At 68.2% G+C, this 88,948-nt stretch carries 93 protein-coding genes, 1 tRNA gene and 2 pseudogenes; 61 read left to right on the plus strand and 35 right to left on the minus strand.

What is annotated here, in order from left to right:
- The 12 genes and pseudogenes from ABT340_RS31695 to ABT340_RS31750 all read left to right on the plus strand — a co-directional run.
- A partial coding sequence (locus ABT340_RS31695; RefSeq protein WP_352014545.1) for a GntR family transcriptional regulator occupies window positions 1-509 on the plus strand: 509 nt, incomplete at its 5' end.
- The gene (locus tag ABT340_RS31700) at window positions 506-1,261 is read left to right on the plus strand and encodes a CoA transferase subunit A (protein ID WP_352014546.1); all 756 of its coding nucleotides are present in this window, start codon (window positions 506-508) and stop codon (window positions 1,259-1,261) included. The genes ABT340_RS31695 and ABT340_RS31700, both read left to right, overlap by 4 nt.
- A 107-nt stretch (window positions 1,262-1,368) precedes the next feature.
- Window positions 1,369-2,085, plus strand: a complete 717-nt coding sequence (locus ABT340_RS31705) for a CoA-transferase (protein WP_352014547.1) — start codon at window positions 1,369-1,371, stop codon at window positions 2,083-2,085.
- Window positions 2,070-2,999: a phosphotriesterase family protein gene (locus tag ABT340_RS31710; RefSeq protein WP_352014548.1), complete on the plus strand. Its 930-nt coding sequence runs from the start codon at window positions 2,070-2,072 to the stop codon at window positions 2,997-2,999. The genes ABT340_RS31705 and ABT340_RS31710 overlap by 16 nt, the downstream gene beginning before the upstream one ends.
- A gap of 45 nt (window positions 3,000-3,044) precedes the next feature.
- Window positions 3,045-3,836 carry an enoyl-CoA hydratase/isomerase family protein gene (locus ABT340_RS31715; protein WP_352014549.1) on the plus strand — a complete coding sequence of 264 codons (792 nt, stop codon included), beginning with the start codon at window positions 3,045-3,047 and terminating at the stop codon, window positions 3,834-3,836.
- 289 nt (window positions 3,837-4,125) lie between these two features.
- Complete coding sequence (locus ABT340_RS31720) at window positions 4,126-5,640, plus strand: ABC transporter substrate-binding protein (RefSeq protein ID WP_352014550.1); 1,515 nt, start codon at window positions 4,126-4,128, stop codon at window positions 5,638-5,640.
- 22 nt (window positions 5,641-5,662) lie between these two features.
- Window positions 5,663-6,427 carry an enoyl-CoA hydratase/isomerase family protein gene (locus ABT340_RS31725; protein ID WP_352014551.1) on the plus strand — a complete coding sequence of 255 codons (765 nt, stop codon included), beginning with the start codon at window positions 5,663-5,665 and terminating at the stop codon, window positions 6,425-6,427.
- A 39-nt stretch (window positions 6,428-6,466) separates the two neighbouring features.
- Window positions 6,467-7,525, plus strand: a complete 1,059-nt coding sequence (locus ABT340_RS31730) for an LLM class F420-dependent oxidoreductase (protein WP_352014552.1) — start codon at window positions 6,467-6,469, stop codon at window positions 7,523-7,525.
- The gene (locus ABT340_RS31735) at window positions 7,525-8,463 is read left to right on the plus strand and encodes an ABC transporter permease (protein WP_352014553.1); all 939 of its coding nucleotides are present in this window, start codon (window positions 7,525-7,527) and stop codon (window positions 8,461-8,463) included. Before ABT340_RS31730 ends, ABT340_RS31735 begins: the two co-directional genes overlap by 1 nt.
- 94 nt (window positions 8,464-8,557) lie before the next feature.
- A complete protein-coding gene (locus ABT340_RS31740; RefSeq protein ID WP_352014554.1) occupies window positions 8,558-9,469 on the plus strand; it encodes an ABC transporter permease in 912 nt (303 codons plus the stop codon).
- A 34-nt stretch (window positions 9,470-9,503) separates the two neighbouring features.
- Entirely contained in the window at window positions 9,504-10,562 is a 1,059-nt protein-coding gene (locus ABT340_RS31745; protein WP_352014555.1) for an ABC transporter ATP-binding protein, read from the plus strand.
- Window positions 10,563-10,773: 211 nt separating this feature from the next.
- Window positions 10,774-11,619 (plus strand): annotated as a pseudogene (locus tag ABT340_RS31750) (ABC transporter ATP-binding protein); the annotation flags it as partial.
- 64 nt (window positions 11,620-11,683) lie between these two features.
- Here the strand turns inward: ABT340_RS31750 and ABT340_RS31755 are convergent.
- The 6 genes from ABT340_RS31755 to ABT340_RS31780 all read right to left on the minus strand — a co-directional run bounded on the left by ABT340_RS31755 (window position 11,684) and on the right by ABT340_RS31780 (window position 17,941).
- Complete coding sequence (locus tag ABT340_RS31755) at window positions 11,684-12,049, minus strand: cupin domain-containing protein (RefSeq protein ID WP_352014556.1); 366 nt, start codon at window positions 12,047-12,049, stop codon at window positions 11,684-11,686.
- 150 nt (window positions 12,050-12,199) lie between these two features.
- Window positions 12,200-13,225: an alpha/beta hydrolase gene (locus tag ABT340_RS31760; RefSeq protein ID WP_352014557.1), complete on the minus strand. Its 1,026-nt coding sequence runs from the start codon at window positions 13,223-13,225 to the stop codon at window positions 12,200-12,202.
- Between the two features lie 253 nt (window positions 13,226-13,478).
- Window positions 13,479-14,303: a MoaF C-terminal domain-containing protein gene (locus ABT340_RS31765; protein WP_352014558.1), complete on the minus strand. Its 825-nt coding sequence runs from the start codon at window positions 14,301-14,303 to the stop codon at window positions 13,479-13,481.
- A 428-nt stretch (window positions 14,304-14,731) separates the two neighbouring features.
- Window positions 14,732-15,685 carry an NAD(P)H-dependent flavin oxidoreductase gene (locus ABT340_RS31770; RefSeq protein ID WP_352014559.1) on the minus strand — a complete coding sequence of 318 codons (954 nt, stop codon included), beginning with the start codon at window positions 15,683-15,685 and terminating at the stop codon, window positions 14,732-14,734.
- Window positions 15,682-17,310 (minus strand): AMP-binding protein, encoded by a 1,629-nt coding sequence (locus ABT340_RS31775; protein ID WP_352014560.1) that lies wholly within the window; start codon window positions 17,308-17,310, stop codon window positions 15,682-15,684. The genes ABT340_RS31770 and ABT340_RS31775 overlap by 4 nt, the downstream gene beginning before the upstream one ends.
- A gap of 145 nt (window positions 17,311-17,455) precedes the next feature.
- Entirely contained in the window at window positions 17,456-17,941 is a 486-nt protein-coding gene (locus ABT340_RS31780) for a MarR family winged helix-turn-helix transcriptional regulator (protein ID WP_352014561.1), read from the minus strand.
- A gap of 60 nt (window positions 17,942-18,001) precedes the next feature.
- Here ABT340_RS31780 and ABT340_RS31785 point away from each other — a divergent pair, with 60 nt between their 5' ends.
- Complete coding sequence (locus ABT340_RS31785; protein WP_352014562.1) at window positions 18,002-18,139, plus strand: hypothetical protein; 138 nt, start codon at window positions 18,002-18,004, stop codon at window positions 18,137-18,139.
- 83 nt (window positions 18,140-18,222) lie between these two features.
- Window positions 18,223-18,882: an alpha/beta fold hydrolase gene (locus tag ABT340_RS31790; RefSeq protein WP_352014563.1), complete on the plus strand. Its 660-nt coding sequence runs from the start codon at window positions 18,223-18,225 to the stop codon at window positions 18,880-18,882.
- A 212-nt stretch (window positions 18,883-19,094) separates the two neighbouring features.
- Here ABT340_RS31790 and ABT340_RS31795 read toward each other — a convergent pair whose 3' ends face one another.
- Entirely contained in the window at window positions 19,095-19,739 is a 645-nt protein-coding gene (locus tag ABT340_RS31795) for an HAD-IA family hydrolase (protein ID WP_352014564.1), read from the minus strand.
- 278 nt (window positions 19,740-20,017) lie between these two features.
- The gene (locus ABT340_RS31800; RefSeq protein WP_352014565.1) at window positions 20,018-20,872 is read right to left on the minus strand and encodes an aminoglycoside phosphotransferase family protein; all 855 of its coding nucleotides are present in this window, start codon (window positions 20,870-20,872) and stop codon (window positions 20,018-20,020) included.
- 308 nt (window positions 20,873-21,180) lie between these two features.
- Here ABT340_RS31800 and ABT340_RS31805 point away from each other — a divergent pair, with 308 nt between their 5' ends.
- Window positions 21,181-21,540: a hypothetical protein gene (locus ABT340_RS31805; RefSeq protein ID WP_352014566.1), complete on the plus strand. Its 360-nt coding sequence runs from the start codon at window positions 21,181-21,183 to the stop codon at window positions 21,538-21,540.
- Between the two features lie 524 nt (window positions 21,541-22,064).
- A complete protein-coding gene (locus ABT340_RS31810; RefSeq protein WP_352014567.1) occupies window positions 22,065-22,376 on the plus strand; it encodes a hypothetical protein in 312 nt (103 codons plus the stop codon).
- Between the two features lie 329 nt (window positions 22,377-22,705).
- On the opposite strand, the gene ABT340_RS31815 is transcribed toward ABT340_RS31810, so the two are convergent.
- Both ABT340_RS31815 and ABT340_RS31820 read right to left on the minus strand, forming a co-directional pair.
- Complete coding sequence (locus ABT340_RS31815; protein ID WP_352014568.1) at window positions 22,706-24,166, minus strand: amidohydrolase family protein; 1,461 nt, start codon at window positions 24,164-24,166, stop codon at window positions 22,706-22,708.
- A 190-nt stretch (window positions 24,167-24,356) separates the two neighbouring features.
- A complete protein-coding gene (locus ABT340_RS31820; protein ID WP_352014569.1) occupies window positions 24,357-25,211 on the minus strand; it encodes a GntR family transcriptional regulator in 855 nt (284 codons plus the stop codon).
- A 58-nt stretch (window positions 25,212-25,269) separates the two neighbouring features.
- Here ABT340_RS31820 and ABT340_RS31825 point away from each other — a divergent pair, with 58 nt between their 5' ends.
- Entirely contained in the window at window positions 25,270-26,247 is a 978-nt protein-coding gene (locus ABT340_RS31825) for a LysR substrate-binding domain-containing protein (protein ID WP_352014746.1), read from the plus strand.
- Here ABT340_RS31825 and ABT340_RS31830 read toward each other — a convergent pair.
- Window positions 26,178-26,441: a hypothetical protein gene (locus ABT340_RS31830; protein WP_352014570.1), complete on the minus strand. Its 264-nt coding sequence runs from the start codon at window positions 26,439-26,441 to the stop codon at window positions 26,178-26,180. The two genes, ABT340_RS31825 and ABT340_RS31830, sit on opposite strands and share 70 nt — an antisense overlap.
- Before the next feature lie 250 nt (window positions 26,442-26,691).
- On the opposite strand from ABT340_RS31830, the gene hsaA reads away from it, so the two are divergent.
- The gene (gene hsaA, locus ABT340_RS31835) at window positions 26,692-27,855 is read left to right on the plus strand and encodes a 3-hydroxy-9,10-secoandrosta-1,3,5(10)-triene-9,17-dione monooxygenase oxygenase subunit (protein ID WP_352014571.1); all 1,164 of its coding nucleotides are present in this window, start codon (window positions 26,692-26,694) and stop codon (window positions 27,853-27,855) included.
- Window positions 27,852-28,385 carry a 3-hydroxy-9,10-secoandrosta-1,3,5(10)-triene-9,17-dione monooxygenase reductase subunit gene (gene hsaB / locus ABT340_RS31840; RefSeq protein ID WP_352014572.1) on the plus strand — a complete coding sequence of 178 codons (534 nt, stop codon included), beginning with the start codon at window positions 27,852-27,854 and terminating at the stop codon, window positions 28,383-28,385. The genes hsaA and hsaB overlap by 4 nt, the downstream gene beginning before the upstream one ends.
- Window positions 28,386-28,469: 84 nt before the next feature.
- Here hsaB and ABT340_RS31845 read toward each other — a convergent pair whose 3' ends face one another.
- The gene (locus ABT340_RS31845) at window positions 28,470-29,966 is read right to left on the minus strand and encodes an FAD-dependent oxidoreductase (protein ID WP_352014573.1); all 1,497 of its coding nucleotides are present in this window, start codon (window positions 29,964-29,966) and stop codon (window positions 28,470-28,472) included.
- A gap of 461 nt (window positions 29,967-30,427) precedes the next feature.
- Here ABT340_RS31845 and ABT340_RS31850 point away from each other — a divergent pair, with 461 nt between their 5' ends.
- On the plus strand, window positions 30,428-30,916 hold the full coding sequence (locus ABT340_RS31850; RefSeq protein ID WP_352014574.1) for a MarR family winged helix-turn-helix transcriptional regulator: 489 nt from the start codon (window positions 30,428-30,430) through the stop codon (window positions 30,914-30,916).
- 247 nt (window positions 30,917-31,163) lie between these two features.
- Here ABT340_RS31850 and ABT340_RS31855 read toward each other — a convergent pair whose 3' ends face one another.
- The 3 genes from ABT340_RS31855 to ABT340_RS31865 all read right to left on the minus strand — a co-directional run bounded on the left by ABT340_RS31855 (window position 31,164) and on the right by ABT340_RS31865 (window position 32,929).
- Complete coding sequence (locus ABT340_RS31855) at window positions 31,164-32,261, minus strand: winged helix DNA-binding domain-containing protein (RefSeq protein ID WP_352014575.1); 1,098 nt, start codon at window positions 32,259-32,261, stop codon at window positions 31,164-31,166.
- Entirely contained in the window at window positions 32,258-32,428 is a 171-nt protein-coding gene (locus ABT340_RS31860; protein ID WP_352014576.1) for a hypothetical protein, read from the minus strand. The genes ABT340_RS31855 and ABT340_RS31860 overlap by 4 nt, the downstream gene beginning before the upstream one ends.
- Before the next feature lie 78 nt (window positions 32,429-32,506).
- Entirely contained in the window at window positions 32,507-32,929 is a 423-nt protein-coding gene (locus tag ABT340_RS31865; protein ID WP_352014577.1) for a VOC family protein, read from the minus strand.
- A gap of 110 nt (window positions 32,930-33,039) precedes the next feature.
- Here ABT340_RS31865 and ABT340_RS31870 point away from each other — a divergent pair, with 110 nt between their 5' ends.
- Window positions 33,040-34,026, plus strand: coding sequence for a helix-turn-helix transcriptional regulator (locus ABT340_RS31870; protein ID WP_352014578.1), 987 nt, complete (start codon window positions 33,040-33,042; stop codon window positions 34,024-34,026).
- 261 nt (window positions 34,027-34,287) lie between these two features.
- On the opposite strand, the gene ABT340_RS31875 is transcribed toward ABT340_RS31870, so the two are convergent.
- Window positions 34,288-34,887: a TetR/AcrR family transcriptional regulator gene (locus ABT340_RS31875; RefSeq protein WP_352014579.1), complete on the minus strand. Its 600-nt coding sequence runs from the start codon at window positions 34,885-34,887 to the stop codon at window positions 34,288-34,290.
- 129 nt (window positions 34,888-35,016) lie between these two features.
- On the opposite strand from ABT340_RS31875, the gene ABT340_RS31880 reads away from it, so the two are divergent.
- Both ABT340_RS31880 and ABT340_RS31885 read left to right on the plus strand, forming a co-directional pair.
- Window positions 35,017-35,229 (plus strand): hypothetical protein, encoded by a 213-nt coding sequence (locus tag ABT340_RS31880; RefSeq protein WP_352014580.1) that lies wholly within the window; start codon window positions 35,017-35,019, stop codon window positions 35,227-35,229.
- Entirely contained in the window at window positions 35,226-36,377 is a 1,152-nt protein-coding gene (locus tag ABT340_RS31885) for an FAD-dependent oxidoreductase (protein WP_352014581.1), read from the plus strand. Before ABT340_RS31880 ends, ABT340_RS31885 begins: the two co-directional genes overlap by 4 nt.
- A 229-nt stretch (window positions 36,378-36,606) precedes the next feature.
- Here ABT340_RS31885 and ABT340_RS31890 read toward each other — a convergent pair whose 3' ends face one another.
- The gene (locus tag ABT340_RS31890; protein WP_502992555.1) at window positions 36,607-39,132 is read right to left on the minus strand and encodes a GAF domain-containing sensor histidine kinase; all 2,526 of its coding nucleotides are present in this window, start codon (window positions 39,130-39,132) and stop codon (window positions 36,607-36,609) included.
- Window positions 39,133-39,468: 336 nt separating this feature from the next.
- A pseudogene (locus tag ABT340_RS31895) lies at window positions 39,469-39,654 on the minus strand (IS256 family transposase); the annotation flags it as partial.
- A gap of 351 nt (window positions 39,655-40,005) precedes the next feature.
- Here ABT340_RS31895 and ABT340_RS31900 point away from each other — a divergent pair.
- Complete coding sequence (locus ABT340_RS31900) at window positions 40,006-41,106, plus strand: pentapeptide repeat-containing protein (RefSeq protein ID WP_352014583.1); 1,101 nt, start codon at window positions 40,006-40,008, stop codon at window positions 41,104-41,106.
- A 343-nt stretch (window positions 41,107-41,449) separates the two neighbouring features.
- On the opposite strand, the gene ABT340_RS31905 is transcribed toward ABT340_RS31900, so the two are convergent.
- Window positions 41,450-42,406, minus strand: a complete 957-nt coding sequence (locus tag ABT340_RS31905; RefSeq protein ID WP_352014584.1) for an alpha/beta fold hydrolase — start codon at window positions 42,404-42,406, stop codon at window positions 41,450-41,452.
- Between the two features lie 719 nt (window positions 42,407-43,125).
- Between ABT340_RS31905 and ABT340_RS31910 the strand changes: the two genes are divergently transcribed.
- From ABT340_RS31910 to ABT340_RS31920, 3 genes are all read left to right on the plus strand, one after another.
- On the plus strand, window positions 43,126-43,497 hold the full coding sequence (locus ABT340_RS31910) for a type II toxin-antitoxin system RelE/ParE family toxin (RefSeq protein ID WP_352014585.1): 372 nt from the start codon (window positions 43,126-43,128) through the stop codon (window positions 43,495-43,497).
- Window positions 43,497-43,850 carry a helix-turn-helix domain-containing protein gene (locus ABT340_RS31915; RefSeq protein WP_352014586.1) on the plus strand — a complete coding sequence of 118 codons (354 nt, stop codon included), beginning with the start codon at window positions 43,497-43,499 and terminating at the stop codon, window positions 43,848-43,850. The genes ABT340_RS31910 and ABT340_RS31915 overlap by 1 nt, the downstream gene beginning before the upstream one ends.
- 881 nt (window positions 43,851-44,731) lie before the next feature.
- Entirely contained in the window at window positions 44,732-45,319 is a 588-nt protein-coding gene (locus tag ABT340_RS31920) for a 3'-5' exonuclease (RefSeq protein WP_352014587.1), read from the plus strand.
- Window positions 45,320-45,662: 343 nt separating this feature from the next.
- Here ABT340_RS31920 and ABT340_RS31925 read toward each other — a convergent pair whose 3' ends face one another.
- On the minus strand, window positions 45,663-46,619 hold the full coding sequence (locus ABT340_RS31925; RefSeq protein WP_352014588.1) for an IS3 family transposase: 957 nt from the start codon (window positions 46,617-46,619) through the stop codon (window positions 45,663-45,665).
- A 25-nt stretch (window positions 46,620-46,644) separates the two neighbouring features.
- On the opposite strand from ABT340_RS31925, the gene ABT340_RS31930 reads away from it, so the two are divergent.
- The 6 genes from ABT340_RS31930 (at window position 46,645) to ABT340_RS31955 (ending at window position 50,287) form a co-directional block, all read left to right on the plus strand.
- Complete coding sequence (locus ABT340_RS31930; protein WP_352014589.1) at window positions 46,645-46,899, plus strand: hypothetical protein; 255 nt, start codon at window positions 46,645-46,647, stop codon at window positions 46,897-46,899.
- A gap of 139 nt (window positions 46,900-47,038) precedes the next feature.
- Window positions 47,039-47,371 (plus strand): hypothetical protein, encoded by a 333-nt coding sequence (locus ABT340_RS31935; protein WP_352014590.1) that lies wholly within the window; start codon window positions 47,039-47,041, stop codon window positions 47,369-47,371.
- A 756-nt stretch (window positions 47,372-48,127) separates the two neighbouring features.
- A complete protein-coding gene (locus ABT340_RS31940; protein ID WP_352014591.1) occupies window positions 48,128-49,216 on the plus strand; it encodes a cytochrome P450 in 1,089 nt (362 codons plus the stop codon).
- Between the two features lie 111 nt (window positions 49,217-49,327).
- The gene (locus ABT340_RS31945; protein ID WP_352014747.1) at window positions 49,328-49,672 is read left to right on the plus strand and encodes a fumarylacetoacetate hydrolase family protein; all 345 of its coding nucleotides are present in this window, start codon (window positions 49,328-49,330) and stop codon (window positions 49,670-49,672) included.
- A 36-nt stretch (window positions 49,673-49,708) separates the two neighbouring features.
- Window positions 49,709-50,011 carry a 2Fe-2S iron-sulfur cluster-binding protein gene (locus ABT340_RS31950; protein ID WP_352014592.1) on the plus strand — a complete coding sequence of 101 codons (303 nt, stop codon included), beginning with the start codon at window positions 49,709-49,711 and terminating at the stop codon, window positions 50,009-50,011.
- 87 nt (window positions 50,012-50,098) lie between these two features.
- The gene (locus tag ABT340_RS31955; protein WP_352014593.1) at window positions 50,099-50,287 is read left to right on the plus strand and encodes a hypothetical protein; all 189 of its coding nucleotides are present in this window, start codon (window positions 50,099-50,101) and stop codon (window positions 50,285-50,287) included.
- On the opposite strand, the gene ABT340_RS31960 is transcribed toward ABT340_RS31955, so the two are convergent.
- A complete protein-coding gene (locus ABT340_RS31960; RefSeq protein ID WP_352014594.1) occupies window positions 50,269-50,895 on the minus strand; it encodes a hypothetical protein in 627 nt (208 codons plus the stop codon). The two genes, ABT340_RS31955 and ABT340_RS31960, sit on opposite strands and share 19 nt — an antisense overlap.
- 456 nt (window positions 50,896-51,351) lie before the next feature.
- A complete protein-coding gene (locus ABT340_RS31965; protein WP_352014748.1) occupies window positions 51,352-51,789 on the minus strand; it encodes an Lrp/AsnC family transcriptional regulator in 438 nt (145 codons plus the stop codon).
- Window positions 51,790-51,856: 67 nt separating this feature from the next.
- On the opposite strand from ABT340_RS31965, the gene ABT340_RS31970 reads away from it, so the two are divergent.
- Complete coding sequence (locus ABT340_RS31970) at window positions 51,857-52,741, plus strand: SMP-30/gluconolactonase/LRE family protein (protein WP_352014595.1); 885 nt, start codon at window positions 51,857-51,859, stop codon at window positions 52,739-52,741.
- 35 nt (window positions 52,742-52,776) lie between these two features.
- Here ABT340_RS31970 and ABT340_RS31975 read toward each other — a convergent pair whose 3' ends face one another.
- The 3 genes from ABT340_RS31975 to ABT340_RS31985 all read right to left on the minus strand — a co-directional run bounded on the left by ABT340_RS31975 (window position 52,777) and on the right by ABT340_RS31985 (window position 55,192).
- Window positions 52,777-53,412 (minus strand): hypothetical protein, encoded by a 636-nt coding sequence (locus ABT340_RS31975; protein WP_352014596.1) that lies wholly within the window; start codon window positions 53,410-53,412, stop codon window positions 52,777-52,779.
- Between the two features lie 82 nt (window positions 53,413-53,494).
- The gene (locus ABT340_RS31980) at window positions 53,495-53,791 is read right to left on the minus strand and encodes a helix-turn-helix domain-containing protein (RefSeq protein WP_352014597.1); all 297 of its coding nucleotides are present in this window, start codon (window positions 53,789-53,791) and stop codon (window positions 53,495-53,497) included.
- A gap of 642 nt (window positions 53,792-54,433) precedes the next feature.
- Window positions 54,434-55,192: a hypothetical protein gene (locus ABT340_RS31985; RefSeq protein WP_352014598.1), complete on the minus strand. Its 759-nt coding sequence runs from the start codon at window positions 55,190-55,192 to the stop codon at window positions 54,434-54,436.
- 353 nt (window positions 55,193-55,545) lie between these two features.
- Between ABT340_RS31985 and ABT340_RS31990 the strand changes: the two genes are divergently transcribed.
- The 3 genes from ABT340_RS31990 to ABT340_RS32000 all read left to right on the plus strand — a co-directional run bounded on the left by ABT340_RS31990 (window position 55,546) and on the right by ABT340_RS32000 (window position 58,964).
- Window positions 55,546-55,797 carry a hypothetical protein gene (locus ABT340_RS31990; RefSeq protein WP_352014599.1) on the plus strand — a complete coding sequence of 84 codons (252 nt, stop codon included), beginning with the start codon at window positions 55,546-55,548 and terminating at the stop codon, window positions 55,795-55,797.
- Window position 55,798: 1 nt separating this feature from the next.
- Window positions 55,799-56,080, plus strand: coding sequence for a hypothetical protein (locus ABT340_RS31995; protein WP_352014600.1), 282 nt, complete (start codon window positions 55,799-55,801; stop codon window positions 56,078-56,080).
- A gap of 955 nt (window positions 56,081-57,035) precedes the next feature.
- The gene (locus tag ABT340_RS32000; protein ID WP_352014601.1) at window positions 57,036-58,964 is read left to right on the plus strand and encodes an AAA family ATPase; all 1,929 of its coding nucleotides are present in this window, start codon (window positions 57,036-57,038) and stop codon (window positions 58,962-58,964) included.
- A gap of 231 nt (window positions 58,965-59,195) precedes the next feature.
- On the opposite strand, the gene ABT340_RS32005 is transcribed toward ABT340_RS32000, so the two are convergent.
- Window positions 59,196-59,909 (minus strand): creatininase family protein, encoded by a 714-nt coding sequence (locus ABT340_RS32005; protein WP_352014602.1) that lies wholly within the window; start codon window positions 59,907-59,909, stop codon window positions 59,196-59,198.
- Complete coding sequence (locus ABT340_RS32010; protein WP_352014603.1) at window positions 59,906-61,225, minus strand: helix-turn-helix domain-containing protein; 1,320 nt, start codon at window positions 61,223-61,225, stop codon at window positions 59,906-59,908. Before ABT340_RS32010 ends, ABT340_RS32005 begins: the two co-directional genes overlap by 4 nt.
- 143 nt (window positions 61,226-61,368) lie before the next feature.
- On the opposite strand from ABT340_RS32010, the gene ABT340_RS32015 reads away from it, so the two are divergent.
- The 5 genes from ABT340_RS32015 to ABT340_RS32035 all read left to right on the plus strand — a co-directional run bounded on the left by ABT340_RS32015 (window position 61,369) and on the right by ABT340_RS32035 (window position 62,835).
- On the plus strand, window positions 61,369-61,548 hold the full coding sequence (locus tag ABT340_RS32015) for a hypothetical protein (RefSeq protein WP_352014604.1): 180 nt from the start codon (window positions 61,369-61,371) through the stop codon (window positions 61,546-61,548).
- Complete coding sequence (locus tag ABT340_RS32020; protein WP_352014605.1) at window positions 61,548-61,910, plus strand: hypothetical protein; 363 nt, start codon at window positions 61,548-61,550, stop codon at window positions 61,908-61,910. Before ABT340_RS32015 ends, ABT340_RS32020 begins: the two co-directional genes overlap by 1 nt.
- Before the next feature lie 62 nt (window positions 61,911-61,972).
- Window positions 61,973-62,191, plus strand: coding sequence for a hypothetical protein (locus ABT340_RS32025; protein WP_352014606.1), 219 nt, complete (start codon window positions 61,973-61,975; stop codon window positions 62,189-62,191).
- Between the two features lie 102 nt (window positions 62,192-62,293).
- A complete protein-coding gene (locus ABT340_RS32030) occupies window positions 62,294-62,653 on the plus strand; it encodes a site-specific integrase (protein WP_352014607.1) in 360 nt (119 codons plus the stop codon).
- An 8-nt stretch (window positions 62,654-62,661) separates the two neighbouring features.
- Window positions 62,662-62,835: a hypothetical protein gene (locus ABT340_RS32035; RefSeq protein ID WP_352014608.1), complete on the plus strand. Its 174-nt coding sequence runs from the start codon at window positions 62,662-62,664 to the stop codon at window positions 62,833-62,835.
- A gap of 92 nt (window positions 62,836-62,927) precedes the next feature.
- On the opposite strand, the gene ABT340_RS32040 is transcribed toward ABT340_RS32035, so the two are convergent.
- Window positions 62,928-63,001: transfer RNA gene (locus ABT340_RS32040), tRNA-Gly, on the minus strand.
- 99 nt (window positions 63,002-63,100) lie between these two features.
- Here ABT340_RS32040 and dcd point away from each other — a divergent pair.
- The 3 genes from dcd (at window position 63,101) to ABT340_RS32055 (ending at window position 65,795) form a co-directional block, all read left to right on the plus strand.
- Window positions 63,101-63,676, plus strand: coding sequence for a dCTP deaminase (gene dcd / locus ABT340_RS32045; protein WP_352014609.1), 576 nt, complete (start codon window positions 63,101-63,103; stop codon window positions 63,674-63,676).
- A gap of 496 nt (window positions 63,677-64,172) precedes the next feature.
- On the plus strand, window positions 64,173-64,790 hold the full coding sequence (locus ABT340_RS32050; RefSeq protein WP_352014610.1) for a DUF47 domain-containing protein: 618 nt from the start codon (window positions 64,173-64,175) through the stop codon (window positions 64,788-64,790).
- On the plus strand, window positions 64,791-65,795 hold the full coding sequence (locus ABT340_RS32055) for an inorganic phosphate transporter (RefSeq protein ID WP_352014611.1): 1,005 nt from the start codon (window positions 64,791-64,793) through the stop codon (window positions 65,793-65,795).
- Between the two features lie 33 nt (window positions 65,796-65,828).
- Here the strand turns inward: ABT340_RS32055 and mshD are convergent, their stop codons facing one another.
- On the minus strand, window positions 65,829-66,737 hold the full coding sequence (gene mshD, locus ABT340_RS32060) for a mycothiol synthase (protein ID WP_352014612.1): 909 nt from the start codon (window positions 66,735-66,737) through the stop codon (window positions 65,829-65,831).
- Between the two features lie 131 nt (window positions 66,738-66,868).
- On the opposite strand from mshD, the gene ABT340_RS32065 reads away from it, so the two are divergent.
- Window positions 66,869-68,689, plus strand: a complete 1,821-nt coding sequence (locus tag ABT340_RS32065) for a bifunctional metallophosphatase/5'-nucleotidase (protein ID WP_352014613.1) — start codon at window positions 66,869-66,871, stop codon at window positions 68,687-68,689.
- A gap of 48 nt (window positions 68,690-68,737) precedes the next feature.
- Here the strand turns inward: ABT340_RS32065 and ABT340_RS32070 are convergent, their stop codons facing one another.
- Window positions 68,738-69,451, minus strand: a complete 714-nt coding sequence (locus ABT340_RS32070) for a winged helix-turn-helix transcriptional regulator (protein WP_352014614.1) — start codon at window positions 69,449-69,451, stop codon at window positions 68,738-68,740.
- 205 nt (window positions 69,452-69,656) lie between these two features.
- Between ABT340_RS32070 and ABT340_RS32075 the strand changes: the two genes are divergently transcribed.
- The 9 genes from ABT340_RS32075 (at window position 69,657) to ABT340_RS32115 (ending at window position 74,405) form a co-directional block, all read left to right on the plus strand.
- On the plus strand, window positions 69,657-69,908 hold the full coding sequence (locus ABT340_RS32075) for a MoaD/ThiS family protein (protein ID WP_352014615.1): 252 nt from the start codon (window positions 69,657-69,659) through the stop codon (window positions 69,906-69,908).
- Window positions 69,909-70,054: 146 nt separating this feature from the next.
- Window positions 70,055-70,735: an LmeA family phospholipid-binding protein gene (locus ABT340_RS32080; RefSeq protein WP_352014616.1), complete on the plus strand. Its 681-nt coding sequence runs from the start codon at window positions 70,055-70,057 to the stop codon at window positions 70,733-70,735.
- Window positions 70,736-70,762: 27 nt separating this feature from the next.
- Window positions 70,763-71,314: a sigma-70 family RNA polymerase sigma factor gene (locus tag ABT340_RS32085; protein ID WP_184712468.1), complete on the plus strand. Its 552-nt coding sequence runs from the start codon at window positions 70,763-70,765 to the stop codon at window positions 71,312-71,314.
- Window positions 71,311-72,126, plus strand: coding sequence for a zf-HC2 domain-containing protein (locus tag ABT340_RS32090; protein WP_352014617.1), 816 nt, complete (start codon window positions 71,311-71,313; stop codon window positions 72,124-72,126). Before ABT340_RS32085 ends, ABT340_RS32090 begins: the two co-directional genes overlap by 4 nt.
- A gap of 134 nt (window positions 72,127-72,260) precedes the next feature.
- On the plus strand, window positions 72,261-72,620 hold the full coding sequence (locus tag ABT340_RS32095; protein WP_386188482.1) for a TlpA family protein disulfide reductase: 360 nt from the start codon (window positions 72,261-72,263) through the stop codon (window positions 72,618-72,620).
- A gap of 89 nt (window positions 72,621-72,709) precedes the next feature.
- A complete protein-coding gene (locus ABT340_RS32100; protein ID WP_352014750.1) occupies window positions 72,710-72,793 on the plus strand; it encodes a putative leader peptide in 84 nt (27 codons plus the stop codon).
- 62 nt (window positions 72,794-72,855) lie between these two features.
- Complete coding sequence (locus tag ABT340_RS32105) at window positions 72,856-73,254, plus strand: DUF4395 domain-containing protein (protein WP_352014618.1); 399 nt, start codon at window positions 72,856-72,858, stop codon at window positions 73,252-73,254.
- Between the two features lie 15 nt (window positions 73,255-73,269).
- Window positions 73,270-74,109: a sulfurtransferase gene (locus tag ABT340_RS32110; protein WP_352014619.1), complete on the plus strand. Its 840-nt coding sequence runs from the start codon at window positions 73,270-73,272 to the stop codon at window positions 74,107-74,109.
- Entirely contained in the window at window positions 74,109-74,405 is a 297-nt protein-coding gene (locus ABT340_RS32115) for a DUF1416 domain-containing protein (protein WP_352014620.1), read from the plus strand. The genes ABT340_RS32110 and ABT340_RS32115 overlap by 1 nt, the downstream gene beginning before the upstream one ends.
- A gap of 56 nt (window positions 74,406-74,461) precedes the next feature.
- Here the strand turns inward: ABT340_RS32115 and ABT340_RS32120 are convergent, their stop codons facing one another.
- Window positions 74,462-75,394: a DsbA family protein gene (locus ABT340_RS32120; protein ID WP_352014621.1), complete on the minus strand. Its 933-nt coding sequence runs from the start codon at window positions 75,392-75,394 to the stop codon at window positions 74,462-74,464.
- 561 nt (window positions 75,395-75,955) lie between these two features.
- Between ABT340_RS32120 and ABT340_RS32125 the strand changes: the two genes are divergently transcribed.
- Window positions 75,956-77,128: a hypothetical protein gene (locus ABT340_RS32125; RefSeq protein WP_352014622.1), complete on the plus strand. Its 1,173-nt coding sequence runs from the start codon at window positions 75,956-75,958 to the stop codon at window positions 77,126-77,128.
- Here ABT340_RS32125 and ABT340_RS32130 read toward each other — a convergent pair.
- The 3 genes from ABT340_RS32130 to ABT340_RS32140 form a co-directional block, all read right to left on the minus strand.
- Complete coding sequence (locus tag ABT340_RS32130) at window positions 77,118-77,969, minus strand: hypothetical protein (RefSeq protein ID WP_352014623.1); 852 nt, start codon at window positions 77,967-77,969, stop codon at window positions 77,118-77,120. The genes ABT340_RS32125 and ABT340_RS32130 overlap by 11 nt on opposite strands.
- Window positions 77,970-79,156: 1,187 nt before the next feature.
- A complete protein-coding gene (locus ABT340_RS32135; RefSeq protein WP_352014624.1) occupies window positions 79,157-79,819 on the minus strand; it encodes a hypothetical protein in 663 nt (220 codons plus the stop codon).
- Window positions 79,819-80,460, minus strand: coding sequence for a hypothetical protein (locus ABT340_RS32140; protein WP_352014625.1), 642 nt, complete (start codon window positions 80,458-80,460; stop codon window positions 79,819-79,821). The genes ABT340_RS32135 and ABT340_RS32140 overlap by 1 nt, the downstream gene beginning before the upstream one ends.
- A gap of 165 nt (window positions 80,461-80,625) precedes the next feature.
- Between ABT340_RS32140 and ABT340_RS32145 the strand changes: the two genes are divergently transcribed.
- The 4 genes from ABT340_RS32145 to ABT340_RS32160 all read left to right on the plus strand — a co-directional run bounded on the left by ABT340_RS32145 (window position 80,626) and on the right by ABT340_RS32160 (window position 87,966).
- Window positions 80,626-82,572 (plus strand): hypothetical protein, encoded by a 1,947-nt coding sequence (locus tag ABT340_RS32145; RefSeq protein WP_352014626.1) that lies wholly within the window; start codon window positions 80,626-80,628, stop codon window positions 82,570-82,572.
- Between the two features lie 172 nt (window positions 82,573-82,744).
- The gene (locus ABT340_RS32150) at window positions 82,745-85,714 is read left to right on the plus strand and encodes an ATP-binding protein (RefSeq protein ID WP_352014627.1); all 2,970 of its coding nucleotides are present in this window, start codon (window positions 82,745-82,747) and stop codon (window positions 85,712-85,714) included.
- Window positions 85,715-85,946: 232 nt separating this feature from the next.
- Window positions 85,947-87,260 carry a MurT ligase domain-containing protein gene (locus ABT340_RS32155; RefSeq protein ID WP_352014628.1) on the plus strand — a complete coding sequence of 438 codons (1,314 nt, stop codon included), beginning with the start codon at window positions 85,947-85,949 and terminating at the stop codon, window positions 87,258-87,260.
- The gene (locus ABT340_RS32160; protein WP_352014629.1) at window positions 87,250-87,966 is read left to right on the plus strand and encodes a type 1 glutamine amidotransferase; all 717 of its coding nucleotides are present in this window, start codon (window positions 87,250-87,252) and stop codon (window positions 87,964-87,966) included. The genes ABT340_RS32155 and ABT340_RS32160 overlap by 11 nt, the downstream gene beginning before the upstream one ends.
- A 55-nt stretch (window positions 87,967-88,021) precedes the next feature.
- Here the strand turns inward: ABT340_RS32160 and ABT340_RS32165 are convergent, their stop codons facing one another.
- Window positions 88,022-88,384 carry a DsrE family protein gene (locus ABT340_RS32165; RefSeq protein ID WP_352014630.1) on the minus strand — a complete coding sequence of 121 codons (363 nt, stop codon included), beginning with the start codon at window positions 88,382-88,384 and terminating at the stop codon, window positions 88,022-88,024.
- 67 nt (window positions 88,385-88,451) lie between these two features.
- On the opposite strand from ABT340_RS32165, the gene ABT340_RS32170 reads away from it, so the two are divergent.
- The gene (locus tag ABT340_RS32170; RefSeq protein WP_352014631.1) at window positions 88,452-88,937 is read left to right on the plus strand and encodes a heme-binding beta-barrel domain-containing protein; all 486 of its coding nucleotides are present in this window, start codon (window positions 88,452-88,454) and stop codon (window positions 88,935-88,937) included.
- Window positions 88,938-88,948: the final 11 nt, after the last annotated feature.

The following is an 88,948-nucleotide window of genomic DNA, read 5'->3' on the forward strand; positions in this document are numbered from 1 at the left end:
TCCGGGAGATCAGCCCGCAGGAGATCACCGACGTCTACCAGATCAAGACCGCGCTGGAACCCATGATGGCCGCGTGGGCCGCCGTACGCGGCACCCGGGAACAACGTGCCGCGTTCCGCGGGACCTTCGACGAGCTCGAACGGCTGGCTCACTCCAACGACGTCCAGGAATACGTGCGGGCGCTGGAGGAACGCCGTGAGGCACTGCTCACGATGGCCAGGAGTGACGGGTTGCGAGACTCGTTCGCGGTGCTCGACGGGCGGGTGCGCCTGCTGCGGTTCCGCAACCTCAGCCAGCCGGGCAGGCTCACCGAGTCCGCGGCTCAGCACCGTTCCATCGCGGAGGCGATCGAGGCCGGTGATCCCGACGCCGCCTACGTCGCCATGCGGGACCACATGCTGGACGCCACCGCACGGGTGCGCCTTCTCGTGGTGTCGGAGCAGCCGAACGGCGACCCGGCGCCCACCGCCTACTCAAAGTTGTCGAAACGCACGGAAGGTGCCAGATGATCAACAAGGTCGTGGAGTCGGCGGCCGAGGCCGTCGCCGACATCGAAAGCGGTTCGATGATCGCTTTCGGCGGTTTCGTCGGAGTGCCCGGTGTCCCGAGCACCCTGATCAAGGCGATCGCCGAGCGCGGCCTGCGCGACCTGACGATCATCGCGTGTGAGTCAGGCCGCGGTCGCGCCGGCGCGCAGTCGTACGGGGTCCCCGGCGGCGGCCAGCCGTACATCCCGGAGCCTGAGGACGGCGTCTACCCCGTCGGGTACCTCGCCGAGCTCGGCCAGGTGCGCAAGGCGATCACCACCTTCTCCTCGCTCAACAACCCGAACTTCGACGGGCCGTTGGAGGCGGGTGTCCGGCGGGGCGAGGTGGAGATCGAGCTGATCGGGCAGGGCAGTCTGTGCGAACGGCTGCGCTGCGGGCGCGCGGGTCTCGGCGGTGTCTACACCCCGGTCGGCGCGGGCACGAAGATCGGCGCGGGCAAGGACATCCGTCACTTCGACGGCGTGCCGCACGTTCTTGAGACGGCGCTGCGCCCCGATTTCGCCATCATCTCCGCCTACCAGGCCGACCGGTTCGGCAACCTCGTCTACCGGCACGGCGCCAGGACGACGAACCCCGTCGTGGCCGGCAGCGGCAACGTGACGATCGTGGAGGTCGAGGAGGTCGTCGACTACCTGGACCCGCAGCACATCGTCACCCCCAGTCCGTACGTGGACCGGATCGTCCTGAGTGACAGGCGCCTCATGGTGAGGTGACCAGCGGTCCAGCGAGTTCCAGGACCGAGGCGGTCGGGCGGCCTCGGGTGAATCCATCCTCGGGAAAGGAGTTCGGGGGACACTGGGCCCGAACCCCCGGCCAGGCTATGACGCCAGCTCAACACCCCTCCGCGCCATCCCTGACCAGGGTTGGAATCGCGCGACGCATCTCACAGGACTTCCGTGAGGGAGACGTCATCAACCTGGGCGTCGGAGTGCCCATGCTGTGCAGCCTCTTCATCGAGGACGACGAGGACATCTTCCTGCACAGCGAGCACGGCGTCCTCGGGCACGGCAGGCAGGCCCGTACCCAGGACGAGGTCGATCCGTCGCTGGCCACGGCAGGCCGGCAGCCGATCATCCCCCGTCCCGGGATGGTCGTCATGGACCACGCCGAGTCCTTCGCCCTGATCCGGGGCGGTCACCTCGACGCGACGATCCTGGGAGCGTTCCAGGTGAGCGTGCAGGGCGACCTCGCCAACTTCTGGCTGCCCGGGGCGATCGCGGGTGCGATCGGCGGCGCCCAGGACCTCGCGTTCTGTGCCCGGCGGGTGATCGTCGCCATGCAGCTGCTGCCGCGCCCGCGGCGGTTCGTCAACCGGCTCGAACTGGAGATGACCGCGCCGCGGTGCGTCGACCGGCTGGTCACCGACATCGGCGTGATCGATCTGGAGGACGGCAGGGCGATCGTCCGCGAGCTCGTGCCCGGCTGGAGCCTTGAGGACGCCCAGCGGCTCACCGAGGTGGAGCTCGTGGCCGCACCGGAGGGCATCGCCGAGGTGACGCTCAAGAGCGACAGGGACGACCTGTGGCACGCGGCGTAGCGGACGTCCGGACCGTCGAGACCGTACGCGGCCCGGTCGCGGCGTCGGAGCTGGGCCGGATCCTGCCGCACGAGCACGTGGTCTGCGACCTCATCAAGGACCGGCCGCGTCCCGACCCCACCCTGGACGAGTCCGAGGACGCCGTGGCCGACCTCAAGGAGTTCAAGGCGGCGGGCGGCAGCACGATCATCGACTGCACGAACAACGGCCTGGGAAGGAACCCCGGTCTGCTGCGTTCGGTCTCCGAGCAGACCGGCGTGCACATCGTGATGGGCTGCGGCTGGTACCGCGAGTCCTTCTACGAGGAGGACATGAACAAGGTCAGCGTCGCGGAGCTGACCGAGATCCTCCTTGAGGACGTCAGGACCGGGGTGCACGGCATCCGGCCGGGCGTGATCGGCGAGATCGGGGCCGACCACGGCTACCTGTCCGCGGTCGAGGAGCGGGTGCTGCGCGCCGCGGCGAGGGTCCAGAAGGAGACCGATCTCGGGCTCGTCCTGCACGCGGTGAAGAGCGACGTCGGGAGATGGCAGCTCGACGTGCTTGAGGAGGAGGGCTGCGACCTGCGGCGGGTCGCCGTGGCCCACTGCGACATGTACCCCTACCTCGACTACCACGAGCTGCTCGCGAAGCGCGGCGCGCTGGTGAGCTACGACCGCAACGGCCCCCGCAACCCCCACCAGCAGGAACGGCGCATCCGCAACATGGTGGAGTTCATCCGCCGGGGCTGGGCGTCGCACCTGCTGATCTCCCACGACGTGTGCATCCCGGGGGACCGCGCCGGCGCGGGAGGACCCGGATACGCGTACGCGCTGAAGCAGGTCGTGCCCGACCTGCTGGAGGCCGGGGTCCCCGGGGAGGTCGTCGAGTCCATCATGGTGGACAACCCCGTGCGCCTTCTCGTCGGCTCCTGATCCCTCCCATCCCAGCCATGTTCCATCGACGTCAGGAGAGAACGAGTGACTGACAACCCAGAGGTGGTGCTGTGCCGGACCGAAGGGCGGGTGCGCGTCATCACCCTCAACCGTCCCCGGGTCCGCAACGCGCTGAACGGCGAGATGATGCGGCGCTTCCACCAGGCGGTGGACGACGCGGTCGCCGATCCGGATGTCGGCGCGATCGTCGTCACCGGCAACGGCCCCGCGTTCTCGGCGGGCGCCGACCTCAAGGAGGCCGGGACGGGTCCCCGGCCTGACGACCTGTGGGACCGGTACGCGCACGCGGTCGACAACGACCGGATCTACGAGCGGTTGTCGCGGGTGCCGTTGCCGGTGATCGCCGCGGTCAACGGGTTCGCCGTGGGCGGCGGTTGCGCGCTCGCGGTGTCGTGCGACGTCGTCATCGCGGCCGACACGGCGCGGTTCGGCTATCCCGAGACCAACCACGGGATCGCCCCGGTCACGGTGGCGGTCGGCCTGAGCCGGGTGGTCGGGCGCCTGCAGGCCCTCGACCTGCTGTTGTCGGGCCGGTTCTTCGACGCGGTCGAGGCCCACGCGATGGGCATGGTCACCAGGATCGTCCCCGCCGACGACCTGATGACCGAGGCCGTCGGCTACGCGCAGGCCCTGGCGGAGAAGTCGCCGACCGCGATCCGCCTCACCAAGCGGGTCTTCCGGGCCGTCCAGGAGCTCGACTACGACCACGCCTTCGAGTACGCCCGCGACGTCAGCCTGATGACCCGCGAGGCGATGACCGGCGGTCTCGGGGTGACGAGGTCGCCGGCCGGTACGGAGAACCGAGCCGCGGAATAGCCATTGTACATGTGATATTTCAGGTGTAACATTCAAGGCTATACCGCAAGAGAAATCAGCCAAGCGCGGATTTCCATCACTCGGGGACGGGATCGCCGCCGTCTCGGCACGACCCCTATCAATCATTCCTTGGACTTTCGGAATCGGGTCAGTGCCCGGGACATGGGAGCGAACAATGAAGGTACGCAGGGTTGTTGCCCCTGCCGCGCTGGTCACGATACTGGCGGCCGCCGGTTGTGGCGGTGGTGAAGGTCCGGCGACGAACGAGCGGCCGACCATCCGATGGGGCGTGGCCACCGAGGGCATCACGTCGATGGACCCGGTCCGTGCCGTACAGCCGGTCGACCGCAGCCTGTCGATGATGTTGTTCGACGGCCTCGTCCGTTATCAGCCGGGTAACGCGACGGCGCCGTTCGAGCCGGGGATCGCGAAGGAGATCCCGCAGCCCGCGACGCAGGACGGCAAGCAGGTCTGGACGATCGCGCTCCGCACAGGCGTGAAGTGTCCCGCGGGCCAGAAGACCCCGGCGTACGACCTGACGTCCGACGACGTGGTGTTCTCGCTGAAGCGGGCGGCCGACCCCGAGAAGTCGACGTTCGCCTCGGTGTTCGCCGCCTACGACACGGTCGAGGCGGTGGACGCAGGCACCGTGAAGGTGACGATGAAGCAGCCGGTCTCGCCCGCCGCGTTCCTGCCCACGATCTCGAACTGGCAGGGCGGGCTCGTGGTGTGCAAGAAGGCGGTCGAGGCCGAGGGCGAGGACTTCGGCAAGCGCCCCGTGGGGCCGGGGCCGTTCAAGTTCGAGAGCTGGACCCCGGGCCAGCGCATCACGTTGCTGGCCAACGACGACTACTACCTGGGCAAGCCGCTGTCCGCCGGGTGGGACATCCGGTTCATGGCGGACGACACGGCCAGGCAGGCCGCCCTGTTCGGCGGTGACCTCGACGTCGCGTCGCCCACCGCGACCGGCGACAAGGGCCTTGAGGTCATCGACTCCAGGAAGGGGTTCAAGGTCGTCGAGACTCCGCTCTTCGGCACCTGGTACCTGTTGTTCAACACGAAGGTCGGCCCGACCGCCAACCCTGAGGTGCGCAAGGCGCTGGCCTACGCGGTGAACCGCGAAGACTACGTGACCCTGACCGGGAAGCGGACCGCGAAGCCGACGCTCAGCGTGTGGGGGGCCCAGCTGCCGGGCGGCGTCCCCGACGCCCACGTGGAACAGGCAGGCCTGGCGTACGAGTTCGACGTGGCCAAGGCCCGCCAGATGCTCGCGGCGGCGGGATACCCCAACGGCTTCGACGTCACCGTCACCGCGCCCAGCAACGCGACCACCTTCCAGGTCCTCCAGGCCCAGATGAAGGCGATCGGTGTCAACGTCAAGATCAAGACGGTGGACGTGCCGACCTGGCAGACGGCGATCATGACCGGCCAGGAGCCGCTCATGCTCACCCTCATCTCCTACCGGCCCACGCCGCAGATCCCGTACACGGACTTCTTCTACGGCCCCTCGGCCGTACGGGGCGGCAAGCACCCGGCGCAGAACTTCGGCGGGTACGACGGCGCCGACGCCCTGATCGAGAAGGCGGCCAAGACGTCCGACTCCGCGGAGCAGGCGCGGCTGTGGCAGGAGATCAACGACAAGATCCTCTCGGACGCCGCGGCGAAGCCGCTCTTCGTGGCCTACCAGGCCTACGGCGCGGTCTGCGGGTTCACCATGGGCGGCGTCGAGCCGCCGACCACGATTCCCGGCAACTGGCAGCCGAGTTACAAGTCCACCGTCGATGCCCAAGCGAAGGACTGCTGATCCCACGCGGTGCGGAGAAGCTGTGCGGAAGAGAGGTGCTGTAGTGGCCGAGGTCGAGTTCCAGGTCGTGACCGATGGCGTCGGCGTCATCACACTGAATCGGCCGGAGAAGCTCAACGCGTTCAACTTCGAGATGCACCGGCAGCTGGCGGCGGTGCTCACCGGTGACGAACTGCAGGACTGCCGCGCGGTCGTGCTGCGGGCCGAGGGCAGGGCGTTCTGCGGCGGCACCGACCTCAGCGAGCTGGGCGACCATTTAGGGCAGAGCAGGACGCCCTCGTTCGAGGTGTCCACCGGAACCGAGATGTCGCACAACTTCCGGTACGCACGGCCCGTGATCATCGCGGCGGTGCAGGGCTACGCGCTGGGTCTCGGGACGCTGGTCGTGAACCTCACCGACCTCGTGATCGCGAGCGAGGACGCCGTGTTCGGGCACCCGGAGGTCACGCACGGCCTGGTCCAGGGCAACGGCATCCCGCGGCTGCGCGAGGTCGTCGGCACGCGGGCGGCGATGTCGATGCTCGTCACCGGCAGGCGCGTACCCGCGGAGGAGGCCCTGCGGATCGGCATCGTGAACGAGGTCGTGCCCGCGGAACGGCTTGAGGAGAGAGCCATGGAGGTGGCGCGGCAGATCGCGGCGAACCCGGCCTACGCGGTGCACATGGCGAAGAGGTTCTTCTACGAGTCCGCCGACATCCCCTACGGCGCCGCCGTACAGGCGGGCTACCGGGTCATGCGCACCGCGCAGCTGGCCAGGCGGGAGAACGGGGCGAACTTCCAGTGGTGACCACACCACGGGCGGCGACCGAGCCGGAAGGAGCCCCAAGTGATCGATAAGCTCGCCTGCTCGATCTACACGCTGGGTGCCGAAGCCGCCGAGGTCGCCGAGGCCGCCGGTTACGAGTCGGGGTGGACGTCGGAGTCGTACGGCACCGACTCCTTCACCCCCCTGGCCTGGTGGGGCGCCAAGACCAGGACGATGCGCCTCGGCACGGGCGTCGCGCAGATGGCGGCCCGCGCCCCGACCGCGACCGCGATGGCCGCCATGACGCTGGACCGGCTCTCCGGCGGGCGCGTGGTCGTCGGCCTGGGACTGTCCGGCCCGCAGGTGGTCGAGGGGTGGTACGGGATGCCCTTCGAACGGCCGCTGCGGTGGACCCGCGAGTACGTCGCGATCATGCGCGACACGTTCGCGCGGGAGCGGGTCTCCCACAACGGCGAGATCTACAGGCTCCCGGCGACCGGCGGAACCGGGCTGGGGCGCTCGATCCGTCCGGGCATCCGGGACGCCCGTACCGACATCCCCATCTACCTGGGCGCGGAGGGGCCGAAGAACATCTCGCTGGCCGCCGAGATCGCCGACGGCTGGCTGCCGACGAACTTCTCCCCGGAGTTCGACCACTGGTACCGGGAACGGCTTGAGGCCGGGTTCCGCCGCCGGCCCGGGGGACGCCCCGAGAACTTCGAGGTGGCCCCCGGCGTGGCCGTCGCGTTCGGGCCGGACGTCGAGACGGCCGCCGACGAGCTCAGGCCGGGCATCGCCTTCCAGGTCGCGGCCAACGGCGCCGAAGGCATGAACTTCCACTACAACTCCATCGCCCGGCTCGGTTTCGAGGAACCGTGCCGGGAGATCACCGAGCGGTTCAAGGCCCGTGACCGCGAGGGCATGGCGGCCGCCGTACCCACGGAGATGGTCGAGGCGATCGCGCTGGTCGGCCCGCCCGAGAAGGTCCAGCGGGACCTTGAGACGCGGTGGCACAACTGCGTCGCCACGACGATCATCGCGCGGACCTCCGTACAGAACCTGCCCATGCTCGCCCACGTGTTCGCGGCATCGCGAGCCGCCTGCGGCGCACCCGTGACCTCACGAGCGGAGAACGGCTGATGGCGCGTTACTTCCTGAAGCTGTTCGGGCGGCTGCTGCTGACCCTGGCGGTGGTCTCCACCGCAGTCTTCTTCCTGATCCGGCTCACCCCCGGTGGTCCCGCCGTGGCCATCCTGGGCCAGGACGCGTCCCCGGACGCGGTGGCGCGGCTCAACGAGAAGCTCGGGCTCACCGACCCGGTGTTCCTGCAGTACTGGAAGTTCCTGACGCAGCTCGCCCAGGGCGACCTCGGCAACTCGCTCACCAACGGCCTGCCGGTGAGCGAGACGATCCTGAGTGTGCTCCCGCACACGCTCGAACTCGCGGTGGCGGGACTCCTCATCGGCAAGCTCGGCGGCATCACCCTCGGCATCGTGGAAGCGGTGTGGAAGGACAGGTCGCCCGACGTCATCGGGCGGATCCTGTCGCTGATCGGGCTGTCCTTCCCGAGCTTCTTCGTCGCCGTGCTGCTGATCCTGTTCATCGCGCTGCCACTCGGTCTGCCGACCAACGGGGTCGCCTCCTTCGCGGATCTCGGCGCGAACCTGCAACGGATCCTGCTGCCCGCCCTGGCCATGGGGATCGTGAGCACCGCCTACACCTCCCGAATCACCCGCTCGCTCATGGTCGAGGTCATCGGGGAGAACCACGTCCGTACGGCGCGGGCGAAAGGGGTGCGGGAGGGCCGCGTCCTGGTGCGCCACGTGCTCCAGCCCGGCTCGCTTCCCCTCGTCCCGATCGCCGGCATCTCGTTCATCACCCTGGTGGGGGACGCGGTGCTCATCGAGACGGTGTTCGCCCGCCCGGGGCTGGGCAGCCTGATGGTCAACGCCATGCAGGCACGTGACTACGCGACCGTGCAGGGCTGCATCATCGTGATCACCACGGTGATCGTCCTCGTGAACGCGGCCGTCGACGCCCTCTACCACGTCCTCGACCCCCGAACCAAGACGGTGTGAGGTCCTCCATGGATCCGACAGGCATCCGGCCGCTCCGTATCCACAGCACTCGGCGCCCGAGCGACGTCGAGACGACACGAATGCCGGTACGAGCATGACGACGAACGACTCGGGAGCGGTGGTGACCGCCGCCGTCCCCCCGCCGGACAAGGGCGGCTCACGATATGTCTCGCAGCCCCGCAGGAGGGGACTGCGCCGGCTCAATCCGCTGCTGATCATCGGCGGGCTGATAATCACCTTTCTGGTGTTCGTCGCGCTCTTTCCGGCCCTGTTCACCTCCCAGGACCCGGCGCAGCAGGATCTGGCGGCCCAGCTGGAGCCGCCGAGCGCCGAACACTGGCTCGGCCGCGACCAGTTCGGCCGGGACATCTACACGCGGCTGATCTACGGCACCCAGGTCTCGATGGTCATCGGGGTGTCGTCGGTGCTGCTGGGGATGGCCGTGGGCATTCCGGTCGGGATGATCGCCGGCTACTTCCGAGGGAAGACCGAGCGCGTGATCATGTGGATCGTCGACGTGAAGATGGCGTTCCCCGGGCTCATCCTCGCCCTGCTCTTCGTCGCCCTGTTCGGGCAGGGAGTCTGGAACATCACGCTGGCGATCGTGATCGGGATCATCCCGGTGTTCGCGCGGCTCGCGCACGGTCCCGCCCTGGCGTTCCGGGAGCGGGAGTTCGTGAAGAGCAGCATCGTGTTCGGCGCGCGGGCGCCGTGGATCCTGTACAAGCACATCTGGCCCAACCTGCGCAGCGAGATGGTGGTCATCGCCAGCATGACCGCGGCCGTGACGATCCGGATCGAGGCGGGCTTGAGCTTCCTCGGCCTCGGCCTGCCGCCCCCCACGGCCACGTGGGGTGGCATGCTCCGCGACGGCACCACCTACCTGCAGACAGACCCGTTGTTCTCGCTGGTGCCCGGACTGGCGATCTTCGTCGCCGCCCTGGGCTTCAACCTCCTCGGTGACGGGCTGCGGGATGCCCTGGACCCCCGGACCGCGAACAGTTGACCTGCCGGAGACCGGCCGACCCGAAGGTGTGTCGATGACCGACGTGACCGAGTCCGAAATCCACGAACATCCGCGGACCCCGGCGCCGGACGGATGCCTGTCCGTGCGGAACCTGACGACGGTGTTCACGACCAAGCGCGGGACCGTGGCGGCGGTGACCGATGTGAGCTTCGACCTGCGTGCCGGAGAGACACTGGGGATCGTCGGCGAGTCCGGGTCGGGCAAGAGCGTGACCGCGATGTCCATCCTCGGGCTGATCCCGAAGCCCCCGGGCAAGGTCGTGTCCGGCGAGATCCAGGTGGACGGAAAGGACCTGCTGGCGCTGGACCGCCGCAGCCTGCGGGCGGCGAGCGGGTCGGACGTGGCGATGATCTTCCAGGATCCGATGACCTCGCTCAACCCGGTCCACCGGATCGGGGCGCAGATCGCCGAGGGGATCCTGGCCCACCGGCGCAGGCCGTCGAAGGCCGACAGGGAGGCGGCCCGGCGCAGGGCCGTCGAACTGCTCGCGGCCGTCGGGGTGCCGGCGCCGGAGCGGCGCGCCCGGCAGTATCCGCACGAGCTGTCCGGCGGCATGCGGCAGCGGGTGATGATCGCCATGGCGATGAGCTGCGACCCGAAGGTGCTCATCGCCGACGAGCCGACCACCGCGCTCGACGCCACGATCCAGGCGCAGATCATGCGGCTGCTGCGCGAGGTACAGCAGCGCACCAACGTCGGGATCATGCTGATCACCCACGACATCGGCCTGGTGGCACAGAACGTCGACCGCGTCCTGGTCATGTACGCGGGGCGGGTGGTGGAGATGGGCACCGTCGAGGAGGTGCTGGGAAACCCCAAGCACCCCTACACCGTCGGCCTGCTCCGGTGCACGCCGAGCCGGCTGCCTGCGGACTCCGTCCGGCGGCGGCTCACGCCGATCCACGGCCTTCCGCCCAACCCGACGGACCTGCCCCCCGGATGTTCCTTCGCGCCCCGGTGCACTCTCCGCGGCGACCGGGAGCGGTGTCTCCTGGAACAGCCGGAGCTGCGCCCGGCGCCGACGGACGACCACCGGTCCGCATGCCACTTCCTTGAAGAGGTCACCCCCTGAGCGTGTCCCCGCGCTCGTGCTCGACGGTGAGGAGTCGGAACTGATGTTCCACAGCACACAACAAGACGTGGTGGATCCCGCGGAACCGGCCGGTGAGGAACTGCTGCGGATCGAGGGACTCAAGGTCCACTTCCCGCTCGGCAGGCGCAGACGCGGCCGGTACGCCGAGACGGTGTACGCCGTCGACGGCGTGGACTTCACCCTGCACAAGGGCCAGACCGTCTCGCTCGTCGGGGAGTCGGGGTGCGGCAAGTCGACCGTGGCACGGTCACTCGTCGGGCTGGCCCGCCCGACCGCCGGGTCCATCCGGTACAAGGGCATGGACCTGAGGACCGCGAGCCGCAGCCAGATGCGGATGCTGCGGCGGGAGGTGCAGATCGTCTTCCAGGACCCGTTCGCGTCGGTCAACCCGCGGATGCGGGTGCGGGACATCATCGAGGAGCCTCTGCGCGTGCAGGGGCTCCCACGGGACAAGTACGTGGCCGAGGAACTCCTGGAGATGGTCGGGCTCCAGCCCGTGTACGCCAACCGTTTCCCGCACGAGTTCTCCGGCGGGCAGATGCAGCGCATCGGCATCGCGCGCGCGCTCGCGCTGAAGCCGCGGGTGCTGGTGCTCGACGAGCCGATCTCCGCGCTCGACGTGTCGATCCAGGCCCAGATCATCAACCTGCTCATGGACCTGCAGGACGAGCTGGGACTGGCCTACCTGCTCATCGCGCACGACGTGGCCGTCGTGCGCGCCGTCAGCCACCGCGTGCTGGTGATGTACCTGGGCCGGATCGTCGAGGCGGGCCCCGAGGTGCTGTCCGATCCCAGTCACCCGTACACGCAGGCACTGCTGAGCGCCATCCCCTCGGCGGAGGTCGGCTCCCGCGGCTCCAGGAAGGAGATCATCCTTGAGGGCGACGTCCCCAGCCCGACCGACCCGCCGAGCGGCTGCCGGTTCCGCACCCGGTGCTGGAAGGCCGCCGACGTGTGCGCGGAGGAGGAGCCCGGACTGCTCGACCGCACCGGGCTGGGCGTGCTCAACGCCTGCCACTTTCCCGTCCGCGAGTAGCGCGCGAAACGCCGAAGGCCCGGAAGCCGCTGTGGCGGCTTCCGGGCCTTTCCCGCGCCGGAAACTAGAGGCGGTAGATGTGGTACACCTTCTGGAAGGTCTCGTGGACGGTCCAGGTGCCGTTCCAGCCGACGGGGAAAACCGCGCTCGACCCGGGCGTGAGCTTGACGGGTTCGCCGCCGTCCTCCTGCACGGTCATGCTGCCGGAGATCACGTAGATGGACTCCTCCCGGTTGGGGTACTCCCAACGGGACGAGCCGGGCGCGCACTCCCAGGTGCCGATGATGAACTTCTTGTCCTCGCTCATGTGCAGGACGCGGTTGCGGGTGAGAATCTCGGCGGGCTCGATGGGCGTGGCACTCGGCGGTACGAGAGGCCGCTGCTTCGAGTCGCTCAGATCAAGGTCTTCGGGGCGAAAGTTCATCGTCATGGATCGCTCCTCACTTCGTCGGGATCGCCGGACGGCCCGGCCCCGGTCCTCGCCGGGGCCGATGGCGGCGGTGCTGCGTGAAGTCTTCCTTTGAATTCTATACTTGATATATCACATGTCAAATCTGGTGCGTATAAAGCGCGACGGTCGTCACCCGTGCGCCCCGCCGCCCGGCCCGCTGTCCCCGGCCTCCCAGGCGGTCGCGCGGGGGAGATCGAGGACACGTTCGAGCCAGGAGCCCCGGGCGGCCTTCGACGCCCGGCTGACCGTGGTTCCTGGAGCCTGCTCCGTGAAGCCGTGGAACGCCCCCGCCCAGATGTGCAGCTCGGCCTGGCCGCCGACCGCCCAGATGCGTGTCGCGTAGTCGACGGCCTCGTCACGGAACACCTCGCAGGCGCCCGCGTCGATGTAGGCGGGCGGGAGACCGGACAGGTCGGTCGCCCGCGACGGCGCGGCGTACGGGGACACCTCCGGGCCGCCCGCGTCGTCGCCCAGCAGGAAACGCCAGCCCCAGAGGTTGCTGTTACGGTCCCACCAGCCGATCCCGTCGTACTGGTGACTCGACGCCGTGGTGTTCCTGTCGTCGATCATCGGGCAGTACAGCCCCTGCCCGGCGATGGCGGGCCCACCCCGGTCACGCGCCAGCAGCGACACGCCCGCGGCGAGGCCGCCGCCCGCGCTGCGCCCCATCACGACGATCCGTCCGGGGTCGAAGCCCAGTTCGCCGGCGTGCTCGGAGACCCAGACGAGGCCCGCGTAGCAGTCCTCGACCGGCGCGGGATGCGGATGCTCGGGCGCGAGCCGGTACTCGACCGAGACCGCGACGAGCCCGTAGACGTCGACGAGCTCCACGAAGCTCTCCATGGACCAGAACCGGTTGCCCATGCACATCCCGCCGCCGTGGATGTTGTACAGCGCGGCCGGCGTCGTGACCCCGCCCTTCGGGCGCAGGATCGAGACGGTGAGGTCGGGGGCTCCCGCCGGGCCCGGGATCACCCGGTCCTCGAACTCCACCGGACGGTCGCCGAGGATCTCCTCGATGGGCTTGGTCATCGACCCGCCGCCGTCGCGTCCCGCGCGTACGGTCTCCGGGCCGAGCGGCGGGCCCCCGCCGACGTGGAGCGCCTCGTAGGCGGGCAGAAGGTCGGGGTCGAACGGGACGGGTGTCACGGTCATCGGGATTCCTTCGGGTCTCGGGCAGGGGGGAACGGCCGCGTCCCCGTGTCGGCGGAAACCGGCCTGTGAGGGGGAGTCGTCCAGGGCTCGGCGCCCCTGGGCTCGTAGGCCCCGGTTCCGCGTCCGGCCGGGCGCGTGACGCCGTTTCGAGGGGAAAACAGCTTAGATACTAGATGTAATGTATCAATTCATCTATTATGTGATGGGGCGCCCGGGCCGGACGGCACACGCCGTCCGGCCCGGGAAACCGGGTCTAACGCGCCGGGTCGAACTCGGCGGGATAGACCGTCGTGCCGATCAGCCTGCCGAACCCGTCGAGCGTGAAATGGTCGAGGACCTGCCGGGACTCGTCGAGCCCGAACAGCACGCCCCGCGAACGGACGCTGCGGATGTCACGGTGGTCGGCGACCGTCACCGCCGCGCAGGGGAGCGCCTTCTCCCGCCAGGCGAACAGGAAGATGCCGGGGCGCAGTTCGTAGGCGGTGCACTCGTCGGTGTCCGCGAGCCCCTCCTCGGAACCGGCCAGGCACTGCCAGGCGTACTGCCGCGGTCCGAGGTAGATGTGCTCGTACACGCGGTCGTGGCCGTACTCCCACAGCACACGGCGGCCGGTGAGCGCGGTGGACGGCGCGGGCGGGAGCATGGTCGACTCGACGCCCTCGATCCGTGCCGTGGCGAAGCACTGCAGGACCCGGGGCCGGCCCGGTGAGGGATCGCCGGCCAGGGTGAGCACAGAAAGCGCGTGCCCGCTCGTGAAGTCGAGCGCGAGGCTCACGGACTCCGTCGGCGTCTGGGTGTGGCGGAACTGTACGTAGAAGAGATCGTCCGCGACCCGGAACGCGTCGTAGCGGCCCTCTCCTGAGGCCGAGACGTCGTCTCCGCGCCCCGGGCTACGCGTCCACGTGACGGTGTCCGCACCGAAACGGTGCGTGATGCGGGTGCCGTGGTCGTCGTAGAGCACGACCACGCGGCCGACGAGGGCGGGCGGCGGATCGGTTCTGGTGAGACCGATGTCCGCGGCCGCGAGGAGTCCGTGGACGGGTTGACGGATCGAGGCTTCGGAAAGGTCGCTGATCATGGTTCTCCTCACCGGAGGAAGACGGAGGCGAGGGTGAGCGAGGAGGCCACGGGCGCGGATGGGGCAGCGCCAGTGGCTCCCGCTCGGCTCATCGAGCTCGGTTTCGTCCGCGACGGCGGACTCTGGTCTGTAAGTAAGCGCGCGGCTGTACGCCGGTCGTCAGATGTAACGCTGGTTGTGTGGAGCGGGATGAACGAGACGGAGACGGCGCGGTGGGACCCGGCGAACGCCGTGGCGACGTGACCGATCCGCGCCTCTTGAACAGGATCGTTCAAGACTTACCTCCCTTGCCTCAAGGGCAAAGCTTGCCGATCCCATATGGCATCCCGCCAGGTTCGGTGCTGTCAAGGTGATTTGAGCGGGCACCGGATCGGGTGATCGCCGCACGTCCGGTGCCGACGGTGCGCTCCGGAGCGTGTCGGCGGCCGTCACAGCGGGGGGCGGAGCCGCTCACAGGCCTCGACGTACTCAGCGACGATCCGCTCGACGATCTCGGCCGCGGGGAGCACCGAGTGGATGAGCCCGGCGGACTGACCCGCCTCGGCCTTGCCCCAGGTGACGTCGCCGTACAGCGCGGCGTCCCGCAGCGTCGAGGCCTGGAACGCCTTGCCCCGCACGTCGATGTCCGCGTTGGACTCCTCAAGTTCGATCATTCGGGCGGTGAACTCGTTCGCGAGCGCGCGGGTGACGCCGAGCCCACGACCGACGGCCCGGGTGCCGTCGACGGTCGCGGCGAGGACGGCGGCCTTGTAGTTCGGGTGGACACCCGCCTCGTGGCTGGCGAGGAACCGGGTGCCGAACTGCGCGGCGTCGGCCCCGAGGGCGAGCATCGCGGCGAGGCCCGCGCCGTCGGCGACGCCGCCGGAGGCGATGACGGGGACGCCGGGGACCGCGGTGACGACGGCGCGCACGAGGACCTGCGTGGTGACCATGGCGGGCGGCGGGTGGCCACCCGCTTCCGCGCCGACGACGATCAGCCCGTCGACGCCCGCCGCAGCGGCCTTGTGGGCGTGCTCGATGCCCGCGACGACGTGCAGGCACGTGGTGCCGATGTCGCGGAAGCGATCGAGGTAGCGCTGCGTCCCACCCTGGGCCGCGATCAGGATCGGCGGCCTGCGCCGGAGGAGGAGGTCGATCACCTCGTCGGCGCCCCGCCGGTAGAGGGGAAGGTTGACGGCCCACGGCCGGTCGGTCCCGGCGGCCATCTCGTCGAGTGTGCGTGTCAGGTCGGGGATCCGCATCGGGCCGGCGGCGACGACGCCGAGTCCACCGGCCCGGCTCACGGCGAGCGGCAGGGCGGAGTTGGACGAGGCCCAGGACATGCCGCCCTGGATGATCGGCAGGTCGATTCCGAGCAGGCGGGTGACGGAGGTGGAGATCACGCCCCCACCTCGCTGCGCTCCTGGTCGAGCAGCCCGCGCGCGTGGGCCGCGAGCTGGTTCTTCTGCACCTTCGAGCTCGCGGTCATCCCGATGTCCTCGAACCCGTCCACGATGCGGAGATAGCGGGGGACCTTGAACCCGGCGAGGTGCGTGCGGGACCAGCTGAGCAGTTCCTCCTCGGTGGCGTCGCCGGACTCGGTGAGCACGACGAACGCGAAGGGAACCTCGATCAACCGCTCGTCGGGGACCCCGACCACGGCGGCCTGGTGGACGCCGGGGTGACGGTGCAGGGCGTCCTCGATGTCGGCGGGCGCGACGTTCTCCCCGCCGACCCTGATGATGTCCTTCGTGCGTCCGACGAAGTGCAGCCGCCCGGCCTCGTCGAGGACGCCGATGTCGCCGGTGAACAGCCACCCGTCGGAGTCGATGGTCGCGGCGGTCTGCTTGGCGTCGTCGAGGTAGCCCCGCATGACGTTCCAGCCGCGGACGAGGATCGAACCCGGCTCGCCGGGGGCGCAGTCACGACTGCCGTCGAGGGCGCGGATGCGGACCTCGACACCCGGCTGGACGCGCATCGCGCCGGAGGCCCGTACGGCCTCGTCCTCCCACCAGGCGGACAGCGCGACGTTGGGGGAGGCCTCGGACAGGCCGTAGGCGGCGACACACTCGGTGGCGCCGAGTTCGTCGATCACGCGCCGGATCACGGTGGAGGACGCCGCGACCCAGGCTCCCCGCAGGTACAGCGTCCGCCGGGCGCGGTCGGGGTGGTTGAGCAGCATCAGCGCGATGGTGTCGTTGCCGGAGAAGTGCGTGCACCGTTCCGCCTCGAACAGGCGCAACGCCTCGGCGGGCTCGAAACGGGCCATGGTCACCAGGGTGGTGGCGTGCTGGATCGACGCGAGCACCGAGAGCGTGCTCCCCGCGACGTGGAAGAACGGCCGCGCGCTGTGGTAGCGATCGCCAGGGCGCAGACCGAGGCGTACCCCGGCGAAGAAGGCGTCGGCGCACATGCTGCGGTGGGTGAGCAGCACGCCCTTGGGCCGCGAGGTGGTGCCGGAGGTGTACTGGACCAGCAGGACGTCGTCCGGGTCGGCGGCGGGCGGTACGGTGCCCACCTCGCTCCCCGCCTCGACGAAGTCCGACCACGCGGTCCCCCATTCGGGGACGTTTTCGCCGAGTACGACGACCGACCTGAGCTCGGGCAGGGCCGGGCAGGCCGGGGTCCCGTCGTGACCGATGCCGATCTCGCGCAGCATCGTGATGAAGTCAACGCGCAGGACCCGGTCGGCCACGAACAGGGTGGAGATGCGGGCGTGGTGCAGCGTGTACTCCACCTCACCGGCGGTGAACCGGGTGTTCACCGGGACGGTGACGGCTCCGACGCTCCCGAGGGCGACGAACAGGGCGACCCAGCGTGGCTCGTTGCCGAGGCAGACGCCGACCCGGTCACCGTGCCCGATGCCGGCGGCGGTGAGGGCCGCGCGGATGCGGGCGACCTCCTCGGCCAGCTCGGCGTAGGTGATCCGTTCTTCGGCGGTGACCACCGCCTCGACGTCGGGAGCGAGCAACGCGGCGCGGTCCAGCGCTTCGTGCGCGGTGACAGGACACGCCGTTCTGAGGTCCATCAAGCTTCCTCCGTCCCGGAGTCGGTGCGCCGGACCTGTGGTCCGCCCGGGGCGACGTACGCGCAGACAGTGATCGCGTCGGTCATCGAGCCACCTCCTCGTGCTGGCTCTAGGAGTACGCAAATCTGTTGACGTTGTCAACACTCTAGGGATCGTTTGTGTGGTCGCGTTCCTGGTGCTCCATGTCCAGCGCGAGGTCGGCGAGCTTGTCGAGCGCCCGCACCAGCACCTTTTGCTCCTCCGGGGACAGGACGGCGAGGAACGTCGCGTCGCGCTCGTTCGCCGCGTGTATGAGGCCGCGGTAGACCTCCACGCCCGTCTCGGTGAGCGCCAGCTGGGACGTCCGCCCCGACCCCGCGGTCCGGTTGACCAGACCCCGCTCCGTCAGCTTGGTCACAATGCGGCTCATCTGCGCTTTGTCCAGGCCGGCGCGCCTGGCCAACCGGTTCAGGGTGAGTGTCGGATCGGACGCGATCAGGGCGATCGCCCGCCACTCGCCGAGGGTGACGTCGAACTCGCGGCGGTAGCGCAGGGCCGCGCTGCGGGAGAGGGCCGCCGATGTGCGTGACAGGCGATAAGACAGCAGCTCGGCTATGGGGACGAGATTCCTGACGTTCGCGCGCTCGGACATGGGGAGATCGTAGTAGGCGAGGGCTCGGTGTTGCATCATCAACAACCAGGTCCATCGAGGGTGATCGCCACGGCCGCGTCGGCCGCCTCCTCCACCGGCCGTCCGCCCTTCGCCGGTGCCCTCGCCTCCCTGGCCCTCGCGACGCACGTCGCCGGGGTCCCTCGTGAGGCCGCGGCCGACAGCGGCCGCACACTATGACGCACCGAGGGGCTTGTGGCAAGACCCGGGTCGTGCCGCAGAATCTCCGACCGAAGTGAGAATCCACGGAAATGAGGAGAGTCATGACCTCGGCTGAGGAGCGGTACCGGAAGCGTCGTGTTGGGGTCGATGGGCTTGAAATGGCATACGTCGAGGAGGGAGAAGGCGATCCGATCGTCTTTCTTCACGGCAACCCGACGTCGTCGTACGTATGGCGGAACGTAATCCCGTACCTGGCGGGCAAAGGGCGCTGCATAGCCCCGGACCTGATCGGGATGGGCGATTCCGCGAAACTTCCGGCCGGCGGGCCGGGCTCATACCGCTTCGTCGAGCATCGCCGTTATCTCGACGCGTTCCTTCAGGCCCTCGGTGTGCGTGAGCGGGTGGTCCTGGTGCTGCGAGGACTGTCGGAGGCGGAGACGGCCGTCTACCGCCGTCCCTACACGGAACCGGGCGAGTCACGACGGCCGACGCTGACCTGGCCTCGCGAGGTTCCCGTCGCGGGCGAACCACGCGATGTTCACGACGTCATCACGCGTTACGCGGAGTGGCTCGCCGAGTCCTCGGTTCCCAAGCTGTTCATCGAGGCGGTTCCAGGAACGATGTTCGAAACGCACCGGGCCGTTGCCCGGTCATGGCCGAATCAGGCACACATCACGATCACGGGTGGCCACATGGTTCAGGAAGACGCTCCCGACCAAATCGGGGCGGCCATTGTCTCCTGGCTGCGAGATCTCTCCTGAAAGGGACGACAGAACCCGGACCCGCCTTCACCCTTGGAACGGGAGACGGGAACCGAACCCGCGCTGTCGGCTCGGGAATCCCTCATCGCGTCTGGTTACCGAGCTGGTGACCGTGATTCCCTGTGGTCACTTCTTTGACGGATACGCAACGGGCATGCCGTCCGGACCGGTAGGTCTTCCCCGAACCAGAGCGGTACCGGTCGAATGCGATGTCAGTGGCCGTGTACCGCCGCCGCAGCACTCAGCGATAGGAGGTACGGCGCCGCCTCCTCAAGTGAGGGGAAGCATTCGTCCGCCTTGGCCAGCTCACCGGGAGCGTGAGTGGTGGCCACGGCGATCACCGTGCACCCCGCCGCCTTCCCGGCGGCCACCCCGTGAGGAGCGTCCTCGATCACGACGCAGTCGACCGGATCGATCAGGAGAAGTTCGGCGGCCTTGAGATAGCCCTCGGGATGCGGCTTCGACCGTTCGACGTCCTCGCCGTAGATCTGCACCGGGGGCAACGGAAGCGAGGCGAGCCGGAAGCGCCGGTGAACGGGGGTCCGGCTGCCCGAGGTGACCAGTGCCCAGGGCCGCCGGTCCAGCTCGCCCAGCAGGGCCGCAGCCCCGGGCGCCGCCGGGAAGGCGTCACCCTCCTCGACCATCAACCGGTTCAACACCCCGCGCTCAGCGGCGGGGTCGAGGTCGGGGGCGACATCGCGGACGGTGTCCTCAGGCCGACGGCCGTGAGTGAGGCTCCACACCAGGTCTCCGTCCAGCCCGCGCATGCGCGACCAGGCGTCCCAGATCCGTCGATGCGTCGCGGTGGAATCGAGCAACACCCCGTCGACATCGAACAGCAAAGCCTTGATCGCCATGGGACGGAGGATGCCACAGACGGCCGGGACGATGCGTGCCGGCCCGGGCCGGCGTGGTCTTGCCGACGTTCGACGTCCGGGCCCGGCGTGTGACATGCCGGCCACTGTATTGCGGCCGGTCACAACGGCGGACGGCCCTCGGCCGGGCGAGGGGGCGGGTCTCAGCGGCCGTGAACGTTGACGGCCACGCCGCTCAGGTGCCCTTCCTGGGCGATGCCCGGCAGCGTGTTCGCACGGTCACCGTTCGGCCCGGCACGCGTCCGGCACGGCGGTGCTCCTCATCGGTGCCGCGAGGGGGTGTCTGCCAGGACGCGTTCCAGGGTGCGTCGGCCCATCCGGCTCATGACCGGGTTGGTTTCCAGGTAGTACCAGACAAGTCCCATCGCCTGCGCGAAGGCCCACGCTCTGCCTCGCTCCCATTCGAGGTCGTCACACCTGAGGTCCAGGCGGAGCGCCTGGCGCGGTCCGGCCTCAAGCAGATGCCAGGCGCTCACGAGATCCAGAGCGGGGTCGGCCGGTCCGAAGCCGCCGACGTCGAGAATCCCGGCCAGTCGGCCGGCGGACACAAGCACGTTGCCGGGGATGAGATCACTGTGGTTCATCACGTCGCCCGCTTCGCGGGGGAGGCTCCGAAGGTTCTCCCACATCCGGCGAAGCCGGCGAACGTCCAGGAGCTGTTCACTGTTCCTGAAACAGGTCTCCATCCACGCGTCGTGGGACCGGAGGTCGCCTCCCCGGCCTTTGCCGGAGAACGTACGGCCACGCGTGTCGATCGCGCGCAGGTCATTGATGAGGTCAGCCAGGTCGTGGGCGAACGCGACTGATTCGCCCGGGTCCTCCTCGGTGGCCACGACGCCGGGCAGCCATGTCTGCACCGACCATGGAAGCGGGTATCCCGCACCGGGTTCGCCGAGCGCCACCGGCTCGGGCGTGGGAAACCGCGTGCGACCCGCCAGCTCGCGGGCCGCCTCCGCCTCGGCCTCCAGCAGGCGCCGCGTCGAGTCGACCTCTCCGGGCTGCAGCGGGAACCGGGCTGCGAAGCGGTCGCCGATGCGGAAGATGGCGTTGACCGTCCCATGGTGGGTGACGCCCGTGACAGGAAGGCCCCGCCACTCAGGGAACTGCTCATCCACCAACGTGCGCGCTGTCTCCGGTGACACCGTCAGCTGATCGGCGTGCATCTTCACGTCGGCAGCCTCCCGCGCCTCAGCCCGCCCCCGCAACGCGTTTCCGGCCCCGCAGGACCGCTTCGACCCATGCCGCCAACCATAAGGCCGAACAGGCCGATGTCCATGCCCATGACCTGGGCCTTCCCCTCCAGAGCGGGCAACGAGAATCGAACCCGCGCTGTCAGCTCGGGAGGTCCCTGTCGCGGCTGGGCGCTGAGCTGCGGGAGCGAGATGAGCGGCCGTGATCCCCCTTGATCACCCTCCTGACGGGCATGACTGAGATGCTGTCGGTCATGGGCGAGATCATCAGGCGGATGACGTTCCCCTTCAGCGATGGAAGGTTTCCGTCCGAGCTTGGGGCTGTCGTGCAGCGCACGGTCATCAGCGGGGAGTTTCCGGCGCTCATTGTGATCCATGACGGTGGTTGGCTGATCGGGGACGACGCAACCGATGCGAGCGACCCCGAGGCCTCGGTCATCAGCCATGTTCGTCATCTGGTGGAGAGTGACCCCAGCATCGAGGAGACCGCCGGCCTGCCCTATGGGTACGCGGCTCGAAGGTCGTCGCCATCGGCCCCATGGGTGATCGAGAGGTGGAGCTACGCGGATGAGGACTGGCAGTTCGTGAGGTGATGTCCTTATCCACTGCCGCCGGTTGTCGTCTGGCCGCTTGTGCGATGCCCGGTGGTCTGGGGTCGAGGTATGAAGCTCCCCTGGCCCTGTATGGAGATCAGCCACCGCCAGGCGATCGTGAGGAGGTGCTTCACCTCAACCGGCCTTATTCGGGCAGATCCAGTCCATGAGCCCTGAGCGCCTTACGAGCCCGCTGGAGACATTCTTCCGCCGAGTGGGCATCGGCTCGCACGGCCCATCGGTCGTCTTGAGGTCCGCCACTTGCATGAAAGGTCCAAGGGCGAACACCTTCGCGCTCGGCGTCCACTCTGATCAGGGCGTTCACATCGCGCTCCAGAAGCCAACCGAGCATTGTGATCGCGTCCATCCGGGCAGCATACGGTTCTCGGTGGTGTGTCACAGGGTCGGCGAGTGCGTTAGGTACGGCGGTGCGGTGCGCCGTCGCTGTGATTTTCACAGGGACAATTCGGCAACCTGTTTCTAGAATGGTGGATATTTCCTTTAAGGCAAAGGAGTTGACCCAGGTGGATCTCGGAGCGGTGCAGGTAGTCACGCTGGGAGCGGCATGCCTGATCGCCGGGATCGGCGTCTACGCGCTGGTGACCAACCGGTTGCCGCGCTTGCCTTTCTTCCGCGCCGCCCGTTATGCGCCTCGACGTTATGGATGGGGAATTCTGCTGATAGCGGCCTTCGGGTTCACCTCGACGCTGGGTTCGGACGCGATGGAGCCGGGCTCGTGGCAGGACCTGGCATTACTCGTACTGTCGTGTGGATTTCTCGTGTCAGGAACAGGGCTGGTGATGTTCTCAGCGAAGCGACCCCGGCGGTCTTCCTGAAATCCGCTGCGTCGGTCCGGCAGCTCCGGCTGGCGTTCGTGGAATTCTCGGGCGAGGACTTCGCGGAGGTCGCCGATGAGGGCCGGGCGTCGGTTCTGGCGGTGGTGCCATTCCCACCCGGTTGGCACGAGCTGGAAGGCATCTGCCCGATCGGCCGGACCTCTGGCTTCTCCTGTCAGCCACCCGGGCGGTGGAGGCCTGACCTGAGGGAGAGACCAGACGCGGCTTCGGTCCGGAGTTCCGTACCGGTGCGCATCGTGCGAGAGACCGGGCAAGGACCCGCCGGTGGTCGCCTGTGGCCTCGCGGGCGAACGAATCTCAGGTACCTCTCAAGACCTGCCGGACAGTCGCTGGGCCCGCTGAGCGTAGGCGCGGGCGAAGTTCGCCGAGGCCATCCGCTCGGCCTGGGTGAACCACCCGTGGACAGCCTCCGGAGCCAGTGAGGGGAGCGTCAGCGCGGCCTGCTGCAGCCGGTCCAGCGCGGCGTTGGCACGGCGGCGTACGGCGGCGAGGTCGACTCCGGTGAGCCTGCCGTGCAGTTTGCGGGTTCGACCGGCGACGAGCACGGTGGAGACGTCCGCGGCGGTGGACTGGAGCACGACGGAGCCGATCGGGTGGCTGGAGCGGACGAGGTCCATGCGAGGGGCCACGACGATGAGGTCGGCCTGCTTGCCGGGTGTGAGGGAGCCGGTGAGCGCGCCGATGCCGAGGGCGTCCGCGCCGTTGCGGGTGGCCCAGTCGAGCGCGTCGCGCACGCCGAGACCGACGCGGACGGGCATGGTGCCGGTGCGGTGCACGGCGTCGTGGTCGAGGCAGCGCTGGAACTGCAGGCCGAGTCGCATCTGGGAGAACAGGTCGCCCGAGCCGACGCAGACGATGTCGGTGCTGATCGCGGGGGCGAGGCCGTGATCGAGGGCGGCGCGGAAAGGCGGGTGGCCCATGCCCATCTGCATTTCGGTCTCGGGGGCGATGGTGACCTTGCCCCCGGTCTCGGCGAGGAGCCTCCATTCCTGATCGGTCAGGGCCGGGCAGTGGATGTGCAGGTGGCCGGGGAGCAGCAGGTCGTGGTCGTGCAGTTCGCGCAGGCCACGCAGCAGGATGGAACCGGTGGCGGCGCCGGTGTGGGAGGCGCCGAGGACGTCCAGGTCGCGGGCGGTGCGGATCTCCTCGGCGGTCTGCTCGAAGGGCAGGATGCCGAAGTCGCTGTAAAGCAGGCCCATCCGTCCCAGGCCGTCGGTGGCGAAGTGCTCCGCGCGCAGGCGGCGGGCGTCGCGCAGCCGGTCGGCGTGGCCGGCGAAGACGGGAGGCTGGAAGTCGAAGGCCTGCATGCCGTACGCGTAGACGAACCGGATCCCGGACGCCTTCAGCGACTCCACGGCCGCGTCGGCGTGCTCGGGGCTGTTCACGCAGTCGCAGCAGTCGAGGATGGTTGTGACACCGGCGTCGAGTGCCTCCAGGGCGCCCACCTGCGCGGCGGCGCCGAGGTCGGCGGCGGTGACGAGCGAGCCGATGCCGTAGAAGGTGGAGGCGAGGAACTCCAGGAGCGACTGGTCGGCTGAGTGGCCGCGCAGCAGCGCCATCCAGGTGTGCCGGTGGCTGTCGATCATGCCGGGCAGGACGAAGCCGCCCGCGGCGTCGATGCGCTCGGCGTCGACGTGGGCGAACTCCTCGGCCGTGCGGCCGACCGCGGCGATCCGGTCGCCCTCGACCAGGACGGCTCCGCCGGGCAGGTCGCCCAGGGCGTCGTCCATGGTGATCACATGTCCGCCGGTGATCAGTGTGCGGTTCATCGTGTACGGCTCCGCGGCTCGAACGGGTCGGGTGACGGTCCGATGGTGGCCGCGGGGGAGTGAGGTGCGCCAATGCCGCTTAGGCGGTCAGGTATGCCGATTCGGAGGTATCTCGTCCTGGTTATGGCTCGCGACGGAAAGCGTATTGGACAACGTCAGGCGGGCGGCGCAGGATGGCGGCAGAGGTATCCTAAAGTGGATCCAATCTTCGGCCCTGGTGGGAGTGGACATGGGCAGATGTCACGTCCACGACGTAGTCCGTGGTCACCGGCTCGTAACCCGGCAGATCCACGGCCCAGGTGACCTCGACCGGCGGTGCGAGCGTGCCGTTCGCCGAGAGGGGCACGGTGATCCCCAGCCCCGCCGCGGCGTCGACCAGCGGCCCGAAGCGGTGCCAGGGGTCGGCGTCGGTGATCAGCCCGATCGCGGAGCTGAGGACGTGCAACTCCTGCACCCGCCGCGCCCGCGCGCCGTCCCGGCGCCGCATCGCCTCCAGGAAGGCCCGGTCGAGCTCGACGGCGAAGGCCGGAATGCGGCGGCTGCGGTAATAGAAGCGCTGCAGCCGCGACAGCCGCAGATACAGGTCATGGGCGATCTTGGACAGAGTGGGTCCGAAGGTCGCCTCGTGCAGGGCGTGGAAGGCGGCGTGGTCGCGGTGGAAGTCGCGTGGCTCCTGCGGCCTGTCGCGCATCAGCGCCGACAACTCAGCCATCCGGGTCAGCGACTCCTCCGAGATCTCCCGAGCCGCCCGGGGCACCATCGGCGCCTGCAACATGAGCAGCGCGGCGTAGAGCTCCTCGGCCTCGTCAAGATCGAGTCCGGCGACGGTGACGCCGTGGTTGGCCCGGGAGAGCACGAACCCCTCAGCCTCCAGCATCCGCAGCGCCTCGCGCAGTGGGGTACGGCCCACACCGAGCCGCTCGCCGAGCTCGCGCTGGGTGAGCCGCTGACCGGGCAGGATGCGCCCGCTGAGGATCAGCTCCCGGAGCTCCTCGTGCACCAGGGCGACCGCGTCACCCGCTCGCGACCTGTCAGATGTATCCACCTTTGGATCATATCTTCGAGTCAGTGAGGAGCCCGAGATCGACCTACTCAACGGACGGCTGAAGCTCCGTCACCTCATCGTGGTGGTGGCCATCGCCGAGCAGGGCAGCGTGGTTCGGGCCGCCCACCACCTGCGCCTGGCCCAGCCCGCCGTGACCCGCTGTCTGCGCGAGCTCGAACGCATCCTGGACGTGGAGCTGTTCGTCCGTGGGCCGCGCGGGGTGCGCCCGACCTTCTACGGCGAGGCGTTCCTGGAGCACGCACGGGCCGCGCTGGCCGAGCTGCGGCGGGCAGGGGAGCGGATCACCGACCTCGCCGACGGGCGCCTGGGCACCGTCCGGGTCGGCACCTTGCTGGCCGGCTCCAGCCAGCTCCTGCCCCGGGCGATCGCCGACCTCAAACGGGCGTATCCGGCAGTCACCGTGGTGGTGTCGGAGGCGACCTTCGACAAACAGGTGCTACGGCTGCTCGCCGGAGAGCTCGATCTGATCGTGGGCAGGCTCACTCCGCTCGACGGCCTGGGCGGTCTGCGGCAGATCCGGCTCTACAGCGAGGCGATGCGGCTGGTCGCCCGCCGTGACCACCCCGTGCGCGGGCGGGCGGGACTGGGCCTGAAGGACCTGCTCGACTACCCGTGGATCCTGCCGCTGGCGCAGACCGCCCTGCGCCAGGAGGTGGAGCGGGCCTTCGGCGCCGAGGACCTCGACCTGCCCGCGGACGTGGTCGAGTGCACCTCGATCCTCACCGTGCGCACTCTCGTGCGGGAGACCGACATGATCGCCGTACTGCCGGAGCTGGTCGCCGCCGCCGACGGCGACCTCGCGCCGCTCGCCGTACCGCTGGAGGGGATCCGGCGGGCGGTGGGCGTCACCGTCCCGCAGGAGAGGTCGTTGACGCCGGCGGCCGGGCTGCTGCTCGGCTTCCTGCGCGAACGCGCCTCCACGCTGGAACCGGTGGCCGACGGGGATCAGAACAGGTTCAGCAGGGCACGGGTGAACGTGGAATCCGCGTCGGCGAGGTCCAGGATGACGTCGTAGTGGTGTCGTTGGGTGCGGACGAGCGGGCGCGGATCGAACAGGCCACCGACCGGGAGCACCGCGCGGACGGCCGACGCCGGCAGGCCGAGCGGCTCCTGCCGGCCGCCGACCGCCACCCGCGGCACCCGGACGCTCCCCAGCCGGTCGGCGAGTTCCGGCGCCGCCCAGCCGCCGTGCGAGGTGGAGACAGGCACCAGCCGCTGAGCGGAGGCAGCGTCGGGCAGGCGGAGCCGGTGACGTCGTGGTCAAGGGCGGTCAGGGTGTTCACGGCTCCCAGCGTCCTGCGTGGCCCTCTCTCGCCGCCAATACCGTTTCGAGTCGCCGGTATACCCTGGCCGACCATCGCACTCTGGGCATATGCCACGAGCGAACCGGTATTAGCGGCCCTGTCCGGTCGGCTGGAAGATTCTGGCCACCGTCCCTCCGACACAGGAGCCCAGCCAGATGAGCGAACACGTGCTGACCGCGATCCGCGACCTGTTGCCCGTCCTCGGAGAACGCGCGCAGGCGGCCGAGGACGCCCGCGTGGTTCCCGCGGAATCGATCAAGGAGCTGCGCGAGGCGGGCTTCTTCCGTCTACTGCAGCCCGTGCGCTTCGGCGGCCACGAGGCCGATCCGGTGACCTTCTACACCGCGGTGCGCATGATCGCCGGCGCCTGCGGCTCCACCGGCTGGGTCGCCTCGGTGCTCGGCGCCCACGCGTGGCACGTCGCCACCTTCCCGGCCGCGGCGCAGGAGGAGATCTGGGGGCGCGACCCCGCCGCCCTGGTCTCCTCCGCGTACGCGCCCGTCGGCCGGGCCACCGTCGTCGACGGCGGCTACCGCCTTTCGGGCACGTGGAACTTCTCCTCGGGGGTGGACCACGCCACCGCCGCCATCCTCGGAGCCCTGATCACGGGCGAGGACGGCAGGCCCACCGACTGGGTGGCCTTCCTGGTGCCGCGCGAGGACTACACCGTCCGCGACGTCTGGCGCACCGTGGGCCTGCGCGGCACGGGCAGCAACGACGTGGTGGTCGAGGACGTCTTCGTTCCCGCGCACCGCGTGCTCAGCTTCGCCGACTCCTTCCGCTGCGTCTGTCCGGGGCAGGAGGTGAACCCGAGCCCGCTGTACCGCATCCCGCTCTACTCGCTGATGACCACCACGATCGCCACCCCGCTGGTCGGCATGGCCACCGGCGCCTACGAGGCGCACGTGGCGCACCAGCGGCAGCGCGTGCGGGTGTTCGTGGGGGAGAAGGTGAAGGACGACCCGTTCGCGAAGGTCCGCGTCGCCCGCGCGGCCAGCGAGGTGGACGCCGCATGGCTGCAGCTCACCCGCAACATCACCGAGGTCTACGACACCGCGCGGCGCGGCGAGCCGATTCCCACCGCTCTGCGGCTGCGGCTGCGCCGCGACCAGGTGCGGGCCTCCGAACGGTGCATCGCGGCCGTGGACCAGCTCTTCGAGAACTCCGGGGCGGGAGCGCTCGCCGAGGGCACCCCGATCCAGCGGTTCTGGCGCGACGCGCACGCGGCACGGGTACACGTCGCCAACGACCCGGAGGCGGCGCTCAAGCTCTTCGGCGACGGGGAGTTCGGCGAGGACGTCACGGTGGGCATGTTGTGAACCCCTCGCTCTTCCGGCAGGTCCTGGGCCACTTCTGCACGGGCGTGACGGTCGTCGCGACCATGCGGGACGAGCGGCCGGTGGGCTTCGCCTGCCAGTCCTTCGCCGCGCTCTCGCTCGACCCGCCGCTCGTGCTGTTCTGCCCGGCCAGGTCGTCAGGAACCTGGACGGACGTCGAACGGTCAGGCCGCTTCGCCGTCAGCGTGCTGGCCCACGACCAGCGCGAGACCAGCACGCTGTTCGGACGGGGCGGTGCGGACCGCTTCTCCAGCACCCCCTGGCGGCGCTCGCCCAGCGGCTCGCCACTGCTGGAAGGGGCGCTGGCCTGGGTGGACTGCTCGCTGGAGGCCGTGTACGAGGCGGGCGACCACTACATCGCCGTGGGCCGGGTGCACGACCTGGGCGCCGGTCCGGGCGAGCGGCCCCTGTTGTTCTACCGGGGCGGATACACCGTCACCGAGCCCCCGGCGTCACCCGCCGGGGCCCAGGAGGGCTTCCTCACCTGGGCCAGGCCGGGAGACTGGTGCTGATCCACCGGCGAAGCCCCGGTCGATTCGAGGCGTAGAGAAAGGGGCCGGACCACCCCCGCCCGCGCAGGGACGACCGGAGACGCGTCACCGCACGGGACGGACGCCGACGCCGTCGAGGTAGGCCTCGACGGCGCCGAGTTCGGCGGTGCCGACCACGGCCGCGACGTATCCGTCCGGCCGGATGAGCGCCCACTGCTCGGGCGACAGCCCGTACGCGCTCCGGACGTGGCCTCCGGTGTCGCGGATGTCGCCGCCGACGACGTGGATGCGCAGGCCTTCGCGCGGTTCCGGGACCGGGGCGTCGCCGGGTTCGTAGCCGAGCAGGGTCCAGTGTGGTCCCTGGAACAGGCTGAACAGCCGTGTGGCGAGCCCGCCCGCGCCGGTGACGGGAGCGTCGGGCGCGCGGTCGCCGGACGCCACGCCCTTGTAGGGCTCCAGACCGGTCAGCGACAGGGACGAGCCCGGGTAGCCGACATCGAGCTGGGTCACCTCGCGGCCCCGGCGCATGTCGCGGTTCTTGGCCGCTTCGAGCAGCCTCTCGGACAGGCCGAGGACCGCCTCGGCGACCGGTCGGCGCTCCTCCTCGTAGGTCGCCAGCAGCGACTCCGGCGCGCCGTCGAGCACGGCGGCGAGCTTCCAGCCAAGGTTGTAGGCGTCCTGGACACTCGTGTTCAGGCCCTGCCCGCCGGTCGGCGGATGGCAGTGCGCGGCGTCCCCGGTCAGGAGCACGCGCCCACGCCGGTAGGCGTCGGCCAGCCGGGCCTGCATCGTGAACACCGATGCCCAGGACACCTCGCGGATCACGACGTCGTCTTGGCCGCCGCGCTCGTGGAGCAGGGCGGTGAGCCCCTCGGCCGAGAGGTCGACCTCCACGTCGAGGGGGACCGGGGCCATGTACTGGAACATGTCGGTGCCGTGGAGCGGGCACAGCGAGACGCTCCGCTCGGGCTTCTCCTCGCCCCAGCGGTGCCAGACGCGCGACGAGGCGCCGTCGACCCGCACGTCGGCCACGAGCGCCCGCACGTTGAGGGACTTCCCGCGGAACTCGATGCCCAGGGACTTGCGGACGAAGCTCGATCCGCCGTCGGCGCCGACCAGGTAGGCGGCCCGCACGGTCCGCTCCCCGTCGGGGGCGGCGATCCGCGCGGTCACGCCGTCGGCGTCCTGGTCGAAGCCAACGAGCTCGCAGCCGTACTCCGGGGCGTGACCGAGTTCGGTCAGCCGCTCCCGCAGCCGGCGCTCGGTGAGGAACTGCGGAACGAGCAGCGGGATCTGGTACGGCTCGGCAGGCGTCGGCTCAGGCAGGATCCCGGCGTGTTTGTCGACCGGCCCGTCGTGGGTGTAGGTGCGCAGGGGAGGATACTCACCCCCCGAGGCGACGATCCGGTCGATCACGCCGAGGTCCTCGAACACCTCCTCGGTGCGCGGCTGGATGCCCTTGCCGCGTGAGCCGATGAACGGGTGCGGCGCCTTGTCGATCAACCGGAACGCGATGTTCCTGCGGGCGAGATCGATGGCGAGGGTCAATCCCGCCGCGCCGGAACCACAGATGATCACATCAAGGTCTTCGTCGCGTGTCACGGTTCACCTCTCCGTCGGTGACGGTCGGCCGGGCAGCCATCCCGTCCGATCCAGATTTATGTGTATTTAGCACGGAGTATGTTCGGCAACCAGAGCGGTCGTCAAGCCCTCCCTTGTGGCCGACGCATCGTCCCGGCAGTGTTCCGGCCATCGGTAAAAGCGGTCTGAGCTGGCCTTTCGTAACCTTGGCGCATGGAAGAAATCCCGATCCAAGTGTTGTGGTAGCACCGGTGGAGAATTATGTGTGTAATGAGCGCATCTAACCGGAGGTGGCCATCCGTTCCCACGCCGGTCATGAGGTGACCGATCGCCCGTCGCGGGAACGGCACAGTCCCCGCCGCGCCTCGCCACCCGCATCCGCGTCCCCGCCGGGCACCGTCGGCCTACCGGAGGCTGCCGGTATCCTCGCCTTGGCATCTCCCCGTCCGTCCGCAAGGGCACGTAAGGCATCGGTGGCGAGCATGGCTTCCCAACACCGCCGGCACATCGCGTTCCGGCGCCTGCACGAATCGCTCGTCGACCTGGTCGCGCTCATGAACCTGCCGCAACGCGACGAGGCCCTCATGGCCGAGGCAGGCATCGATCTCGACCGCTCGTTGTTCAAACTGATCGTCGGGATCCGGCGGTTCGGGCCGATCGGCGTGGTCGAACTCGCCGAACGGGCAGGACGCGACCACACCACCGTCAGCCGGCAGGTGGCCAAACTCGCCGAGCTCGGCTTGATCGAGCGGCGTCCGAACCCGGCGGACCGACGGGTCAGGGAAGCCGTGATCACCAGTGCGGGCCGTCGTGTCACGGACGCGCTTGAGGCGGCCAGGCAGAGGCTCGTCGGCTCCGCCTTCGCCGAATGGAGTGACCAGGACCTCGTCCAGTTCGAGCAACTGATGCGCAGGTGCGTCGACGACATGCTCGCCATGTCCGCGGCCGACAAGGAAGAGGGCGGTCAGTAGCGCCGCTCAGCCGAGTGGCCCCGAAACGCCTCCGAGCCGGCCGCGTACCGGTTGCCGAACCTGCCCGAAGACACTCCGCCGGTCGACCTGGTCACCCTGGCCACGATCCGCAGGCGCATCGAGCACGACGACCGGGAACCGAAGACCGGTCAGGGCCGGGGCCGTCACAGGAGACGTCCTCATCACCAAGTGGACGTCTCGCGCTCCGCGGGCCAACGCGTTCGCGGAACCTCACAGTGGTTCGATCTCAGGGAACGGCGGCGAACTCCACGCGCCTGCTGTCTCCGTCGGACAGGAACGACGCCAGCGCCTGCCCCTGCTCGGCCACGCTGTCGCGCTCGGCTCGTGAGAGGCGGCGCAGTGGGCTGACCAGTACGGCGCCGCCCTCGACGTTCCAGGTCGCGGCGACCCGGCCGTCGACCAGCACGAAGCGGGCGCCGGTGACCGACAGGCCGCGGTGGGCGTCGTCGATGACGCGGGTGCGGTCGTGGTAGCCGAGGACGGCGTTGTCGAAGGCCGGCAGGAACCGTACCGGGGCGGGGACGCCGGGATCGGGGCGGGGCGCGTCGGGGAGATCCAGCAGGTGCCGGCCCCGCTCGTCGCGGAAGCCGACCAGCTCGTCCCGGATCGCGGAGACCGCCGCGGGCAGCCCGGCCAGGCCGCACCAGGCGCGCAGGTCGGCGGTGGCCGCGGGGCCGAACGCGGCCAGGTAGCGCCGTACCAGTGCCTGGCCGGCCAGGTCGGGGCCGTCCGGGGAGAGGGGGTCGACCTCGCGGCCCAGCCAGGCCGAGAGCGGAACGTTGCGCACCCCCGCCTTTCTGCGCCACAGGCCACGCGGCGGCATCTGCGCCATCGGGACCAGGGCGGCGACCAGCATCTCGCCCAGCGCCCGCGGCCCCGGCTCCGGCCAGCGCCCGGCCAGTGTCCGCGCCAGCTCGGCCATCGAGCGGGGCTCGCCGTCGGCCGTCACCGCCCGGCCCACCTCCGCGAGTTCGTCGAGGTCCACCCCGGCGAGCTCACGACGGTAGGTCCCGAGTACGCGCCGGCGCAGCATGTCGTCGTGGCGCGCCCGCCAGGCCAGGACGTCCTCGGCGGCCAGGAGGTGGACGGTGCGGCGCATCAGGTGCGTACGCACCACACTCCGCCGGATCAGCAGGTCCGACAGAACCGCTGGGTCGAACCCACGCACCCGTGACCAGAGCCCCACGAACGGTTCCTGCGGCTCCTGCGCCTGCAGGCCACACAGATGCGTGACGGCGTCGAGGACCGGCATGCCGGCGTGACCGAGCAGCAGCTGCCGGGCGAGCGTCGCGCGGTTGAGCGCCCTGATGTCGAGAACGGTCATCGGATCTGGGCCTCGACGATGTCCTCGGTCTCGCTGTAGGAGTACACGTCGGCGGTGTCGATGACGTTTTCGTCGTGGTCAGGATTGCCGACCCGGCCGAACATCATGGTGCCCGGGCAGTAGGGGCTGACCCGCATTCCGGTCCGCCCCAGCGGACGCGTTCTCATTCCGGCTGTCTCCTTCGGTTTCTTCGGTGGCCCCGGGGGCGTGGTGCGGGAGGCGCGCTCCCGCACCGCGTGTGACGTTCAGCCGTTGTACTCGCTCACGACGTCCACGACCCAGACGACGCCGAAGCGGTCCCTGAGCATGCCGTAGAGCGGGGCCCACTGCGCGGGCCCCAACGGCTGCACGACGGTGGCGCCCTCGGAGAGCTTGTCCCAGTACGCGGTGATCTCCTGCGCGCTCTCGCCACGCAGGGAGAGGAAGAAGGAGTTCTCGCCCTGGTTCCACGGCATCCGCGAGGGCACGTCGTAGGCCATCACGTGGAAGCCGTTGTCGGCGAGCACCTGACCCCACATCACCTGGTCGGCCTCCGCGGGGTCCTGCACGCTCCCGGCGTCCTTGTAGGTGACGACGGCGAGGTCACCGTCGAAAACGGACTGGTAGAACTCCAGCGCCGCGCGGGCGTCGCCACGGAAGTTCAGATGAGTCACGGACTTGACGGTCATATCGGCTCCTGATCATTGACTGTCGTCTCTGGCCGCCGTTGTCCGGCGCGAGACAACAGTCACAGATGAAGAGGACAGGTTGTGGCCGCTTCTCAGGGCAGTATGGGGCCATGCCGAAGACCTCCGCGCGACTGCTGGCGTTGCTCTCGCTGCTCCAGGCACGCAGGGACTGGCCGGGGGCACTGCTGGCCGAAAGGCTGGACATCAGTGCGCGTACCGTGCGCCGGGACGTCGACCGCCTGCGCGAGCTCGGCTACCCCATCGTGGCGACCAAGGGTCCCGACGGCGGCTACCGGCTTGAGGCGGGTACGGACCTGCCCCCGCTGTTGTTCGACGACGAGCAGGCCGTCGCCCTGGCCGTCGCGCTCCAGACCGCCGCCATGTCGGGGGCCGGCATCGAGGAGGCCGCGGTACGGGCGCTGAACACCGTACGACAGGTCATGCCCGCTCGGCTGCGCCACCGGATCGACACCCTTCGGATCACCACCGTCGAGCGGCCGGGCAGCCGGACGGACTCGCCGACCGACAGCGGTGTGATCATGGCGCTCAGCGCCGCGGTGCACGCCTGCCAGGTGCTGCGCTTCGACTACTCGCCGCACAGAGGAGACGACGGCGGCGAGTGGTCCCCGCCGCGCCGGGTGCAGCCGCATCACCTCGTCAGCCGGGGCGGGCACTGGTACCTCGTCGCCTGGGACCTCGACCGTGAGGACTGGCGCACCTTCCGTGCCGACCGGATCACCCCCCGCGCCCCGACGGGACCCCGCTTCACCCCGCGCGAGCTGCCCGGAGGCGACGTGGCCGCCTTCGTGAACGGCAGGTTCCGGGGCTCCGGCGGAGACTGGTCCTGCCACGGCGAGGTGATCCTCGACCTGCCCGCCGCCGTCGTGTCCCAGTACACCCACGACGGACTCGTCGAGGAACTCAGCCCGAACCGCTGCCGCCTCGTCCTGGGCTCGTGGTCCTGGGTCGCCCTGGCCGCCGCCATCGGCAGGTTCGACGTCGACTTCGAGGTGGTCGGCCCGCCCGAGCTCAGGGACGCCTTCGAGCACCTCGCCCGGCGCTACGCCGCCGCCGCGACCGGCCGCGCCCTCCCCTGACCGGGAGGAGAATCCCGCCGCAGGACCTCTCAGGACCTGCCCGCCTGCGGCGAGGCGCGCGCCCGGATCCAGGCCGCCGACGGCTACCCCACGCCGGCCGATGCCCCGCCTGTGGGCTTCCACCACGACGGCGTACGGTGCCGCAGACCGCTGGGAGTCGGCTGGAGCGCCCGGTGGTGGATCCGGTCCTGCCTGCTCGGCGTCTCCTGGACGGCGGCCGGCTCGTCCGGCCGTCTCGGGGTGGAGGGGCGGGCCCGTCGGCTACGGCTGGGGGGCGATGTTCTGCCAGCCGCGGTCGAGGAGGTCGAAGGCGCTGGTGATGGCTTCGTCGGCGTCGTGGTGGTCGCGCACGGAACTGGGCGCTTCGAGGGCGAAGTGGGCCAGGGCGGTGCAGGCGGGGTCGTCGGCGGGCAGGCCGCCGGCCTCGGCGATGGCCTGGGCGAGGGAGGTGGTGTGGCGCAGCCAGAGGGCCCGATGGTAGTCGCCCAGTGCCGGGGTGCTGTTGACCAGGTCGAGGAAGGCCCGAAACTCGGGGGTGCTGTTGGCGCCGGCCCGCCGGAAGCGCAGGGCGTGTTCGCGTAGCGCGGTCGGGATCGACTGGCCGGAAGGGCGGTCGCGTACGGCCGACAGCAGGCTCTTCTCGACGTCCTCGGCCTCGTCGAAGACGAGGGCCTCTTTGACGGGGAAGTGCTTGAACAGCGTGGTCGTGGACACGTCGGCGGCGTCGGCGATCTCGCGGATGCCCACGTCGTCGTAGCCGCGCTCCAGGAACAGCCGCAGGGCGGCGTCGGCGATGGCCTGGCGGGTGGCGGCCTTCTTGCGCTCGCGGCGCCCGATGGGAGCAGGGCTGTCATCAAGCATGAAAGCAACCTACACCATTTATTGCTCAGGTCAAAAAGTTGACTTGTTGCACTTTTGAATCTGGTGTGGTTCTCTCGGTGCAGCGGTCGGCGGCCCTTGCCTCTCCACCGAAGCCCCTGGGAACAGGAAGTGATCCGCCATGCCCAAAACCGTCCCGAGCCCGCCCCGGTGCTCGCCGTGCCGATCTCCACCGGCGCCGTCCTGCGCGTCGTCGCCGTGGTGGCCGCGCCGTTCACCGTCGAAGCGCCGCTCGGCAAGGCACGCCCCCGTACGGGCCTGAACCCCTCTTCTCCCGTCACCACCGGCCGCCAGGCCGGACCACGAAACGGAGCACCACCATGAACACACCCCGCATCGCCGTCATCGGCGCCGGCCCCGGCGGCCTGACCTGCGCGACCATCCTGCAAAAGCACGGCATCGCCGTGACCGTCCACGAAGCCGACGCCGCCGCAGAAGTCCGCGACCAGGGCGGCAGCCTGGACCTGCACGCCGACAGTGGCCAGCTCGCCCTCAAGGAGGCCGGCCTGCTGGAGAGTTTCTTCGCCCTCAGCCGCCCCGAAGGGCAGGAGATGCGCCAGTACGACGCGACCTCGGGAGAGCTCGGCTTCCATCACGTCCCCGACGAAGACGAGGCCCACCGCCCTGAGATCGAGCGCGGCGTGCTGCGCGACATGCTGCTGGACTCCCTCACCCCCGGCACCGTCCGGTGGGGCCACGCCCTACGGGCCGTCGAAGGCCCCTCCGACGGCCCGCGCCTGCTGCGCTTCACTGACGGCACCACCACCGAAGCCGACCTCGTCATCGGCGCCGACGGCGCCTGGTCCCCGGTCCGAGCCGCGATCTCGGCCGCCCTCCCGCAGTACACCGGCATCACCTTCGTCGAGGCCTGGTTCCACGACGCCGACACCCGGCACCCCGACATCGCCGAGTTCGTCGGCAACGGCAGCGCCATCGCCGGCGACGGCGCGCGCGGCATGTTCGCCCAGCACAACGGCGGCGGCCACATCCGCGTCTACCTCATCCAGCGTCTCGCCCTCGACTGGCTCGCCCAGGCCGGTCTCACCCACGACGACACCGAAGGCATCCGCGCCTTCCTCCTGGACGCCTACCGCGACTGGGCGCCCGGCCTGCGCCGCGTCATCACCGACAACGACGGCCGCTACCTCCAGCGCCCCATCAACGCCCTGCCCGTTCCGCACATCTGGGAGCCCAGCCCCACCATCACCCTGCTGGGCGACGCCGCCCACCTCATGCCCCCGCTCGGACTCGGCGTCAACCTCGCCATGCTCGACGCCCTCGAACTCGCCCTCGCCCTCGCTCACAACCCCGTCATCGACGACGCCCTGCGCGCGTACGAGAAGACCATGATCCCCCGCTCCCACCAGGCGCAGACCGAACTCGACGGACGCGCCGCCGACCTCATGGCCGACGATCCCTTCGACGCCGAGGACCCGCAGGCCCACCTCAACGCGCAGGACAACCAGCCCTGACCGCCGGCGACATGAAGTCGCACGTTGTGAGTGATCACGAGAAAGGAGGCCCGGCGATGTCGGGACCGTGATCCAGGTCAGTGTCTGAGACCTGTCCCTGCCTGCTCTGGCGTGCGTCGCGGGCGACCGTGGGGGCGGAGCCCAAGGGCGCCCGTTCCGTCCGGGGACCAGGCCGTGGCCATGGAGTTTCCCCAGCTGGACGGCGCGGCGCCGTGAAAGAGGACGGCCGTCATGCTCCCTGCTCCGCGGGGGACGGGCTGATGAGTGGCAGATGAAGGACGAAGCGTGCCCCGTGAGAGGGCGCGTTCTGGACGTCGAGGGTGCCGTGGTGGGCGTGGGCGATGCCGCGGGCGATGGCCAGTCCCAGTCCGGTGCCGCCGTGATCACGGCTGCGGGCGGTGTCCAGGCGGGTGAAGCTCTGGAAGATGTGGTCATACTCGGTTTCGGGGACTCCCGGACCATCGTCGGTGACGCTGAGCTCCGCCTTACCGATGGTGTGGCGTACCCGCACCACGATGCTGTGCGCGGCGTGACGCTGGGCGTTGTCGAGCAGGTTGCGCAGAATCCGACAGATCTGCGGGGGGACGACATCGACCATCACACCGGGGTGCGCGTCCAGGCGTACCTCGTGGCGGTCGCCGGTACGGCTGCGGATTTCTGCTTCGACGAGTTCGGCCAGGTCGACGCGCTTGAAGGCGGTAGGCGGGTCGGCGCCGAGCCGGGCCAGCAGCATCAGGTCGTCGATGATGGCCTGGAGCCGGTTCACATCGCGCAGCGCATGGTCGATCAGCTCGCCCAGGTGGGTCTGGTCGGGATGCAACTGTGCCTCCTCCAACTGCGCACGCAGTCCGGCAAGCGGGGTGCGCAGTTCATGGGAGGCATCGGTGGTGAACCGCCGCTGGAGTTCGAGCGACCGTTGCAGCGACGCGGTGGCACGTTCCAGTTCCAGGGAGATGGCGCGCTCGTGGGTGTAGCGGCGGGCGTTGTCGATGCACACCGCCGTACGGCTGACCAGGGCCTCGGCCAGGGAGACATCGTCGGCCTCGAACGGATCGGACGCCTGCCGCCGCGTGAACGTCACCACCCCCAGCACCCTGTCCTGGGCCAGCAACGGCACCGCGATGACCGAGGAGGCCGGTTCTCCGGTCACCCGCACCGGCCGGGCGCCGCCCGGATCCGGCCAGAGCACCGTCTCCCCACTCGCCAAACAGCGCGCCTGCTGGGAGGAAGGGAGGTAGCGCACCGGCTCGCCTGCGGCGACCGGGCTCACGTTCTCCTGGGCGCTCCGGACGGCGACCCGGCGCAGGCCGCCGGTGAGCGCCGCGGGCTCCTCACCGCGCGCGACGCCCTCGCTGAGATCGACGGTCACCAGGTCGGCGAACCGTGAGACGGTCACCCCGGTGAGTTCCTCGGCCGTCCGCACCACGTCGAGGGTCTGACCGATGTTCATGGCGGCCTCGCACAGCAACCTCAGGCGCTTGCGCGCCGCGGTGGCGAGTCTGCCGACCTCCGGTTCGCCGAAGAGGAGCAGCCACGGGGCGATGGGGGTGAGCGCCTCCCCCGGGGAGCCGGACGGCGGCCGTGTCTCGTCCTTCTCGCCCATGCCGAGCTCCACGTCGCCCATCACCGGAAGGTGGTCCGCGCCGGGCGCGATCCTCACAGGATCACCACCGCCTGCGGCGCTACCGTTGACGACAAGATCCACGTTCGCGGTGTTCTGGTGGTGTGCGACGGTCACCGACGGGGCCGTCGAACGGCCCAGCCGATCGTATGTCGACGTGACGGGGTCGTCGGCGAGGGACTGCCACCGGCCGCCCTGGATCCGGACCTGCGCCACGACGCCGACCATACCGGCGGGTTCCGGCCCAGGCAGGGCGCGCAGTGTGGCGTTACGGCCGTGGGACAGGGAGACCTCGACGGCCGCCCGTTGCCCGTACGCGATCAGCTCGGCGGCCTTCTCCTCCAGCGCGAGACGATCGCCGAGGGGGAGATCGCGGAGCAGCGAGTCGGCCTCCTGAGCGGGCAGGAGGTCGGGCAGGTCCGCGGTTCGCAGGTACGCGTCGAGCAGGGCGCGTTCCTGTGCGGTGCTCTGCTCCAGGAGCCGTTGTTCGATGGCCTCGGCCACCTGACGGGCGAACACGCCCATCGTCGGATGCGCGTATTTGTTCAGGCACGAGATCGTCACCACACCGCGCGCGTGCCCCGTGAGCGGGTCGAGGATCGGGACACCGGTGGCGGTGAACGGCTGCATGCATCCGGCCAGATGTTCGAAGCCCACCACCTGCACCAAGCGTTTCTCACGCAGGGGAGTGCCCGCGGCGTTGGTCCCGAGAAGTGCTTCGGAGTACTCCACGCCCGGGAAATGGCACCTGGGGTCGAGCGCTCTTTTCAGCTGCAGATCACTCTCATAGCGCTGCAGCATTCTGGCCCGTTCGTCGGTGAGGAGCAGAGCCGTACCCGTGTCCGCGATCGCGACCCGGAACCGCTCGAACACCGGCCTGGCCACCCGGGCGAGGGTGCAGTCCACGTCGACATCGACCGGATCGGCGAATTCGAGCCGCTCCGGGACGAGCCCGAGCTCCTGACACCTGCGCCACGACTTCAAGATGGCAGGCCGAACACTCCCCTCTGTCGACTGTCCCTCGTAGAACCGCTCAAAGACCCGCTCGGTGCGTGCGGCCATGCTGATCCCCCGAAACCTGCAGCCGACGTCGTTCCTGGCACACCTCTCCAAGATTAAATCGCCAGCATACATAGCAAATCGCGACAAATCCCCAAGTAAGACCAGGTCAGGGCAAATTTCTGTCCAGGCGGCCGCTGCTCGCGGCGACCGGCATGGCCGGTGCCGCCGAGGGCGAACCGCGCGACGCGGGCCGGGCGCTCACTTCTCCGTTCACCTTGCCACGCTGGTCCTCGACATCGGCAGGTTCTGCCGCGTCTGGCTTCAGCCCGACGCTCGACCGCCCCCACCGCCTGAACCGCGGGGTCCGCGAGCCCTCCGGCCCGCCTGCGCCGTTACGCGACCACAACCGGCAACCCCGTCATACGCTGATCCACTCAGCCGGACACCTCTGAATCAAGCCGCCTGCGATAGCGCGACTGCCACGGTTCCGGCGCGGGTGCGGTAGCCGCTGCGGCGGTTGGTGCGCTCGTCGGTCCGCTCGCCGTATCCGGCGCCGCACAGACTGTCGGCCTCGGCGAGGGCCTTCCCCATGGATCGCAACGGATCCGGATCTCCGTCTCGAAGCTGCTGAGCCGGCCGGCCCGCGGGTTCCACACCGTTCGGTACGGCCTTCGATCTTGATGTCGCGATCACGAAGGATCATGCGATGGCCGCCCTCATTCACGGCGCCACACCATCCATCTGGGGAAACTCATGCGCCATGTCCGTGGGCGCGACCTGAGCGACCGGAGTTCCCCGCCTGCTCTGGCACGAAATCTCAACGCCGAGCAGCCTTCGACGCCGACGAAAGCCGAGGCCCATTCAAACCCGGACGAGTGGAGCACCTCTGCTCCGAACCGTGCACCTTGATCGTCTTTTGGGCGACGCCTAGGCTCTCATGCCATGGAGATGGGAAGGCCGGACCGCGGCCGCCGACCGTGGCGCGACCGCCTGGTCAGGCGCCGTGTGATCACAGCCCTCCTGCTGGGGGCCACGGGGCTGGCGGTTCTGGGTACGGTGCTCGTCGTCCTGCCGGGTGAGTTGGTCGCCCACGACCTCGCCGGGGCAAGTGTCGCCGCGCAGGACCGGCTGAAAGCCGTGAACGACGTCCGTACGACACTCGTGCAGGCCGTCGGCGGCATGGTCCTGCTGTTCGGCGCGTACGCCACCTGGAGGCAACTGCGCGTCAGCCAGGACGGCTTGCGCGCCACCCAGGAGGGCTACGTCACCGACAGGTTCAGCCGGGCCGTCGACCAGCTCGGCAGTGACAAACTGGAGACGCGCATCGGCGGACTGCACGCGCTGTGGCGGATCGCAGAACACTCCGCTCGCGACCGTGAGGCCGTCATCTCCATCAAAGCCGCCTACCTGCGTACGCACCTGCCATGGCCGCCCACCGGGCCGGAAGCACCGACGGCGGACACGCCCATCAACGACGTCGTGCCGCTGGAGGTCCGGGTGGCCGACGCCCAGGTGGCGCTGACCGGCCTCGGCGTGCTGTGCCGGCATCGAGAGCAGCCCTGGGTCAACCTCAGCATCACCGACTTGCGCCGGGCCGACTGCGACGGGCTCTGGCTGCCCGGGGTCAACCTGGATCGCTCCTGTATGGAGGCGGCGGGTCTGTACCACGCCAACCTGACGCAGGCCTCCCTCGTCTCGGTCAACCTGCGGCACGCCGACCTTAAGACCGCGATCCTGCGCCGTGCCCGCTTCGCCCTGGCCGACCTGCGAGGCGCACGGCTGGTCGAAACCGACCTGCGCGACGCGGACTTCACCGAGGCCGATCTGCGCGAGGTGAACCTGCGCAAGGCCGACGCGGGCGGCGCTGTCTTCCGCCGCGCCGACCTGCGCCTAGCCGACCTGCGTGGAGCCGACCTGAGCACGGCCGACCTTCTCCAGGCACGTCTGACCGGTGCGGTGGCCAGCGAGCGCACTCGCTGGCCCGTCGGCTTCGACCACGCGGCCGCCGGTGTCGTCCTCGCCGAGGATCCTGGCCCCGAACCCCTGCCCCTGCTTCAGCCGCCGGGGATAACGATGCAGCACCCGCCCCTGAGGTCCATGTCGTGACCGAGGGGCACGTTTGGAGGCTGGTGGGAAGATCCCGGCTGACGCTCCTCGGAGAGACGACGGCGATGGTCCACCGTTCATTTGAGTGAGGAACGTCTCAGGTGACGATCACGACCGGCTCAGGGACTCAGCCCCGAACCTTGGTCTTCGTGTTTGGAGCGGGTGACGGGAACCGGCTGCCGGCCTTGAGGGGATGAGCTGGGAAAACAGGGGTGAAGGCCGGGGCCGGTCGAGTTCCCGTGGCTCCCTACCTGCTCTGGCACGCCCCCTTCTGATCGGAAGGCCCCCAAATGATCTCTACGACGACTCGGGATGGCTCGGCCCGACGGCTTGGAAGTCCCGGTCAGAGGCTGTCGAGGAACTCCACGAGCAGGCGGTTGACGTCGTCGGGGCGTTCCTGCTGGATCCAGTGGCCGCAGTCCAGGAGGTGACTGCCGGTGAGGTTGGGGAGCGTCTGCGGATAGGCGTCTATGGCGTCGGAGAGCCACATGGTGGAGGCGTCACGGGTGCCGCCCAGGAAGAGGGACGGCTGCTTGATCGGGGAACCCGCGTACGTGGCCAGGTCCTCCCAGTCACGGTCCATGTTGCGGTAGCGGTTGAGGGCACCGGTGAAGCCCGTGCGCTCGAACTCGGCGGCATAGAAGTCGAGGTCGTCCTGCGTCAGCCAGGAAGGCAGCGCGCCGGTGGGGAAACGCTCGCGCAGTGTGCCGCCCTGGGCGACGAAGTGTGGGTCTGAGGAGCCCGCCGTAGTCATCGTGTCCGCCGACAGGGCGCTGTAGAACCCAGCGAGCCAGCCGCGCACGTCGGGCTCGATCTCGGCCTCGGCTCGTCCGGGGTGCTGGAAGTAGGAGACATAGAACTCTTGCTCGCCGCCCATTCCCGCGAACACTTCGCTTGGCCGAGGCCCGCCGGGCGGGGTGTAAGGGACGCTCAACAATCCGACCGCACGAAACACCTCGGGCTCAACGAGTGCGGACTGCGCTGCGATCGTCGCCCCCCAGTCGTGGCCGATGATCACAGCGGAGCTTTCGTCGAGCGCCCGGACCACCGACACGTTGTCACTGATCAAGTCGAGCATCCGGTACGCGGCGGGGTCCTGCGGCTTGGACGAACGCCCGTAGCCCCGTACGTCGAGCGCGACGGCCCGGTAACCGGCTGCCGCCAGCGCGGGAAGTTGCCGCCGCCAGGAATACCACGACTCGGGGAAACCATGGACGAGCAGAACCAGCGGGCCGCTGCCCTGTTCTACGACGTGAATCCGCTCCGCGCCCGCTTCCAGGATCCGGTGCTTCGCCGTCATCGTCCCTCCTCGACCAGGGCTCGTCGGTCGCCCCGACTACAGGGTCGAGGGAGGTCAGGGCCCAAGTTCCTTGCCATTCCGGCAAAAGGGCGCATCAACCCGATCTTCGGCGGCTGGGTAATCACAGAGATCGCATCCCGTCAGGTCCGCATCCGGCACACGGGCCTGACCGAGCACGGTCTCGGCGCATCACCTCCTGCGCGGCATCCTCAGCACCGCCGTTGCCGGTGAGCTGATCAAGAAGGCGGGCGTGGAGCGCCCGGTCCTCACGGTGCCGATGGACTTCGCGCCGACGGATGCGATGCCGCGCCTTGGCGCTCCTGGCCACTTGTGGCAGGCGATGGCTCGGCGGGTGCGCCCGTACCCAGCGACCGAGGAGCAAGATCACCTGTTCTGACACGACGCTGAGAATCAACCCAGAAAACAATCAAGGCCAGATCCGGAAACCGTCCATGACCTGGGCATTCGTAAGCGGAGCGGACGACGGGAATCGAACCGGCGCTGTCGGCTTGGGAGTCGACTGCTGGTGTCGGTGGGCTGAGCTGGGGAAACGGGGGCGCAGGTAGATGGGGTGTGCTTCCCCGTGAGTCTCCGCGAGCGATCGGGGCTCCCCGCCTGTTCTGGCACGCATTTGACTGAGTAACCAAGATCGAGGAGCGGACGGGGCTGGTGCTCATCCTCGCCACGAGTTACCATCGAGTGTATATACTATTGATGGTATGCCTCAGTGGGAGATCGACCTGGAGCCGGAGGCGGAGTCTTGGCTGGACGGACTTTCCTTTCCGCTCTACCAGAGGGTTATGCGGAATGTAGACGACTACCTCGTCACTGGTGGCATCCCTGATGGGGATCACGTGAAGAAGCTGAAGGATGCCGAAGGTGTGCACGAGCTGCGTGTTTCTCTCGACCGTACGACCTGGCGGTTGACCTTCTGGAAGCCGGCCAACGAGGTGATCGTGGTCCTGACGGTCTTCCGCAAGACACAGGATGGGACGCAGACCGCCGACATCGCCCGAGCGATCGCTGCTAAGAAGCGGTGTGAGGCAGAGCACGACCTGACCACCACGCACGTGTTCGAGAGGAGCGCATGATGGGTCACAGCCGTTGGGAAACTTACAAGGCGAAGCGTCTGCGTGCGATGGAAGCGGATGCGCAGCCCCACCCCGAATACGAGCAGGCAGGCCGCGACCTGGAACTCGGAGACCAGCTGCGCGAAATCCGTAAGCGCCGAGGTCTGTCTCAGAAGGTCGTAGCGGAACGCTCCGGGATGTCCCAACCCGCCCTGTCTCGCATCGAGGGAGGAGGCGGCATTCCGGATATAGCGACACTGCTGCGTCTCGGTGCGGCAATGGGGGTTCGGTTCCGCGTCGAGCTCATCGTCGACGACGACACCACTGAAATCGAGCCTCTAACGGTGCATCACCGACAGCTCGTGACCGCATAAGTTGCAGGCAGCCACATCGAGGCACAGTCCGTAGGCTTCCGCTGCTCCTTCCACGGTAGCGGTCTTCGACCGCGACAGGTTTGCCCCGAAGTTGTCAGCACCAGAGGAACGAGGAAGGCCCAGCTCTAGATCACATTCTTGAGCTGGGCCTTTGACGTTAGGGCGGGTAACAGGATCTCGGACCCGCGCTGTCAGCTTGGGAGTCGGCTGTGACCTTGAGGGATTGAGCTGGGAAAACAGGGGTGCAGGCAGGTAGGGAAGGGTTCTCTGTGAGTTCCCTTGAGCGACCGAGGTTTCCTACCTGTCCTGGCGCGGATCTGGCACGCGATCAAGCTTGCGAGGCTGGACAGATGCCCCGGCGTAGGACGCGATCAACGGATTTCTTCCAGTAAGTCACCAAACATAGTTGATCTCTAAGTGGGACGAAGTGTTCAAGCCTTGCGAGGTGTGAAAGTTTTATTTTATGGATAAAAGAAACTTATTTTGCAAATAAGGTATTTCATCTCATTGGTGGAGGTGTGGGGGATTTTTTGAAATGCCGTGTATGACCAAGAGGTCGTGTGCATCCCCTCTCTGGAGGAGGGGTGGATGATCATTTCCATCGAAAACATTGACCCAGGGCGCGCCCGGGAACTACTCCGCCGTAACGGAAGGAACCGCCGTCTAGACAAGGGCACCGTGGATCGGTATGCGGAGGCTATGCGGCGCGGCGAATGACAGCTGAGTCATCAAGGGTAAGAGACGACGCGCTGGTCTCCCAGTTCCACCGCGTAGTCCAAGGCTTTGGAGGTCCGGTTCGAAGAGGTCGCGTTGGCGGTGACGGTGCGGGCATGTGGAAATTGAGGTGCCAGAACCGGGCACGCACCCCTAACTTCGGCCCCATGCGCCGCGAATCCGTCCTGTTGAACGTCATCGATGTGGAAGCCACCTGCTGGGACGGACAACCGCCGCCCGGTTCTGTGAACGAGATCATCGAGATTGGTCTCACCGTCGTGGACCTGTCGGTACGGCGCCGCGTGTCCCGGCATCGTGTCTTGGTACGTCCTGTCCGGTCGGCGGTGAGTGACTTCTGCACCGAACTGACCGGCCTGACGCAGGCCGAGGTGGAACGGGGCGTCACCTTCGCCGAGGCATGCCGGATCCTCGTCGAGGAGTACGAGGCCGGGAGGCGTCCCTGGGCGAGCTGGGGCGAGTACGACCGTCGGCAATTTGCTCGGCAGAGTCAGGCCGACGGGGTGGCCTACCCGTTCGGCTATCCAACGGAACGCACCCACACCAACGCCAAGGCCGTATTCGCCGCGGCGTACGGGCTGCGCAAGAAACCCGGCATGGACCACGCTCTACAGATCGCCGGGCTGCCGCTCGAAGGACGCCATCACCGTGGCGAGGACGACGCGTGGAACATCGCGGCACTCGTTCTCGACCTGTTGGGCCGTGGGGCGTGGCCGGTCACGGCCACAGTCGTCTAGAGAAGCGCCTCGACCTGACACCGAGCCCAAAGACGCATCGGTGACCCTCGGGCCGCCCAGGTCCGCTGCCGGGCCGTACGGTGGCCCTGCCCGAGCGAAGCTTCACACCCACGTGGACAAGTACGTCGGAGACGGTGACGAGGCATTCGTCTTCCTCGCGACGGAAGGGAACCGCCGGTCGACCTTCGCCCGGTCGTGGGCCCAGGAAGCTCAAGAAGGGGCCCTGACCGGAGTCCCTTCCATGATTCGCGTCACACGGACAACGGTTCGCCTCCCAGTCGGGTGCGACGCTGCGGGAACTGATGAACCGTATGAGCCGATTGACCACTCAGGCCACGCTCATCTACCCGCACCGAGGGAGACCGCCGATGGTACGGGCACGCTCGCTCAGGAGGTCCTCTACGAGAGAGGCCGGGTGGATCGGACACGGAGGCCGGAAAGATCGAAAGTGGGATGCCCAGGATTTTCCGGGCAGTCGGCTTGTGGGCTGAACCTGTGTGGCTCGTGGGTGTGAGGAATGCTCGGTGAGTGCCGCAAGGGGTATGCGGTAGCCGAGCGCCGGGTGCGGGCGCCGCCGGTTGTGGAAGCCCTCGATGGAGCGGATGACCTGCTGCCTGGCCTTGGCCCGGGTGGTGAGGACGAACCGGTCCGGGCACTCGGTTTTGATCGCGGTGAAGAACGATTCGGCCATCGCGTTGTCGTGGCGGACGCCGGTGCGGCCGGCCGGGCGGTGGATCCGCCGGTTGGCGCAGAATCGGCCGGAGGCGTCGCTGGTGTGGTTCGAGCCGTGATCGGTGGGGAAGATGGCGTCCGGCTCGGCCAGGCCGGTGTCGATCGTCATGCGCGGGGCGTCTTTGACCCGTTCGGTGCGGTAGTGGTCGGCCATCGCCCAGCCGATGACGGCCTTGCTGTGGCGGTCGATGACGGTGGCCGGGTGGATGAACCCTTCCCGGGTGCGGATATGGGTGATGTCGCTCACCGGTTTGGTCCCGGGCCGGGGCGCGGTGAAGTCCCGGCGGACCAGATCGGGGATGCCGCGGAAGTCGCCCTGCTGGGTGGTGGCCGGCCGGAGCGCCCGCGCCTGGGCCGGGGTCGGTTCCGGCTCGCGCGTCAGTGCCCGGACCGGTTCCGCCGAGGGGTGCTGCCCGGTTCGGGGCGGTGCGGCGTGCACGCGGCGGTAGCCGTAGGTCTGGTGGCTGTCGGCGGAGATGCCGGGAATGAGCCTGTTGAGGTGCTCGCGTCGCTGGGCGGTGGGCGGGGCGGGCCGTCGGCGCCATTCGTGGTGGCCCGAGCGGGACACCTGCGGTCATCGGCACATCCGGACGATGCTGTGGGTGGCCTTCTGCGCGTCGATCAGCTCGTATGTGGCGAGCGTCATCGCGTCTCGGCGGCGAGGAAGGCGGCTGCTTTTTCAGGAACGTCAGCTTCTCGCGCAGCTCGGCGTTCTCGCGTTCCGGTGCGCGGATATGGGCGCGTTCCGGCCCGGACGGCGGCTGCTCGGTCTCGGGATGGATGGTTTTGCGCATGTTGACCCGGCTACCGAGGGTGGTGGGGTTCATGCCGAACTCGTGGGCCAATGAGACGACCGTACGGGGGCCGTCCAGCACCATGCGGACGGCTTCCTCCTTGAACTCGGCGAAAACTGCCTGCGACGTCGCGTCACGTACCTATCTCTTCCAGGCTCTCTGTCAGGTTATGCGCCTTACTGTCTGGAAATCGTTGAGCACCCCAGAGGACATTCTCGGCTTTGCCTACTTCCGCAACTCGGGCGGCTTGCGCATCGAGATCCAGAACATCAACGACGAGTCGGCCATGGATGCCTGGCTTCGTGGCAAGCCGCTCTGGGCCAGCTGGTTCGCTAAGCTTCAGCAGGACATTGCGGACTTCGTTGGCTCGTCGCAGCGGTCAGCCGACGTCGGCCGCCGCGCTGCATTTCCTGTCGTTTTCTTCTACGGCTCGCCTCCCAGGCCGTCGTGGAAACCGCAAATCAATGACCAGGAACCTGCGGTCGCACCCATGAATTGTGACGTGCCCCACGTCTGCTTTCGATGAAACTGGAGGCACTCCCGGTCGACTCACCACGGCTGTCAGAGGAATGCGTCATGACACCCCTTGTGCCGATCTCAAAACCAAAGTCAGGCTGCGACCTGCTGTCCAGCTCCCTGACGGGCACCGCTGCGCAAGGCCGGATCGTAGGATGCGCCGTTCTACCCGCAGCGCCAGAGCAGTATCGCGGCGAGCCTCTCACCGGATTAGCCTTGCCTGGCGCAGAACCCGACCAGCCGCTTCTCGGTCAGCGAGGCCGCCGAGGCGGCGGTGCGGACGATGGTGAACGCGGCGGCCTTGCGACCGTCCCGGTCGAGTACACATACGGCGTGCTCGGTGGACGCCCAGTCGATCCCGGCGAAGAACAGTGGCGACCACTCTGTGATCTTCCTGCTTGTAGTGCACGGCAGGAGCCAGGCGGAGGCGGGGAACCGGCAGCGGAGTGGTCACTGACCGGCGCTCTGTGGCGCGCCCCTTTGTCATCGCTTCGCGGTTCCCGGGAAGCAGGGGGCGGAGGTGTCATGAGGGCCCACGAGGAGCGACCGACATAGGCCGTCGCCCCGGCTTCCGCCTGGTTCCCATCACAAGCCCTGTCGAAGAGCCTGCACAGAAGAGGGTGCACCCGTGACCAACACATCCGATCTCGTTCACCTCGACCCTGCGGACCCCGCCTTCGCCGCAGACCGCTACGCGGCCTATCGGACCATCCGAGACATCTCACCGGTCATGCGCACTGTCGCGAACGGGCAGGACTCCTGGCTGGTGACCGGCTTCGCCGAGGTCGAGAAGACGCTCAAGTTCCCGACGAACACCGTGCAGCCACGCCCCGGAGAGCACCCGGCACACATCGGCGAGGGCCCCGCATCCGAGTTCTACCGGCTGTCGATGCCGTCCACCGACGCCCCCGCACACACCCGCCTGCGCAAGCTCGTGGCTCCGGCGTTCCAACCGCGGGCTGTGACCCGAATGCGATCCTGGGTGGAGGAGCTCATCATCGCCGGCCTCGACGAGCTTTCCCAGCACGGCGGCGAGGTCGACTTCGTACACGACTTCGCGATGAAGGTCCCAGCGCGGATCGCCTGTCGGCTGCTGCACGCTCCCATGGAAGACGCGGGAACCGTCCTGCAGCGGGTGCCGGCCCTGAACGCCATCTTCAGCCAAAGCGACCTCACCCCGGAGCAACTCGCCGAGGCCGATGAGGTCGCACAGTTCTACTTCGACTACATCGGCGACATCGTCGACACGCTTCGCGGCAAGGTCGGCGACGACGACGCCGTAGGCGCTCTCATCAACGCGGAAGCGGCCGGAGACCGCCTCTCTCGAAACGAGCTCGTGGTCACCCTGGTCGGCTTCTTCATCGCCAGTTACCACACGACGATGGTGGCGATGACCAACGTGGTCAACTCCACCGCCCGCTTCCCCGACCAGTACCGGCTCCTTGCCGGTGACCCGACCCTGGCCGCTGCGGCCTGGGAGGAGAACCTGCGGTTCGACACGCCTATCCACTTTCTCTGGCGTTACGCCGGCGAAGGACTGGAGCTCGACGGCACGCCTATCCCGCAGGGGTCGCACCTGCTGCTCGGCCTGGCCGCGGCGAACCGTGACCCGCGCCGCTTCGACAACCCTGACGTCTTCGACCTTTCACGCCCCGACAACCGCCACCTCTCGTTCACGGCCGGCAGCCACTACTGCATCGGAGCACCGCTCTCCCGGCTCGAAGGCGACATTCTCCTGCGCGAGCTTCCGAAGCGCCTCCCGAACCTTGAGGTGCTGGAGGAGAACCCGCCCCGGTTCCCGGACCTGATCTTCCCGACCATCACCCGGCTCACCGTCGCTCCGCAGGGTCGCTGATGCGCACCTGGTCGCGCCCGCAGGGAGAAGGCGAAGAGTCGTGGTGAGCAGGCGCTCAGGTGCGAATACGCAGGCACGTCGGCTTGCCGCGAGCACCCCCTGCTCTTCCAGATCGCTCGCTCCAAGAGCTCCGCCACGTTCTGCCCTACGGGTCCCCGGCTCGTCACTCCGGACGAGTTCGACCCGAGCGATGCCCGCCTTCGGCTCCGGGCCAACGGCGAGCTTCGACAGGACAGCACCACTGTCGGCATGGTGGCCGATGTCACCGGACTCATCTCCTCGGTCAGCGCATCGATCGCACCGCGGCCGGGGGACATCCAGCTGACCGGCACGCCCCCGGGGCGCGGCTTCCAGCTGGACCCGCCCAGCTACCTCACCGACGGCTACATCGTCGAAGCGACCATCGACGGACTCGGACACACGCGCACCCACGACGCCACCGTCGCCGCGGTCTGAAACACCACGCTCAGAAAGGAACTCACCTTGCCTTTGGTGACTTACCGCGGGCCGGATGGGGAAACCACCATCGACGTTCCCCCCGGCACCCGACTGATGCAAGCCGCAATCGACGGCGACGTCGACGGCATCATCGGCGAGTGCGGCGGAAACATGATGTGCGCTACCTGTCACGTCTACGTCGGGGCGTCCGACGTCGACGTTTTCCCGCCGATGAGCGCCGACGAGGATGAGATGCTCACCTGCACCAAGGCGGAACGGCGCACAACGAGCCGGCTCAGCTGCCAGCTCCCCGCTCCTGCACACGACATCACCGTCGAACTGCCGGAGGACCAGTGATGACCGGCGCACCGATCATCATCGTGGGCGCCGGTTCACACCGCGCTCCTCCTGCGAGACGAAGGAGTCGAGGAGCCGATCATCTTGGTGGACACACTCCCCAGCCCAGCGGCCACCACTGTCGAAGGCGTTCCCAACGGAGGATTCGGACCCGAAGCTGGAGTTCCGACGCGCAACATCACCCTGGTCAACGACCACGTCACCGGTATCGATCGAGAGGCGTTCCGGGCGCTCTCCGCCGAGGGCGCCTCGCTCGCCTACAGCCACTGGAGGTGAGGATGGAGGCCTCCTGGAGTCGGCTGAGCAAGTACGGTCCCACTTCTTCCGGCGAAGACGGTGAGCATGTCGCGGACATCCGGTTTGGCGCAGGCGCGCAGCAGGGCGAACTCCTGCTCGGTGAGAAAAATCATCTCGTCGTCGCCCTCGCCGTCGTCCAGCCGGGGCAGGCGGGTGCGGGCGGCGGGGTTGGAGACGCGGATGGGCGGGGTGGCCTCGACCGCTCCCTGCAGGATGGCGTACAGCAGGCCGTGCAGGTTCTGGATCGTCTTGGGCGTCAGCGGCCGTCGCAGCCATGCGCGGGGGTTGCCCGGGTCGGGGATGCCGCGGTGGAGGTCGTTCACCCAGGCGGACACGGTCGTCCGGTCGAAGGCCGGGCTTTCGTCGCGCAGGTCCAGGCCGCCGAAGGTCGGCGCGATGCGGTTCTTGAGGTCGCGCTCGTAGTCGTGGCGGGTGCGTTCTTCTATGCCGGACAGATTCGCCACGAACCGCTGGGCGTATTCGGCGAAGAGTACGGGGTCGGCTTTGACGGGCTGTTCCTCGGGTGGGGGTGCCCAGCCGAAGCCGCGGATCCAGTTCTCGGGCCAGTGGTGCCCGCATGCTTCCACAGCCAGTTTGAAGTGAGGGCGGCTGCCTTCTGGTCGAAGGACTCCGATTTCCAGGCGCCGGTTCTGGGGCCGGCAAGTCGCCAGTGAACTCGGTAGGTCTTGGTTTTCCTGTCCTTGCGGACGCGGGTCTCTATGCGTGCCATGGGGCCAGTTTCAGCTGGTCATAGGGCATGCCAAAGGAAATTCAGAAGATCGTTCGGCGGGCGTGAGCCCCATGGTGAGCCCATAAAGATCAAAAGCCTGGCCGGTGATCAAGGGATCGCCTGGTCAGGCTCGGTGGAGAAGTGGAGCGGGTGACGGGAGTCGAGCCCGCGCTGTCAGTTTGGGAACTGCGTCGATCATGAGTCGTTGGGGCGCCGAGCTGGGTGGAGGGTAGGTCATGAGTAACCGCGGTTGCCCCCTCACCCCTACCAATGGCCCGCCAATCCGGTCCCAGCCCTACCTTCTGTTTGGCGATCAGCCGATCGTAATCGGACGCTCGAAAAATGTCTCCAGTACGACGATCGCCTGCGTACTGGAGACGCCGGGAATGTCGTAGATCCGCCGGAGTACGTCCTGCAACTGCTCAGTTGTCGGGGTACGGACCTTAAGCAAAACCGAGGCGGCACCGGCGATGACGTGCGCTTCTTGTACTTCAGGCAGGGCGGCGAAGGCCGCTGCCGTATCGCCCATCCAGGCGTTCGAGTTGACCATGACGTAGGACAGAACCTCCAGGCCCAGGGCTTTTGGATCCACATCCACGGTCGTGGCGCGGATCGCTCCCCGCTCGCGCAACTTCCGCACTCGCTCGTGAACGGCGCCCGCGGACAGGCCGACACTCTGCCCCAGTGCGGCGTAGGACTGTGTCGCGTCTCGCTGCAACTGTGCGATCAGCACATGATCGTTTTGATCCATGTTCACCCCGTTCTCGCTATAGCTTGATACTGTTCAGCAATAGTACGCTATGCCTGAAGGAAATTTGATGACGAGTCGATTCAAGGCGGAATTCCTGACGCTCGACGAGCGGTTCGCGGGTTACGACGGAGACACTCATGTCGAGGTGCTCCACGGCGGAAGCAGGAAGACCGAAGGACCTGCCTACTTCCCGGCCGGCCGCTACCTGCTGTGGAGCGACATCCCCAATGACCGCCTGCTGCGCTGGGACGAGACCACCGGCGCGGTCGGGGTCTTCCGCCAGCCGTCAGGCAACGCCAACGGCAACACCGTCGGTCGTGAAGGGCGGCTGATCACCTGCGAGCAGGGCGCCCGCCGGGTCACACGGACCGAGCACAACGGCGCCATCACCGTCCTGGCCGACAACTACCGGGGCAAGAAGCTCAACAGCCCCAACGACATCGTGGTCAAGTCGGACGGCTCCATCTGGTTCACCGATCCCCGGTATGGAATCACCGGCTACTACGAGGGCACACCTGCCGAGAGCGAGATCGGCGCGGACCACCTCTATCGTCTCGACCCCGACACCGGGGAACTGACCGTCGTCGCCGACGACTTCGTCCGCCCCAACGGCCTGGCCTTCTCCCTCGACGAGTCACAGCTCTACGTCGTCGACACCCGCAAGCGGCACCTGCGGGTGTTCGACGTCACCGGCGACAGTCTGAAGGGTGGCCGGGTGTTCGCGGAGGCATGGTTCGACGGCATACGGCTCGACTGCTACGGCCGGATCTGGGCCGCGGCCCTCGACGGGCTGCACTGTTACGACCCGGACGGCACGTTGATCGGCAAGCTGCCGCTGCCCGAGGCAGCCAGCAACCTGACCTTTGGCGGAACCAAGCGAAACAACCTGTTCATCACCAACTCGGCCGGAGATCTCTACTCCATCCGCGTGACCTTCGCAGGCGCGAAATGAAGCCTCCCCCGGGGCCCCGGCGAGTCTGTGATTTATCACCGTAGCCTTTTGAAGCGATTCCGAGCGGCGGGTCTAACACGCGGCATGACGCGGCGAAACTGCCGAAGGCTCTCATTTGTGCCGGTGAGGGTTAGCAGGTACAGGCGGAAGACCACGCCGCGGTCGTACTGTAGGTCGGCAGAAACACCAGCTCGGCGTCGTTGGCGGCGGCCCAGGCTTTGACCTGGGGATGCTTGTGCGGGCGAGTAGTTGTCCACGATCAGATAGAGGGTGCCGCCGGGCCAGCGCTCGCGCAGGGACGTGCAGAACGACAGGAACTCCCGCCAGCGCTTGCGCTTACGGATCCGGTAGTAGAGCTTCCCGGTGGCCAGGTCCAGGGCGCGGAGCAGGTGCATGACCCCGCCGTAGCGGTTGTAGGTGGCCCGCAGGCGGCGGGGATCCTTGCCCGGCCGCCAGGCCTTGCCCTTGCGGGGCTGCAGATTCAAGGGGCCGAACTCATCCACGCAGATCACCCGCCCGTCCTTGGGCGGGGCATTGTAGAGGGCCAGGACACGCTGCATCTTGGCGACGAAGTCCGCATCGTTGCTGCTCTTCCACGTCGTGGTGCTCTGCCATGACACCTTGCCGGCCTTGAGGATCCGCGCCAGGTGCTGGCGGCTGATCGAGGTCACCAGCCGTACCTCGACCAGGTGAGCGGCGAGCTCTAGGTGGAGAAGGCGGTGATGCCCCACTCGGCGGGGGTCGTCCGGGCGATCAGGCAGATGCGCTCGCGCACCCACTCACTGATCCTCCGTGGACGGCCCCCGCTCCATTTTGGGTCCAGGGCATCAAACCCCGCTCGTTGAACGTGTGCACCACCTGGCGCACGTAGTCGTCGCTGACCTGCATCAATGCCTTGATAGCGGAAGCGGATTGCCCTTGCGCGGACATCAGCACCACGATCGCCCGCCGCAATTTCACCGGATCCTTGGCCGAGTGGGTGCTCCTTTGCAGGCGCCGTCCCTCCTCCATCGTCAACGCACGGACGAACACCTCGGGCTTACGCGCCACGACCACCTCCCAGAACGACGCCGGGACCAGGCTGCCGGGCTCACCCCGTCAGATCAAATGCCCAGCAACGTTCGGAGACGAGCCACTAGCACCCAAGCAGGCAACGGTCCAGAAGCGGCAACGACTACGACGACGAGCAGAGATAGGAAAGTAATTAGACTTCCCCGCCCGGCCGCCTTAACCGCCTTTTCCCGCACGTCACCCATCCTGTATTCAAAATTCTGCACTTGATTTTTCTTGTGCTGCATGTGTAGATATTAATTCGTTTACTCTGTCGCGGGTCTCGTTGGCTGACCTCGGTATGTGATGTGCACCCTGGCCCACTAGCACGTCTACTTACCTGGACCAACGACTCCTCGGTCTTCCTGGAACGAGCTGGTGCAGGGTGAGCTGCAACCCGCGCATCCTTGCTTGTCGGGCGCACGATTATGAGAGCCCTTTGAGGCAAGGCCCCTTGAATGCGATGTCCTTCGAATCACGATGCTGCGGATTAAAAGTGGATGGCCCTTCATGAGTCAAAGGCGCGTTGACCCGCATGTGATCACTAAATCTTCTTCGACTGCGGCGAGGTCATTCCGTGTATGTTCCCGATCTTTCTCTGTATGACGGCCAGGAGGGGGCCGGTCTGTGGTGGGTGCTGATTCAGTAGCGGTCGTCAGGCCAGTGAGGATCCGTCCAGCGGGCGAGGTCGGTAAGTCCGAGCAGTCGTATCCGGTGGAGCAACTCCACGGGAGCGTTCGCGGCCCGGAGCCGGGCAGGGGCGTGACGGATCAGCCAGGCTGTCAACTCGGTACGCATCTCTTCCTCGTTGTTCCAGCTCTGCCATGGGAGTTGGTCTCCCAGCAGGTCGTACTCCCAGTACGCCACCGCTTCGATTAGGTGACGGTCGGCCATGGCGCACGTCTGCGCCTCCCAGGCGTGCAGCCATGGGCTGATTGCGGCGGAGGCCTCGGCACACAGGGCGAGGACTTGGTGGGCGGGCACGGCGGGATCCGAGTCGATGAGAGTGTGGGCCCACCAGGCGTTCAGAAATTCCCGCACCGCTGCTGTCTGATCGGCCGGCCACTGCTGCCACTCTCCACGAGCGAATGAACGCCCGACCTCCTCCATGCCGAAGAGAGGCTCGACGAGGCCGCCGACGAGGGCTCTCGACAACTGAGGCAGAATGCGGCGCAGCACCGACGCGTGATCGTCCCAATCGGCGGCCTGCCAAGTGCGATGCAGGAGATCAAGGTCCAGCTCCGTGTCCGGCTCCTTCAACCGTGCGAGTTCCTCCGCGCTGCCCCAGTGGCACTCGCAGTTGTGCTCGTTGCGGCGGGCAGTCATGCCGCGGAAGGTGACGACCATACGATTCAACGCGACGTCGAGACGGAATCGTGCGGATGTCTGGTCAAAGTTCATCGCGGGCGTTCGCCTTCAAAGACTCCGGAAGGTCACACCGTCCGAAGGTTGCCACCTTAGTGGAACCCAACGGGAGACGGAAACGGCGTTGTCAGCTTGGGAGGTCTCTATCGCGCCTGACCGCTGAGCTGGGAAAAGGCTGACCTGTGGGGGAGCGGGATGAGTGACCGTGGTTCCCCCTTGATCACCCTCCTGACGGGCACGCAACGGGCACGGCCGGAGAACCCCGCGCGGACGGGACGATCAGGCCCACCCCAGCCACCTACGGTCTTCCGGTCCGTTCTGGCGATCATCCCGGAGCTGAGTGCCCCCGCCGGAGGCTGATCGTCACAGCGCATCACTACAGTCGGGTCATGAGTGACGATCAGAGTGCGCTTGACCGTCTTATCGCTCTGGTTCCCCCGCCCGCTGAGCCGGTCTTCGGCACCGGGAGCTGGGAAGAGTTGACCGCTGACACAGGGGTCAGGTTTCCCGCCGACTACATGGCCTTCATCGAGCGCTATGGCCGTTGCGAGTTCGCCCGGTGGATGGGGATCTACGACCCCAGAGAACCGCCCAAGGAAGGCGAGTGGGATCTGGCCTTGTGGGGGGGAGGAGTACCGTGACTTGCGTGATGACTCGCCCGAGGATTACCCGCTGGCGATGTGGCCGGAGCCCGGTGGCTTCGTCGCCTGGGGCAGCACGATCGACGGTGAGACGTTCGGGTGGCTGACCGTGGGCGAGCCGGAGGAATGGCCGGTGCTCGTGCTCTACCGCCTTGATCTGGAGCTGGGGTCGGTCTACGAGAGCATGACGGAGTTCCTGCTCGGATGGGCCTCGGGCCTGCGGTACAACGGGCGCGGGGTCGATAACGCTGGTCTGCCGCTGAGGTGTCTTGCCTGGGCTTGAGGTGCGGGCGGCGGCGTGCCGCTGGAGTCGGAGAGTGCGTTGGGTACGGCGAGCGCGCGGTGCGGTTACGGCCCGGGGCGCCGCCGGACGCAACCAACGTCTCAGGAAACAACGAAGGCCCAGATCGGAAATCCATCCCTGACCCGGGCCTTTATGAGTGGAGCGGGTGACGGGAATCGAACCCGCGCTGTCAGCTTGGGAATCGGCTGCTGGCATTGGTGGGCTGAGCTGGGAAAACAGGGGTGCAGGTAGACGGGGTGCGGTTCCCCGTGAGTCCCCGTGGATGACCGGGGCTCCCCGCCTGTTCTGGCACGGATCTGGCACGCGATCAAGGTGCTGACCGCGCTCCTTGTTGCGGCGCTGTGCCCGGCTGCTCGGTGGGTCGGGGCTGAGGAACGAAGTCCCGGACCGTCGATCGCCCCCAACTCTGTATGGCGATCAACCACCGCAAGGCGATCGTAAGAGCGGTACCCCTTCGATAGCGGTTTTCAAGAGGGCTGTGTTCCGAACGATGGTAGAGCCTCCGACCAGAGAAAAATGCCATCGTCACGCCTACACGATGGAGATCATCCTGCGTATATCCCACACATGTAGAACACACCTATGCCCAGCAAGAGCACCTACCCCCGGAAGGAGGCGTCGACATCACAAAAGATCTCCACGAGCTGGGTGGCCCCCGTAGGCCCGCAGGAGACGATGACGTTGATGCCAACCCCTTTCGATACTAACCTCCTAATGTAAATGGGATAACCATAATTCCAGGATTCTGTAGGCCGAAAACTATTTACGGACAAGAGTGCACCCTCTTTAGATGCTTTTATGAAGTTACTCCCTTTTTCTGCGGATCGCCCGTGGTGGCCGATACTGCTAGGTTCTACGAACCACCTCCTCTCGCAGGCCTTCTATCCTGTCCGGAGGTGGAATCACCCTTAGACTTGGGACGACAGAGCAAATAATGCGATATACGAAATTTGAATTCAAAAATTTCAAAGGCATTCAACATCTCGTGCTCCCCTTAAACGAAGGGGCGACCACTCTTATCGGGTTGAACGAAAGCGGGAAAACAACAATACTTGAAGCAATATTCAGTTTTTCCTATGGTGCCGAAAGTCTTGAGGCGATTAACCCCGGGATGGCGTCGCTACGGAATCCCGAGGGTTGGATACCGATTTCCCGGCGTGCGAATTTCAATGACTACATCACCATCAGGGCGACCATCTCCCTTGACTACAAAGACCAGCGGGACTTGCGCGCTTATGCGGCCCAAGAATATGATCTCAAGCTAAACAGGACACCTTCGTCTTTAACAATAGACGAAAAGTATGCGTTCGAGAATTCTCGCTATACGCCTAAAAAGAACCAGAAGCTTTGGGACCTGCGTATAACCGGAACGCAGGGTCGGCAGCGGAACCCCCGCTCTTTTGGTGCAAGAACGGAAGTCTGGCAAGGTCTAGTTTCATACCTAAAGGAAAAACTGCCGAGGATCTGGTATTTTCCTGACTTTCTATTTGAGCTTCCTGAGCGATTTGACCTCTCGGAGGTGCCGGCAGCAAAAACCAATAATCCATTTAGTCATCAGACGTTGCACGTCACCTCTCAGATAAACCAAAAGGAAAATTCACCGTCTCGCGAAAAGAATTTGGATAGGAATCGATACTATCGACAAACTTTTGAAAACGTTATAGAGCGACTGGGGTACGGTGCAACTCTTGAGGCTCATGTCATAGGGCGTCTCCAGTCGCATAGCAGACACGATAGTCGAATCTTGGGTGCGCTTCTTCTCGATATGAGTCGCCTAGTTACCGCAACGATTTTTGATGGCTGGAACAGGATTTTCGGCCGAGTGCCGATGGCTCAAGAAGTGCAGATCGACGTAGATGTTGACTCGGAAAATATGGCGTTCTTTGAGATGAAAATCAAAGGACCAGATGGGTACTACGATCTATCCGAAAGAAGCCTAGGTTTTCGCTGGTTCTTCATGTTTCTGCTCATGACTTCATTTCAGAAGGAGTCAAGCTCGGAGTCGAAGCCGCTAATTCTTCTGGATGAGCCCGCGTCAAACTTGCATTCGAGCGCACAAGCCGAACTTCTCAAAAGTTTCGAAAAGCTTATCGGTGCTTGGAATCTTGTCTACACCACGCACAGCCATCACCTGATTAATATCCGCTGGCTTGATTCATCCTATGTAGTCAACAATAGCTCGCTAGCCTCATCGGACTTTATTAGCTATATGTCACTAAGGACCGGTAGTGGTACGTCAATTTCCGCAATGAGGTATCGGCAATTTGTGAACGAGAATCCGACAAAGACTTCTTACGTACAACCGGTTCTAGATCTTCTGAACCATCAACCGTCCGTACTCGAACCAACTCCTGAGGTAGCTCTAGTAGAGGGCAAATCCGATTTCTTTGTCCTTCGCTATATGGATGAAGTTATAGGCATCAAATCGGGGATAAAGATAGTTCCGGGCGGAGGGGCTGGGTCTCTGGATCCACTAATTAGATTGCATATCGGGTGGGGCAAGAGCTTCATCGTTTTGCTGGATGGCGATGCAGAAGGCAAAAAGCAGCGTGATCGCTATGAACGCGAGTTTGGGCCTTTGATCACCGATCGGTGCATTATGCTTCCCAATATCTGTGGGGATGAGAAAGTTCAAGAGATGGAGGATCTATTTACCTCAACCGACAAAATGGCAATTGTGGCTAGCATTTTAACTGACAAAGATCCTTCTAGTAAAGTTTCCAAGAAAGAGTTCCATGGAGCATTGATGGAGCTATATGCACGCAAAGACAAGGTCGTAATTGAGCCTGTTACGGTGCAGAGATTCGAACGGCTTTTTGAAGGATTGCGCGAGCAGCTTCAAGACCAATCAAAGGAACCCTAAGGGTGCCCAGCGATCGTTGAGGTATTGGTTGTATGGGACGGAGAGCCGGAGAAATTCAAGACTTCCCGCGAAGCGGGTTCTGGCGATTCGTCTTAGAAGTAGGAAACCGTTCTCGCGAGCGGCCTGCAAGCTCGGGCCGCGTGGCGGGCGCGGAGCGCCGCCTCTTGATACTCATAAGAACAATTCGGCAGTGCCCGCGCTACATGATCGCGATCGCTCCGCGCCCAGTGCTCAGAGCTTGGCCAGCAGGGCTACCACGTCGGCGAAGCTGCCGGTCAGGGAGTCGAGAACAGCCTTGCCTTTTTCGGCGGTGGCCAGGGATGGGCGCCCGATGACCCCGGTTTCGGTGTAGGCACGCATACCCTCGGTCAGCAGATGGCGGCGGTCGTCAGCGATGTGATCGGCATCTTCATAGCCAGGACGGATGACCTCGGGGCAGGCGTGCAGCAGGATCGAGGTTTCGATTTCCCCGGCGTGCATGTCCTCGTGCATGGAGCTGACCAGCTCAGCGGCGGCCCGTGCTTCCTGCCAGTCCTCCCGGGTGGGGAACAGCGCCATCACGCGGCCTTCGGCGTTGGCCTCCTGGACGACGTTGCTCAGCACGTAGTTGCCGCCGTGGGCGTTGACCACCACCAGAGCCCGCGGGCCGGTGCGGGTGACGGAGTCGTAGACGTCGGTGATGACGGCGTGCAGGGTTCGGGCGGAGATGCTGACGGTGCCGGGCCAGGCGCTGTGCTCATGAGAGCAGGAGATCGTGATCGGGGGCAGCAGCAGGACGGGGTAGGAGTCGGCGATCTTTCGGCAGATGAGGGTGGCGACGATCGTGTCGGTGCTGAGAGGCAGGTGGTCGCCGTGTTGTTCGAAGCTGCCGACGGGCAGGACGGCGATGGGGGCGTTGCGGTGGCGTTCCTCGGTGGTGGTCGCGGTGGGCAGCGCGTGAATCACCGTTCTCCTTCTGGTGGCCGGGGTGCGGGCAGGAAGAAGGACTCGGCGAGGAGGTCGAGTCTGGTGAGCAAGTCTGCCACGGGCCGGTCCGTCGACCACCGGGACAGCTGAATCCGTAGTGTGGCGAGCTGGCCGGCCACCCGGCTGGAGCGCAACGCCTGGATCCGCGGGATGGCCTCCTCGGTGACGGCGCGGGCTTGGTCGCGGTCGCCTGCCATGGCGTAGGCGGTGGCCATGCGGGTCAGGAACAGGGCGTGATCGCGGGCCTGGCTGGCGGGTGTCCACTGGGAGCGGCTGGCCTCGAAGATCGGGATCGCGGTGGTGGCCTGGCCGAGCAGGAGCCGGGTGGCTCCGGTCTCCATGGCGATGTAGGCGGGCGTGCAGTATGGCGCGCGGTCGGGTTCGGTCTGGCTCAGTCCTGCGGTGGCCTCGATGAGGGCGGTCTCCGAGTCGCGGGCGGAGTCGGTGGCTTCGCCCAGGTGGGCGTTGGCGATGGCCCGGGTGCGCAGGATGACGGCCCGCAGACGAGAGGTGAGGGCCTCGGGGGTGGTCAGGGCGGCGTTGGCCAGGCCGAGACCGTGGCCGTGGTCGCCGGACTCGATGGCGATGGCGCTTTTGCGCATGAGGACGTAGGAGATAACGCGCTGGTCTCCCAGCTCCATCGCGTAGTCCAGGGCTTTGTTGGTCCACATCGTGGCCTGGGGGAAATCGCCGAGGTCCTGGTGGAGCCAGCCGCAGAATTCCAGCAGTTCGCTGGCGAAATTGAGCGCTTCGGCACGGTCGGCGCCTCGCGTCACCCGGCAGACGTGCCCGATCAAGGGAATCTGGCTGGTGACCGCGTTGACGAGCAGAGGTGGCCCCATGATGGCCTCGGCCTGGATGTGGCCGGTGAGAACGTGCCGCAGGCCGGAGATGACGGGGCGGCTGGAGGTGCCGGTCAAGGTGGTGAGGTACTTCGTCGGCACGTCTGGTTCCGGCAGCGGGACCTGGCCGGATGGCGCGGCACCTGGCGTCAAGACCGGGCCTTTGGGGGCCAGGCCGAGGGCCATGCGGGCGGGGTCGGGCATGTTCAGACCGTCAGCGATGCGTTCGATCACCTCGAACGAGGTGACCTGCACGGTCCCTTTCATGATCTCGCTGATCTTGCCCTGGCTGAGGTTGACCGCGATGCCGATGCGGGTCTGGCTGGCTCCGGTGTGCTGACGGATGAGCCGGAAAAGCTGCCCAATGTTCCGACTTCGGAGACTTTCCAGGATTTCGGGACGTTGCCATACTTCCGGCAGGATAACGACTGGTTCAGTCGCATCTACGGGCATATGGAATATCTCCTTGAAAGCTCGACTTTCGGGTATTCAACGGTTGCCGCCGAGTGGTTATCCCGTCAAGGGATACAGACCATCCGCCTGAAGGATTCTGCGCCGGGATGGGAGACATCGGTGCAGGTGAAGACCCTTGACCTATGACTGGCGAGGATGCGCCGACGAGGGCGGCGGAGGAGAGGTGCCCGGCCTGTCGCGGGCGGGGCTGGCGGTGGGTTCGCCGTACCCGTGCTGAGATGGCGCTGCTGTTGGACGGGCAGGCCGTGACGCTGGTCCGGGTCGCGTGCCCGGACTGCCTGTCGGCGAGTGAGGCGGCGTGATGGGCCGCCATGACCGCCCTGTCGCCGCGCCGGGGCCGGTGGTCGGTGCGATGGAGGCGGCTCAGGGGCTGCGGCGGGAGCTGGCCGGGCTGGGGATCGCCTGTGACGTGCACGCCGGGCACTGCCTGGCCCTGGTGTCGGTCTGGTCGGGGCTGGTGGTGTGGACCGACGGCCGGACCTTCCGGTGGCGTTCCGGTCGCGACGTCATCGGCCGGGTGGTGCGGAACGGGCCAGGCTGGGACGCCTACGGGCGGGTTGAGGACCTGGCGGGTACGGCGCAGCGGGTGGCGGCCCGGTATGCCGAGCTTCGCCGTCTGACCGCGTCCGCCGAAGCCGCGTCGAGCAGCGGGGTCCCGCTGTGACGCCGAAGGGCGGGTGTCTGAGCCCGCACCCGGCCCGGCCGCTTCCGGACCACATGAGGCTGGTGTGGCGCAAGCCGTGTCAGGCCGAGCGGCTGCGGGTGATCGCGTGGAACTGCGACTGCGGCGCGGTGGTGTACGAGCTGTGCCATGCCGGTGGGCAGGCGTTCGTTCGCCGGACGCACCATTTCAACGGTGCCCGGATGGTGCACGAGACCTACCGGTGGCCGATCCGCAAGGGCGACGACGTCTGGAAGGCGTTGCTCAGCGGTCAGGCCCGGTAGAACGGCGCGGCGGGACGGGGTCCCCTGGTCTTGGAGGGGTCCGGGGAGCGTTACCCCTGTCCCGCAGCGCTCTTTATATTGCGCCGCCTGTGATTGCTGCCGGTGAAGGGTTGTCATCTCGACCTCGGCGCGCGGACGGTCAGGATCGAGGCGTCGGTGGCGGAGATGAAGACGGGGGAGTTGGTCACCGGTCGTCCGAAGTCGGACGCGGGCGCTCGGGTGGTCATTCTGCCGGAGATCATCATCGGTGACCTGACCTGGCACCTCCAGCGGTTCAGCGAGCCGGCACCTGACGGCCTGGTCTTCGTGGGGGAGAAGGGTGCCCAGCTCCGGCGGAGCAACTTCACGAAGGTCTGGGCCAAGGCCTTCACGGAGGCCGGGATTCCGAAGGTTCACATTCGCGACCTGCGGCACGCGGGCAACACGCTGGCGTCGATGACGGGACCTCGCTCAAGGAGTTGATGGCGCGGATGGGGCACTCCAGCACCAAGGCGGCCATGGTCTACCTGCACGCGGCCAAGGACAGGGACCGGGCCATCGCCGACGTTCTCGGGGAGATCGCCAAGGAGGGGCTCAGGCCCAGAGAGCAGGAAGGGCTCAGCTCCGGAGAAGACGAGCCTCTCGCCGAGGGCAAGATCAACTGATCTGGCACGGAACTGGCACGCGAGTGAGAAACGTCTCAGGAAACAAACAAGGCCCGGGTCCGGAGAATATCCGTGACCTGGGCCTTCATAAGTGGAGCGGGTGACGGGAATCGAACCCGCGCTGTCAGCTTGGGAAGCTGATGTTCTGCCATTGAACTACACCCGCAAGCGGCGAACCGCGTCCCCTACTGTAGCGGAAACTTCAGGGTGTCCGCTCACCTGTGGGCCTGCTTTCGGTGGGCATGTGGTTGGTAGGTTGCCTCACGTGCTGCTTTCCGATCGTGACATCCTCACCGAGATCGACTCCGGCAGGGTCAGGCTTGACCCCTTCCAGCCGGAGATGGTCCAGCCGTCGAGCATCGACGTACGGCTGGACCGTTACTTCAGGGTCTTCGAGAACCACAAGTATCCGCACATCGACCCGGCGGTCGAGCAGCCCGACCTGACGCGGATGGTCGAGCCCGAAGGGGACGAGCCCTTCATCCTCCATCCGGGGGAGTTCGTGCTGGCGAGCACCTACGAGGTCGTCACCCTGCCGGACGACATCGCCTCCCGCCTTGAGGGCAAGAGCTCGCTGGGCAGGCTGGGGCTGCTCACCCACTCGACCGCGGGGTTCATCGACCCCGGGTTCAGCGGGCATGTCACGCTTGAGCTCTCCAATGTCGCCACGTTGCCGATCAAGCTCTGGCCCGGCATGAAGATCGGCCAGCTGTGCATGTTCCGGCTCAGCTCGCCGGCCGAGCACCCCTACGGCTCGGAGAAGTACGGCTCGCGCTACCAGGGGCAGCGGGGGCCGACGCCAAGCCGTTCGTATTTGAACTTCCACCGAACGCCCGTCTGAAGACGAACCTCCTGCCCGAAGACGGAGCCCCGTCTGAAGGCGACTTCTCGCCCGAAGGTGAGCCCTCGTCTGAAGACGGGCCCGCTTGAAGGCATCCGAAGGTGAACCCCCGTCTGAAGACGGGCCCGCCCGAAGGCGTCTGAAGGTGAGCCCCCCGTTCAAGGGCGAACCGTCGTCCGAGGACGGCCCCCATCTCAGGGGTGATGGAAATCACCTGACGGCTACAAGGCCGACACCTGGGGCGTCGGGGCGGTAACGCACCGATCACCGTCTCCTCGGGCGGCTCCATAGATGACCAGTTTCCACGTAATATGGGTCAAAACCAGCATAACGGTCATCGGAAAGATGCACCCAAGGCTCACTCAACCCGCGTGTTGCCAGGTATACGCCGGGTAGCGACAGCTGGAAGAGTAGGCGTCTAGCGGGTGAAGTTCGCATTTCCGCTGGTAACCCGTACCCTTCTCTGCGGACCATCCCCGCACATCTGGAGAACGACGTGCGCCTGCGTCTCACGCCTAGTGAGGACAGCTACTACGACTTGTTCGCCGACTCGGCGAACAACCTCGTCACAGCGTCCCGACTGCTGGTAGAGATCATCAGCGACGGGTCGGACAGGGAAGCCCTGGCCGAGAAAATGCGCGCTTGTGAGCACGCCGGTGACGAGCGTACTCACGCGATCATGAACCGGCTCAACGAGAGCTTCATCACTCCCTTCGACCGTGAGGACATCTACCGCCTCGCCTCGAACCTCGACGACGTGATGGACTACATGGAGGCCGCGGCCGACCTCATCGTCCTCTACCAGATCGACCACCTCCCCAAGGAGGTCGTCCGTCAGGTCGAGGTCCTGGAACGTGCCGCGGAGCTCACGGCGGAAGCCATGCCCCGGTTGCGTTCGATGCGAAACCTGAACGAGTACTGGATCGAGATCAACCGGCTGGAGAACCAGGGAGACCAGGTCTACCGCCGCCTGCTCGCCAAACTCTTCGGCGGCGAGTACGACGCGTTGACCGTCCTGAAGATGAAGGAGGTCATCGATCAGCTTGAGATGGCCGCCGACGCCTTCGAGCACGTGGCCAACACGATCGAGTCGATCGCGGTCAAGGAAAGCTAAGTGGACCTCACGCTCGCACTCGTCATCGGCGTGGTGGTCGTGGCGTTGGCGTTCGACTACACCAACGGTTTCCACGACGCGGCGAACGCGATCGCGACCTCGGTCTCGACGCGTGCGCTGACGCCGAGGGCGGCCCTCTTCATGGCCGCCGCGATGAACTTCCTGGGCGCCCATCTCGGCACACAGGTGGCGGCGACCGTCGGCAAGGGCATCATCGACGCCCCGAAGGGCACCCACGGTCTGGTGATCGTGGGTTCCGGCCTGATCGGCGCGATCGCCTGGAACCTCATCACGTGGTACTTCGGTCTTCCCTCGTCGAGCAGCCACGCCCTCATCGGGGGCCTGGTCGGCTCGGCGATCGCCTCGTCGAGTGTCGTCCACTGGGACGGCGTCGTGGACAAGGTCGTCATTCCGATGATCCTGTCGCCGGTGCTCGGGTTCTTCCTCGCGGCGATCATCATGATCGCCATCCTATGGGGTTTCCGGCGCTCCCAGCCCGCCAAGACGAACCGGGGCTTCCGGCACGCCCAGACGCTCTCTGCCGCGGCCATGGCCCTCGGTCACGGCCTGCAGGACGCGCAGAAGACCATGGGTGTGATCTTCCTGGCCCTGGTGGTCGGCGGGTTCCAGCACGACGGGGACCCGATCCCGCAGTGGGTCATCCTCTCGGCCGCGACGGCCATCTCGCTGGGCACCTACGCCGGTGGCTGGCGGATCATGCGGACGCTCGGCCGCCGGATCATCGCCCTCACCCCGCCGCAGGGGTTCGCCGCCGAGTCGGCGGCGGCCGCGGTGCTCTACGTCGCGGCTCTGGGCTTCGGTGCTCCCGTCTCGACCACCCACACGATCACCAGCGCGATCATGGGCGTGGGCGCGACCAAGCGCCTGTCGGCCGTGCGCTGGGGGGTGGCGGGCAACATCGTGACCGCCTGGGTTCTCACGATCCCGGCGGCGGCACTGGTCGCGGCGCTGTCCTACTACGCGCTGCACTGGATGGTGGAGTAGGCGCGGGGCGCCCTTCGGCGCCCCGCGACCCCGTCAGAGACGCTGGTACATGACGTCCACATCCCAGCGGGTGAAGCCCAGCCTCTCGTAGAGGCGGACCGCCGCGGTGTTGCTCTCGTCGACGTACAGCATCACCTGGGCCAGCCCCAGGGAGCGCAGGTGCGCCAGGCCCGCCAGGGTGAGCGCCCTGCCCAGGCCGCCGCCCTGTTCGGCGGGGTCGACGCCCACCACGTAGACCTCGCCGATCGGCTCGGGGCCGTCGTGCACCTTGGTCCAGTGGAACCCCGCCAGGCGTGCCGTACCCTCCGCGGGGTCGCGCCGTTCGGCGAGGAAGAAGCCCGCCGGGTCGAACCACGGCTCCCGCTCGCGCAGCCTGAGGTCCTCCAGGGTCCAGGCGCCCTGCTCGGGGTGGTCGGCGAAGGCCCTGGCGTTGAGCGCGACCCAGGCCTCCTCGTCGGTGGAGCCGGGTTCGAAGGCGCGCAGCCGTACGCCTTCGGGGAGTTCGAAGGCGGGGAGTTCGACGGTCAGCGGGCGGCGCATCCGCCACAGCGACCTGACCCTGGTGAAGCCCGCGACGGCGGCCAGCGCCTCGGCCCCGGGATGCCCCCCGTGCGCCCACACGCGCAGGCGCCCTCCCGTCTCCTCCAGTACGGCCAGCAGCAGGCGACGCCCGTGACCTCGTCGCCGGAAGGCGGGGTGGACGACGAGCTCCCCACCCGGGGCGGTCGAGTCGGTCAGGTCCACGTGCGCGTAACCGGCCAGGTCGTCCCCGGCGTACAGCAGCACGGAACGCGTCCTCTCACCGCCGTGGCGCAGCTGCAGCAGCGCCTGTTCGTTGAGCGGTCCCACGCCGTCCGCCTCCGTCGCGGCCTCGGCCATCGCCAGGACGGCGGCCACCTGAGAATCGGCGAGTCGTTCCCTGTGTTCCACGCGCACGTTCATGTTCTGGACTTTATGCGCAGTGGCATTTCAACCGGTGGTCGGGGAGTGGCAAAAGCCGCCACCATTAGGGGCGGTTAATCGTTACCTCTAGGACATTCCTTGCATAGATCGCCACTTTAATGTCGTGGTTCATGACGTCTCGTACCTTCCAGCGCCTGGCCATGGCCGGGGCTCTCGCCGGAGCGGGCCTCATGCTCGCGATGGGCCCGGCGACCGCGGCGACCCAGGGAAGCGCGCACAACGCGCACAAGGCTTCCACGACCGTCCCCGTCCGCCTGCTCTCCCTCAACGACTTCCACGGCAACCTCGAACCGCCGACCGGCTCCTCGGGCCGCATGGTCGACGAGACCGGAGCGACCGTCGAGGCCGGCGGCGCCGCCTACGTGGCCACCCACCTCAAGCAGCTGACCGACGGGAACACCCTGAAGGTCGCCCAGGGAGACCTGATCGGGGCCAGCCCGCTGCTGTCGGCCGCCTACCACGACGAGCCGTCCGTCGAGTTCCTCGGCAAGATCGGCGTCACCGCCTCCGCCGTGGGCAACCACGAGTTCGACGAGGGCTACTCCGAACTGCGGCGCGTCATGTACGGCGGCTGCCACCCGACGGACGGCTGCTCGCCCGCCGGACCCTGGAAGGGCGCGCGCTACAGCTACCTGGGCGCCAACGTGCTCCTTAAGAACCCGGGCGGCGGAGCGGAACGGGAGGCGCTGGCCGCGCTCGGCGGGAAGGACAGCGGGTCCCTGCGCGACCTGCTGGAGGGGTACGGCATCCCGGCCCTGCCGCCGGTGGCCGTCCGCTGGGTCAACGGCGTGCCGGTCGGCTTCATCGGCCTGGTGACCCAGTCCACCCCGGGCATCGTCACCTCCGAGGGCATCAAGGACCTGCGGTTCGTCGACGAGGTCAAGGCCGCCAACGTCGCCTCGAAGCTGCTGAAGCTGGTCGGCGTCAGGGCCCAGGTCGTGCTGGTGCACGAGGGAGACCAGGTCACCCCCGGCAGGTCCCCGGACGCCTGCAGCGCACAGCCGGGCGCGGGCACCAGGATCGCCACCCAGGTCGACCCCGAGATCGACATGATCCTCAGCGGCCACTCCCACCAGGCCTACCTGTGCCAGGTGACCGACCCGGCGGGCGGCACCCGCCTGTTCAGCCAGGGCGGCTCCTTCGGCCGGGTGATCACCAAGGTCGACTTCCGGGTGGACGTCCGTACCCGTGACGTGGTGCGCTCCTCGGTCGTGGCCGACAACCAGGTGGTGACCCGTACGGTCGCCCCGGACCCGGAGATCGCCGCGTTCGTGCAGACCTGGAAGGAGCGCGTCGCGCCGGTGGCCAACAAGCCGATCGGCAGGATCACCGCCGACGTCACCAACGCCGCGGCCCTCTCGGGAGAGTCGTCCCTGGGCAACCTCATCGCCGACGGCCAGCTCGCCGCGTCCAGGAGCGGGGGCGACGCGCGGATCGCCCTGATGAACCCGGGCGGCGTACGGGCGAGCCTCACCTACACGGGTTCCCCGGCAGGGGAGGGCGACGGCGTGGTGACCTACGGCGAGGCGTTCACGGTGCAGCCGTTCAACAACCTCGTGCAGGTGATCACCCTCACCGGTGCCCAGCTGAAGACCGTCCTGGAGCAGCAGTTCCCCGGCGGCCCCAACGCGCAGCCGTTCACCAAGATCCTGCAGCCGTCCTCGAACCTCACCTACACCTACAGCACGGGTGCCGCGTGGGGCTCGAAGGTCTCCGACCTCAAGATCGACGGCGTGGCCGTGACGGACACCCAGAGCATCCGGGTCGCCGTCAACAACTTCCTCGTCGGCGGTGGTGATGCCTTCGCGGAGTTCACCAAGGGCACGGACGTGTGGAGCGGACCGCTCGACATCGACTCCTTCGCCGCCTACTTCGCGGCGAACCCGACGATCACACCCCCGGCTCCCACCCACATCACCGTTGTTCCCTGACGGCCCGGGGCGTCGCGCGGGATCCGTCGTGGTCCCGCGTGGCGCCCGTCAGTGGTGGGCGGGCTCGCGCTCGTCGGCGGACTCGCCGCCGCGCTCGGGGACGAAACGGTAGCCGACGTTGCGCACGGTGCCGATCAGCGACTCGTACTCGGCGCCGAGCTTGGCGCGCAGCCTCCTGACGTGCACGTCGACGGTCCTGGTGCCGCCGAAGTAGTCGTAGCCCCAGACCTCCTGCAGCAGCTGGGCGCGGGTGAAGACCCGGCCGGGGTGCTGCGCGAGGTACTTCAGCAGCTCGAACTCCTTGAACGTCAGGTCCAGCGCCCGGCCGCGCAGCCGCGCGGTGTAGGTGGCCTCGTCGATCGCCAGGTCACCGCTGCGGATCTCGTCGGGGACCTCCTCGGCGGCGGACAGGTCGAGCCTGCCGACGGCCATCCGCAGCCGGGCCTCGACCTCGGCGGGGCCCGCGCCGTCCAGCAGGACGTCGTCGACGCCCCACTCGGCGGTCATGGCGGCCAGGCCGCCCTCGGTGACGATGACGAGCAACGGGCAGGTGATGCCCGTGGTCCGCAGCAGCCTGCACAGTCCCTTGGCGTGGGCCAGCTCACGGCGCGCGTCGACGAGTACGGCGTCGGCGGGCGGGATGTCGATCAGCGCCGAGGCCTCCGCGGGGGCGACCCGCACCGAGTGCAGGAGCAGTCCCAGCGCCGGGAGCACCTCTGAGGAGGGCTCAAGGGCGTTGGTGAGCAGCAGGAGATTGCTCACGGTGCCTCCTTCCCGCGTCGTGCCGGCTGCTGGCCGTACAAACACGTAAGGACCCGGGGGCTACGTCGCCCAGGTCCCGTGTAGGTGAGGATAGCCGACGTGGCTGAGGCGTCCATGGAGTGTCCAGCTGATGAACACGGTTCACCTCGTGGATTCACGGTAACAGGATGATGACCCAGTGTGTATGGGAGGGGTTGGTCGGACCATGGCGAGAGGAACGATTCGCTACTGGGCGGCGGCGAAGGAGGCCTCGGGGGTCGCGGAGGAGCCCTTCGAGGCGGGGACGCTGGCCGAACTGCTCGCGGAGGTCACCCGGGGACGCGCGGAGCTGGCCAGGGTGGTCGGGCGGTCGTCCTTCCTGGTCGACGGCCATCCCGTCGGCAGGCGGGCGCACGAGACGGTCGTCCTCGCCGACGGTGTGACGGTCGAGGTGCTGCCGCCGTTCGCCGGTGGGTGATCGGATCCGGCGGTTGGTGAGGTGTTTTGCGAAGAATTGCCGGGGGATGTGCTGCGATGGCACTCTGGCCGGACCGGGGCACTGAACCGAGGCACTGAGAGGCCCTGAGTCGAGACACCGGGTCGAGGCACCGAACGGGGAGTCAGATGCGCAGGCTGGTCGCTTTCCTGGTTTTGCTGCTCGTTCTGTTCGCGATCCTGGACCGGGTGGCCGTGGCCGGGGCGCAGCGGGAGATCGCCCGGCAGGCGACCGCGAGATACGACCTGGACAGATCGCCGGAGGTGAGCATCCTCGGCATCCCGTTCCTCACGCAGGCGGTCGCCGGGCGCTACGACGAGGTCGAGGTCGCGGCGGGCCCGATGGTCCTGAACGGGCTGCGCCTGTCCAGCGTCGACTTCACCCTCCACGACGTCACCGCCCCGCTGTCGGACCTGCTGTTCAACTCGGAGCGGGCCGACATCCGCGCCGGACGGGTCGAGGGGACCGTGGAGGTCCCGCTGCAGGTTCTGAACCAGAGGGCGCCGCGCGGGATCAAGGTCGCGGTCGACGGCGACACCCTGACGGTCAACGGGGAGGTCACGGTGCTCGGCCAGAAGGTCCCGGTCAAGGCCGACCTGAAGATCGGCGTCTCCGCGGGGGAGATCCGGTTCACCCCGGAGAAGGTCACGGTCGGCGGCGGCATCCCGGTGCCCAACCCGGAGCGGTTCATCGACTACCGCATCCCGGTCAAGAACCTGCCGTTCGGCGTGAAGATCACTGGCGTGCGCGTCGTGCCCCAGGGGATACGGGTCTCCGGTGAGGCGACCGACGTTCCCCTGCACGGCTGAGGACGCGCTCTCCCGGGTGGGCGACGTATGACTGAACCGAAGCGCCGCGCCGTACGTCGTGAGGGTGTGAGCCAAGCCGGAACCGCCGACGAGCAGCTCGTCAGAGCGCTCTTCGACGAGCATGGCGGCCCACTCTACGGTTACGTTCTGCGGCTGACGGGTGACCCGGGGAGAGCGGAGGATGTCGTGCAGGAGACGCTGCTGCGGGCGTGGCGGCATCCTGACGCGCTCAGCGGGAAGCCCATCCGCGCGTGGCTGTTCACGGTGGCCCGCAACCTCGTCGTCGACCAGCACCGGGCGCGCAAGGCGCGTCCGCCGGAGATGGGAGACGAGGCGCTGGCCGTCGTGCCCGCCGACGACGAGCTCGAACGGGCCGTCGAGTCGTGGGCGGTCGCCGAGGCGCTGGCCACGTTGAGGCCGGAGCACCGCGAGGTGCTCGCCGAGGTCTACTACCAGGGGAAGTCGGTAAAGGAAGCCGCCGAGGCGCTCGGTATCCCCGCCGGAACGGTGAAGTCGCGCACGTATTACGCGCTTCGGGCGCTCAAGCTGGCGCTGGAGGAGCGGGGGCTCGCGCCATGATGATGACCTGTGACGACGTGCGGATGTCGCTCGGGGTGTACGTGCTCGGGGCGCTCGAACCGGAGGAGTGCGTGCTCGTCGAGGCGCACCTGGCCGAGTGTGAGGGCTGCCGCGCGGAGTTCGAGGAGCTGACGGGGGTCGCGGCCTTCCTGGAGAAGGTGTCCCAGGAGGACGCGGCGCAGGCGGTCAGCCCGCCGCACGCCGTACTCGACCGGCTGCTGAGCGCGCGGGTCAGACGGCGCAGGCTGAGCAGGGTGCTGCTTTCGCTGGCGGCCTCCGTGCTGGTCGTCGGCCTGGGCGGGACCATGTGGTCGGCCATGCGCCCGGCTCAGGACGGTGCCTCCTCGGAGGCGCTGCCCGCGGCGGTCTCGGCCTCGGCGGGCGGTGAGAGCGGGCAGCTGTCCAAGGCGATGAAGGACGACAGGGGGCAGGGGTACGTCACCGTCCCCTCGGAGGCCCCCTCGAACGAGAACTCCCAGGACGCCCGGATCTTCTCGGACGTCCCGGAGAGGCGCCGGACGGTCAAGGGGGACAACGGCCCCGTCCACGTCACGGTGAGCATGGCCGAGGGGGAGGGCACCACGACCGTCAAGGTCGTCGTCTCCGGGATCGCCAAGGGCACCCCGTGCAGACTCGACGTGGTCGGCGCGGACGGCCGGCGGCAGACGGCGGCCAACTGGGTGGTCAACAAGGCCGCCTACGACCGCTCCGGCCCCTTCCAGGGAAGCACCACGATCCCGTTCGGGACCGTCACCAGGGTCGAGGTCACCACGGCGCAGGGCCGCGTGCTGGTCGGCGTGGCCGTTCCCTGACCGGATTTCGCCGCTCCGGCCCGGGTTCGGGCCGGCCGCGGGGAATGGCCGGTCGCGGGCGCGTGTTGTCGTGCTCCGTGACCGGATTGGCAGTGGTACTCGTCACGCTGGCCCTGGCCACGCTGGTCGGCGTGATCGTACGGCGGCGCGACGGCGTGCCGCGTGAGGTTGGGGGCGACGTGGAGCGGCTGACGTCCGGTGATCTCGGAGTCCCCCTGGGAGAGCGGGCGACGCTGGTGCAGTTCTCCAGCGCCTTCTGCCAGCCCTGCCGGGCGACCCGCAGGGTGTTGTCCGAGGTGACGGCGATGGTGGCCGGGGTGGCGCACGTGGAGATCGACGCCGAGTCCCGCCTCGATCTCGTCCGTTCGCTGAACGTCCTGCGAACCCCGACCGTACTGATCCTTGACGCGTCAGGACGTGTTGTGAAACGTGCCTCCGGGCAGCCACGTAAGGCCGACGTGATCGGGGCGCTCGGCCTCGCCGTCGGCGAATGAACAGGCAAATATCATTCATTGGGCAAATTTGTCTCACATTGTGGGCAGGGATGTGACAGACGATGGAGCGTCGAGGTAGTGTCTTCGGCATGAACCCCTCGACAGAGCTGCTGACTAAGCGGCGCGCGGTAGATTTCTGCCGCGTCGCCACCGCGCTCTGTCGCGCTTCCTAAAGGGCGATCTCAAGCGGTCCCATGCCGCACCGATCTGTACACCCCTTCAGGAGCATCGAGCGATGCAGGTTGATCCCCGTGCCCTTCGCTTCTCCGCGGCTCTGACGACCGTCGTCCTCGCTCTCGTCCTCGTGACGGGCAGCGTCTGGTTGCTGGGAGCCCAGACCGTGGTGTTCGCGCTCGGCCTCCTCGGTGCCTCGCCGTACGGGATGATTTTCAAAGGGATCGTGAAAAGCCCTCCGCCGGAGTTGGAGGACGCGACCCCCCCGCGCTTCGCGCAGGGAGTGGGTCTGGTCTTCGCCCTGGTGGGTCTGGTCGGCTACGTCACGCAGATCACGCCGCTGGCCCTCGGCGCCACCGCCGCGGCTCTCTTCGCCGCCTTTCTCAACGCCGCCTTCGGTTTCTGCCTTGGCTGCGAGATGTTCCTGATCATTCGCCGTATATTTCCCGCCGCAAATTAATCCCGGAGGATTCCGATGAGCCGCTCCGCCGTCCTGGTGGACGCTGACTGGGTCGAGGCCAACCTCGACACCGAGGGCGTCGTCCTCGTCGAGGTCGACGAAGACGCCAGCGCCTATGACAAGGGCCACATCCGTGGCGCCGTGAAGGTCGACTGGAGGCAGGACCTTCAGGACCCCGTCCGTCGCGACTTCGTGGACCGCGAGGGCTTCCAGGCGCTGCTCTCCTCCCGGGGCATCGCCAACGACGACACCGTGGTTCTCTACGGTGGCAACAACAACTGGTTCGCGTCCTACGCCTACTGGTACTTCAAGCTCTACGGCCACGAGAACGTCAAGCTGCTCGACGGTGGCCGTAAGAAGTGGGAGCTCGACTCCCGCGAGCTGGTCAAGGACGTCCCCAACCGTCCGGCCACGAACTACCAGGCCACGGAGCAGGACCTGACCATCCGCGCCTTCCGTGACGACGTCGTCGCCGCGATCGGCAAGCTCAACCTGGTCGACGTGCGCTCGCCCGACGAGTTCACCGGCAAGCTGCTCGCCCCCGCGCACCTTCCGCAGGAGCAGGCCCAGCGCGCCGGCCACGTGCCGACCGCCCGCAACATCCCGTGGTCCAAGGCGGCCAACGACGACGGCACCTTCAAGTCCGACGAGGAGCTGAAGGCCCTCTACGAGGCCGAGGGCGTCGACTTCGCCAAGGACACCATCGCCTACTGCCGTATCGGCGAGCGCTCGGCCCACACCTGGTTCGTCCTGCACGAGCTGCTCGGTCAGGCCAGCGTCAAGAACTACGACGGTTCGTGGACAGAGTACGGCTCGCTCGTGGGCGTGCCGATCGAACTGGGAGAGGCTCGATAATGACTCAGGGATGCGCTGCTCCGGAACAGACGATCGCCCTTCCGGCCGGGATCGACCTTTCGACCCAGGCCGTCATCCAGGGAGTGGTCTCGGGCACGGGCACGGCCTACGCCCGCCTGCTCGACCACTCCGGCGAGTTCACCGGTGAGGTTGTGGTGTCCGAAGAGGGCATCTTCCGCTTCTTCGCCGCCCCCGGTGAGTGGACCGTCCGCATCATCGCGGGTGGTGGCGTCACCAAGGACATCCCCGCCCAGGCCCGCCTGGGTGAGGTCACGCAGCTCGCCGTGGCTGTCTGACCAGACCTGATCACCGAGAAGCCGGTGCCCCACCAGGGGCGCCGGCTTCTCGCGTTCTACGCGGCTCCGCGTCGTTCGACCCTGCGGACCGCGTCGGCGTAGGCGGGGTCGGAGGACATGGCCGCGGCCAGGCGCAGGTGGGGCAGGGCCTCGTCGGGGCGGTTGGACCGTTCGAGGGTCCGGCCGAGCAGGAACCTGGCGTAGTGGTCGCCGGGAGCGCGCTCGACCAGCGGCTCAAGCGTCCGCAGCGCCCGGCCGAGTTGCGCCGAGCCGAAGTAGGCGCGGGCGGCCAGCAGCCCGACCGCCGGATCGTCGCCGTGGTCTTCGAGCAGCGGACGCAGCATCTCCAGCGCGCCGAGCGGGTCACGGGCGTCGAGCAGGGACTCCGCGTGGCGCAGGCGCGTGACCTCCTCGGGGAGATCACGGCCGGGGGCGGCGTGCCGTACCAGGTCGCGCAGGACCTCCGGCGACTGGGCGCCCGCGACGGCCTGGTCGCCGACGACGAAGGTCGGTGAGGTGCCGATGCCGATGGCCTTGCCGCGCAGGAGCTGGTAGCGGACCTGCTCGGTGCCCTCTCCGGTGGCGAGCGCCTCGGCCACGCCGTCCAGACCCGCCTCGGCGGCCAGATCGGCCAGGACGGCGCGGTCGCCGATGTCCGAACCGTCGGTGAAGTGGGCGCGCAGAATCCGCTCGACGACGGCGCCCTGCAGGGCGGAGCCGCCGCGTTCGTAGGCGACGGCGATCACCCGGTGGGCGTCGAAGGTGTTGGGCTGCGGGACGGCGCCCCAGATCGGGCCCTTCGGGGCTTCTCCCGTGGGGACGGCCGGATCGCGCGGAGCCTCGGCCTGGGGCCCCGGGGCCGTCGGGTCGAGCTGGTAGGGACGCCAGACGACCTCGACGTCCTCGCCGAACCCCGCACTCACCAGGCGCTGCCTGCCGACGTGGGCCCAGGTGCAGACCATGTCCGCCCAGACTTCGATGCGCTTCATAGCCGCTCAAACAAACGGGCCCCGCGGTTTATTCAACGGCCTCAGGAAGGCCTGTACGGCGCCGGAATCGCATGATTGTTTCGAAAGGGTTCTGTCGAACGGATCAAGGGTTCGCGCGACGTGTTTTCGCGGATCGCCGGTGAACGGTGTCCTGCCTGGCAGATCGTTGGGCTCACCGGCAGGGGGAATCTCCGCCGAGGCCGTTCTCAAGGCATGAGCCCCGAATGCGGGAAAGGAAAGTCCTGACGGTCCTGGATTCGCCGATCCGCTCGTCGGCGGCGATGGGACGGCCGACGGATTGACCGCCCTGCGGAGCGCCTGTCGGGTCCGAGGGGAAATTCGAGCCGCCGATCCGTGATTCCCGGGAGGGCTTTCCCTGGGGAGGGGCGTTCTCGCGTTCCCGTCCGTGCGGGCCGCTAGGATCCTGGGGTGTCCGGAACGCCTGCTATGTCCCCGCCGCTACCACCATCGAGAGCCGCGGGCCGCGGGCCGAGCGCGCTCACGGCGTACTCCCTGCCCCTGCACACCCTGAGAATCCTGGGCGCATGCGGGATCTCACTGGTGCTCTGGTTCTCCGCAGGACGGGCGATCCGCGCGGGCCTGCTGTGGGCGGGCACCGAGTTGTCGCACGGCGACTACCGGCAGGTCCGGCTCGTCGTCACGATGCTGATCTTCACGTTGATCGTGATGAACGAACTCGTCATCACCGTCGGCATGCTCTACTCCGTGCGTGGCGCGCTCAGGGAGATCCAGGTACGGCGGGCGGGGGAGGAGGCCGAGGAGAACCTGTTCGGCGCGCTCAACCGGGCCACGCTGGTCTTCGCCACCATCTACATGGCCTGGAGCTTCCACGTCGAGGACGCCAGGGACTTCGTCGCCCTCGACATCACCCACAACGTCGGGGAGGACCTGGCGCGGAGCTTCGCCGGTGAGACCATCACCACGGGCACCGGCCTGGTCGGCCTGGACGTCCGGATCTCGCTCGGCATCGCGGTCGTGGCCTACGGGCTCAAGGCGCTCTTCGGCTGGTGGCACGCCAACGACAAGGTCAGGGGCAGCGGCATCATGGCCGCCTTCTTCGAGCTGGCCTTCGCCTTCTACAGCATCAACGCGATGTTCACCCTCGTCTCCGCGCGTTCCGACTGGTTGTCCGGCCGGGTCGCGGTGGCCACCCTGAACGGCTGGGCCGAGCAGGCCCGGAGCGACATCCCCGGGTGGAAGGAGGTGACCGGCGCCATCGGGGAGGCGTGGCCGTACGTGGTCTCCGCGCTGGTCGAACCCCTGACCTGGCTGACGGTCGCCTCTCTCGTCTACGGCGCGTTCGCCGAGGACACCCGCGCGGTCGTACGGGGGACCAGGCTGGACACCGTGGCCGACCGGATGGAGCAGACCCACACGCTCACCCGCTCGACCATGACCCGGGCCACGACCGGGTTCCAGGAGCGCTGGGTCCCACCCGCCAACGCCTTCCGGCTGGCCGTACGGGGAGGGGCGGCCCTGTTCGGGCTGTTCTGCCTGTGCTACGTGCTGATCCGGGTGGGCACCGACTACGCCGACCAGGGGATACGGATGCTGATCGGCAACGAGGAGCCCTTCAGCTGGGTGCTCTTCGGCAACCCCGCCGGGGTGATCAGGGAACTCCTCGTCAAGGTGCTGACCATCTGCCTGCTGGCGGCCACGTTCGACATCGCCGCCACGCGTAGCCGCGAGGCCGGAGAGGTGATCAGCGCCTGAAGCGCAGCACGTTGTCCTTCAGCTCCTCCTCCTTCGCGGACCGTTTGAACATGTCCTCCACGGACTCGTTCTCGATGATCCGCGCCGGGCTGGGACGCAGGTAGACCTCCACCTGGGAGGAGAGAGCCCTGGGCACCACGCCGACCATGTTGTAGTGGTACGGCGCGCCGACCCTGTAGTCCTTGGCATCCAGGGGCAGGTCGTCGTCGAGGGGCTCCACCTTCCAGACACGCCCGTCGGCGGCCCGTACCTCGACCTCGGGGGGAACCCGGCGGATGATCCCCTCCTGATCCAGGGCGATCCGGGTGATCCTGATCTTCAGCCACTGACGGTCGGGCGGGGTCGGGCGGGTGTTGGGGATGCTGTCGACGACCTCCACGTTCACCTGCCAGGACACATGCTTGAACGACGCGGTCTGACCGGCGGCGAAGGTGTGGATCTTGTCCGGGGGGCGTGCCTCACGGTAGGTCGTGTAACCGTCCATGGTGGGAACGGCGATGGCGACCGCCAGGGCCAGCACCGCGCCGACCGCCCGCAACGCCGTACGGCCCGGCTTGGCCGGTGCCGGGTCGGCGGGTCCGGCGGCCCCGTCAGGCTCGGCGTCGTCGGCGACCGGGGCGGCCGGGGCGGCCGCGGGGACACCGGCAGTGGGAGCAGGGGACTCCTGGGTCATCCCCAGGGGCTGCATGGCGGGTACGGGCTGCCTGGGCGGCAGCGGGGCGGCGGGGACGGCGGGGAAGGGCTGCGTCGAGATCCCGGCGTGCTCCTCACGGACCGTCGGGGGCCAGACCTGCTGGTCGGGGAAGGTGCCACGGTCGGAGGCGAACCAGGAGGGGCCCACCGGGGGCTGTGCCTGGGGAGCCCGTACGGGCTGCGCTGGGGCGGCCGGCGCCTGACCGGGGTGAGGCGGGCCGGGCTGGGCCGGACCGGCCTGAGAACCGGAGCGCGGGCCAGGGTGAGGACCGGGGTGAGCTGGGCCGGACTGAGGCGGACCTGCCTGAGGACCGGACTGAGGCGGACTGGCCTGAGGGCCGGGGTGAGCCGGGCCGGGGAGGGGCGGGCCGGGGTTTGGGCCGGGCTGGGGTGACTCGGGCTGGGGCCCGCGGTGCGAGCCGGGCCGAGGATCGGAGTGAGACGGGCCGGGTTGCCCAGGGCCGGGTTGCCCAGGGCCGGAGTGGGCCGACATGGGCCGGGCCGGGCCGGGGTGGGGCGGGAAGGCCTGGGGCGGGGTTGGGTGAGCCGCGCCTGTATGGACCGGGGTGGGCTGGGCCTGCGGTGGGGCGGGCACAGCCGAGGGGGAGGGCGCCGGGGTGGAGGGCATGGCCGGGGAAGGCACGCCGGGGGCGGCGGGCGGCTGGGGCCAGGTTCCCTGAGCTCCCTGGGAAGGCCACGGGGCGCCCGATGGGGGAGCCGGAGGGTTCTGCGGGGAAACGCCCTGCCAGGGAGAGTCCTGACGGGGGGCGTCCTGCGGAGAGGCGTCCTGGCGGGGAGAGTCCTGACGGGGGGCGTCCTGGAAGAAGGAGTCCCGTCCGGATATATCCGGCCTTGGGGGGATCGGGTGAGGGGAGTCGGGCCAGGGGAAGCCCTGATGGACGGCCTCCTGCCCGGGAAGGCCCTGTCCGGAGACGCCTGGCCCGGGGAAATTCTGACGGGAGACGTCCGGTCCCGGGAAGCCCTGGTCCGGCCTGGGAAGGCCTTGCCCGGAGACGTCTGGTCTGGGGAAGTCCTGGTGGACGGTCTCCGGTCTGGGAAGGCCCTGTCCGGAGACGTCTGGTCCGGGGAAGTCCTGACGGGAGGCGTCCGGTCCTGGGAAGCCCTGGTGGGAGGCATCAGGCCTGGGGAGGTTCTGGTGGGGGGCGCTGGGGCGGAAGAAGTCCTGCCCGGGGGCGTCCTGCGGGGAGGCCGGGGGCGGGGTGGGCAGGCCGTACGGGGGGAGGGCGTGGGGCTCCTCCTCCGGAGCGGGCCGGCCGGGCTCCACCGGAGAGGACCAACCGGGCGTGGTTTCGTCTCCGGGATGCGGCGTGCCCGTCACTTCTTGTTCCCCAACGAGTAGACGTCCTTGGCTTCGGATACCAGCCGGGCCGCGCCCGCCTCGTCCAGGCCGAGGTCGATCTCCACCTCGGGCAGGGACGGCTCGACGATGAACCCGCGCACGGAGCTGACCACGATACGGGCTCCGGCCAGTTCGGAGACGGGCAGTTCGAAGACGGCGGGTCCGGTGGCCCACCAGCCGGGCTGGACGAAGAACTGCTTGATGGTCTGGGTCTCGGGCACCCGGTCGGTCGAGGTGTAACGCTTGCCGTCCGCCGTGAGGATCTCCAGCGAGACGATCTTCTGAGGCTCCCTGGTCGCCTGGGCCGCCAGGTCGACCACGAGGAAGATCCCGGTGGTCTTCGCGATCGCCGTCTTGCCGCCCAGTCCCGGCGCCTCGATCGTCTTGGCCGCGTGCACCGCCCTGGCCTGGACCCAGACACGTGAGGCCCGTACCTCGTCACCGACGCCGCCGGTCCAGGTGAGCGGGCCGCCACGGTCGTCGCGCGTGTAGGCGAAGGTCTGCGCCCACACCGCCGCCGCGGCGAAGGCGATCCCGACGAGCAGCCCGACCGGCCTGTGCCACCTGTTCGGCTGGGAGGGGGCACGGCGGCGTCCACGGGTGGGCGCGCCCGCGCGTTCGGGGGCGACGGTTCCCATCAGACGCCTTCCTTACGCTGGACCGGGAGGGTGACCTGCGCGGCGACGGTCGGCGGTCCTTTGGGGTCCTCGCTGACGAGCACCCAGCCGAGCTCGTGGCTGAAGCCCTCGTTGAACTCGAAGGTGCCCACGTCCAGTTTCACCTGCTGGGGGGCACGCTGGCCGTCGGTCAGCTGGTACTTGATCACCACGGTCGAGGGGACGCCCGGGTGGAGCTGCTGGCTCGGGACGCCCTCGGCGGCGACGGAGGTCAGCGGGCCGTACGGGGTCTTGAGTTCGGGGGTCACCTTGAGCAGGCCCGCGCCGAACAGCAGGCCCCGCTGGGTGCCGGACCAGGGGGAGCCGACCGTGGTGGTCTTCTCGCCCTTGTTGGTGACCTTCATCACGACTTCAAGGAAGCGCTTGCCCTCCCCGCCGTACTCGTCAGGTTGGAAGGCGGTGCGCGATTCGACGAAGGTGGTCGTGAACTCACCCTGGTCGACGGTCGCGCCGGGGCCGAGCTGTTTGGGAGGCTCTTTGGGAGCCTCGGCGAGTCCACCGAAGGCCGCGGTGACTCCCAGACCGGTGGCCACCACCAGAGCGGCTACCGGGACCGCGACCGGGCGCCGTCGCGTGCTTTCGCCACCGGAGGGAGACGTCATGACAAAGGATGGTAATCGCTTACCTTCACCCCATCCGACTCATTCATCCCTTAAGCGGCGATGAACATGGGGAAAATGCAGCAGATTGACGGGAACGCTGCCCGAATCGGAGGTCCAACTCTTACGCTGTCTCCGAGGCGGCGAGAGCCCAATGGCGGAGGTTCCGTGGCGGACGTGCATCCCGAGCATGCGCAGCTCCAGGCGGACCGGATCTACCTGGGCTGGCAGTACGCCCTGCTGCACCCTGATCCGGGTCCGGCTCCCAGGCGGCCCTCCCCGGCGGACGGCGGGCCCGTGACCAACGACAGGGCCGACGCCGAGTGGATGCGCAGGGAGCGCCTCAACGAGGCCCTGATGACCCGCCCGATGAAGGTCTTCAGGGTGTTCATGACCGCGCTCGCGGTGCTGATCCTCGTCCTGGGCGTCACCGAGTTGCTGCGCTGGTCCTTCGCGGCGGCCGGGCTGGTGGCCTCCGGTGGGATCGCGGTCTTCTGCAGCTATGCGATCCGCCAGGGGAACCGGGCGGTCAAGCACCGGATCCGCGAGCGTCAGGCGGTCGGCGACCGGCAGCGCGAGGAACGTGACAGGGAGCTGTTCCAGGCCCAGGAGGAGCACGCCGTGCGCTACCGGGAGTGGGCCGAGCGCAAGGAACTCCACGATCGCCAGCTCACCTGGTACGCCGTGACCGTGCCCGACGAGATCGACCGCATCGACGTCGCGGGCGGCACGCTGCCCGGCTGGTCGGCGTTGATCACCCTGCTCGGGGCGACCCGTCTGTACAGCGGCGGCCACCTGACCGTGCTCGACCTGTCCGAGGGCGCGATCGCCAAGGACCTGATAGAGCTGGCGCGCAGGGGCGGCGACGATCCGCTGGTGTGGGTGCTGCCCGGCGACCTGCCCCGGCTCGACCTGGGCGCGACGCTGCCGCCAGAGGCCTTCGCCGACGTGCTCGCCCACGTGGTGAGCGTCAGCGAGGAGCACCCGAGGGACCTGTCGTTCGACAACGCGATCCTGGAGCGTGTCCTTGAGGTCCTCGGCGAGAACGCCACGATCAACCAGGTCACCGCGGCCCTGCGCGCCCTGGCCCAGGTCGGCGACCCGCGTGAGGACCTCCTGACCGGCCTGATCACCGCGACCCAGCTCGAACGCATCGGCACGCTGTTCGGCCGCGGCGTCAGCGACCGGGTGGTGATCGAGCGCGCCTGGGCCCTCGAATCACAGCTGCGCAAGCTGGAGACGCTCGGCTCGGAGGCCGTACGGCTGCCGCCCGCGCGGTTGCGGGTGGTCTCCATGGACCGGCAGGCCGGCGTGCTCGGCAACCGGGTCCTGGGCACCTACGTCGCCACCGCGCTCACCCACATCCTGCGCCAGTCACCCGCCTCGGAACGGCCGTGGTACCACACGATCATCGTCGCCGGGGCGGACAAGCTCCGCGGTGACGTGCTCGACCGGCTGATGGACGCCTGTGAGACCTCGCGGACCGGCCTGGTGCTCACCTACCGCGCGCTCACCCCGACCGTGCGGGAGCGCCTCGGGCGGGGTCACGCCGCGGTGGCGTTCATGCGCCTGGGCAACGCCGAGGACGCCAGGATCGCCAGCGAGCACGTCGGCACCGAGCACCGCCTCGAAATCGCCCAGCTCACCGAGACGATCAGCGCCGCGGGCGCCGGGCTCGACGGCGGTTACGTCTCGACCGTCGGCCACCCCGACGCGGGCGAGGACGACCGCGACGTCAGGGGCACCGATCTCAAGGAGGACATAACCTCCTCGACGGAGTGGGGCCGTCAGGCGAGCAAGGCCATGGGGGAGACCGAACGGGTCCTGCACCGCTCGCGGGAGTTCCTCGTCGAACCCCACCAGCTCCAGCAGCTTCCCACCACGTCGGTCATCGTCACCGACGCCACCGCCCATGGCCGCAGGGTCCGTCTCGCCGACGCCAACCCGGCCATCCTCACCTTCCCCAAGACCACCCTCGGGGAGTTCGACGAGATCAAGGAGGCGGTGCTGGAACGCGCCGAGGAGACACGGCGCCACGAGCCGACCCCCTTCGAGAGCGCCCCACCCAACCTCGGGCCGCCTCCGGCGAGGCTCGACTGGCGTAGGCGGCAATGAACCGTCCCCTCGCGGTAACGACCTGGTCAATGCGGAGGTGTGATCACCCGGGGAGGGCCGACCTTGGTTGCCGGGGTGCCCCCGGCCCCGGGTTCGCCGTGCCGTACGGCGGAGCGATCCGTGAAGCGCCGACCCCTCCGGCCTGAGGCCGGGTCCCCCGGGTGGAGAACAAATGCAACCGAGTGTGTCCCGTCCCCCCAGCCAGCTGGCCGGTCCCTGGTACCGGATTCAGGCCATCACGGCCCCCTCCCGTAGTTCGTCGGCGGAGTGGGACTTCGTCACCGTGCTGCCCGCCGTACTGTCGGCGGCGCAGCGCAACCGGCCCTTCGTGGTCGGGTGGCTCTCCCGGGGAGCGGGCGCCCCGCTCGAACTCATCACCAACGCGGGGCCGCTCAACCCGCCCAGATCGCCCCGCAGGGCCGTCACCGAGCCCGACCAGGCCCCGGCGGGCCCGGAGCCGCTGCTGTTCCCCAGCGGCGCGCGAGGAGTGCGCATCGGCGACGAGTGGCTGAGCGACCTGTCGGACCTGGCCTGGACCGTCTGTCCCGGCCGCCAGGCCCCACCGCTCGGCGGACGCCGCGAACCGGACGCCGACGAGGTCAAACGGCCCACGCTCTTCGAGTCGACGCTGGTCACGCTCATGTCCCGGCCCTTCGCCTGGCTGGTCGTCGCCGAGCGGACCGACCTGCTGGACACCGAGGTGGCCCACCTGCGCACCCAGCTCAACGTGCTCAGGCAGTACGGCGACGCCTCGGAACGCTCCCGCTACGACGCCGAACGCGCCGAACGGCGCATGCAGGAGCTGGACGCCTTCCGCGAGGCCGGGCTGTGGAGCGTGCGGGTGCTCGCCGGGGCCTCCGGACCCGAGGAACTGCGCCAGATCGCCCCGGTGCTGGTCGGGTCCGCCGAGATGAGCCACCACCCCTACCGGCTGCGCAGCGCCCTGGACGGCCCCGTGCACGGCTTCGCCGAGGCGCTCTCGGTCACTCTGCAGGACCCGGCCGACGGCACCGCGGCGCCGTTCGCGGCCACCGCGGGAGCGCTGGCCGCCCTGGCGGGGCTGCCGCGCAGGGAGGTGCCGGGGGTCAGGGTGCTCGACGCGGGCTTCTTCGACGTGACCAGCGAGGCGGACATCTCCCCCGGCGCGCCGACCGTCGGCCTCGGGGCGATCCTGGACGGCCAGGACAGGGCGGTCGGCTCGTTCCGGGTGCCGCTGACCACCCTGAACCGGCACGCCTTCGTCACCGGCGCCACCGGTTCCGGCAAGTCGCAGACCGTCAGGCACCTGCTCGAACAGCTCACCGGGGAGGGCATCCCCTGGCTGGCCATCGAACCCGCCAAGTCCGAGTACGCCGCGATGGGCGGCCGGGTCGAACACCTCGCCCCGGTCACCGTGATCAACCCCTCGGCGCCCGACAGCGTGCCCTTCAGCGTCAACCCGCTCGCCCCCGAACCCGGCTACCCCGTGCAGGCGCACATCGACATGGTCCGTGCGCTGTTCATGGCCGCCTTCGACGCCGAGGAGCCGTTCCCGCAGATCATGTCGCTGGCGCTGCAGCGGGTCTACGAGACCAACGGCTGGGACGTGGTCACCGGGTGGGCGGCCCCCGGTGCGGCCGTGCGGCCCGCCGTACCGACCCTTGAGCAGTTGCAGCAGCACGCCATGGACGTGATCCAGGAGATCGGCTACGGCAGGGAGGTCCAGGCCGACGTCGAGGGCTTCATCTCCCTGCGGCTGCGGTCGTTGCGGGTCGGCTCGGCAGGGCGCTTCTTCGAGGGCGGTCATCCGGCCGACATCGGCGACCTGCTGCGGCGCAACGTGGTGCTGGCCATCGAGGACGTGGCCAACGACGAGGACAAGGCGTTCCTGATGGGCACGCTGATCATCCGGATCGTCGAACACCTGCGGATGCGGGCCAGGAAGGAGCGCGGCGGCGGTCTGCGGCACGTCATCGTGATCGAGGAGGCGCACCGGCTGCTGCGCGACCGGGGCGCCGGACGGGCCAGCACCCACGCCGTCGAACTGCTCGCGGGCATGCTCGCCGAGATCCGCGCCTACGGCGAGGGCATCGTGGTCGCCGAGCAGATCCCCACCAAACTCGTCTCCGACGTGGTGAAGAACACCGCGCTGAAGGTGGTGCACCGCCTGCCCGCCGAGGACGACCGCCAGCTCGTCGGGGCCGCGATGAACCTCAGCGAGGAACAGTCCAGGCAGGTCGTCTCACTCCAGCCGGGCGTCGCCGCGATCTTCGCCGACGGGATGGACCGGCCGTTGCGCGTGCAGGTGCCGCTGGGGGAGGACCGCGAACGGCAGCTGCCCGACGTCACGCCTCCGATCTGCGGGCGCCGCTCGGCCGCCTGCGGCAGGGAGTGCAGGACGGGACGCGCCTGCACCCTCGTCGAACTGCGCGAGGCCGACCTGCTCGCCGACGCCCCGGAATGGGCCTGGCTGCGGATCTGGACCGACACGCTGGTGCTGGCCTTCTGCGCCAACCGTCCCGCGCCCGGGGTGCCCAGGGCCCTGGCCGACATGTGGGACGAACCACCGCCCAGGAGACGCGAGTGCATGCTGGCCACGGCCGTCGAACGCAGCGTCGGGCGCAGGGCCTGGTCGCTGCGGACCATCGGTGACCCGGCGAAACTGACCGAGCAGGTCGCGGTGGCGGCCACCCGGCTGCTCGGCCCCGACAGGGAGCCCGGCGAACGCCCCGGACCCGCGTGGGTCATCCCGCAGGTCCGCTGGTTGCACGAGGTGGACAAACTCTTCCCGTACGGCCGGCCCGCCCCCAACCCGCGCGGCGCCGCCCCGGTCATGGAGTACGCCCTGTTCAGTCGTCAGCACAACGGCACCGAACTGCTCGGCCACCGGGCCAAGGCACTGCGCCACCACCCGCTGTCCATGGAGGTCGAACGCAACAGGGCACTGGCCTGGCGGGTCATCCTCGGCGACGACGAGCACGAAGGGGTCGAACGGGACATCCTCACCGTGACGATCGGTATCGACCCCGCCGAACGGCTACGCCATGTGGCGCAGACCATGGGGGCGGGATGGTTGGAGAGCGTGCTGTCGTGGCCACGGCGCTTCGTGCTGCCCTTCGACGCGGCCTCGGCGGAGAGCGCGGAACTGGCCTTCAGCGAGTGATGCGGCCCGTGACGGGGAACGCGTTCCCCAGGAGGTTTCCAGGGGTGCCTCCAGGGTGGTTTCCCCAGGTCAATCCGTAATATCGGACAGGTGGCGACCACCTGCTTCGAATAGGGATACGACGGTGCCGCCACCCAACCACGGCTAGGATCGGCGGCATGAACGATTCGGCTATCCCGGGCTTTCCGGCTGCCGGATCGTCCTGCGACGGGTCGCTACGCGAGGAGACGGCATGACTCAGCTTCCGCTGCGGGCGCAGCTCGCGAGCGCTCTCGGCCGGACGGCCGCGACCCTGTCCAGGGCGACGGGCAGAGGCGACGGATCAGTGATCGGCGGCCGGATCGGCCTGGCGCTGGAACCCGACCTGCTGCGCAAGCTCGCGCAGGACCGCAAGCTCGCGCTGGTCAGCGCGACCAACGGCAAGACGACCACCACCCGGCTGATCACCTCGGCGCTGCAGGAGCTCGGCGAGGTCGCGACCAACGCCTTCGGCGCCAACATGCCCGCCGGGCACGTCTCGGCGCTGTCCTCGGCCAAGCACGCCCCCTACGGCGTCCTGGAGGTCGACGAGAAGTACCTCCCCGAGGTGATCGACACCACCGGTGCCGGGGTGGTCGTCCTGATGAACCTCAGCCGCGACCAGATGGACCGGGCGGGTGAGATCTGGCTGCTCGCCCAGAAGTGGCGGCGGGCGCTGGCGAACAGGCCGGTCCACGTGATCGCCAACGCCGACGACCCCCTGGTGACCTGGGGCGCCTCGACCGTTTCCGGCGTGACCTGGGTCTCCGCGGGGCAGCCGTGGAAGGAAGACTCCTGGTGCTGCCCCGAGTGCGGCGGCCCGCTCGACCGCAAGGGCATGGACTACGTCCCGCCGGGCAGCGCGGCCCCCGGCCCCGTCCCGGCCGCCGCCCACGGCGGGATCGTCTCCCGTGCCGCCGAGAACGACTGGGCCTGCCGCGAGTGCGCCTTCCGGCGCCCCCAGCCGAGCTGGTTCCTCGACGACGACGCGGTGATCGACCCGCGCGGGCAGCGCTGGGTGCTGGACATCCAGCTTCCCGGCCGGGCGAACCGGGCCAACGCCGTGATCGCCCTGGCCACCGCGGAGGCCTTCGGCCTTCCGATCCAGCGGGCGCTGCCCCGGCTGCGCGAGGTCACCTCCGTCGCGGGCCGCTACACGGTCGTCCAGCGCGACGGCAGGCACGCCCGGCTGCTGCTGGCCAAGAACCCGGCGGGCTGGCTTGAGGCGTTCGACGTCCTGGACCGCTCCCTGCCGGTGATCCTCTCGGTGAACGCCCAGGGCCCCGACGGCCGCGACACCTCCTGGCTGTGGGACGTGGACTACCGCGTGCTGCGCGGCGGCCCTGTCTACGTCACCGGGGAACGCAGACTCGACCTGGCCCTCAGGCTGGACATCGCGGGCGTGCCGTTCCAGCTGACGAACTCCTTCGAGGAGGCGCTGGCCCTCCAGCCGCCCGGCAAGGTAGACGTGATCGCCAACTACACCGCCTTCCAGCAGATCCGATCGGAGTTCGGTCGTGCCGTCTGACAGCATCCTGCGAATCGTCTGGATCTACCCGGACCTGCTGAGCACCTACGGTGACCAGGGCAACGTGCTGGTCCTCGAACAGCGCGCCCAGCGCCGTGGCATCCCGGTCGAGACCTACCACGTGCGCTCGGCCGACCCGGTGCCCGAGGGCGGCGACATCTACCTCATCGGCGGCGGCGAGGACCGCCCGCAGATCCTGGCCGCCGAACGGCTGCGCAGGGACGGCGGGCTGCACCGCGCCATCGCCCGCGGAGCCTGCCTGCTGGCCGTCTGCGCCGGCTACCAGATCATGGGCACCACGTTCGGCGGCGAGGAGGGACAGCCGGTCGACGGCCTCGGCCTGATCGACATCTCCAGCGGACGCGGCACCGCCCGCGCCGTCGGCGAACTGGCGGGCGAGGCCGACTCCGTGCTCGGCATCCCGACGCTGACCGGCTTCGAGAACCACATGGGTGTCACCCGCCTCGGCCCCGGCGTACGGCCACTGGCCCGCACGACCGTCGGCACGGGAAACGGCGACGGAACCGAGGGCTGCCACGTCGGCAAGGTCGTGGGAACCTACCTGCACGGCCCCGCGCTGGCCCGCAACCCCGGCCTGGCCGACCTGCTGCTGACCTGGGCCGTCGGATTCCAGCTCCCGCCGCTCGACGACACCTGGTTCGACCAGCTCCGCAGGGAGCGGCTGACGGCCGTACTGCCCGGCTGAACGGCACGTGACGTACGGCCCCGTCCTCGCGGCGGGGCCGTACGCGTGAGGACCGTCAGTAGACGAGGGCCTGGACCCCCTCGCCGAGCACCTCCTCGACGAAGGTCGAGGCGCCCGCGATGCGCACGCCCTCGATCACGTCGTCGACCGTGATGTTCCGCCTGGCCGCGCACTGCGTGCACAGCGTCATCCGGCCGCTCGCCAGGACCACGTCGACCAGGTCGCCGAGCTGGGCGGCGTGCGGAAGGGCGAACTCCTTGGCGCGTCCGGGGAGGGCGAACCACGAGGCCTCCCCCGTCAGCCAGAGCGAGACCGGGACCCCGCTCGCCAGTGCCGCCGCCGCGACTGTGAACGCCTGGTTGCATCGCTCGGGCGCGTCCGCGCCGGCGGTCACCTTGATCACCAGTGATCGTGCCATACCCCGAAGCCTATGAGGCCGGTGTCGCGGGCGCGAGCCGTACCGGGGCGGCTCTAGGCTCGGATGCATGGACGTTCCCGAACTGCACTCCGCCCTTGAGCCGATCGCCTTTCTCCTGGGCCGGTGGGAAGGTGCCGGGGTTGGTGGATATCCGACGATCGAGAGCTTCAACTTCGGCCAGGAGATCGTCTTCGGTCACAACGGCAAGCCGTTCCTGACCTATGAGAGCCGGACGTGGCTGCTGGACAAGGAAGGCAACAAGGTACGGCCGCTGGGCACGGAGACCGGCTTCTGGCGTGCCCTGCCCGAGCGCAGACTTGAGGTGTGCCTGTCGCACCCGACCGGCATCGTGGAGATCTACGTCGGCGAGGTCGTCTTCCACAAGATCGAGTTGCAGACCGACGTGGTCGCCCGCACCGCGACCGCCAAGGAGTACACCGCGGGCCACCGCCTCTACGGCCTGGTCAACGGCAACCTGATGTGGGCCTACGACATGGCCGCCATGGGCGAACCCCTCCAGTCCCACCTGTCGGCGGAGCTGAAGAAGGTGTAGCTGTGTCTCTT

Source organism: Streptosporangium sp. NPDC000239, from assembly GCF_040300765.1.
Classification (GTDB): Bacteria; Actinomycetota; Actinomycetes; order Streptosporangiales; family Streptosporangiaceae; genus Streptosporangium.

Excerpts from the sequence above, each read along its gene's own strand:
- ABT340_RS31705 (WP_352014547.1), top strand. The coding sequence starts at position 1,369 with ATGACGCCAGCTCAACACCCCTCCGCGCCATCCCTGACCAGGGTTGGA.
- ABT340_RS31805 (WP_352014566.1), top strand. The coding sequence starts at position 21,181 with ATGACTGAGATGCTGTCGGTCATGGGCGAGATCATCAGGCGGATGACG.
- ABT340_RS31850 (WP_352014574.1), top strand. The coding sequence starts at position 30,428 with ATGGCTTCCCAACACCGCCGGCACATCGCGTTCCGGCGCCTGCACGAA.
- ABT340_RS31870 (WP_352014578.1), top strand. The coding sequence starts at position 33,040 with ATGCCGAAGACCTCCGCGCGACTGCTGGCGTTGCTCTCGCTGCTCCAG.
- ABT340_RS32065 (WP_352014613.1), top strand. The coding sequence starts at position 66,869 with ATGACGTCTCGTACCTTCCAGCGCCTGGCCATGGCCGGGGCTCTCGCC.
- ABT340_RS32075 (WP_352014615.1), top strand. The coding sequence starts at position 69,657 with ATGGCGAGAGGAACGATTCGCTACTGGGCGGCGGCGAAGGAGGCCTCG.
- ABT340_RS31910 (WP_352014585.1), top strand. The coding sequence starts at position 43,126 with ATGCCTCAGTGGGAGATCGACCTGGAGCCGGAGGCGGAGTCTTGGCTG.
- ABT340_RS32085 (WP_184712468.1), top strand. The coding sequence starts at position 70,763 with ATGACTGAACCGAAGCGCCGCGCCGTACGTCGTGAGGGTGTGAGCCAA.
- ABT340_RS31930 (WP_352014589.1), top strand. The coding sequence starts at position 46,645 with ATGCTGTGGGTGGCCTTCTGCGCGTCGATCAGCTCGTATGTGGCGAGC.
- ABT340_RS31765 (WP_352014558.1), bottom strand. The coding sequence starts at position 14,303 with ATGATCAGCGACCTTTCCGAAGCCTCGATCCGTCAACCCGTCCACGGA.
- ABT340_RS31905 (WP_352014584.1), bottom strand. The coding sequence starts at position 42,406 with ATGACGGCGAAGCACCGGATCCTGGAAGCGGGCGCGGAGCGGATTCAC.
- ABT340_RS31860 (WP_352014576.1), bottom strand. The coding sequence starts at position 32,428 with ATGAGAACGCGTCCGCTGGGGCGGACCGGAATGCGGGTCAGCCCCTAC.
- ABT340_RS31745 (WP_352014555.1), top strand. The coding sequence starts at position 9,504 with ATGACCGACGTGACCGAGTCCGAAATCCACGAACATCCGCGGACCCCG.
- ABT340_RS31700 (WP_352014546.1), top strand. The coding sequence starts at position 506 with ATGATCAACAAGGTCGTGGAGTCGGCGGCCGAGGCCGTCGCCGACATC.
- ABT340_RS31865 (WP_352014577.1), bottom strand. The coding sequence starts at position 32,929 with ATGACCGTCAAGTCCGTGACTCATCTGAACTTCCGTGGCGACGCCCGC.
- ABT340_RS31990 (WP_352014599.1), top strand. The coding sequence starts at position 55,546 with ATGAGTGACGATCAGAGTGCGCTTGACCGTCTTATCGCTCTGGTTCCC.
- ABT340_RS31920 (WP_352014587.1), top strand. The coding sequence starts at position 44,732 with ATGCGCCGCGAATCCGTCCTGTTGAACGTCATCGATGTGGAAGCCACC.
- ABT340_RS32150 (WP_352014627.1), top strand. The coding sequence starts at position 82,745 with ATGCAACCGAGTGTGTCCCGTCCCCCCAGCCAGCTGGCCGGTCCCTGG.
- mshD (WP_352014612.1), bottom strand. The coding sequence starts at position 66,737 with ATGAACGTGCGCGTGGAACACAGGGAACGACTCGCCGATTCTCAGGTG.
- ABT340_RS31735 (WP_352014553.1), top strand. The coding sequence starts at position 7,525 with ATGGCGCGTTACTTCCTGAAGCTGTTCGGGCGGCTGCTGCTGACCCTG.
- ABT340_RS32170 (WP_352014631.1), top strand. The coding sequence starts at position 88,452 with ATGGACGTTCCCGAACTGCACTCCGCCCTTGAGCCGATCGCCTTTCTC.
- ABT340_RS32035 (WP_352014608.1), top strand. The coding sequence starts at position 62,662 with ATGGGGCACTCCAGCACCAAGGCGGCCATGGTCTACCTGCACGCGGCC.
- ABT340_RS32100 (WP_352014750.1), top strand. The coding sequence starts at position 72,710 with ATGAACCCCTCGACAGAGCTGCTGACTAAGCGGCGCGCGGTAGATTTC.
- ABT340_RS32155 (WP_352014628.1), top strand. The coding sequence starts at position 85,947 with ATGACTCAGCTTCCGCTGCGGGCGCAGCTCGCGAGCGCTCTCGGCCGG.
- ABT340_RS32090 (WP_352014617.1), top strand. The coding sequence starts at position 71,311 with ATGATGATGACCTGTGACGACGTGCGGATGTCGCTCGGGGTGTACGTG.
- ABT340_RS31760 (WP_352014557.1), bottom strand. The coding sequence starts at position 13,225 with ATGACCGTGACACCCGTCCCGTTCGACCCCGACCTTCTGCCCGCCTAC.
- ABT340_RS32020 (WP_352014605.1), top strand. The coding sequence starts at position 61,548 with ATGGGCCGCCATGACCGCCCTGTCGCCGCGCCGGGGCCGGTGGTCGGT.
- ABT340_RS31885 (WP_352014581.1), top strand. The coding sequence starts at position 35,226 with ATGAACACACCCCGCATCGCCGTCATCGGCGCCGGCCCCGGCGGCCTG.
- ABT340_RS32000 (WP_352014601.1), top strand. The coding sequence starts at position 57,036 with ATGCGATATACGAAATTTGAATTCAAAAATTTCAAAGGCATTCAACAT.
- ABT340_RS32115 (WP_352014620.1), top strand. The coding sequence starts at position 74,109 with ATGACTCAGGGATGCGCTGCTCCGGAACAGACGATCGCCCTTCCGGCC.
- ABT340_RS31915 (WP_352014586.1), top strand. The coding sequence starts at position 43,497 with ATGGGTCACAGCCGTTGGGAAACTTACAAGGCGAAGCGTCTGCGTGCG.
- ABT340_RS31775 (WP_352014560.1), bottom strand. The coding sequence starts at position 17,310 with ATGGACCTCAGAACGGCGTGTCCTGTCACCGCGCACGAAGCGCTGGAC.
- hsaA (WP_352014571.1), top strand. The coding sequence starts at position 26,692 with ATGAGCGAACACGTGCTGACCGCGATCCGCGACCTGTTGCCCGTCCTC.
- ABT340_RS32105 (WP_352014618.1), top strand. The coding sequence starts at position 72,856 with ATGCAGGTTGATCCCCGTGCCCTTCGCTTCTCCGCGGCTCTGACGACC.
- ABT340_RS31965 (WP_352014748.1), bottom strand. The coding sequence starts at position 51,789 with ATGGATCAAAACGATCATGTGCTGATCGCACAGTTGCAGCGAGACGCG.
- ABT340_RS32080 (WP_352014616.1), top strand. The coding sequence starts at position 70,055 with ATGCGCAGGCTGGTCGCTTTCCTGGTTTTGCTGCTCGTTCTGTTCGCG.
- ABT340_RS32120 (WP_352014621.1), bottom strand. The coding sequence starts at position 75,394 with ATGAAGCGCATCGAAGTCTGGGCGGACATGGTCTGCACCTGGGCCCAC.
- ABT340_RS32140 (WP_352014625.1), bottom strand. The coding sequence starts at position 80,460 with ATGACGTCTCCCTCCGGTGGCGAAAGCACGCGACGGCGCCCGGTCGCG.
- ABT340_RS31875 (WP_352014579.1), bottom strand. The coding sequence starts at position 34,887 with ATGCTTGATGACAGCCCTGCTCCCATCGGGCGCCGCGAGCGCAAGAAG.
- ABT340_RS31985 (WP_352014598.1), bottom strand. The coding sequence starts at position 55,192 with ATGAACTTTGACCAGACATCCGCACGATTCCGTCTCGACGTCGCGTTG.
- ABT340_RS32015 (WP_352014604.1), top strand. The coding sequence starts at position 61,369 with ATGACTGGCGAGGATGCGCCGACGAGGGCGGCGGAGGAGAGGTGCCCG.
- ABT340_RS31815 (WP_352014568.1), bottom strand. The coding sequence starts at position 24,166 with ATGAACCGCACACTGATCACCGGCGGACATGTGATCACCATGGACGAC.
- ABT340_RS31795 (WP_352014564.1), bottom strand. The coding sequence starts at position 19,739 with ATGGCGATCAAGGCTTTGCTGTTCGATGTCGACGGGGTGTTGCTCGAT.
- ABT340_RS31970 (WP_352014595.1), top strand. The coding sequence starts at position 51,857 with ATGACGAGTCGATTCAAGGCGGAATTCCTGACGCTCGACGAGCGGTTC.
- ABT340_RS32165 (WP_352014630.1), bottom strand. The coding sequence starts at position 88,384 with ATGGCACGATCACTGGTGATCAAGGTGACCGCCGGCGCGGACGCGCCC.
- ABT340_RS31855 (WP_352014575.1), bottom strand. The coding sequence starts at position 32,261 with ATGACCGTTCTCGACATCAGGGCGCTCAACCGCGCGACGCTCGCCCGG.
- ABT340_RS31890 (WP_502992555.1), bottom strand. The coding sequence starts at position 39,132 with ATGTATGCTGGCGATTTAATCTTGGAGAGGTGTGCCAGGAACGACGTC.
- ABT340_RS31755 (WP_352014556.1), bottom strand. The coding sequence starts at position 12,049 with ATGACGATGAACTTTCGCCCCGAAGACCTTGATCTGAGCGACTCGAAG.
- ABT340_RS32110 (WP_352014619.1), top strand. The coding sequence starts at position 73,270 with ATGAGCCGCTCCGCCGTCCTGGTGGACGCTGACTGGGTCGAGGCCAAC.
- ABT340_RS31780 (WP_352014561.1), bottom strand. The coding sequence starts at position 17,941 with ATGTCCGAGCGCGCGAACGTCAGGAATCTCGTCCCCATAGCCGAGCTG.
- ABT340_RS32010 (WP_352014603.1), bottom strand. The coding sequence starts at position 61,225 with ATGCCCGTAGATGCGACTGAACCAGTCGTTATCCTGCCGGAAGTATGG.
- ABT340_RS31740 (WP_352014554.1), top strand. The coding sequence starts at position 8,558 with ATGACGACGAACGACTCGGGAGCGGTGGTGACCGCCGCCGTCCCCCCG.
- ABT340_RS32135 (WP_352014624.1), bottom strand. The coding sequence starts at position 79,819 with ATGGGAACCGTCGCCCCCGAACGCGCGGGCGCGCCCACCCGTGGACGC.
- ABT340_RS31790 (WP_352014563.1), top strand. The coding sequence starts at position 18,223 with ATGACCTCGGCTGAGGAGCGGTACCGGAAGCGTCGTGTTGGGGTCGAT.